The organism is Kitasatospora sp. NPDC059973, from assembly GCF_042737525.1.
Taxonomy (GTDB): domain Bacteria; phylum Actinomycetota; class Actinomycetes; order Streptomycetales; family Streptomycetaceae; genus Kitasatospora.
Genome location: NZ_JBHWUI010000015.1, coordinates 1 through 84,560, shown reverse-complemented (window position 1 = coordinate 84,560; position 84,560 = coordinate 1). Strand labels below are relative to the sequence as shown.

The window sequence follows — 84,560 nt, the reverse complement described above, 5'->3', positions numbered from 1 at the left end:
CCGCCGAACCTCCGGCGGGGCGACCGGCGTCACGCGCTCCGGGCGGTCAGCCGGTGAGCCGGGCGGCGGCCTCCTCCTCGCTGAGGGCCTCGATCTCGGCGATCAGCAGGTCCTCGATCCGGGCGGCGAGGGCGGCGGCGGTGGAGAGTTCGAAGGCGTCGCGGATCGGGACGTCCAGGCCGACGGCGGCGCGGATCCGGGCGACCACGCGGGTGACCAGGAGGGAGTCGCCGCCGAGGGCGAAGAAGTCGTCGAGGACGCCGACCCGGGGGAGGCCCAGGACCTCCCCCCAAAGGGTGGTGACGAGCTGTTCGGCGTCGGTGCGCGGGGCCAGGTACTCGGCGGTGGCGGTCGGGTCGGGGGCGGGCAGGGCAGCGGTGTCGAGCTTGCCGTTGAGGGTCAGCGGCAGCCGGTCGATGAGGACGACGGTGTCCGGGACGAGGTAGGCGGGCAGCGACCGGGCCAGGTGCTCGCGCAGGGCGGCCGGTGCGGGTTCGGCGCCGGGGGCCGGGACGGCGTAGCCGACCAGGCGGCGGCCGGCGAGGACGACGGCGGCCGCTCCGGCCACCTCCGGGTGGCCGGTGAGGGCGGCCTCGATCTCGGCCGGTTCGATCCGGTACCCGCGCAGCTTGATCTGCTCGTCGGTGCGGCCCAGGTACTCCAGCTGCCCGTCGGCGCGCCAGCGGGCCCGGTCGCCGGTGCGGTACATCCGCGCGCCGGGGCTCGTGCCGGTGAAGGGGTCGGGGCGGAAGGCGGCGTCGGTGAGGTCGGGGCGGCCCAGGTAGCCGCGGGCCAGGCCGGCGCCGCCGATGTGCAGCTCGCCCGCGGAGCCGCGCGGGAGCAGGGCGCCGTTCTCGTCGAGGACGTAGAGCCGGACGCCGGGCAGCGGGCGGCCGAGGGGCGGGCGCCGGGTGGTGTCCGGGGCGGTGAGGTCGGCGGCGGTGACGATCACGGTGGCCTCGGTCGGGCCGTAGGTGTTGACCAGCCGGACGGCGTCGCCGTGCCGCTCCCGCCAGCGGGCGACGGAGTCCGCGCGGGCCTCGGAGCCGCCGAGCACCACCAGCCGCAGGGCGGCCGGCCAGGGCGTCCGCCCGTCGAGGGAGACCAGTTCCTCCCAGTACGCCGTGGGCAGGTCGAGCACCGTGACGGACCGGCCGTGCGGGCCGCGGAGCAGCTCGGGCAGGGTGCGCCCGCCGCCCGGGAGCAGGACCACGCAGGCGCCGGCGGCGAGGGCGGGCCAGAGCTCCTCGGCGTGGGTGTCGAAGCCGATCGAGGCGAACTGGACGATCCGGTCACCGGGGGCCAGCCGGTAGCCGTCCGGGCCGGCCATCCAGTCGACCCGGGCGGCGAGGGCCGGGTGGTCGACGGCCACCGCCTTGGGGGTACCGGTGGAGCCGGAGGTGTAGAGGACGTACGCCAGTCCGGCCCGGTCCGCACCCGGGGAGGGCGCGGCGGCCGGGACGATCCGCGGGCCCGCGCCGCTCTCGTCGCCCTCGCCGTCGCCGTGGCCCTCGCTGTGCTCGTCGGTGAGCAGCAGGACGGCGCCCGACTCGCGGAGCATCAGCCGCCGCCGCTCCTCGGGGTGGGCCGGGTCGATCGGCAGGTAGCCGGCCCCGGCCTTCCAGACCGCCAGCAGCGCGACCACCAGGTCGAAGGAGGGCGCCAGCCGGACCGCCACCAGCTGACCGGCGACGGGTCCGAGCCGGGCGGCCAGGTCGTCGGCCCGCCGGTCGAGTTCGGCGTAGGAGAGGGTGCGCCCGTCGCACTCCAGGGCCGGGGCGTCCGGCGCGGCGGCGACGCGTTCCGCGAAGCGGGGGAGCCACGGGCGCACCGGCCCGGCGTGGCCGGGCGCCGGTCCGGTGCCGAGCGCGAGGAGTTCGGCCTCCTCCTCCGGCCCGATCAGCCAGTCGCCGTGCAGCGGCAGCGCCGGGTCCTCGACGACGGCGGCGAGCAGGGCCCGGCAGCGGGCGCCGAGCGCGGCGACCGTCGTGTCGTCGAGGACCTCCCGGTCGAAGGCGAAGGAGAGCGTCAGACCGCCGTCCGGCGTCCGCCAGCTGTCGAGCAGCAGATCGGTCTTGGCGCGTTCGAAGCCGGAGTCCATCGAGGCGGTGCGCACCCCGGCCGGCAGGTCGGCGCCGCCGTCGCCGCCGGTCAGGTCGTACTGGCTCTGGTGGACGAACACCGCTTGGTAGAGCGGCGCGGCGCCGGCCTCGGCGGGCAGGCCCAGGTGGGTGGCGAGCCGCTCCACCGGTACCTCCTGGTGGCTCAGCGCGCCCAGGGTGGCCGTCCGCACCCGGTGCAGCACCGTCCGGAAGTCCGGCTCGCCGGTGAGGTCGGCGCGGATGATCCCGGTCCGGGCGAAGTAGCCGACCAGTGCCTCCTGGGCGGCCTCGGTCCGACCTGCCAGGGGGGTGCCCACCAGGAAGTCCCGGGTGCCGGTCCAGCGGGCCAGCACGCACTGGTAGGCGGCCAGCAGCACCATGAACGGGGTGCAGCGCTCGCGCCGGGCCAGTGCGTCCAGGGCCGCGGTGAGTCCGGGGCCGAGCTCGACCGGGGCGAAGCCGGCCGGATGGCGCGGGTGGTCCGGCCGCGGGTGGTCCAGCGGCAGTCGCAGCCGGCCGGTGCCGGCCAGCTTCTCGGCCCAGTAGCGGAACGCGGTCTCGGCGCCGCCGGCCGCCGCGCGCTCCCGCTCGGCGCGGGCGACGTCGCCGTACCGGAGGGCGAGCGGTGCCAGGCCGGCCGGCGCCTCGCCGGTCTCCTCCCGATAGAGGGCGAGCAGTTCGCGCCAGAGGATCCGGAACGACCAGCCGTCCGAGACGATGTGGTGCACCACCACGGCCAGCGCGTGCTCGGCCGGCCCGGCGGAGACCAGGACGGCCCGCAGCGGCGGCCGCGCGGCCAGGTCGAAGGGCGCGTTGACGGCCGGCCGGCAGGCCTCGGTGAAGTCGCGCTCGCTCGCGCCGGGGGCCAGCTCGACCAGGGCGAGCGGGACCGGCGCGGGCGGCTCGACCAGCTGGACGGGCGCCTCGCCGTCCAGCGCGAACCGGGTGCGCAGGGTCTCGTGGCGGGCCGTCAGCCGGTCCAGCGCGGCGCGCAGCGCGCCCTGGTCGAGCGGACCGCTCCAGCGCCGGCAGAGGTACATGGTGAAGCCCGTGTCGGCGGGGTTCAGTTGCTGGAGGAACCAGAGGCGCCGCTGCTCCTCGGTGAGCGGGTGGGCGGCCTCGGTCGGTCGGGCGGCGCCGGTCGTCTGGTCGGTGCTGGTCATCGGACGGCGGCCTCGGTTCCGGTACGGCGCGCGGGCGGGGTGTCGGCGGGCGCGGTGGTGAGGATGGCGGTGGGGGCGGGGGTGTGGGTCGGGGTGGGCCGGGCGGTCGTGGCGGCGCGGTCCGTCAGGGCGGCGAGGCCCACCAGGTCGTCGGGCTCGGCGTCCGGGACGTCGCGGTCGAAGTGGCGCAGCGCGGGAACGGCCAGGCAGGTCAGCACGAGCAGCACCATGGCCAGGCCGAACAGCAGGTAGAGCAGGCCGATGCCGCGCCCCTCGCCGGTGCCGATCAGCCGTCCGACGGTGCCGGCGAGCGCGCCGTCCTCGTCGACCCACGGCTGGACCAGGCGCGGCCCGAGCGGCGCCACCACGGCGAAGCCGACCGGCAGGGTGGACCAGGCGACCATGGTGTTCACCGCGATCACCCGGCCGTGGAACCGCAGCGGGACCTTGGTCTGCACGATCGTCGCGTAGACGCCGTTGACCAGGGCCAGTGCGTAGGCCATGCCGAAGGCGCCGAGCGCCACCGGCAGCACCGAGGGCCGCAGACCGGTCACCAGGCAGGCGCCGGCCAGCCCGAGGGTGGCGAACAGGACGCCGCGCAGCCGCAACCGCCGGGGCCCGCCCCAGACCAGCAGGGTCAGACCGCCCAGCACGGCGCCCAGGCCGGCGGCGACGGCGACCCACCCGGCCGCCGCGAGCGGGGCGAAGGAGAGCACCAGCGGGGTGGTGAGCAGGAACAGCGGGGAGAGGAAGATGTTGAGGACGGCGAAGAACAGCAGCATCGCGCGGAAGTGCCGGCTGCCCAGCGCGCGCCGGAACCCGGCCCGGATCTCGGCGGCGACGCTCTCCCGCCGCCGGGCCGCCATCACGTCCGGGAAGCGCACGGCCAGCGTGACGGCCGTGGCCACCACGTAACTCGCCACGTCGAGGGCGAGGATGCCGCCGAGGCCGAGCGCGGCGAGCAGTCCGACGGCGAACAGCGGCACCAGGAACTGGGCCAGCCCGAAGGCCATCTGGACGATGCCGTTGGCCCGGCCGAGGAACCGCTTCGGCACGAGCTGCGGGACGGCCGAGTTCCAGGCCAGCCGCTGGAAGGTGAGCGCCGTCGAGAGCACCGCGATCAGGACGTACGCGTGCCAGACCCGCAGGCCGTCGGCGAGGAACAGCAGCAGCATCACCGCCTGGGTCAGGCCGGCCGCGACGTCGCCGTACAGCATGATCCGGCGCCGGTCGCCGCGGTCCACGACGGCGCCGGCGATCGGCGCCGCCAGGATGCCGGGCACCAGCCCGCAGGCCGCCAGCAGGCCGAACTGGGCGAGGGAACCGGTGGTCAGGTAGATCCAGACCGGCAGGGCGAACTCGGTGAGCGCCGAGCCGATCATGGAGATCTGCTGCCCGGCGGCGACGCCGAGGAACCGCCGCATGGTCGGCCGTGCCGCCGCCGGGCTCTTCGCGCCGGCCGGGGTGCGCGGGCCGGGCGCGGCGGGGCGGGCGTCGGCGCTCTGCTCGGCGCCGTCCCGGGAGAGGCCGGCCAGCCACCAGGTGGCGCCGTCGGCCCGTTCGTGCCGCCGCTCCCGCCCCGCCGCGACCGAGCGGTGCACGGTGGTCAGGATCTCGGCGAGTTCGGCGGCCCGGTACTTGAGGTAGAAGTGGCCGGCCTCGTCGAGCACCACCACACCGGTGGTGTCGCTGAGCCGGTGCCACTCCCGGTACCGCTCCTCGTAGAACTCGGTGGCCGGGTCCCGGTCGCCGCAGACCGCGATCACCGGTGCGGAGATCCGGCCGTCCTCGCTCTCGAAGAGCCGGGTGAAGTACTGCTCGGCCTCCTTCGTACCGGTCCGGCGGTTGCGCACCATCAGGCGCAGCTGCTCGGCGCCGACCTCGTCGGTGTCCAGACCGGCCGCCGCCAGGGCGTTGACCATGCCCTGGTCGCTGCGGAGCCGGTCGGCGATCCGCGCCCACCGCTCGCCGACGGCGGCGCCGCGCCCGCGCGGCCGGGCGAACGGGAAGATCCCGCCGAGGTGCACGGCCTCGATCTCCCGCCCGGCCGCCTCGACCCGGCGGGCGACCTCCACGGCGAGCCGGACCCCGACCCCGCAGTGGCCGTAGAGGACGATCCGCCCCTCGACGGTGTCGACGATCTCCTGGGCGCAGCGGGCGGCCACCTCGTCGATGTCCATCGCCTCCTCGCCCAGCTCGTGGCCGGGGACGGCCAGCGAGTGCAGCGCCCAGTCGGCGGGCAGCGCGTCGGCGAGCGGCTTGTAGATGAGCGCGCTGCCGCCGCCGTACGGGGTGCAGACGATGCTGGCGGTGGTCCGGCGGCCGGCCGGGGTGAGCCGGTGCAGCAGGCGGCGGGGGCCGCGGTCGGCGTCCGGGTCGCTGAGCAGGGCGGCGAGCCGCCGGACGGTGGGGTACTTGAAGAGGTCCATCACCCCGACCGGAGTGGCGAGTTCGGGGTAGGCCCGGCGCAGCCGGGCGACCACCTGGGTGGCGAGCAGCGAGTGCCCGCCGAGTTCGAAGAAGTCATCCAGGGCGCCGACCCGGGTGACCCCCAGCAGTTCGGCCCAGAGCCCGGCGAGGAACCGCTCGGCCTCGTCCTGCGGTTCGACGAACTCGCCGGCGGCGGCGGGCTCCTCGGGCTCGGGCAGCGAGCGGCGGTCGACCTTGCCGTGGGCCAGCAGGGGGAGCCGGTCGAGGACGACGAAGCGGGCCGGCACCATGTAGTCGGGCAGCACCTCGGCGAGGGCCTCGCGCAGCTCGGCGGGCGCCGGCGCCGGGTCCCCGCCCGGGTGTTCGAGGTAGCCGACCAGCGCCTGCCGCAGTCCCTCGCCGCGCGCCAGCACCACGGCCTGGGTGATGCCGGGCAGGGCGGTGAGGGCGGCCTCGATCTCGCCTGGCTCCACCCGGTAGCCGCGCACCTTGATCTGGTCGTCGCCGCGTCCCAGGTAGTCGAGGGCGCCGTCGGGCCGCCAGCGCGCGAGGTCGCCGGTGCGGTAGAGCCGGTCACCGGGCGCGCCGAACGGGTCCTCGACGAAGCGCTCGGCGGTCAGGTCGGGGAGGCCCAGGTAGCCGCGGGCGAGCCGGTCGCCGCCCAGGTACAGCTCGCCGGTGACGCCCGGCGGCACGGGCTGCAGCGCCTCGTCGAGCACGTGGCAGCGGGCCCCGGCGAGCGGGGTGCCGATGGGGGTGCTCCCCGGACCGGCCGTGCCGGCGGTGACCTCGTGGACGGTGACGCCCACGGTCGCCTCGGTGGGGCCGTAGTGGTTGAACACCGCGCAGCGGTCCAGGGCGGCCAGTTCGGCGGCCCACGGCCAGGCCGAGGCCTCGCCGCCGAGCACCAGCGCCCGGCGCGGCAGCAGCCGCTCCAGCGGGGCGTCGGAGCCGAGCGCGGCCAGGTGCGAGGGGGTCATCTTGAGGTAGTCGAGCTCCAGGGCCTCGATCTGCTCGGCGAGTTCGGCGCCGGCGATCCGGCGGGGGAGCAGGTGGACCCGGCCGCCGCTGCTCAGCGCCAGGTAGAGCATCGTGATGCTGAAGTCGAAGGACAGCGACTGCAGTAGTCCGTAGCTCGCGCCGGGCTCGATCCGCAGCCGCTCGCGCACCCCGGCCAGGTAGTTGAGGATCTGCCGGTGCTGGACGGCGACGCCCTTGGGGGCGCCGGTCGAGCCCGAGGTGTAGATCACGTAGGCCAGGTGGTCCGGGCCGGCGGCCTCGTCCAGCGGCTCCGGATCGGGCGTGAGGGGCTCCGGGCCGGGCGCGTCCGCGTCGAGCAGCAGCTCGGCGCCGGTGTAACCGGGGAAGCGCCCCCGCAGCGCGGTGTCGGTGACCAGCACCCGGACCTCGGCGTCGGCCACCAGGTGGGCGAGCCGGGCGGGCGGCTGCTCCGGGTCCAGCGGCAGGTAGGCACCGCCGGACTTGAGCACGCCGACCAGGGCCGCCGCCAGTTCGGGGGACTGCTCCAGGCAGACCGCGACCCGGTCGTCGGGCCGCACACCGAGCGCCCGCAGCCGCCGGGCGAGGCCGGTGGCCCGCTGCTCCAGCTCGCGGTAGTCGAGCGTGCGGTCCCCGAGGACCACGGCCGGGCGCTCCGGGTGGTCCCGGGCGGTGGCGGCGAGCAGCGCCGTCAGGGTGTCCGGCGCACCGGCGGTGGCGGGCAGCGGCGGGCCGGCGGCCCAGGTCTCCAGGACGTCCCGCCGTTCGCCGGGGGTGAGCAGCGGCAGCCGGGAGACCGGGCGGGCCGGGTCGGCCACCGCGGCGGCGAGGAGCAGTTCGAACCGCTCGACCAGGCGCCGGACGGTCGCGGCGTCGAAGAGGTCGGTGCGGTAGGTGAGCAGCCCGTACAGGCCGCCGTCGGACTTCTCCCGCAGGTAGAGCGCCAGGTCGGTGCGGGTGGTGGTGGCCTCGTGGCCGAAGCCCTCCCGGGCCGGTGCGCCACCGGGGCGGGTGTTGGTGCCGGCGCTCGTGTGGGTGCTGCTCGCGGTGCGGTCGCCGTAGTTCTGGAAGGCGAAGCTCACCTGGAAGACGGCCGACCGGCTGACGTCGCGCTCGATCTCCAGGTCGGCCACCATCTGCTCGAAGGGCACCTCCTGGTGGGTGTACGCGTCGAGGGTGGTCTCGCGGACCCGGGCGAGCAGCTCGGTGAAGGTCGGGTCGCCCTCCAGCCGGGCCCGGATCGGCAGGATGTTGACGAACAGCCCGACGACGTCCTCGAGTTCGCGGTGGAGGCGGCCCGCGACGGCCGAGCCGACGGCGAAGTCCCGCAAGCCGGTGTGCCGGCCCAGCAGGGTCTGCAGCGCGGCCATCAGCACCATGTACGCGGACGCGTTGGCGGAGCGGGCCAGGGCGTTGACGCCGCTGCCGAGTTCCGGGCCCCAGTGGAACTCCAGGGCGGCGCCGTCGAAGGTCAGCACCGGGGGCCGCGGTCGGTCGGTGGGCAGGTCGAGGACGGGGACGTCGCGCAGCTCGGTCCGCCAGTAGGCGCGGGAGGCGGCCAGCGCGCCGCCGGTCAGCCGCTCGCGCTGCCAGTGCGCGTAGTCGCCGAACCGGACGGCGGGGGCCGCCAGGCCGTCCGGGGTGCCGTCGGCGTGCCGGGCGTAGAGCGCGTCCAGCTCGCGGTGGAGGATGTCCAGCGACCAGCCGTCGCTGACGATGTGGTGCATCACCAGCGCGAGCACGTGCTCGTCGGGTGCGATGCGGACCAGCAGGGCGCGCAGCAGCGGTCCGGCGGCCAGGTCGAAGGGCTCGGCCGCCAGGGCGCCGAGTTCGGCGGTGGCGCGCCCGGCCGGGTCCGGGTCGGCGGTGGCGTCGACGAACCGGGCCGCGCACGGGGCGGGTTCGGCGACGCGGACCTCGGCGGTGCCCTCGGGGGTACCGGGGAAGGTCATCCGCAGCGCCTCGTGCCGCGCGAGCAGGTCGGTCAGGGCGGCGTCCAGCGCGTCGCGGTCGAGCGGCCCGCGCAGCCGGCGGGCCGGGGCCAGCGTGTAGGCCGTGGAGCCGGGGGCGAACTGGTCCATGAACCAGAGCCGTTCCTGGCCGCTGGAGAGCGGCGGGGCGGTGCCGGGCGGTCTGGCCGGCACGGTTCTGGCGGGGGCCGAGGCGGTCCGCAGCCGCTGGGCGAGCAGGGCGCGCTTGGTCGCGGACAGCCCGGCCGTGGGGTCCTGGATGTCGGTCATCGGTGATCCATTTCGGCGCACGTCGGAGGTGGCGGTGCCCTCGGGGCGGGAGCGGCCGCGGGGTGAGCGGGCGGCGCGGTGCAGCGCGCCGCCCGGGAGGTCAGCGCAGGTCGCGGACGGCCGCGGCGATGCCGAGCGGCGTCGGGGTGGCGAAGAAGACGTCGAAGTCGAGCTCGACGCCGAGCAGGTCGCGGATCCGGGCGGTGATCTGGATGATCGTCAGGGAGTGCCCGCCGAGCTCGAACAGGTCGTCCTCGGGGCCCAGGTCGGGCAGTCCCAGCACCTCGGCCCAGATCCCGAGCACGGCGTCGAGCACCTCGTCGTGCTCCTGCTGCCCGGCTGCCCCGGTCGCCCCGGTCGAGCCCTGGCTCGCGGCGTCGGTCGGGCGCGGGGGGACGGGCAGCGCACGGCGGTCCAGTTTGCCGTTCGGCGTCAGGGGCAGCCGGTCGAGCACCGCGAAGCGCTGCGGTACGGCGGCGGCCGGCAGCGTCCGCTGGAGGAGGGCCCGCAGCTCGGCGGCGTCCGGCACGGCTGCCCCGGGCGCCGGGACGAGGTAACCGGCGACGAACGGCTCCGCGTCGCCGGCCGCCTCGTCCCGCCGGACGGCGGCGGCCGCCTCGGCGACCGCGGGGTGGGCCAGCAGCGCCGACTCGATCTCGCCGAGCTCGATCCGGTGGCCGCGGATCTTGACCTGGTCGTCGAGCCTGCCGAGGAACTCCAGTTCGCCGTCGGCGGTCCAGGCCACGAGGTCGCCGGTGCGGTAGAGCCGCTCGCCGGGCGCGCCGAACGGGTCCTCGACGAAGCGTTCGGCGGTCAGCCCGGGTCGGTCCAGGTAGCCCTCGGCGACCCCGTCACCGCCGAGGTACAGCTCGCCCGGCACACCGATCGGGAGCGGCCGGCGCCGCCCGTCCAGCACGTACGCGCGGGTGTTGGCGATCGGTCGGCCGATCCGGACGGCCTCCGGCGCGGCCGGGACCTCGGCGCAGGTGGACCAGACGGTGGTCTCGGTCGGCCCGTAGACGTTGAGGAGCCGGTCGGTGCCCGCCCGCAGCTCGCGGGCCAGCGGCAGCGGCAGCGCCTCCCCGCCGACCAGGGCGGTCAGGCCGGGCGGCAGCGGTCCGGCGCCCAGCAGGACCCGCCAGCCCGAGGGGGTGGCCTGGGCGTGGGTGACGCCCTCGCGCTCCACCAGCGACCGCAGGCCCGGGCCGTCGACGGCGAGGCCGTCCGGCGCGAGCACCAGCCGCCCGCCGGTGACCAGCGGCAGCAGCAGTTCGAGCGCGGAGATGTCGAAGGAGAGCGAGGTGAGGCCGAGCCAGACGTCCCGGGGGCCCGAGCCGAGCCGGTCGGCGAAGGCGGAGAGCAGGTTGACCAGCGCGCGGTGGCCGATCTCGACGCCCTTGGGGCGGCCGGTCGAGCCGGAGGTGTAGAGCACGTAGGCGAGCCGGCCGGGCGAGGTCCGGGGGGCGGCCGGGTCGTCCGCCGGCGCGTCGTCCGCCGTGTCGCCCGCCGCGTGGGTGAGCCGCAGCAGCGTCGGGGCCGCGGCGGCCACCTCGGGGGCCGGCTCGCGGTCGGCCAGCAGCAGCGTGGCGCCGGAGTCCGCCAGGACGAGGGCGAGCCGTTCGGCCGGGTAGCCGGGGTCGAGCGGCAGGTAGGCGGCGCCGACGGTGTGCACGGCGAGCAGCGCGGCCGGCAGGTCGGCGGTGCGGCCGAGGTGCAGAGCGACCAGGTCGTCCCGGCCGACGCCGGCCGTGGTCAGCGCGTTCGCCAGCCGGTCGGTGCGCCGCAGCAGCTCCCGGTACGTCAGGCGCTCGGCGCCGGCCACCACCGCAAGGGCCTCGGGCGTGGCGCCGGCGCGCTCGCGGACCAGGTCGAGCACGGTCCGGTCGGCGGGGTAGGCGTGCTCGGTGGCGTTCCAGGTGCTCGTGACGAGCCGCTGCTCGGTCTCGTCGAGCAGCGGCAGGTCCGCCAGGGCCGCTCCCGGGTCGGCCGTGGCGGCGGCGAGCAGGGCGGCGAGGTGTCCGGCGATGCGCCGGGCGGCGGCGGGGGAGAGGACGGCCGGGTCGTACTGGAGGGAGAAGCCGACGTCCCCCGCGTCCTCGACCGCCTGGAGGTGCAGCGTGTTGCGGGAGGCGTGCGGGAACACCGTCCAGTCGACCCGGGTGGTGCTGCCCGGGAACACCGGGTCGGCGGTGGTGCGGCGGCGGTAGCCGAACGAGACGGGTGCCAGACCGGTCCGCGGCGTGAGCCCGGGCACGGCCGCGCCGAACGGGACGGCGCGGTGGGCCGAGACCAGGCGGACCTCGGCCCGGACAGCCTGGGCGTACTCCGCGAACGTCACGTCCTCCCCGGCGCCGGCCGGGGCGTGCACCGGCAGCTCGTTGACGAAGAGGCCGATGTCGTCGCGCCGCTCCGGGCGGCGGGTGGCGAAGGGGACCGCGACCGGGACGGCCTCGCCGCCGTAGCGCCGCAGCAGGCCGTGCAGGCCGGCGAGCAGGAACTCGAAGACGGTGACCCCGCAGTCGCGCGCGGCGTCGACCAGGTCGTCCCGGCCGGCGCCGTCGAGCCGCCAGGTGACGGCCTCGCCCCGGCCGGCGTCGGTGGTGGCCCGGGGGCCGTGGGGCAGCACCGGGTCGGTGGCGGCGGCCCACCGGGGGCCGTGGAAGGAGGCCGCCCGGCGGACGGCCTCGGGCTCGGGTTCGATCCCGAGGGCGTCACGCCGGTCGTCGGGGGCGGCGGGGTCGAGGGACGTGGGGGCGGAGGTCGCGGGGGCGGAGGTCGCGGGGTCGGCGGCGGGGGAGTCGGTGGCGGCCGGTCCGTCGGCTCGCGCGGCGGCGTAGGCGGTGGCGAGGTCGGCGGCCAGGACGTCCTTGGAGTGCCCGTCGAACACCGCGTGGTGGGCCACCACCAGCAGGTCGGCCGCCCCACCGGCCCGCCGGAGCAGGGTGAACCGGGCGAGCGGTCCGGCGGCGAGGTCGAACGGGAGGGCCAGTTCCTCGGCCAGTCGCTTGGCCAGGCCTTCGGCGCTGTCGGCCGTCGCGTCGACGACGGTGAGCGCGGGCGGCCGCCCCGCCGGGACCTCGCGGACCAGGCCGTCCTCCTCGACCAGCGCCGCCGCGAGCGCGGGGTGGCGGGTGACGGTGGCGGCGACGGCCCGGGCCAGGGCGTCGGCGTCGATCCGGTCGAAACGGAACCGCAGGGCGAGGTGGAAGGCCTCGGGGACGGCGGTCCGCCTGGTCGTCAGCCAGATCCCGTGCTGGGCGGGGGAGGCGGGGCGCCCGGCCCGGGCCGGAGTGTTCGCCGCTCTCGCGGGCTCCTCCTCCGGCGCGGCGGACGGGCCCGGTACGACGGATGAGACTGGTGCGGCGGACGAGCCTGGAGTGGTGGCGGAGTCGACGGGGGAGACGGACATGGCGGGCTCGATTCGGGAGTCGGAGGCGGGGCTGCGGTGACCCGTCCGACCGGGTTCCGCCGCGACGGTGCGGCCCGGTGGAGGGCGCGGCCGTCGGATGCGGTCCGGGCCGCCCCGCGGACCGGTCGACAGGCCGCTGGAGCAAGGCCGACCCGACTCCCAGGTTCCCCCCTGATGCGTCAAGCGGTCCGATCTTCTCCCCCGTGGAAAGATCATTGGCCTGGACCTGTCGTGAGATTTCCACAGACCACATGCCTCGTCAAGGGTTGTTCACGACCCGGGCGGGGCAGTCCGACGGTTCGTCAACTACCTGCCGCCACAAGCCGTCACGGTGGCGGCCTTGAGGGCCGTCCCGACGGCGGGGTCGGACCGGGGTCGGACCGGGGCCGGGACGGGGGCGGCGGCGGCCCAGGGCGGCTGCGCGGGTGGCGGCGGGAGGGACGGCAGGTGCAGTCAAGTTGTCTGTACAGCTCGGGGTTCTCTGCCCGTCATCGAAACGCCATCGAACCGGTCCACTTCCGTTGGTCTCGGACGCCTATACATAACGGGTCTGGGCCGAAACGGAGGCCCAGCACCCGTGACCAAGGAGCCGTCCCCCGATGATTCCGATGCCCGAACTGTCGCGCCGCACCCTGCTCGGCGGCGCGGCGGCGGCCGCCGTGCTGTCCGCCCTCCCGCTCAGCGTGCGTGAGGCGCTCGCCGCGCCGGCCCGCCCCGGCAAGCTGGCGGACATCCAGCACGTCGTGGTGTTCATGCAGGAGAACCGCGCGTTCGACCACTACTTCGGTACGCTCCCCGGCGTGCGCGGCTTCGGGGACCGGACGGCGGTGCGCGGGGTCAACGGGCGCTCGGTGTTCCACCAGCCCGACCCGGGGCGCAAGGAGGGCCACCTGCTGCCGTTCCCGATGAACGCGGCCCACACCAACGCCTACCAGCAGGGCGCCCCGGCGTTCGGCTTCGTCGACTCGATGAACGCCTGGAACGACGGCCGCGCCGACGGTTCGGTCACCCGCCGCTCCGGCGGCTGGCTCGGCCAGGGCTACTACGAGCCCGCCGACATGCCCTTCTACAACGCGCTCGCCTCGGTCTTCACGACCTGTGACGCCTACTACGCGTCGGTGCAGTGCAACACCAACACCAACCGCGAGCACCTGATGACCGGGACCAGCGGCGGCACCGTGCGGGACACCCCGGTGACCGACAACACCGAGATCCCCGGCGGCTACGAGTGGACCACCTACGCCGAGCGGCTGCAGAAGGCCGGGATCAGCTGGAAGACCTACCAGGCGCTGGACAACTTCGACGACAACGCGCTCGCCTGGTTCACCCCCTTCGTCAAGGCCAAGCCGGGCGAGCCCCTCTACGAGCGCGGCCTGCGCGCGGTCGGTGACCCGGCGAAGAAGGACGACCCCTTCGCGATGGGCGACGCCCTCGTCGAGGCGTTCACCGCCGACGTCCAGGCCGACCAGCTGCCGCAGGTCTCCTGGCTGGTCGCGCCCGCCGCGCTCTCCGAGCACGCCAACTACGCCCCGCCGAACGGCGAGCACCTGACGGCCCGGCTGCTCGCCGCGCTCGCCGCGAAGCCGGAGGTGTGGGAGAAGACCGTCTTCATCCTCAACTACGACGAGCACGGCGGCTTCTTCGACCACCAGCTGCCGCCCGTCCCGCCGCTGGCCGCCGGGCGCGGCAAGTCGACCGTCCCGGTCGACGGCGAGGTCGTGGTCCGGGTATCCAAGGGCGGCTCGACCTACCACCGGGTGGTCGGCCAGGACGGCACGTACCGGGTGAAGGCCGCCGACGGCTCGCTCACCTGGTCCGACACCCTGCCCGCGGGTGAGACCCTGGTCTCCGGCCCGTACCCGATGGGCCTGGGCGTACGCGTCCCGATGATCGTCGTCTCGCCGTGGACGCGCGGCGGCGTGGTCGACTCCACGGTCTACGACCACACCTCGGTGCTGCGCCTGCTGGAGCAGCGCTTCGGCATCGAGGAGCCCAACATCAGCCCGTGGCGCAGAGCCGTGACCGGCGACCTCACCAACGTCTTCGACTTCTCCGGGCGCAACCCGGTCTGGCCGCAGCTGCCCGACACCAGCGGCAACCGGCAGAAGGTCGTCGACACCGGCAAGCTGCCCGCGCCCACGGTGCCCGATCCGCAGGCCTTCCCGCAGCAGCAGCGCGGCACCCGCACCGCCCGGATCAGCCCCTACGACCTGCTGGTCAAGCCGAAGCTCAAGGGCGACGAGCTGACCGTCGACTTCATCAACCAGGGCCGCCAGGCCGCCGTCTTCGCCGTCTACCCGGCGCCCGGCACCGCGCCGCGCCACTACACCGTGGGTGCCAAGAGCCGCCTCTCCGACGTCTGGACGGTCGGCCCCGAGGGCTACGACCTGCGGGTGCACGGCCCGAACGGCGCGCTCTGGCACCTGCGCGGGGACGCCGCCTCGGCGTACGAGATCTCGCTCTCCGAGGAGCAGAACGGCAAGGTGCTGGAGGTCGACGTGATCAACCGCACCCGCACCGCCCAGACCTTCCTGGTCGGCGACCTCGCCTACGGCGACGGGCTGCGCGAGGTGCGGGTCGCGGCGGGCGACGACCGGACCGTCAACGTCAAGGTCGGCCCGGAGGGCTGGTACGACGTCGCGGTGGGCGTCCGCGGCGAGCTCGGCTTCCGCCGCCGGATCGCCGGGCGCTTCCCGTGGGACGGCGACCACCTGGTGACCGACCCGGCGATGGGCCTCGCGGACCCGCTGGCCCTGGACGTCACGCTCAAGGCCGCCTCCACCACGATCGACGAGGCGATCCTGCTGCCCGGCCGTCCGGCCCGGGTCGCCGCCCGGTTCACCGCGACCGCCGCGCTGACCGCGATCGAGGTCCAGCCGGTCGTGCCGGCCGGCTGGGCGGTCACCGCTGTCACCCCGCCGCCGGCCTCGCTCGCCGCCGGTGCCACCGCGACCGCCGAGTGGGACGTCACCCCGCCCGCCGTGCTGCCGGACGGCGCCACCCACCGGATCCTGGTCACCGCCCGCGCGGCGGCCGGCAGCCGCTTCGCGATCGCCGACGGCGAGATCGCGGCGCGCACCGCCCCCGTGATGGCCGGTCACCTGCTCGGCGAGGACTTCGAGTCGCTGGCCGGCTCCCTCCAGCCGCTTGCCGGCGTGCTCGGCTGGACGCCGCAGGCGCCGCAGGGCTGGTCGGTGGTGAACGCGCCGGCCATGCCGCAGGGCACCACCCGCCTCCAGGGCTGGACGTTCCACACCAAGCGCGCCTGGTCCACCCCGGCCGGGCAGGACCGCGGCAACTTCAGCCGCGGCCTGGGCATCCTCGCGGTCGCCGACCCGGACGACTGGGACGACACCGGTTCGCCGTCCCGCAAGGGGGTCTTCGACTCCACCCTGGTCTCGCCCGCCGTCCAGCTGCCGGCCGGCGCGAACACCCTCCACCTCGCCTTCGATTCGCACTACCGGCAGGAGGCCCCGCAGAAGGCGACCGTCACCGCCGTCTTCGACAACGGCACCGAGACCCGGCTGGTCCACTACAGCAGCGACCCGACCGGTAACGACAACGCCGGCAAGGACGTCCAGAACGCCTTCGTCACCAAGCAGTTCGCCGTTCCGGCGGGAGCCCGCTCGGTGACCCTGAAGTTCCGGATGTACGACGCGGGCAACAACTGGTTCTGGGCCGTCGACCACGTCCGCCTCGACACCAAGCCGATCACGGGCTGACCCGGTAGATCCTGCTCGCGGCCCGCGTACCCCGAGGGGGTGCGCGGGCCGTTCGGTCGGGCCGGGGGCTTGTCGTCGGGCATCGGGTCGGGTCGCCGGGTCGGTGCGGCGGAGTCGGTGCGGCGGGTCTGCTCGCCGGGTCGGGGCGGCGGATTTCGGCCGGGCGTGCGCGTCCGGCCGGGTGTTGTCGGACCTCTCTGGTGTCGTAGGAGGGCGAACGCCGCCGCCCGGTCACCACGACACCACGGAGGACACCATGACGACCACGTCGGACGATTCGACCCGCTCGCTGCCCGGGCGCCCGCCCGTGGTCGACCTGGCGACCTGGCAGGCCGCCCGGGACGAGCTGCTGGTCCGGGAGAAGGCCCACACCCGCGAGGCCGACGCCATCGCCGCGGCCCGGCGACGGCTGCCGATGGTGGAGCTCGACGGGACGGTCGAGGTCGTCGGCCCCGACGGCCCCGTCCCGTTCCTGGACCTGTTCCAGGACCGCGACGAACTCGTGGCCTACCAGCACATGTGGTACGACGGCGCACTCCACCAGGGGCAGTGCGAGGGCTGCACCACCACGGTCTGGCACATGAAGGACGCCGTCTACCTCAACGCCCGCGGCGTCTCCTTCGCCGTCCTGACGACGGGTCGATGGGAGGAGGTGGCCCGTTACGTCGAGTTCATGGGCTACGCCCAGCCCTGGTACTCGGTGCGGGGCCTGGAGGCACCGATCGGCGGACAGATGGGGCACGTCCGCTGTTTCCTGCGTGACGGCGGCCGGGTCTTCCTCACCTACTCCACGACCGGCCGGGGCAACGAGCCGGTCAACGGCTCCCTCGGCCTGCTCGACATGACGCCCTACGGCCGCCGCGAGGGGTGGCAGGACGACCCGGAGGGCTGGCCCGAGGCCCCCGAGGTCGGGGCCCCGGTCGGCGGGCACGGCGCACCGATCTGCTGGTACTGGCGCTCGGACGCCGACGGTGCCGCCTCCTGGGGCCCGACCAGCCGCCCCGTCCCGCAGTGGACCCGCCCGGGAGCGGCCCCGGAGGAAACCCTCGGCCGGCACGGCCACCACTGAGGGCGGCGGGACTTCCGGCCCGGAGGCGCCGCGAACCGCCCAGCCTTCCTCCCGGACCCACGGGCCGTCCACGAACCTCGCTCTCGACCTCGCTCGCCCACCTCGCTCACCCACCCCGCCCACCGACTCAGGGAGATCCGCGCCATGAACTCTCGTCTGCTCCGGCTGACCGGCGCCGCCACCGCCGTCTACGGCCTCGCCGTGACCCGCCGGCCCGCCCTGCTGGCCACCCCCTCCGGACTGACCGCCGCCGACGGCTCGCTGCCGCGCTCCACCGCGGCCTGTCTGCGCCCGCTCGCCTTCCGGGACGCCGCCTGCGGCCTGGCGATGGCCTTCGCACCCGACGACTCCGCGCTGCGCGCGGCCACCCTGGTGCGCATCGCCTCCGACCTGGGCGATGCCGCCCTGCTGGCCACCGCGCTGCCGGAGCGCCGGCACCGGGTGATGGCGGTGGCCGTCTCCGTCGGCTGGGGTGCGCTCTCGGTGGCCGGGCTGCTCGGGGGGAGTCAAAAGCAGCCGTCGGGCCGCCATACCTCTTGATGGCCAAGTCTCTCAATCATCGAGAGATAGGATGCGGAGGTCCGTCACCTGCCCCCGCCCGAAGGGCGCTCCGCGATGCGCACCGGTCCAGCCGCTCCCCCTCCCGCCTCCCGGCGTCGAACCAGACTGCTGGTTCCGCTCGTCCTCCTGATCGTCTGGCTCGGCCTGGGCGGCGCCTTCGGCTCCTACGCCGGGAAGCTCTCCGAGGTGGCCACCAATGACCGGGCCGCCTTCCTGCCCCGCAGCGCCGAGTCCACCGAGGTGGCCCGGCTCGGGGAGGACTTCCGAACGGCGGCCACGCTCCCGGTGATCGTGGTCTGGGAGAGTCGCGCCGGAGCGGTCGGCGAGGCCCAGCGCGCCGCCGCCGGCCGGGCGCTGCAGGAGGCCTCGGCCGTCCCCGGTGCCACCGGCCGGGTGTCGCCCGCCGTGCCGTCCGAGGACGGCACGGCGCTCCAGGGCGTCGTCCAGCTCCGCTCCGACCTCGGGCGGCAGACCGGGGACAGCGTCCGCGCCGTCCGCGAACTCGCCGACCAGGTCCCGGGCACCACCGTCGGCCTGGCCGGTCCGGCAGCGGTCGCTGCCGACCTCGGCGGTGCCTTCGCCGGCATCGACGGACTGCTGCTCGGCGTGGCCCTCGGCGTGGTGCTGCTGATCCTGCTCGCCGTCTACCGCAGCCTGCTGCTGCCGCTGCTGGTGATCCTCGGCGCGGTGTTCGCCCTCGGGATCTCCTGCGCGCTGGTCTACCTGCTCGCCGACCACGGCCTGGTCCGGGTGGACGGCCAGGTGCAGGGTCTGCTGTCGATCCTGGTGATCGGCGCGGCCACCGACTACGGACTGCTGCTCTCCGCCCGCTTCCGCGAGGAACTGCACCTCCACGGTGACCGGTTCGCGGCGATGCGCACCGCCTGGCGGCAGTCCGTCGAGCCGATCGCGGCCTCCGGGACGACGGTCGCCCTCGGCCTGCTCGTCCTGCTGCTCTCCGACCTCACCAACAACCGGGCGCTCGGCCCGGTCGGCGCGATCGGCATCGGCTGCGCGGTGCTCTCCGCGCTGACCTTCCTGCCGGCCGCGCTCGTCCTGCTCGGCCGCGCCGCCTACTGGCCGGCCCGGCCGGCCGCCGACGGGCGCGCCCCGGTGAACGCCGTCTGGCAGCGGGTGGCCGCCCTGGTCGGGAGCCGGCCGCGGGTCACCTGGGCCGCCGGCCTGGCCGTGCTCGCCGCGCTGGCCGCCTTCGCGCCGACCCTGGACTCGGGCGGCGTCCCGCAGAGCGAACTCTTCATCAAGGCCCAGCCCTCGGCGGCCGGGCAGGCGCTGCTCTCGAAGCACTTCCCCGGCGGCGCCGGCAATCCGGCCGTGGTGATCGCCGCCGCCGGGCGGGCCGAGGCGGTCGCCGCCGCGGCAGCCGTCCCCGGGGTGGCCGGCGTCCGCCCGTACACCGGCGGTGCGCCCGGCGGTGCCCCGGCGGAGGTGGACGGGCGGGTCCGGCTGGACGTCACGCTCGCCGACCCGGCCGACAGCGACGCGGCCGTCGCCACCGTCCGGAGCCTGCGGCAGGCCGTGCACGCGGTGCCGGGCGGGGACGCGCTGGTGGGCGGCTACACCGCGCAGCAGTACGACACCCGGATCACGGCGGAGCGCGACCGGGCGCTGATCATGCCGGTCGTGCTGCTCTGCATCCTCGCCGTGCTCGTGGTCCTGCTGCGCTCGCTGCTCGCTCCGCTGCTGCTCGCCGGTACCGTCGCGCTCTCCTACCTGGCCACGCTCGGCGTCAGCGCGGTGGTCTTCGACCACGTCTTCGGCTTCTCCGCCATCGACCCCTCCGTGCCGCTGTACGGGTACGTGTTCCTGGTCGCGCTGGGGGTGGACTACAACATCTTCCTGATGACCAGGGTCCGTGAGGAGACGATGCGGGTCGGGACCCGGGAGGGGGTGCTGCGCGGGCTGACGGCCACCGGCGGAGTGATCACCTCGGCCGGGGTGGTGCTGGCCGCGACCTTCGCCGCGCTGGGTGTGATCCCGCTGGCCTTCATGGCCCAGATCGCGTTCATCGTCGCCTTCGGCGTGCTGCTGGACACCCTACTGGTGCGCTCGCTGCTGGTGCCCGCGCTGGTCCGGGACCTGGGCGAGCGGGTCTGGTGGCCGGCCCGGCCGGGTCGCACGGCGGTCGGTACGGCGGCGCCCGAGCCGGTCGGCGAGCCCGTCTGACGGTGGCCGGCCGGTTAGGCTGAACGGGTAACAGCGGGTGGAACACCGTAGGCGACCGGAGCGGATGACCTTGTCGGAGCAGGACCCGAGCACGCCCCCGCCCGCCCCGGCACCGTCCGACAGCCCGGCGCCTGCGGACCCGTCCGCGACCGTACCCTCCGACACCCCGGCGCTCGGGCGGCTCCTCCAGGCCCTCGCCTCCGAGATGAACCTGCTCGGGCACGGCTTCGCCGCCGCCAGCGGTCTGCACGCCACCGACGTCCAGGCGCTGCTCGCCGTGATGCGGGCCGAGCCCGGCCGGGGCGGGATCACCCCCGGCCGGCTCGGCGAGGAGCTGGCCCTCACCTCGGGGGCGGTCACCGCTGTCCTGGACCGGCTGGAGCGGGCCGGACACATCCGCCGGACCAGGGACGCCGCCGACCGCCGGCAGGTTCTGGTGCACTACCTGCCCGGTGCCGGGCGGATGGCCGCCGAGTGGTTCGCGCCGGTGGCCCGGCGCACCGAGGCGGTGCGCGGCGAGTTCACCCCGGCGGAGCTGGCGGCGGTGGCCCGTTTCCTCGGCCGGATGACCACCGAGCTGGAGGACCTGCGCCACTCGCGCCGACCCGCGTGACCCGCGCTGACCCGCGCCACCGCTGACGTGGGCTGACGTGGGCTGACGACCGGACGCCCGTCAGCCCGTCAGCCCGTTCCGCCGGGAGATCAGGGCCGCCAGGCCGTCCAGGATGCGCTCCAGGCCGAACTCCAGCGCCCGGTCACGCCCGTCCCGCACGGCCATCGCCGCCGCGAGTGCCGGGAAGCGGTCGGCGTGCTCCCGGACCAGCCCGCCGACGACGGCCAGCAGTCGGGACTCCGGCTCCCCGCCCGGTCCGGCCGCGCGCGCCTGTGCGGTGATGCTGCGGACGTGGCCGGCCAGCAGGACGGCGGTGTCCATCCGCTCCGGCCCGGTCAGTCCGGTGCCGTCGAGAGCGGCCACCACCCGCTCCAGCCAGCCGAGTTCCTTCGGGCCGAGCACCCGGGGGCCGACGGTGGCGTCGATCAGCCAGGGGTGCGCGCCGAAGGTGGTGGCCAACTGGCCTGCCCAGGAGTGGAGTTCGGCGCGCCAGGCGGGCGAGGCGCCCATCGGGTCCCGGTTCGCCGCCGGGGCCCCCGGTCCGGTCCCGGCCGGTTCGTCGATCGCCGTCTCGACCATCAGGGCCACCAGTTCGGCCTTGCCCGGCACATAGCGGTAGAGCGCCATCTTGGTGTAGTCGAGCAGGCCGGCCACCCGCTGCATGGAGACGGCGCCCAGTCCCTCCGCGTCCGCGATCCCGATCCCGGCCCGGGCGATCCGGTCCAGGCTGAGCGCCGGTTTGGGCCCGCGGGTCGGCTTCGGGGGCGGCCCCCAGAGCAGCCGTGCCGTCGCCTCGGCCCCGTCGCCGGATGTGCTGCTCAAGCTCCCGCTCCCGTCCCGTTCCGGGTCGGCCCTTGCCGAACCGACCTAACTGCGTCTACCGTACACAGCAGCGATCAGTGTCCAGTGGACACAGTTTCTCGGTTCTCCCGGACGGAGTGGTTCACATGGGTACCAAAGTCCTCATCTCGGGCGCGAGCATCGCCGGCCCGGCACTGGCGTACTGGCTGGGGCAGTACGGCTTCGAGCCCACCGTCGTCGAGCTGGCTCCCGCCCTGCGCGGCGGCGGCCAGGCCGTCGACTTCCGCGGCGACGCGCACCTGACGGTGCTGCAACGGATGGGCCTGCTCGACGAGTTGCGCCGGATCGACACCGGTGGCAGCCCGATGGACTTCGTCGACCGGCACGGTCGGCGCCGGCTCCACCTGCCGGCGGACTTCGCCGGCGGCGAGGTCGAGGTGCCGCGCGGCGAACTGGCCCGGCTGCTCCACCGGCACAGCCTGCCGTCCACCGAGTACGTCTTCGGCGACACGGTGACCGCGCTGGAGGAGACGCCCGACGGCGTCCGGGTGGAGTTCCGCCACGGTTCGCCGCGCGAGTTCGGCCTGGTGGTCGGCGCGGACGGTCTGCACTCCACCGTCCGCCGGCTGGCCTTCGGCCCCGAGCGGCGCTTCGTCCGCCACCTCGGCTACTACGCCGCCACCTGGCAACTGCCCAACTACCTCGGTCTGCCGCCCGGTTCGGTCGGCCTCAACGTGCCCGGGCGGCTCGCCGCGGTCGGCGCGGACCACCGGGACCGGACCCGGGCCGGCGCCTTCTTCCTGTTCGCCTCACCCGAGCTGCCCTACGACCGGCACGACCAGGAGCAGCAGAAGGCGCTGCTTGCGGACGCCTTCGCGGGTCTCGGCTGGGAGGTGCCACGACTGCTGGAGAGTCTGCGCGAGGCCCCGGAGCTGTACTTCGACTCGATCAGCCGGGCGGACGTCCCCGCCTGGTCCGCCGGCCGGATCGCCCTGGTCGGGGACGCCGCCTGCGGCGCGACCATCGGCGGCATGGGCACCGGTACCGCGATGGTCGCCGCGTACGTCCTGGCCGGCGAACTCGCCCGCGCCCGGGGCGACCACCGCACCGCCTTCGCCCGGTACGAGGACGCCGTGCGCGGCTACGCCGAGGGCTGCCAGCGGGGCGGCGACCGGACCGGGCCCTTCCTGGCGCCGGGCACGGCGGCCGGACTCCGGCTGCGCGACGGACTGTTGGGCCGGCGCTGGGTCCTGAACCGGATGCTGGAGCTGGGCCGGAAGGTCAGCGGCACGATCGCCCTGCCCGACTACCAGACCGAGTTCGCCACCCGCTGATCCTCGGCGGCCCCACCGTGCGGGGCGGCCGGGGCGCCGGACGGGTCGCCGGGCGCCGGTCCCTTCGACCGTGCGGCGTGTCCCATCCGGTAGCCGATCCCGCGGACGGTGATGATCCACCGGCTGGAGCCGAGCTTCGCGCGCAGGGTGCTCACATGGGTGTCGATGGTGCGGCTGGCCTGCCCCCAGTCACTGCCCCACACCTTCGCCATCAACTCCTTGCGCGACACCACGGTCTCGGAGTTGGCGGCGAGGATGTAGAGCAGCTCGAACTCCTTCGACGTCACCTCGATCAGCCGGTCGCGCAGGCGCACTTCGCGGGTCCGCGGATCGATGTGCAGCGGGAGCAGCGAGATGGCCTCGGGCGCCGCCGGCCCGGAGCGGCGGGAGGACCGGCGGAGCACCGCGTCGATGCGGGCCCCCATCTCCCGGAAGCCCCAGGTCTGGGCGACGCAGTCGTCGGCTCCCGCCTTCAGGGCGAGCACCCGCTCCAACTCGTCGTCGCGACGGGTGAAGGCGATCAGTGGGACGTCGCTCTCGGTCCGCAGGCTCCGGCACACCTCGATGCCGTCGACGTCCGGCAGTTCCAGCGAGAGCAGCACCAGATCGGCCTCGCGGTACGTGCGGAGGGCCTGTGCGCCGGTGCCCACGCTGCGGGCGACGAAGCCCTGCCGGCGCAGGTCGCGCACCATCGATTCGGCGGAGCTGATCTCCCGTTCCACCACGAGTACGGTCCTCATCTTCCCTGCTCCTCCTCCGGACGCCACGCCCCTCCGTGCCCACCCTCGTCCGCTCCCCGGGTCGCGGCCCGGGGCGTCGTTCGCACAACAAAAGTACCGCTTGGCACGACGACCAGGCGGAACCCGGCCGACCGGCCGGATATCCGCTCCGACCTGCGGAGACACGCTGTGGAAATGCTCCCGGCACAGATCCGGCGAGGCTGCCCGCCCGGCCGGCGGCCGGCGACCGCAGGCGTACCCGAAGCCGTTCGGCCGCTGGTCAGCGGGCTGTGGACGGGCGGGCGGCGGCTCCGGCCCGGGCGGGCACGGACGGCAGCCCCGGCGCTCGTGTCAACAGCTCATGAAATCTGCCGCGACACCCGGAACTTGGGCCGCACGGCGCGGCATGGCGGGGGAGCGGGAGGCAGGCGGGTACGGCGGGTACGGCGGGTACGCGGAGAGGCGAGCCAAGAGGCCGGGGGAACGCCGGAAGCCACCGAAGGCCCGGGGGTCAGGTTGCCTTCGGTGGCCGTTCCGGGGAGGGCGGGATCACTGGACCCCGCCCGGTCGCGCTCCTGGAGCTCAAAAAGCTCCAGGAGGCCTAGGAGCCTAGGAGCCTAGGAGCTCTGGGGCGTGGGCCGCTTGGCGGGGAAGCCGTGGCCGCGGGCCACCAGGACCACCACGAGCACCGGCAGCAGGAGCAGCAGCACCGTCCAGGGGAAGGAGTCACTGCCGCTCACGTCGAGCAGGACACCGCCGATGATGCCGCCGGCGGCCATCGCGACGTTCCACAGCGTCACGAGCATGGTCTGGGCCGCGTCGGCCTGGTCACCGCCCGCGTCGGCCACCGCCGTCTGCAGCAGGGTCGGAATGCCGCCCCAGCCCAGACCCCACAGGGCGGCCGCGATGTACACCAGGGCCGTGGTGTCGGCGAGCACCGCGAGCAGCAGCGCGGCCACCGCGACGAGCAGGGTGCTGGCGACGGTGAGCGCGCGCAGCTTGGCGTGGATCTGCGAGCCCACGATCCAGATGCTCGCGAGCGAGGCGCCGCCGAAGACCAGCAGCACCAGGTCGGTGCTGCCGCCCAGGCCGTGGTCGTCGAGGAAGGTGGCGATGTAGGCGTACAGCACGGTGTGCGCGAGGACGAAGACCAGCGTCACGAAGAGCACGGGGGTCACCCCGGGCACCTTCAGTGCGCGCAGCATCTTCGGCCGCTCGCCGGCCTGCTGGCCGGGGTAGTCGGGCACGGTGGCGGAGATCCACACCAGCAGCAGGACGGTGAGACCGGTCATCACGAAGAACGGCACGCGCCAGTCGGTCTGGGTGCCGAGGAAGGTGCCGGCCGGGACGCCGAGCGAGAGCGCGACCGGGATGCCGGCCATCGCGATGGCGATCGCCTTGCCCTGGAGTGCCACGGGGGCCATCCGCCGTGCGTAGCCGGCGAGCAGCGCCCAGGCCAGACCGGCGGCGACACCCGCGACGAACCGCGCGACCATCGTCAGCCCGTAGATCGACGACACCGCCGTGACGGTGTTGGCCACGGCGAAGCCCGCCATGGCCGTCAGGAGCAGCCGCTTGCGCCGCCAGCCGGCGGTGGCCGAGGCGAGCGGGATCGCGGTCAGGGCGGTGCCGATCGCGTAGATCGTGACGGTCTGGCCGGTCGCGGACTCGCTCACCGCGAGGTCCGAGCTCATCGAGGGGAGCAGGCCGGCGGGGAGGGTCTCGGTGAGGCTGGTGATGAAGACGGCGGTGGCGAGGGCGATCAGGGCGAGCAGCGGAAGCTTCTGCGGTTCCTCGCCCCCCGCCGCCGCGGGGGGCGAGGAAGGGGTCTCCGCGCCGGGAGCGTCGGTGATGTCGGGTGAGGTGCTCATGGGGCGTGCTCCGGATGTTCCAGGGGACGGGGCGGACGGGTGGTGCGAAGAGGAGGTCGCGGGCCGGCTAGGCGTGGCCCAGCCCGCCGTCGACGGGGAGCCGGGCGCCGGTGGTGAAGGTCGCGTCGGTGGCCAGGAAGAGCGCGGCGCGGGCGACCTCCTCGGCGGAGCCGAGCCGGCCGAGCGGCGGCAGCGCCGGGCCGCCCGCGGGCGCCGCCTCGATGCAGCCCGGGGCCACCGCGTTGACCCGGATGCCGCGCGCGACCAGTTCGGCGGCGAGCGCCCGCACGGCGTCGGAGGGCGGCGCCGGGGCGGTGAGCACCACCGCGCCGCCGTCCCGGAGGTACGGCAGCAGCGGGCGGACCCCCGCCACGGCATCGGCGAACAGGAGGTCGGTGTCGTCGAGGCCGGTACCGCCGTCCTCGGCGCGCTCGACGACGGTGGCGGTGGAGCCCAGCTCGGCCCTGGCCCGGGCGCGTTCCTCGGCGGTGCGGGCGGCCAGCAGGACCAGCGCCCCGCCCTCCACCAGGCGTTTGGCGATGGCCAGGCCGATGTCGGTGTCCTGGCCGAGGACGACGGCCCGGCGGCCCGCGTACCTGGTCATGTCGGTCACTCCTTCCCGCCGCTCGGCGACTCGGTGGTTCCGACCCTGCCCGAGGGCCCTTCCGGGCCGCTGCGGATCCGCTGTGGACCCGCTGAGGGTGCGCTGACGGTTGGCTGACGGCCCGTCGAAGATCCCCCCGGGCCGGTCCGGCGCCACCGGGGCGCGGTACGGTGACCGACATGCGGTTTGGGGTACTGGGGCCACTCGTGGTGTGGGGCGACGACGGCGAGGAGATCACCGTCCCCGAGGTCAAGGTCCGGGGGCTCCTCGCCGACCTGCTGGCGCACGGCGGCGGTCCGGTCTCCGCCGACCGCCTCATCCAGGACCTGTGGGGCGACGAACCGCCCGGGAAGCCCGAGGGCGCGCTCCAGGGCAAGGTCTCCCAGCTGCGCCGGGTGCTCGGCCGGGAGCGGGTGCTGCGCCAGGGCGCGGGCTACCGCCTCCGGCTGGACCGCGGCGCCGGCGAGCTGGACGCCGACCGCTTCGGCGCCCTGGTGGCCGACGCCGGCGGCGTCCGCGACCCGCGCGCCCGGGCGGAACTCCTGACCGAGGCCCTCGACCTGTGGCGGGGGCCGGCGTACGCGGACTTCGCCGACGCGGACTTCGTCCGGTCGGCGGCGTGCCGCCTCGCCGAGCAGCGGCTCGCCGTCCTGGAGGACCAGGCCGAGGCGCGGCTCCTCGCCGGTGACCACGCGCTGCTCGCCGGCGAGCTCGCCGCCCTCGTCGCCGGGCACCCGCTGCGCGAGCGGCTGCGCGCCGTCCAGATGCGCGCCCTCTACCTCGCGGGCCGTCAGAGCGAGGCGCTCGCGAGCTACGAGGACCTCCGCACCCGCCTCGCCGAGGAGCTGGGCGTCGACCCGGCCCCCGCGCTGACCACCCTCCACCGGGCCGTCCTGCGCCAGGACCCCGGCCTGGAACCCGGCCTGGAACCCGGCCCGGACCGCGGTCCGGACCCCGGCCCGGGCACCGCGCGGGCCGGTTCGGCACCGGCCGCCGCCTCGCTCGCCGCGCCCGTAGCCCCCGTGGCCCCCGCCCCGCCCGTGGCCCCCGCCCCCGCTCCCGCCCCGCCCGCCGGCGAACACGCCAACCTGCCGGTCCCGCTGACCCGCCTGATCGGACGGGACGCGGCCGTCGCCCAGGTGTCCCGGCTCCTGGACGACACCCGCCTGGTGACCCTGGCCGGCGCCGGCGGCGTCGGCAAGACCCGGCTGGCCGTCGCGGCCGCCGCCGCCGTGGCCGCGCGGGAGCCGGCCGGGAACCGCCCCGACGGGATCTGGCTGGTGGAGTTCGCGGGGGTCCGCGGCGGCACCGCCGCCGACCTGGCCCAGGCCGTCGCCACCACGCTCGGCGTCCGGGACGACGCCCCCGCGCCGCCGGGCACGGGCGGCGGGGCGGGGCCCGCCTCGCCCGTCCACCGGCTCGCCACGGCGCTGCGGGACCGCCGCACCCTGCTGGTCCTGGACAACTGCGAGCACGTCGTCGACGCGGCGGCGGAACTCGCCGAGCTGCTCCTGCGCACCGCACCGGACCTGCGGGTGCTGGCCACCAGCCAGGAGCCGCTGGGCCTGACGGGCGAGGCGGTGTTCCTGGTCGAGCCGCTGCCGACCGACGACGCCGTGCGGCTGTTCAGCGAGCGCGCCGCCGCCCACGACCCCGGCTTCCCCCGCGACCCGGACGGCGGCGACCTCGCCGACCGCGAGGCCGTCGCCGAGATCTGCCGCCGGCTGGACGGCATCCCGCTCGCCCTGGAACTTGCCGCCACCCGCGTACGCACCCTGGGGGTCCGGGAGCTGGCGACCCGGCTGGGCGACCGGTTCCGGCTCCTGAGCTCCCGCCGCCGCGGCGCCCCGGCCCGCCAGCAGACCCTGCGCGCGGTGATCGACTGGAGCTGGGAGCTGCTCAGCGCACCCGAACGGATCGTGCTGCGCCGCCTGGCGGTGCACAGCGACGGCTGCGACCTGGACGCCGCGGAGTCCACCTGCGCGGGCGACGGCGTGACCCGCTACGAGGTCCTCGACCTGGTGACCCGGCTCGTCGACCGCTCCCTGGTGGTCGTCGTCGACCAGCCCACCGGGCGGCGCTACCGCCTCCTGGAGTCCGTCGCCGCGTACGCCACCGAACGCCTGGACGAGATGGCGGACCTCGCCGCCGTGCGAGGGCGCCACCTGCGCCACTACCTCGCGCTCGCCGAGCGCGCCGAGCCCCGGCTGCGCGGCGCGGACCAGCGGCCCTGGCTCGCCCGGTTGGACGCCGAGGCGGGCAATCTGCGCGCGGCCCTCGACGAGGCGCTGCGCCGGACCCCGGAAGGGGACGGCGACGAGGCGGTCCGGCTGGCCACCGCCCTGGCCTGGTGGTGGCTGCTGCGCGGCCGGCTCACCGAGGGCCGCCGCAGCCTGGCCGCCGCGCTCGCCGCCGCTCCCCGGCCCAGCTCCGAACTCGCGCTCCTGCACGGCGCGTTCGCACTCCTCACCGGCGACCGCGCGGAGGCGCACGCGCTCGCCTGTACGGTCGCGTCGGCCGGTGCGGTGCCCGACCCGGTGCGCCGTGCCCGGGCCCTGTGGCTCTGCGCGTACGGCCTGTTCAGCGCGGGCGAGGCCGCCGAGGGCGAGGAGCTGAACGCGCGCGCCCTCGCGGTCTTCGCCGAGGAGGGCGATCAGTGGGGCACGGCCGCCGCACTCGGTCTGCGGGCCACCCTCGCCCTGGTCCGCGGCGACCTCGCCGGTCTCGGCCGCGACGGTCTGCGCAGTGCCGCGCTCTTCCGCGAACTGGGCGACGGCTGGGGCGAGTTGCAGACGGTCTCACCGCTCGCCGCGCTCGCCGAGATCAAGGGTGAGTACCCGGAGGCGGCCCGCCGCCAGCGTGAAGGACTGCACATCGCACGGGAGTTGGGGCTGGAGGCCGAGGTGTCGGCCCGGCTGTCCGGGCTGGGCCGGCTCGCCCTGCTGGCCCACGACTGGGAACGCGGCCGGGAGCTGCACGAACAGGCCCGCCGGATCGCCGCCGAACAGGGCTACAAGTACGGGGAGATCCACTCCGAGATGGGCCTCGCGCTCGGCGCCCGCCGTTCGGGGGACCTGGCCGCCGCCGAGGCCCATCTGGCGCACATCCGCGACGGCTACGCGGAGGTGTCCTCGGAGGCGGGCGACCACCTGCTCCTCGCGGAGCTCGGCTTCGTCGCCGAACTCCGGGGCGACGCCGACCTGGCGGCCGACCGGCACCTGAGCGGTTGGGCGGTCGCCCGCTCCCTCGACGAGCCGCGCGCGCTGGCCCTCTCCCTGGAGGGCCTGGCCGGCGCGGCCGCAGTCGCCGGCCGGGGAGCCGCCGGGCGGCGCGGCGCCGAGTGCGCGGCCCTGCTGCTCGGCGCCGCGGACGCGGCACGCCGGGGTGTGGGGGCCCCGTTGCCGCCCGCCGAGCGCGGCGACACGGACCGGATCGCGGCGGCCGCCGAGGAGGTCCTGGGGGCGGCGGCCTTCGCGGCGGCGTTCGCCCAGGGCGGCCGGCTCACCGCGGAGGAGGCGGTGCGCCGCGGCTGCGAGGCCCTCGGCCGACAGCCGGCGGGCGACCGGGCCGCGGCGCACCCCTGAGCAAGCACCCCTGAGCAAGCGCTCCTGAGCAGGCCCGCCGCGGCGCACCGCTGAGCGCACCGGGCCGAGGTCAGACCCGCGCGTACCGGTTCGCCGGCCGCTCCAACCCCAGGTGACCGCGCAGCGTCGTCGCCGTGTAGGCCGTGCGGAAGGCACCCCGGCGCTGCAACTCCGGTACCAGGGCCCGGGTGATCGCTTCGAGGTCGTGCGGCAGCGCCGCCGGGCGGAGCCGGAACCCGTCCAGCCCGGCCGAGCGCCAGTCGAGCAGCAGATCGGCCAGAGCGGCCGCGGTGCCGGTGAACACCACGGCGTCCGAGGCGAGTTCGGCGCCCGCCAGCTCGTCCAGCCGGGCCTTGCGGTCGGCGGCGGCCGCCGGACTGTCGTCCAGCAGCACGAGCAGGTCCGCGAACCGCCGCAGCGGCCTGGCCCGCAGGTCACGGCCGGTGTCGGCGACGGCCTCGTCGACCTGCGCGAGGATCCGTTCGACGCCGGGGCGGTCGTGCGGGGTGACGAAGACGACGTCCGAGGCGCGGGCCGCGAACTCGTACGGCGTCGAGGCGTGGGCCAGGCTCGCGACCAGCGGCTGGCCCTGCGGCGGGCGCGGGGTGATCGCCGGCCCCCGGACGCTGAAGTGCTCGCCCTCGAAGTCGATGTGGTGCAGCTTGTCGCGGTCGATGAAGCGGCCGGTCGGCACGGACCGGATCTCCGCGTCGTCCTCCCAGCTGTCCCACAGCCGTCGTGCCACCTCGACCACGTCGGCGGCCTCCGCGAAGAGCGGGCGGAGCCGCTTGGCGATCAGCTCGGGGTCGCGGATGTCGTCGTCGGTGAGCTGCGGGGTGGTGCGGCGGCCGAAGTGGGCGGCGTCCGAGGCGCGGGAGGCGATCTGCGGCCGCCAGCCCGCCCGGCCGCGGGCGGCGTGGTCCAGGGTCGCGATGGCGGTCGCGAGGTGGAACGGTTCGGTGTGGGTGACGTTCGTGGTCGGTACCAGGCCGATGCGGTCGGTCAGCGGCGCGAGCAGGGCGGCCAGCAGAACGGCGTCGACGCTGCCCCGGACCCGGTCGGTGCGGTCGTCGGGGCGGTGGAAGGGCTCGGACTGCAGACCGAGGCCGTCCTCCAGGGTGACGAAGTCGAGCAGCCCCCGCTCGGCCTCGGCCACGAGGCCCGCCCAGTAGCCGGGGGTGAACAGCTCCGACGGCCGGGCGTCCGGGGCCCGCCAGGCGGCCGGGTGCCAGCCCGCGCCGTCGAGCGCGACGGCCAGGTGCAGCGGGGAGTCGGACGGGGTGGCGGTCACGAGGTCTCCTTCGGGGAGCCGAGGCCGAGATGGTCGCGGAGCGTCGTTCCGGTGTACTCCTCGCGGAACACGCCCTTCTCCTGGAGGAGCGGAACCACCCGGTCCACGAAGTCGCCCAGGCCGTCGGGCGTCAGGTGCGGTACGAGGACGAAGCCGTCGGCCGCCTCGCTCTGTACGAAGCGGTCGATCGTGTCGGCGACGGTCTGCGGGCTGCCGACGAAGTTCTGGCCGCCGTGGACCTCGATCATCAGTTGACGGATGCTCAGCCCGCGCTCGTCGGCGATCTTGCGCCACCGCCGCGCCGTCTCCTCACGGCCCTTGCGGAACACCGAGTGCCCCTTCAGCAGGAGGGCGTCCGGCGCCGGCTCGATGTCGGGCAGCGGTCCGTCCGGGTCGTACGCCGAGAGGTCGCGGCCCCAGACGCCCTCCAGGTGGGCGATCGCGGTCTGCGGGCTCACCTGCGCGCGGGTGATCTCGTCCGCGTACGCGGTGGCCTCCTCGTCGGTGTCGGCCACCACGGCGGTCGCGGTGGGCAGGATCTTCAGGTCGTCCGGGCGCCGGCCGTACGCGGCGAGCCGCGACTTCACGTCCCGGTAGAACGCCCGGGCCTCGTCGGGCCGGTTGTACTTGCTGAAGATGACTTCGGCGTCGGAGGCGGCGAACTCCCGCCCCACGTCCGACTCCCCGGCCTGGATGATCACCGGATGGCCCTGCGGGCCGCGCGGGGTGGTGAACCGGCCCGCGATGTCGAAGTGCGTGCCGCGGTGGGCGAAGGTGCCGGCGCCGGGGCGCACGAACCGGCCGTCCGCCGCGTCGGCGGGTACGTCGCCGTCCGCCCAGCTGTCCCACAACTCGCGTGTGGTCTGCAGGAATTCGGCCGCCCTGGTGTAGCGGTCGGCCTCGGCGAGGAAGCCGCCGCGGCGGAAGTTCTCGCCGGTGAAGGCGTCGTAGCTGGTGACCACGTTCCAGGCCGCCCGGCCGCCGCTGAGCAGGTCCAGGGTCGCCAGCTTGCGGGCCACCTCGTAGGGCTCGTTGAAGGTGGTGTTGACGGTCGCGGCGAGCCCGAGCCGGTCGGTGACGGCGGCGAGCGCGGCGAGCACCGTCAGGTTGTCCGGGCGGCCCACCACGTCCAAGTCGTAGACCTGGCCCTTGTGTTCGCGCAGCCGCAGCCCTTCGGCCAGGAAGAAGAAGTCGAACTTGCCGCGTTCCGCGGTCCGTGCGAGCCGGATGAAGGAGTCGATCGCGATCTGGCTCTCGGAACGGGGGTCCGACCAGACGGTCACGTTGTGGATGGCCGGCAGTTGCACGGCGAGGTGCACCTGCTTCCTTCCGGCGTGTTCTGCGGCGGCAGGCACGGGGCTTGCTCCTTCGGGAAAGGGCCGGCCCCAGGGAGGCCGGCCGCGTGGCCACGCGTGTGCGGTCCGGTCCACGGGGCGGCTGTGATCACCAGGGTTCACCGAACGGATGTGGCGGACAAGGGGATTCGGGTCAGGGCTCTGTGGGGGAGTGTCAAGGAATGTCAACAACGGGAACGGCGTGCAAAGCGCTTGTGAGTGGTCTGTCGCTTAACGTCGGCGGATCTGTCCCCTGTCTCGGCGTTCGGCCTACTGTGCGGCCATGGATCTCTTCTCGCTGCCCAGACTCGGAGTCGTCGTCCCCCCGGAGAACCCCACGGCGGAGCCGGAGTTCAACCGCTTGATCGGTGCCGCCGTGCACGTGTACACCTCCCGCTTCCCCACCACGCCGGGGGTGGAGCTCCGGGAGATGCTGGAGACCTACAACCGGGTCCTTCCCGACACCCTCGACGGTTTCGGCGGCATGCGGCTGGACGCGGCCGTGGTCGCCTGCAGTGCCTCGCACTACCTGCTGGACCCGGCGGGCGACCGCGCCCTGTGCGAGGAGATGTCGAACCGCTCAGGGTTCCCGGTCAGTTCCTCGACGCAGGCGATCCTGGCCGCCTGCGAGGCGCTCGGGGTGAACCGGCTGACCCTGGTCTCGCCCTACCAGCCGTGGCTCACCGCGACCTCCCGCGCCTTCTGGGAGCGGGCCGGGCTCACGGTGGACGGCGTCGTCCTCGTGCCCGCCGGGACGGCCCCGGACGGGTCCGACCACTTCGACCCCTACGAGGTGACCACGGGCCGGATCCGCGAGCGAATACGGGCCCACCAGCAGGAGAACGGGATCCCCGACGACTCCGCGCTGCTGTTCACCGGGACCGGGATGGGGACGCTCGGCGCGCTCGCCGAGCTCGCGCGGGAGGACACCAGCGGGCGCCCGCTGCTCTCCTCGAACCTGGCGTCCGCCTGGTGGGCGCGCCGCGTGACGGGACGGCGGACCGGGTCCGGGACCGCCGGGGACGCGCATCCGCTGCTGCGACGCCTGGACGTCCGGGCCCGCTGGGCGGCCTGAGGCACCGTCGGGCGTCGGTGCGCCCGCGGCCGGCGGGCGCACCGGGGGCGGCTGCCGAGGGGGAGGCTCCCGCGGCCGCCCTCACCGCAGCGGAGCGATCCGGGTGCCGCCGTCCAGCACCGCCTCCAGCGTGACCGCGGCCCGGCCGGGCCGCTCGACCGCCAGGGTGTGGTCCGGCGTGGCCCGGTCGGCCGACCAGTCCGGTCCCTTGGCCGTGATCCGGCCGACCCGCCGGCTGCCCGCGGCCAGCAGGAACTCGGTGCCCTGCGGCGAGCGCCACCACGTCCACCCCACCGTGTCCTGTTCGAACCGGCTGCAGGCCCGGCCCGGCCCGCCGCCCGTGCGCTGCGGGCCCCGGGCGTTCGGCAGCAGCACGGCGGTCGCGGCGCTGCCCTCGCCGTTCCAGCGGTCGGCGCGCAGGCAGACCCAGGACGCCGCGCCCGCGTTCTGCGGCAGCTGCTGCACCGCGAAGGCCCAGAGGTTGAGCTGCTTGACACCGGGGGTGCCGTCCGGAACGGCGCAGCCCGCGCGGGCCCAGGCCAGCAGCGCGTCCTGGCCGACCGCCTCGCGGGGCTGCCGGGCCGGCTGGGTGCGGTCCGGCGGCGGGGTGTAGCTGAGGTGGGCGGGCACCAGCCCGCCGAGGTCGGCCAGCAGGAAGGAGTGCTTCTCGGCGATCGTGGAGGAGGAGCGCAACTGGAGCACGGTGGCGCCCAGGCAGTCCGCGAGCGCCCCCGGGGAGCGCGAACCGGTGGTGTTCGCGCCGGGTGCCGCGGCGGTCACGCCGTCCACGCGGTCCAGTGCCCTGGCGGGTACGTCCGGCTGGTCGATCCGGCGGGTGTCGGCCGCGTCGATCCACGGGGCGAGCAGGTAGCGGGCGGTCGCCCCCTGACGGTGCAGCACTACCGCGCCGGCGGTGGTGACGGAGGAGTCGTCGGCACGGGCGAGGTCCAGCCCGCCGCCCGGTCCGTCGGTCCAGCGGGCGAGCCGCCCGCCGTCGTAGAGCACCACCACGGCCGCGCCGTCGACGGTGCCGGCGAACAGCAGCTGGGGCGGCCCCTGCGGCGGGGCGGTCGGGGTGCCAGGCTCGGGCCTGGTCCGCGGGCCGGGGCCCGACCAGGCGGCGAGCGCCCGGCCGAGCAGGGCGGTGTCGTCACGGCGGTCGCCGCGGGCGGGCCAGGCGGAGAAGTCGATCCGGGCGGTGTGCTGCCACTGGTCCGCTGCCACCCGGAGCAGCCGGGCCGGGTCGGGCGGCGTTCCGCCCGGCGGGACGGCGAGCGGACGGACGGGCGCGCCGGCCGGGGCCGGGGCACCGGGGCCGGCCAGCGCGGCGGCGGTACCGGTGAGCGCGAGCGCGGCCACCGCGAGCGAGGCACCGAAGGCCCGGCGGCGGCGCAGCAGGTCGGTCGGCTGGACGCGCACCGCGCAGGGGTCGAAGGCCGACAGGCCGTGATCCGGTCCGGCGCAGAGCCGTGCGGCCTCGTCGACGGCCTGCCCGGGGTCGGTCGCACCGGCCTGAAGCAGCACCTCCACGGCCTGCTCGGGCGTCAGCTCCTCCACGGCGAGCAGCGCGAACGCGGACCGGGCGGGCGCCCCCAGGGCGGCCAGTTCGCGGTCCAGTGCCGCGTCCCGCTCGCCGCTGCCGGGGGTGAACAGCCGCAGCCCCCAGACCCGGGGCGTCCGCAGCCGGTCGGCGGGCCGCGGGTGCAGCGCGCCGCGCAGCACCCGCAGGCGCAGGGCGGCGTACAGCGGGTCCTCGTCCGTGCCGGCCGGCTCCCGCAGCCTGCTCCAACGGGACGGCAGGGCCCGCTGGACCGCGGCGTGCGCGGCGAGCACCCGGCTGTGGCGGTCCCGGTCGGCCGGCAGGGCCAGGTACGCGAGCCGGACCAGCCGGCGGTAGTGGCGGACCAGGGTCGCCTCGGCCCGGGCCACCGGACGCGCGCCCGCGCCCCGGGGCGGTGCGCCGCCGTCTATCCGTCCTGCCAAGGCGTTCTCCCCGGAGCCGTCTGTCGTGTGGTGGCGGACGGTCCAACGAGTCGATCATGTGATGGTTGCGCCGTCCGGGGCGGTGTTCCGGGATCCGGCGGCGCGTTCGGTGATCCGGCGCGCCATCCCGCCGAAGACGATGGCGTGGAACGGTGCCACCGACCACCAGTACGCGTGCCCGGCCAGCCCGTGCGGGTGGAACAGTGCCCGCTGCCGGTAGCGGCTGCCGCCGAGGCCGTCCGGGGTGACGGACAGCTCCAGCCAGGCCAGTCCGGGCAGCCGCATCTCGGCGCGCAGCCGCAGCAGCCGCCCGGCCTCGATCTCCTCCACCCGCCAGAAGTCCAGCGAGTCGCCGACCCGTAGCCGGGCCGGGTCGCGCCGGCCCCGGCGCAGGCCGACGCCGCCGGCCAGCCGGTCGAGCCGGCCGCGCAGTGCCCAGGCGAGCGGGAAGGAGTACCAGCCGTTCTCGCCGCCGATGCCCTCCACCACCCGCCAGAGCGCCTCCGGCGGGGCGCCCACGTCGCGCTCCCGGACGTCCTGGTAGAGGCTGCCGCCGGCCCAGTCCGGGTCGGTGGGCAGCGGGTCGCTCGGCGCGCCGGGCAGGGTGGCGGAGGACCACCGGGTGGCCACTTCGGCGTCCCTGATCCGCCGCAGTGCCAGCCGGACCGCCTCGTCGAAGCCGGTCGGGCCCCCGGGCGGGTCGGGCACGTACTCGGCCAGGTCGTGCTCGCCGCGGACCACCTCGTGCCGAAGCGACTCCACCAGCGGGCGGGCGAGCGAGTTGGGGACGGGCGTCACCAGGCCGACCCAGTGGCTGGAGAGCCGGGGGGTGAGCACCGGCACCGGGACGATCAGCCGGCGCGGCAGCTCGGCGACGGCGGCGTAGCGCATCATCATCTCGCGGTAGGTGAGGATGTCCGGGCCGCCGATGTCGAAGGCCCGGTCCACCTCCGGCGGCAGCCGGGCCGCCGCGGTGAGGTAGTACAGGACGTCCCGGACGGCGATCGGCTGGATCCTGGTGTCGACCCAGTTCGGGGTCACCATCACGGGCAGCCGCTCGGTGAGGTAGCGCAGCATCTCGAACGAGGCCGAGCCGGATCCGATGATCACCGCGGCCCGGAGTTCGGCGGTCGGCACCCCGCTCGCCCGCAGCAGGCGGCCGACCTCGGCGCGCGAGCGCAGGTGCGGGGACAGCTCGGCGGCCGGCACCCCGGCGGGGTTGATACCGCCGAGGTAGACGATCCGGCGGACCCCCTCCCGGGCCGCCGCCTCGCCGAAGGCCCGGGCGGCGGCCCGGTCGGTCGCCTCGAAGTCACGGCCGGTGCCCAGCGAGTGGACCAGGTAGTAGGCCACGTCGATGCCGGCGAAGGCCCCGGTCAGCGACTCCGGCCGGGTGACGTCCCCGGCGGTGGCCTCGACCGAGGCCCGCCAGGGGTGGTCGCGCAGCCGGCCCGGGTCGCGGACCAGGCAGCGGACGGAGTGCCCGGCGGCCAGCAGCTCGGGGACGAGCCGGCCGCCGATGTAGCCGGTGGCGCCCGTGACCAGGCAGCGCAGCGGGGCGTCGGGGGTGCTCGGTCCGGCCATGGTGCCTCCCAGAAAGCCGCGTCAGGGGTGCGGGGTTCGGCGCGGCGGCGCCGGCGGGCGGGCCGCACGCGCCCTCCGCCAGCTTCGCCGCCCGCGGTCCGGGCCGCCACAGCACCGGCCCGGCACCCGCCGCCGCGGGCCGCCGTCCGGAGCGGGCCGGGCACGACGGCCGGGCGAGCGGACCGCACCGCCGTACGCTGTGAGGGGAGCGTCGGACGGCAGTGCCGTTGGTCCCGGGACGTCAGCCCCTTCGGCCCCTGGCCGGGGGCGCGGCCGGGAGGGATGCTCCAGATATCCGGCCGGACGGCGGTCGTCCGGCCGACATCGCTCGTGGACGAGGTGACCGGCGTGCTGCATGCCACCGTCGAATCAGTGATGACCAGTCCCGTGGTGCGGGTCGCGCCCGAGACCGGGTTCCGGGAGATCGTCGCCGTGCTGACCGAGTACGACATCACGGGTGTCCCGGTGGTGGACCCCGACGGGCGGCCCCTCGGCATCGTCTCCGAGGCGGACCTGCTGCTCACCCTGGCCGCCCAGGAGGACCCGGGCAGCCTGCTGCCGCCGCCCGAGCTGACCCGGACGGGGCCGGGCGGGGCCGTCACCGCCGCGGACCTGATGACCGGCCCCGCCGTCTGCATCACCCCCGGCACCAGTGTGGTGGCGGCCGCGCGGCTGATGAGCCGGCACGGGGTGAAGCGACTACCCGTGCTGGACGAGGACGGCCGGGTGTTCGGCATGGTCAGCCGGGGCGACCTGCTGCGCGTCTTCCTGCGCGAGGACCGGGTGATCCGCCGCGAGATCGTCGAGGAGGTGCTCGGCCGGATCGAGGGCGTGAGCCCGGCGGAGGTGGGCGTGGAGGTCGACCAGGGCCGGGTGGTGCTCAGCGGCAGCGTGCCGGCGCCGCACCTGGTGCCGATCGTGCTGAGCCTCTGCCGCTCGGTGGACGGCGTGGTGTCGGTGACGGACCGCCTCGGCAGCAGCGACGGGGCCGCCGTCGTCGGCTGACGCCGGCCGCTGTCCCGTCGCGTCCCGTCGCGTCCCGCCGTCCTGGCCACGGACCCGGAGCGTCCGCTTCGCATACTGCGGAGAGTATCGGGTAAGTCACTCTTTGTGTGCGGCGGCAGCGGGCCGCCGAACGCGCCGGGTGACCCGGGAGGCGGCCGTGGCAGTCGTGTTCGACGCGGATTTCACTTCGACCAGGCAGTGGGTGGCGGGCCGCAGCAGCGCCTATCCCCGGATGGGGCCGACCAACCGGGGCGATCACAAGCTGGACTTCCTGAGCCGCTCCTACTGCCCCGGTGGCGTGTTCGCCGCCGTCCGGCGGCACGGCGGCGACCTGTGGACGTGCAGCCTGCTCACCACCGAGGGCAGCCCGGAGGCGTTCCAGGTCCGTACCGGCGACGTGCTGACGGCGCGGGTCACGCTCCCCGTCGAGACGGGCGCCTGGCCGGCCATCTGGACCTGGCGGGACGGCGGCAACGAGGTGGACGTCTTCGAGTACCACCCCGACCATCCGGACCTGCTGGAGGTCTCGAACCACGTTCGCGGCGGTTCCCGGTACTGGCACGGCGCCGACGCCGGGATAGCCCCCGGCGCCACCTTCGACCTGCGGGCGGTGCTGGGCGCGCGCTCGGTGGACTGGTTCGTCGGCGACACGCTCGTGCACGCGGACCGGCGCGGGGTCGGGCCGGACTTCCACGCCTACCTGATCGTCAACCTCTCGGTGGCGGACGGCACGTACCACGACCGGCCGTCGGCCACGGGTCCGGACCGGCTGAGCTGGACCTGCCACAGCCTGCGGATAGAGCGCTGACGAAGGCCGCGCGGCTGCCCCCGGGTCGGAGTCGTCGGCCCGGGGGCGGCGCGGTTCACCGGTCCGGCGGGAACGTCGCCGTGATCAGGCCGCGCGGGCCGGTGCGCTGGAACCAGACCACCCGGCGGTACGGGCCGATGTGGGCGGGGTGCGTCACGTACAGGTCGTCGCGCGGGGCGCCTTCGTTGCCGGGGGCGAGGGCGGCGTCGACGGCCTGGTCGGCGATGGCGGCCAGCAGCGCGTGCGCCGTGGCGGCGGCCGCTTCCGGGGCGATGGCCAGCGCGGTGAGCTCCGCCCAGAGCCGGCTGGAGACGTAGAAGATCGGCGAGTGGCGCAGGGCCGGATGCAGGCGTCGGTCCTCGTAGCGGCGGAGCACCCCGGCCGCGACGAGCCGCTCGCGGTCGTCGGCCGGCGGGTGGTGGTCCATGGGCCGCAACGCTACCCCGACGGGCACGATCGGCGCCTCGCGAGCGTTTCTCAGACGATCCTCAGGTCCGCCGGAGCACCTGCGGGCGCAGGATGGTGATGAGGCGCCGATCACCTCGATGGGCCCTGCGGGGCCGGAGGAGGAGGCCGTGATGGGGCACTGGAACGGTCCGCGCCACGGGCACGGCCACGGTCACGTCCTGGGCGGCTGGGGCTACGGCCTGCTGGCCCTCCTGCTGCTGCTGGTCCTGGCGGTCCTCGTCCTGGCGGCCGTCGCGCTGGTCCGCCACCTGTCGCGGACCTCGCGGGGCGCGCGGCCGGTGCCGCCGGGCCCGTGGGCCGCGACCGGGCCGGCCGGGCCGCCGCGCCGGGCGCTCTCGCCGACGGCCGAGCAGCTGCTCGCCGAGCGGTTCGCGCGCGGCGAGATCGACACGGAGGAGTACCGGCACCGCCTGGACGTCCTGCGGGACGCCGGCGGACCGGGTGAGGCCGCCGCGGGGGAGCCGCCCGGCGGCGGATGACGCCGCAGGGCCCCGCCGACGGCGCGGCGGGGCCCTGACGTGCCGGGGGGCGGGTGCTGCTACTCGACGACGAGCTCCACCGGGATGTTGCCCCGGGTGGCGCGGGAGTAGGGGCAGACCTCGTGCGCCTGCTTGACCAGGAGCTCGCCGCCCTCGCCGGCCAGCGCGTCCGGCAGCTCGACCCGCAGGACGACCGCGAGGCCGAAGCCGGCGCCGTCCTTGCCGATCGAGACCTCGGCCGTGACCGAGACCTCGCTGGTGTCGACGCGGGCCTGCCGGCCGACCAGGCCCAGCGCGCTGGCGAAGCACGCCGCGTAGCCGGCCGCGAACAGCTGCTCGGGGTTGGTGCCCTGGCCGCTGCCGCCGAGGGCGGGCGGCATCGCCAGCGCGAGGTCCAGCTGTCCGTCGGAGCTGACGGCGCGGCCCTCTCGGCCGTTCGCGGTGGCCACAGCGGTGTAGATCGCGTCCATGGGTCTGGTCCCTTTCGTCCTGCGTCCGTACTGCTTCTGTCCCCGGCGGCCGGTGGGGCCGCCTTCCGGGTACAAGTAGAGCACGCAATTCAATTGCGCACAACTCAATGGTGCGCACGGCCGCTATCATGGAGTCATGGCAACACCCCCCGAGACCGCCGCCGCCGACGCGCCGTCCGTCGACGCCCTGCCCGTCCACGCCGCTTCCGTCGATGCCGCCCGCTCCGGAGCGCCCGGCGCGGACCTGCTCCACGGCGAGCAGCCGCTCCGCGACGAGGACCTGCTCCGGCTCGACCAGCAGATCTGCTTCTCGCTGAACGCCGCCTCGCGCGCGTTCGGCGGCGTCTACCGCGTGCTGCTCAAGGACCTGGGGCTCACCTACCCCCAGTACCTGGTCATGCTGGTGCTCTGGGAGCACGGCGAGTTGCCCGTGAAGCGGATCGGCGAGCACCTGCGCCTGGACTCCGGGACCCTCTCGCCGCTGCTCAAGCGGCTGGAGGCGGCCGGCCTGGTCCGCCGGGAGCGCAGCCCCGAGGACGAGCGCTCCGTCACCGTCAGCCTCACCGACGCCGGGCGCGAGCTGCGCGACCGCGCCGGGCAGGTGCCGCGCAGGCTGCTCGCCGCCACCGGCCTACCGGTCGAGGACCTCGCCGACCTGCGAGCCCTGCTCAACCGGGTGACCGGCGCGCTCGACTCCGCGCTCCTGGCCGACGGCGCCGAAGGCTGACGCCGACGGCGCCGGAGGCTGACCGGCCGGGCCCGCCGGTGCGGCGGCTTCCGGTCGGTGGCGGCGGGCATACTGGATCCCTCGTGAACGAACCCGGGGGGAACGTGGAGGGTCCGCCACCCGCGTCGCGGCAGGGCCGCGCGTGGAGCGACGAGGAGACCGGGCGGCTTGTCGACGGCGTTCGGGAGGGTCTCGACCTGTCCGAGCTGGCCGGGCGGCACGGCCGGACGACCGGGGCCATCGGCGCCCGGCTGGCCCGCCTCGTGCCCGAGGCCGAGCTCGTCGAGGACGGTCCGGCTTCCGGCGGCGGACCGGCCTCCGGTGTCGCGCTGGTCGGGAGCGCCGAGCTGGAGTGGCTCCGAGCGCGCCTGGCCGCCGACCCGGACTATCCGTGGCGGAGCGTGTTCGACGCGCGCCGCCGTCCCCCACGCGGGCTGCGCCGGCGACGGGCCGCCAGTGACGCTTCGGCGGCCACCCCCGGGGAGCCTGCCCCGGCCGGGCCCACGCGCGGCGAGCCCGCCGCCGGGCCGCAGGGGTCGGCCCGTCTCGACGACGTGCGGGCCGAGTGGGAGCGGACGACCGGGCACCCCCTGCGGGCCGAGCGCCGGGCGGAGTTCGTCGCGCGTCCGGTCGTGGCGGACCTGGCGGTCGTGGCCGCCCCGGTGCGGCAGGCGGCCGCCCGACGGCTGTGGGAGGGCGAGGCGCGTCTGCTGCTGGACGACTGGCTCCTGGAGTGCCTCTGCCCCGGGGCGTCGAGGCTGACGACCGACTGGGCGCCGATCGCCGAGCGCGACCCCGACACCGTGCTGCTGCTCCGCGAGCTGGCCGCCGCCGCGGCGGCGGAGATACCCGCTGGGCGGAGCCGCGAGATCGTCTGTCGCCGCCTCGGGCTGCACGACGGACCGGCCGAGTCGCTGGCGGCGGTGGGGGAGGTGTTCGGGATCTCGCGGGAGCGGGTCCGCCAGCTCCAGGTGAAGGCGGTGCGCGGCATGGCGCGCACCGCCGCGCCGGCGACCCGGAGCCTGCGGACCCTGCTCGCCGGGCTGAGCCGGGTCGATGATCCACCGTGCCCCGACGGCTCGCCCGCCGGGGACGGCCCGGATCCGCTCGACGGTTCCCAGACCGCCGGTGCAGCGGTGGCGGACCCCCCGGCGCCGGCCCGACTGCTCGACCTCGCGGAGGTGCTGCTGCCGTCGGTCCCGGTGCGGCAGGCCGCGCTGGTGATCGCCCAACTGGCCGGTGCCCGTAAGCTGCGCGCGGAGAACCTGGCGGCCGAGGCCGCGACCGTGCGCGCCCTTCGCCACGACGCCGCGCGTCGCGAGCTGTCACGGCAGGAGCGGATCGAACGCGCCGCCCGACGCTGGGCCGCACTGGAGACCGAGGTCAGCTGGTTCGGGGCGCCCCAGCCCGCCCCGCCGCGCGGGGAGCTGGCGGCCCTGCGGGACACGGCCGGGGAGGCCGGGCGCTCCGGGTCCTGGCACTGCCCCAAGCTGGGCCGCGAGGTCGCCTACGAGTCGGAGACCGAGTGGCGGGTCGTCCAACTGCTCAGCTTCGCCCCGCAGATCGCGTACTACCAGGAGCAGCCCCTGGCCATCGGCTACGACTTCGACGGTCGCCGGCGCACCTACTATCCGGACCTCCTCGTGGCCACCACCGACGGGCGCTGCGTCCTGATCGAGGTCAAACCGGTCTACGAGATGGCGACCGCCGTCAACGTCGCCAAGTACCGTGCGGTGGAGGCACTCTGCCGGGCCCGCGGGTGGGGTCTGGTGGCCACCGACGGCTGGAGGACCCGCAGACTCCTGGAGGACCGCCCGGTCGACGGCCGGTTGGAGGCCGCGCTGGACGAAGCGCTGGCGACGGGCGGCGAACTGACCTGGCATCAGGTCAGGGCTGCCGCAGGGGCCCTGCCGCTGAAGTCGCTGGACCTCGCCGCGCTGGTGCTCCGGCGCGGCTGGGCCTGGCGCACCCACCCCTACCGGCTGCGGGGCGGCGCACCGGCGAGCGTTCCCGCCCCGCTGTCGGATCCGGCTCCGGCATCGGATTTCATTCCGGTGTCCGCCTCCGCCCCGGACGCCCCCGCCCCGGACGCCCCCGCCCCGGACGCCCCCGCGCCTCCGCCTCCGTCGCCGCCTCCGTCGCCGTCGCCGTCGCCGGGGACGGAGCCGATCCCCCTCTTTCCGGAGGTGTCCCCACGGCCGAGGGTCGTGCCCTCCCCGGCGGAGGTCGAGGCGGCCCGAACGGCGGCAGGCGGGTGGACCCGGGCCCAGCTCGCCGCCTGGGGAGTGGCCTGGCCGGCCCCGAAGGGGTGGAAGCAGCGCCTGGCGCAGGAATGGGCGGCCGGCAGGTAGCACCGGTGCGGTCCCCCGTGCGCCCGGGGCGGCGCGCCGGATCCGCCCGGGTCGGCCCGGGTCGGCCCGCCGGACCTCGTGGCCCCGGTGCCCGCAGTCGGCGGTACCGGCGTCACGGCACGGGCTCGGCCGCCTCGCCGGAGCCGGTCCACCGGCGAGGCGGCTGCAACATGCCGACACCCGCGCCACCGTGGCGGTGGCGCCCGGCACGGTGGTACGAGCCGACGGTGCGGGCCGGGGGGCGGGTGCTACCCGTCGGCCCGTACGCTCACGCGGTCCGCTCGTTCAGGCAGATGATGTTCCCTTCGCTGTCCTTGAACCAGGCCGCGCGCATGCCCTCGGCCTCCACGACGCCGTCGACGGTCTTCAGACCCGGCATGTCGTACTCCTCGAAGGTGACCCCGCGGCCGCGCAGCGTCGCCATCTCGCCGTCGAGGTCGGGGACCTTGAAGCTGGCCAGCGTGTGCGCGGCCTGCCCGGCGCTCGGCGTCTCGTACATGCCGAACTCCGTGCCGCCGCACTCGAAGCTGACGTCCTGCTCGTTCTCATCGGTGAGCTTCAGGCCGAGGGTGTCGGTGTAGAAGCGCTTCGCCCGGGCGAGATCCGCCGCCGGGATGATGGCCACCATCGGTGCGTCTCCAAGCATTGCCATCGCCTCCTCCCTCCAGGCTAGATACGCCGAGGCCGATCTGCCCAGGGGCGGCGGCGCCGGAAGCCCGGTGTGCCCGGAGGGTGGCGGGCCGCTACCGCGCGGCCGGCGGGCGGCCGGGTACGCCGCGTCACCAGGCGTGCGGCACCCGTTCCAGGACGCCTCCGGCGAAGAGGTCGTAGAGCGGCAGGGTCTCCATGTGCACATAGCCGATGTGGCAGTCGCAGACCGGCAACGGGCAGGGCCGGGAGCGCAGTTGGCGCCGGTACGAGCCGTCGTAGAGGTTGCCCAGAACGCCCCGGACGAAGTGGCAGCGGCGGACGGTGCCGTCGCCGTCCACCGAGAGCACGGACTCCCCGGTGCGGCAGGGGTGGCCGGCGCTGGGGTGGGGGTGCCGGCTGTAGCCGAAGTGCGGGTCGAGCGCCGTCCAGTCGGCGGCCTCGGCGTCGCTGTAGGTGAGCCCCTCGGCGGCGTTGATCCAGAGGTAGACCGCCGGGTCCAGCGCGGCGCGGAGCCGGCGGGCCTCCCCGAGGTGCCCCGGTTGGCCGACCACGCCGACGCTGTACCGCACACCGAGCGCGTCGAGCTCGCGGCACTTGGCGAGGAACCGCCGGTGGTCGACCTGACCGGGGTGGTACGTCACCCAGAGGGCCAGCGTGTCGGGGTCGGCCTCGGCGAGCCAGCCGGTTCGGCAGCTGAGGTTGGTCTGGATCGCCACCCGGCGCACGTGCGGCAGCCGGCTCAGCTCGACCAGCGCCCGCCGGTACCAGGACCGCACCAGGCCCTCGCCCCAGGGCGTGAAGAGCACGGACAGCGTGTCGCCGGTACCGGCCCGTCCGGCGGCCCAGCCGGTGAACCGCTCCAGCGCCGCCCGGTCGGCCCGCAACTGCTCCGGCGTGTCGCGCCGCTTGGCGAACGGGCAGTACGGGCAGTCGTAGTCGCAGGAGGACAGCGGGCCCCGGTAGAGCAGGGTCAGGTCGACCCCGCCGTCGTCCGGCGCGGGCCGGGAGGCCGCCGCGGGGACGAGGTCGGGGCCGGACCGGGCGTCGCCGGTGGCCGGCCGGGGCGCGGGCATGCCGAGGAAGGTCATTTCGCCTCGTACTCGGCCATCAGCCGGTGGACCTCGGGCGAGAACAGCATCGGACCGGCCGCGTCCGAGTGCGCCAGCCCCTCCGGCGAGAGCGTCAGGCGCAGCTCGTCCTGTGCCAGCCAGCCCCGGGCCTCGAAGGCGGCCAGCTCGGCCGGGAAGTCCTCAAGGGGCGTGCTGCCGAAGCGGGCGCGATAGTCCGCCAGCGGCATGCCCTCGGCCTGGAGCAGCGACTGGACGAGGTGCCGTCGGCGGGCCTCCTCCGGCGTCATGGACCGACCGACCTCGGCGTGCCGGAAGTCGGTGGTGGCCACGTAGTCGTCGATGATGCCGCGCACCTCGGTGGCGTTCACCGCGTAGTCGAAGGAGTAGTGCAGCCGCGAGGTGTAGGAGCGGGCCCCGCAGCCGAGGCCGACCATGCCGTCGGTCTGGCAGGCGTACTCGCCGCTCCCGGCCTGCGGGGAGGCGGCGCGGCGGAACATCCGCATCGACACCTGCTGGTAGCCCCGCGCGAGCAGGTGGTCGCGGCCGGTCCGGTAGAGCGCGAGCCGGCGGGCGTCCCAGGCCGCCGGGCTCTCCTGCTCGCCGCGCCGGGCCAGGCCGGTCAGCGGCCGGACGTACAGCGGGTAGAGGTACAGCTCCTCGGGCTCCCAGGCCAGCGCGGCGTCCAGCGAGCGCAGCCAGCCGGTCTCGGTCTGGCCGTCGATGCCGTAGATGAGGTCGATGTTGAGGACGGGGAACCCGGCGGCGCGGATCCGCCTCAGGGCAGCCTCGACCTCCGCGCGCTTCTGCGGGCGGACGGCGGAGCGGGCCTCCTCGTCGAGGAACGACTGCACGCCCAGGCTCAGCCGGGTGGCGCCGCGTGCGGCCAGCACCTCCAGGCGGTCGGCCGTGGCGGTGGCGGGGGAGGCCTCCACGGAGAGCGGCACCGCCCGCAGGTCGACGCCCGTCCGCCGCTCGGCGATGTCGCAGAGCCGCTCCAGCTCGCCGGCGGTGAGGTAGGTGGGCGTGCCGCCGCCGAACGCCGCCAGCGCGAACCGGGCGCCGTCGTCCAGGGCCTCGCGGACGGTGGCGGCCTGGCGGTCGAGCGCGTCCAGGTAGGCGGTGGTCAGCCCTTCGGGGCTGCCGATCCGGGTGAACAGGTTGCAGAAGCCGCAGCGGACCTCGCAGAACGGGATGTGCAGGTAGAGCGAGAGCGCGTGCTGCGGCTCGTCGGCCCACAGCTCGCGCAGCGCGGGACGCTCCGGCAGCCGCCGGTAGGCGGTCTTGTGCGGGTAGGCGTAGACGTACGATCGGTAGGGCGAATCGGTCGGCGGGGCCGCGGCCGTGGTCATGCGGTCTCCTCGGCGGTGGCGGTGGCGGTGGCGGTGGCGGTGGCGGTGGCGGTGGCGGTGGCAGTGGCAGTGGCTGTCGGGCGGGTGGCTGCGGTCGGGGCGGGTGCCGGGCGGGCCGGGAGGGTGAAGTGCGCGTACGGCACCGTCCAGACCACCTCGTGGCCGATCCGGTGGCCGGTGTAACCGTCCTCGCCGTACGCCGTGCCGTGGTCGGAGCAGACGATCGCGAAGCACGGCCGGCGGGCGCTCATCGCCGCGAAGAGCCGGCCGATGTGGGCGTCCACGTACTCCAGGGCGGCGGCGTGGCTCTCCCGGGAGTCCCCGTCCTCGCGGGTGCCGCCCGGCAGGTGGAACCAGTTGGGCTGGTGCAGCGCCGAGACGTTGAGGAACAGGAACAGCGGCTGCCCGGCCGGCTGTTCGGCGGCCACCTGCTCGGCCCTGGCGACCTGCGCCTCGAAGGAGGTGGGGGAGGGGACGCCCATCTCCGGCGACCAGTGGCTCTCCTGGAACAGCCCGGGCAGCACCGAGCCGAGCGGGCCCTGCTTGTTGAAGAAGCCGACGCCGCCGACGCAGACCGTCCGGTACCCGTGCCCGGCGAGCGCGCCCGGCAGGTCGGGCGCGTCGAACACCCAGGTGCGCGGAGCGGTGCTCTCCGACCCGGCGAAGCGGGCGGCGAACAGCCGCGGGTGCGGACCGCCCGGAGCGGCGGGGGTGGGCAGGAAACCGGCCAGGATCGCCTGGTGCGCGGCGTAGGTGAAGCTGCCCGGGGAGTGTCGGCGCTCCCAGCGGCCACCGGGGAGGACGGCGGCGAGGTGCGGGATCCGCCCGGCCGCGGCCAGCTCCTCGGCGACGTCGAACCGCAGGGTGTCCAGGGTGACGAGGAGCAGGTCGTGGGTGCCCACGACGGCGTTCATGTCGGGCGCGGCGGCGGCCGCCGACGGTGTCGGCGGCGCGGCCGGCGCGGGCGCCCGGTGGTGGTGCTGGTGGTTCATCGTGTGGGTTCCATCGGTTCCGTCGTCGGTGCGTCGTTCCTGGGCCCGGGCCGGTGGCCCGGGTGTCGTAGCGCGGAGATCTGGGCGGCGTAGGTGTCCAGGCCCTCGGCCGGGCCGCCGGGCAGGCCGGTCAGGTTCGGCAGGAGGTCGCCGAAGGCGTTCACCTCGCCGACCACGGCCCGGCGCCACCCGGCGGTGGGCAGGACGTCGACGCCGACCATCGGTGAACCGGGGAAGCAGGCCGCCGCCCGCTCGGCCGTCTCCAGCAGGCCCGGCCAGGCGTGGCCGGCGGCCTGCTGCGCCACGGCGAGGCTGCCGCGGGCGCCGCCGAGGTGGAGGTTGGTCATCGGCTGTGCGCTGGTGCGCACCACCACGTGGGTGGCCCGCCCGGCGATCACCACCACCCTGAGGTCGGCCGAGCGGCCCGCCTGGGCGGCCTTCGGGATCCACTGCTCGACGTGCAGCCCGTCCGGTGCCAGGCGGTCGACCAGCTCGGCCGCCTCCCGCTCGTCCCGGTAGCGGCGGACCCGCAGCGAATTGTGCAGCTGCCCGCCGGCCAGCTCGACCGAGGTGGTGGCGAGCACCTGCCCGCGCGGGCCGAACTCCAGCGCCACCACGCCGGAGGCGGAGGAGCCGTGCGCGGGTTTGACGAAGACCCGCCGCAGCCCGGCGGCCCGCAGCCGCTCCCGGAGGTCCGCCCAGCCGGTGATCCCGGCGCCGTCGAGCGCGCGCGGCACCGGCACCCCGGCGCCCGCCAGCAGTGCGTGCGCCCGCCGCTTGTCGAACATCACGGCGATCTCCTCCGGATCGCCGAGCAGCCGCACCCCCGGCACCCGGGCCACCGCGCGCAGGGCGGCCACCACCCCCGTGTACCAGGCCGCGCCGCCCTCCACCCTGGTCGGCGCGTACGAGGGGCCGAGGGCCGGGCCGCGCAGCAGCTCGTCCACGGCCGGGTCCTCGCCGGGCGACTCGATCCGCAGCAGGCTCCCCGCGGGCACGACGAACCGGCCGCGCAGGACGTCGATCCAGGGCAGCACGACCGGCTCGGGCAGGCCGGCCGCGCGGGCGGCGGCGGCGAACAGCGCCACCCGCCGGTGCCCGGGATTGCCGAGGACGGCCAGCGGCGCGTCCTCCCCGGGACCGGCCGGGGGCGCGGCCGGCCGGAGCGCCTGCGGGGTGGGCGCCAGCGGGGTGGTCGCCTGAGGCCTGGGCACGTGAGGCCGGAGCGCCTGCGGGGTGGCCGCCGAGCGGGAGGCCGGCTGCGGGGAGGCCGTCTGGGGGGTGCTCATCCGGACCGCGCCGGGCTACTCGGCGACCGCGACGTAGCGGTCCTCGGGGTCGTCCTCGTACTCCGCCTCGGCCTCGTCGAGGTCGAGCTCCACCCCCGGCAGGGCTTCGCGCAGCCGCTGCTGGAGCTCCTCGGAGAGGTAGTGGTGGTGCAGGTCGAGCAGCCGAAGATGGGTCAGCGGCTGGCCCTCCAGCAGGGCGGCGGCGCCCTCGTCGGACAGCACGCCCATCGAGAGGTCGAGCACCTCCAACTGCGCCACGACCGGCGCGTGCGCGACGGCGGCGGCGATCTCGTCCTGGTACTCGCTGTTGGCCAGGGCGAGGTGGCGCAGGGCCGGGAGCCGGGCGCCGTCGAGGAGGGGCGCCAGGTCGTCGATGGTCGAGTCGCCGCCGTACTCGTCCACCCCGAGCCAGAGCTCCAGCCGCTCCAGGGCGGGCAGTTCGGAGCCGGCCACGGCCCGCACCACCGTGCCGGGCAGCCCGCCGGCCTCGAACCGCAGGGCCTTCAGCCGGTCGTGCCGGAACGGCGCGAGCGCCAGCCCGCCGCCACCGCGCACCACCAGCTCGGTGAGCCGGGGGAAGGCCGCCGCCACCACGGTGACGTCGGACATCTCCAACCAGGAGATCTCGCACTCCTCGGACGTCACGTCGGCGACGAAGAGCGCTTCGAGGGCGGGGAGCCGCCCCGCGTCACCGACGACCCGGGCCAGGGCGTCGGTCACCGGCCCGTAGCCGTCCGTCCACCAGGGGCCGATCAGCAGCGCCCGGACCTCGTCCGGGTCCACCGTGTCGAGGAAGGTGTCCCAGAGCGCGTCGAAGCCGGTGCCCGCGCCGTAGGGCACGGCGAGCCGCCACGCGGCGGCGCCCGGCGCCGGCCGGTCGCCCGTGGCACCGGCCTCGCCGGAGAACTCCACCACGGGGAGCCCGTGGAACTCCCGCTGGTGCTGGTAGGCGTGCATACGGTCCCCTGTGCTGCGTGCGCTGCCGGTGAGCGGCAGGCGGTGAGTGGTGGGCGGCGAGCGGCGAGCGGCGAGCGGCGAAGGTGTGGGCGGGGCGGTGCCCGGCTATTCGGCGACCGCGACGTAGCGCCACCGGTCGTCCGGGCTCCCGGCCTCGGAGAGGTCGACGGCCACCCCGGGCAGGGCCTCCCGGAGCCGTTCCTGGAGCGCGTCGGTGAGGTAGTGGTGGTGCAGGTCGAGGGCCCGCAGATGGGTGAGCGGCTGGCCCTCCAGCAGGGCGGTGGCGCCCTGGTCGGTCAGGACGCCCATCGAGAGGTTGAGCGAGTCGAGCCGGGCGACGACCGGGGCGTGCGCGACGGCGGCGGCGATCTCGTCCTGGATCTCGCTGTTCTGCAGGCCGAGGTGGCGCAGCGCCGGGAACCGGGCGCCGTCGAGGAAGGGCGCCAGGTCGTCGAGGGAGGAGTCGCCGCCGTAGTTCTCGACCCCGAGCCAGAACTCCAGCCGCTCCAGCGCGGGGAGGTCGCTGGACGCGACCGCCCGCAGCACCGCGGCGGGCAGGCCGCCCGACTCGAACCGCAGGGCCTTCAGGTGCTCGTGACGCAGTGCCTGGAGGGCGATCCCGTCGTCCTCGACCATGGATCCCGCGGCGCCGCGCACCACCAGCTCTTCGAGCAGCGGGTACGTCGTCAGCACCGGCGTCACGTCGACCATGTTGATCCAGGAGATCTCGTTCTCCTCGTACGTGATGTCGCCGATGAACAGGGCGCGCAGGGCCGGCAGCCGGTCGGCGGCGGCGAGGATCGCGGCCAGCGGCCCGGTGAAGCTCTCCGGTCCGTCGGAGGACCACTCGCCGACCACCACGGCGGTGACCCGCTCGGTGTCGACCGCGTCGAGGAACTGCTGCCAGCGCTCGACGAACGACGTCGGCGAGTCGAACTCGATGCCGACCTTCCAGGCGACCGCCGCCGCCTCGGGCAGGGCGGTGCCGTCCTCGACCGCCTGGACGAAGTCGAGGACCGGGAGGCCGTGGAACTCTTCGATGTGCTTGCCGACCGTCATGCGCTGCTCCTCCGGGATGCGGGCCGAACAACTGTCTACCAGCCGGGTCCGACAAACCGGTCGCCGGGGCGGACCCGGGCGCGTTTGTCGGACCCCTGTCCTACGTTTCGGACCGTGAGATTCCGACGCCCGTCGGGTCGGTCAGGGAGGACTGATGTATCGCCAGGGTGACGTGCTGATCGTGCCGACGGCGGAGGCCGCGGTGCCCCTGCGGGTGGCGGCGCTGGCCGCGCAGCCCAGGGACGCGCGGGGCCGGCTGGTGCTGGCGCTCGGGGAGGTCACCGGCCACGCGCACGCCGTGGTCGGCCCGGGGGAGCTGCGCCGGGAGGCCGGGCCGTTCGGCGCCGCCTGGCTGCACCTGCCCGAGGGCGGTCGGGTGGTGCACGAGGAGCACGCCGCGATACCGCTGCCCAAGGGCTGGTACCGGGTGGTGCGCCAGCGCGAGTACGTGCCGGGCGCGGTGCGCGTCGTCGCGGACTGACGAGGTCCGGGCGGGCGGGGCCCGCGGGCGGCGGGGCGGGCCGGGGGCCGGCGGCTCCCGGGGTGGTGGCGGTGGACGGAACGAGTGGGTCGGCCGGGCACGGGCCCGGCCGGGACAGGAGCAGGTGATGGTGACGGAGCAGACGGTCGGGCCGGCCGAGGTGACGGCCCGCTGGCGGGCGTGCGCGGCGGCCACCGGGGCGGCCGACCGGGTCGCGGTCGAGCGCGCGGTGCGGGACGCCTACCGGGCGGCCGGGCTGGCCGAGCCGGCCGAGGTCCGCTGGTTCGGCTCGCCGCCGGCGGCGGCGCAGGCGGCCCTGGAGCTGCGGGCCGCCGGCGCGGTGAGCGTCCGCGAGGCCGTGCGGACGCTGCCGTGGGAGGCCGCCAGGCGCCGGGCCGTGGAGCGGGTCGGGCCGGCCGGGTGGGCGCCGCTCTGGTCCCTGACCGGTGGTGAGATCGGCCCGGTGACCAACGCGCTGGCCGGGCGGATCCGCGACGCGGTGCTCGACCGGCTCGCCCCAGAGCCCGACCTCGACGAGGTCGACCAGCCCGAGGCCGACGTGGCCCGCGCCCGACGCACCGCCGTCCGGCTGGCGCTGCTGGACGCCGTCCGAGGCCAGCACGACGCGCCGTGGTTCGCCGCCTTCGAGGCGGCCGGCGTGCTCGCCGGGGCACCGGCGGATCGGGCCGGGATCGACGCGCCGGCCGGGATCGACGCGCTGGCCGAGGTCGCGGGCGAGGCCGGCTGGTGGTGGCCGTACGAGGGCGTGGCCCTGGTCAGCGAGCGGCCGGTCGCGCTGCACCGCGACGAGGCGGGCCGGCTCGACCGGGCCGACGGCCCGGCCCTGGGGTTCGCCGACGGCTTCGCCCTGCACGCCTGGCGCGGCATGCCTGTCCCGGCCGACTTCCTGTCCGGTCTCGGCGGCGTCACGGTCGAGCGGATCCGGACGGAGGAGAACGCCGAGCTGCGCCGCGTCCTGCTGGAGCACTACGGCTACGAGCGCTACCTGGCGGACTCCGGCGCCGAGCCGCTGCACCGCGACGAGACCGGTGTGCTCTGGCGGATCCAACTCCCGGACGACGAGGCGGTGGTGATGGTCGAGGTGGTCAACTCCACCGCCGAGCCGGACGGCACCTTCCGCACCTACTGGCTGCGGGTCCCGCCGAGCACCCGCACGGCCCGGGCCGGGGTCGCCTGGACCTTCGGCATACCCGAGGCGGAGTACCACCCCCAACGCGAGACCTGAGCGGTCGCCGGCCCGGGCGGCTGTGACAGGGTGAAGCCATGGCGACGAACGACGAGCACCCGGCCGGCCCCCGCGCGGGCCGCCTCGAACCGTGGTCGGACACCGACCGGGTCCACGGCGATCTCCGTGCGGCGAAGGCGCTCGTCTACGACCCCTGCGGGTTCACCTGCACCCGGCCGGTCCCCGAGGCCGAGAGCGCCGACTACGCCGCCCACGCCTTCACCTTGGACGGCCGCCCGGTCCGCTTCCGCGCGGCCAGGACGACCCCCACCAAGGCCGGCCAGTTCGTCACGGTCTGGAAGAGGTCCCCGGGCGGGCCGATCCAGCCCTTCGACGCCACCGACCCCGTCGACCTCTTCGTCATCGGCACCCGCGACGGTCGCCATGCCGGCCAGTTCGTCCTGCCCATGGACGCGCTCCGCCGGCACGGTGTGGTCGCGGTGGACGGCTCCGGCGGGAAGCGGGCCTTCCGCGTCTACCCGCCCTGGGTGACCACCGCCAACCGGCAGGCCGGCAGCGCGCAGGCGTGGCAGCTGGAGCACTTCCTGCACCTGCCCGAGGGCGGCCCCGTCGACCTCGCCCGGGCCCGGGAGCTCTACCGGCGGTAGCGGCGGCCGGGCCTCGACGGCCGGCCGCCCCCGACGGCCGGCCGCCCCGACCGCCGGTCACTCGGCGGGGCTCGTCCGGTGGAAGGCGGCGGCGTTGCGCCGGGCCCAGTCGGCGAAGGTGCCGGCGGGGCGGCCGAGCAGGCGTTCCACGTCCGGGCTGACCTGCCGTTCGGCGTCGGTCGGTGCGCCGAGGATGTCGAGCGTGCCGTCGGCCACGTGCTCCGGCATGAAGGCCAGGAGGTGCGCCCGGGCGGCCTCGCGGCTCAGCTCGACGAAGGCGAGCGGCGCGCCGGTCGCCGCCCCGAGGGCGGCGGCCTGCTCGCGCGGGGAGACCGGCGCTGGCCCGGTCAGCACGTACGTCCGGCCGTGGTGCTGCCCGTCGCCGCGCAGCACGACGGCCGCCACGGCGGCGAGGTCCGCCGGGTCCACGGTCGGCAGGGCCACATCGCCGAACGGTGCCGGTACCGTCCCGCCGGTGCGGACCGGCTCCGCCCAGGCGAAGGCGTTGGAGTGGAAGCCGCTCGGCCGCAGGATCGTCCAGTCGAGCCCGGACTCCCGGACGGCCTGCTCGAAGGCCCCCAGCCGGGCGTGCGAGGGCGGCACCGGCCGGGTGCCCAGGATCTGGGAGGAGAGCAGCACCACCTGCCGCACACCCGCGGACCTGGCCACGCCGACCAGCGCGGCCGGGCTCTCACCGCCGGTCAGCAGCTCGCCGGAGAGGAGGAGGAACAGCGCGTCGGCGCCGTCCAGGGCGGTCCGCAGGCTCTCCGCGTCCGCGAGGTCGGCGCGGTGGTGTCGCACGCCGTCCGGCAGGGTGGCGTCCGCCGGCCGCCGGGACACCGCCGTCACCTGCTCGCCCGCCGCCGCCAGCGCCTGCACCAGCGGTCGTCCGACATTGCCCGTCGCACCCGTCACCACGATCATGTCCGTCCCCGTCCTTCGCTCTTCGCTATCGTCAATTCCCGCTGTTCACACGAGAGTTGCGGCCACTTGAGGGGATTCCTCGGTGGCGACAGGACGACGCTAACAGCCTGCGTACAGTTAGGTACCTAGAGGAAAGTGACCCGGCTCGGAGGGGGCGGCATGAGCGAGATGGCCTGGGCGGCGGACGGAACGACCGATCCGGTGCGGGCGTGCCCGATCGGCCCGGTGGTCGACCTCGTGTCAGCCGCTGGACCACCCCGGTGCTGTGGACGCTCCACGCGCACGGCCGCCAGCGCTACGTCGAACTGCAGCGGCGGGTGGCGGACATCAGCCCCAAGGTGCTCACCCAGCGGCTGCGCCAGCTGGAACGCGACGGGCTGGTCCGGCGGACGTACCACGCCGAAGTGCCGCCCCGCGTCGAGTACGAGATCACCGAACTCGGTGACAGTCTCGCCCCGCTCTTCGCCACCCTCGCCGACTGGTCCGCCGCCAATCTGGACCGCGTCGCGCAGGCCCGCGAGGAGTACGACAGCACGCCGCCCCGCTGATCCTCGGTGGATCCGCCGGCGCCGCCAGGGTGACCGGGAAGCGGGCCGACAGCACACCGCCGCCCGCGCCGGGGGGCGCGGGCGGTGGTGGCGGTCCGGGCAGTACCGGTACGGCCCGGTGCCGGGCGGTTCTCGGAGGGTCAGGAGATCTCGTTGCCGTTGAACGAGCCGACCACGTTGTCGCCACCGGTGTTGAAGATGTCGGCCCCGGCGAGCTGGTTGCCGGTGCCGATGACCGTGATGGTCGTGGTGGTCACCTCGGGGCCGTCGGCGAACGCCTGGGTCGGGACGGCGGCGGCGCCGATGGCGGCCAGGAGGACGGCGACGGTGCGGACGGTACGGTACATGGCGCAACCCCTTCGTAGGCTAACTTGCTCTGCACACTAGGGAATCGGGGCGGGCACCGCCGGGGAATGTCACCCGAATGGTGCGCCTTGCGTGTCGCCCCCGCCCGGGACCGCGACCGGGACCGCGGCCCGGCCCGGGGCTCTACCCAGAGTCCGGACCGCGGCCGCGGGCGGCGCCTACGGTGGGCTGCCTCCGGCAGGCCCCCACGGCCCCGCGCGCTACGAGGGCTCGGGGCGGTACACCGTCAGGGCGTTCGGCGCCTTGCCCAGCCGCAGGGCACCGGCCGCCGGCAGGCTCTCGCCGTCCACCGCGATCCGGTCGGCGTCGCCGAGCGAGTCGAGGCCCAGGCCGGTCAGCCGGGCCGAGTGGTAGACCCGCGAACGCGACAGCGTGCCGGACAGGAAGGCCGCCGCCAGCCTGGTCCGGGCGAACGGGCTGCCGCCGTCCACCACGCGGATGTCCAGCAGGCCGTCGGCCAGGCCGGTCCGCCGGGTGGGGGCGAAGCCCGGCGGGTCGTAGGCGCCGTTGCCCGCGAACAGCAGCCAGAGCCGCCGGCTGCGTCCGCCGGCCTCGACGGTGACCGGTTCGGCGCTCCCCAGCGCCCGGGCGACGGCCACCGCCAGGGCCGGCCACTTGCCCAGCCGGCCCTCCAACGACTCGCGGAGCCGGACCAGTTCGGGATACACACCGAGACTGAAGGTGTTCAGGAAGATCCGCCGCTCGGTGCCGTCGACGGCCAGGCCCAGGTCGACGCCGCAGGCGGAGCCGGCCTCCACGGCGCCCGCCGTCGCCTCCAGTGACTCGATCCCGAGGTCCAGCGCGAAGTGGTTGAGCGTGCCACCGGGGAAGACGGCCAGCGGCAGGTCGCGCTCGACCGCCAGGGAGGCGGCCAGGTTGACACTGCCGTCGCCGCCGCAGACCCCGAGCGCGCCGCCGTCCGCCGCCGCCCGGTCGGCCGCCTCGGCGAGCAGGGCGGGCAGGTCGTCGTCCGGTCCGCAGACCCGCACCTGCGCGCGCGGCAGCAGCGTGTGCAGGACGGCCGCGGTGTCCTCCGGGCCGTCGGCGAGCAACGCCCCGCTCCCCGAACCGCTGTTGACCACCACCGAGAGCCCGGCCCCCTCGGTCAGCGCCGGCGCCGGCCGGGGCGGCGGGCCGGCGAGCGGCGGCCGGTCGTTCGTCCGGGGCCACCAGCGAAGCGTCAGGGCCGCCAGCCCCGAACCCAGCGCGAACCCGGCCAGCACGTCACCGGGGTAGTGCGCGCCGGTGTAGATCCGGGACGCCCCGACCGCGGCCGCCACCGGCGCCACCACGACGCCCAGCAGCGGCGCCTCGATCGCCACGGCCGTCGCGAACGCGGCGGCCGAGGCCGAGTGGCCGGACGGGAACGAACTCGTCACCGGCTGCCGCAGCAACTGCCGCACCACCGGCACCTGGTCCAGCACCGGGCGAGGACGGCGGGTCAGCTGCTTGGCGGCGATGTTGGCCACGGCCGAGGCCATCGCCAGCGACCCGACCCCGCGCAGCGCCGCCCGCCGCCCGGCCCGGCCGCCGACCGCCCCCAGCACGGCGGCCGTGCCCATCCAGAGCACCCCGTGGTCCGCCGCCCGGCTCAAGCGCCGTAGCCACGGCTGGGCATGGCGCAGGCGCGCCAGCGCCACTCGGTCGAACAAAGCCCGGTCCACTGCGTCGAGTCGCCTCATCCGGCGAGCCTAGTCGGGCTCCCGCAGATCTGCGCGGCATTGAGTACGGGTACTCAGGCGTGCCGGGCCGAAACGGCGAACACTGGTGGCAGCTCACCCGCCCACCGGAGGACCCACCAGCCATGCTCAGCCGAACCGCCGCCCTCCTCGTCCCCGCCTTCGGCTCCCTGCGGGTGAGCGCCGACCCCGAGGCCGTGCTCGCACCCGGGAGCATCGTCGCCGCCAACCACACCTCGCTCGCCGACCCCGCGATCGTGTTCGCCGCCCTGCACCGCCTCGGCGCGCGACCGGTGGTGCTCGCGACGGCCGGCCTCTGGCGGGTCCCGCTGCTGGGGCGGCTGCTGCGCCACGAGGGGCACATCCCCGTCCACCGCGGCACCGAGCACGCCGCCGACGCCCTGGACCGGGCCGCCGACGCCCTCGCTGCCGGACACCTGGTCCTCATCTACGGCGAGGGCGGCCTGCCGCGCCGTTCCGACTCCGGCGAGCTGGCGCCCGGCCCGTTCCGCAGCGGCCTCGCCCGGCTAGCGGGGGCCACCGGCGCACCGGTGGTCCCGCTCGGCCAGGCGGGAGCCCGCCGCCTGAGCTCCGGCGGCGCGGTCAAGCAGCTCGCCGGCCTCACCACCGCCCCGGCGCGCCGCCCGGCCCTGCACGTCCACCTCGGCGCCCCACTGCGCCTGGACGACGACCTCGCCACCGCGACCGCCACCGCCCACCGCGCCGTCACGGCCGCCTGGGCCACCGCCGCCCGCAACGCCGCCGCCTGACGGGGAGCCGCGGCGCACCACCGCGTCGGCCGGCCTCTGCGTCGACCGGCCTCTGCGTCGACCGGACGACCCGAGCGGGCCGGTCGGCCCCGGGACCGCCACCGAGGAATCGGTCCGACCGCCGGGCCGCAGCACCCGACCGCGGGGACGTCGCCCCGCCCGGTGACCAGCCGCGCGGACCTGTGCGGCCCCCTCCAGCCCCCCGACCACCGGAGGGGCCTCTCCGGCGACCAGGACCGGCGCACCCCCCGGCGCCCCCACCCGCTGGCCCCCGCGACTGGCCGAAGCCCCGCGACCCGGCCCGCCCGGCGCAGGTGGATCACCGCCACGCACTCCGTCGGCCGCCGGGACACCGGGTGACTCCCCGTCCCGGCCCCGCGCGTCCGCCCCGGGCACCCTGCCGCGCCTGGGCGGCGATCCCGGCTCCGCGACCGCCGACGCTCTCGGGGCGGCGCGGCTCCTGTGTCGCCGATTCCTCCGCCGGCCCCTTCGACGAGGAGGCCGCTGGGCCGCGCCGGGACGGCCGGTGCTCCGCTCGGCAGCGGCCCCGCCTGCGGAAATCCGGTTGGCCGGGCCTGCCGGGGGCCGCGATGATGCGGTTATGTCGCGTACGTTCGAAGAACTGATTGCCGAGGCCGAGGCCGTGTCCGTCGATGGCTGGGACTTCTCCTGGCTGGACGGGCGGGCCACCGAGCAGCGCCCCTCCTGGGGCTACCAACGCCTGCTGGGGGAGCGGCTGGCGGCGGCCTCGGCGGCGCTGGACATCCAGACGGGCGGCGGCGAGGTGCTGGCCGGCGCCGGTCCCCTGCCGCCCGCGATGGTCGCCACCGAGTCGTGGCCGCCCAACGTGGCTCGGGCGACCGGGCTGCTGCACCCGCTGGGAGCGATCGTCGTCGCGGACCCGGACGAACCCCCGCTGCCCTTCGCCGACGGGGCGTTCGACCTGGTGACCAGCCGTCACCCGGCGACGGTCTGGTGGGCGGAGATCGCCCGCGTGCTGCGGCCCGGTGGTACGTACTTCGCGCAGCACGTCGGCCCGGCCTCGGTGTTCGAGCTGGTCGAGTACTTCCTCGGCCCGCAGCCGGAGGCCCGCCTGGCGCGGCACCCCGACACCGAGAGCGCCGACGCCCGGGCCGCCGGGCTGGAGGTGACGGACCTGCGGTCCGAGCGGCTGCGGATGGAGTTCTTCGACATCGGCGCGGTCGTGTACTTCCTCCGGAAGGTGATCTGGATGGTGCCCGGCTTCACGGTCGCCGCCCATCGCGACCGGCTCCACGACCTGGACCGGCAGATCCGCGCCGAGGGTTCGTTCGTCGCCTACTCCGCACGCTTCCTCATCGAGGCCCGCAAACCGCTGTGACCTCGCGGCCGGAGAGTCGACGGCCGAGCTGGTCGAGCGGCTCGGCTGGGACTCCGCCGAGGAGGTGCGGTGCCGGGTCGCGTCGGACCCGCGGCTCTCCGTGGCGTCGGCGGTCCGGCTGCTCGACGACCTGGGGCCGGGGGTCCGACATGCCGCCGCACGCAATCCCCGGCTGCCCGCCGCCGTCCTGGTCGCCCTGCTGCGCGAGCCCGACACCGCGGCGGTCGCGGCCGGGAACCCCGGCCTGCCGGTCCAGGTGCTGCGCGCACTGGGCCGGCGGGCCGGGGCGCCGGCCCGGCCGGAGAGCTGAACGCGGCCCGCTACAGGGTGCCCGCCCAGGAGTTGGTGCCGAGCAGGGTCTTGATGTCCGAGGCGAGGCCGTTGTCGGGATTCACCAGGAAGCCGAGTTCGTAGAGGGTGTCCTTGTCCCAGTTGGTGGTCAGCAGCCGGACCGGGACGTCGCCGGGGTGGGCCTGGAGGGCGAGCTTCAGCTCGCCCACCACGGTCGGGGTGATCTTGCCGAGCGGCGCGGTGATCTGCACCGGCGGCTTGGTGCCGAGTTCGGCGGAGGAGACGTCGAGGGTGGTGATCTCCTGGCCGAAGATGCTCAGCGAGCCGTCGCGCTCATTGAGCCGGCCCCGGGCCGAGATGACGTTGTCCTCGACCATCTGATCGGCCATCAGGTTGTAGGTGGCGGGGAAGAAGAGCACCTCGACCGAGCCGTCGCGGTCGGCGAGGGTGATGATGGCCCACGCGTTGCCCGCCTTGTTGATCCGCCGGTCGACGGCGGTGATCAGGCCGGCGAGGCGCACCTCGCCCTCGGTGCGGCCGGAGCCGAGGAGTTCGGCGATGGAGGTGTCGCGGTTGCGGGAGAGGATGTGCTCGGCGCCGTCCAGCGGGTGGCTGGAGACGTACAGGCCCAGCATCTCCCGCTCCAGGCTGAGCAGTTGCCGGCGCGGCCACTCCCGGTCGGTCAGTTCGAAGTCCAGCCCGATGGCCGGTGCGCCGCCGTCCCCGGTGTCCAGGGCGCCGAACAGGTCGTCCTGGCCGATCGCCTGCTGCTTCTTCAGGCCGGTGACGGCGTCGATCGCGCTCTCGTGGACGGTGCTGAGCGACAGGCGGGTGTGGCTGAGCGAGTCGAAGGCGCCCGCCTTGATCAGGGAGTCGACGGTGCGCTTGTTGCAGACCACCAGCTCGACCTTGTCCAGGAAGTCCGCGAAGGAGGCGTACTTGCCCTTCTCCTTGCGGGTCTTGACCAGGGACTCGATGACCGGCACGCCGACGTTGCGGACGGCCTTCAGGCCGAACCGGACGTCGCTGCCGACGGCGGTGAAGTCGACCACGGACTCGTTGACGTCGGGGGACAGGATCTTGATGCCCATCTGGCGGCACTCGGCGAGGTAGACCGCCATCTTGTCCTTGTCGTCCGCCACCGAGGTGAGCAGCGCCGCCATGTACTCGGCGGGGTAGTTGGCCTTGAGGTAGGCCGTCTGGTACGAGACCAGGCCGTAGGCGGCGGAGTGCGATTTGTTGAAGGCGTAGCCGGCGAACGGGACCAGCACGTCCCAGACCGCCTGGATGGCCTCGTCGGAGTAGCCGCGCTCCTTGCAGCCCGCGTGGAAGGGGACGAACTCCTTCTCCAGCACCTCCTTCTTCTTCTTGCCCATCGCGCGGCGGAGCAGGTCGGCCTGGCCGAGGCTGTAGCCGGCCAGCACCTGCGCGGCTCGCTGCACCTGCTCCTGGTAGACGATCAGACCGTAGGTGGGGCCGAGGACCTCGCTGAGCGGGGCCTCCAGCTCGGGATGGATCGGGATGATCTCCTGCTGGCCGTTCTTGCGCAGCGCGTAGTTGGTGTGCGAGTTCATGCCCATCGGGCCCGGCCGGTACAGCGCCGAGACGGCGGAGATGTCGGCGAACTCGGTGGGCTTCATCAGCTTGAGCAGGGCGCGCATGGGGCCGCCGTCGAGCTGGAACACGCCCAGGGTGTCGCCGCGGGCGAGCAGTTGGTAGGTGGTGGGGTCGTCGAGCGCGATCTTCTCGATGTCGACGTCGATGCCCCGGTTGGCCTTGACGATCTTGATGCAGTGATCGATGATGCCCAGGTTCCGCAGACCCAGGAAGTCCATCTTGATCAGGCCCATGGCTTCGCACGACGGGTAGTCGAAGCCGGTGATGATCACGCCGTCCTTGTCCCGCATGTGCAGCGGGATCAGGTCGAGCAGCGGGGTCGAGGAGAGGATGACGGCGGCGGCGTGCACACCGGTGCCGCGGATCAGGCCCTCGATGCCCAGGCCGGTGTCGATGATCTTCTTGACGTCGGGCTCGTTCGCGTACAGCGAGCGGATCTCGGTGCCCTCGTTGTACCGCGGGTGCTTCTCGTTGAAGAGGTCCGCGAGCGGGACGCCCTTGCCCATGACGTCCGGCGGCATCGCCTTGGTGATCCGGTCGCCCATCGCGAACGGGTAGCCGAGGATGCGGTTGGCGTCCTTGACGGCGGCCTTGGCCTTGATCGTGCCGAAGGTGTTGACCTGCGCGGTGTAGGCGGAGCCGTACTTCTCGGTGACGTAGCGCACCATCTGGTCGCGCTGGCGGTCGTCGAAGTCGATGTCGACGTCCGGGGGGTTGATGCGCTCGGGGTTCAGGAACCGCTCGAACAGCAGGTCGTGCTCCAGCGGGTCCAGCTCGGTGATCCGGGTGAGGTAGGAGACCATCGAGCCGGCCGCCGAGCCTCGGCCCGGGCCGACCGGGATGCCGTTGTCGCGGGCGTACTGGCAGATGTCGGCGACCACGAGGAAGTAGGCGTCGAACCCCATCGGGGAGATGACGCCCATCTCCAGCTCGATCCGGTCCAGGACCTCCTGGCTCGGGTTGTCGCCGTAGCGGACCTTCAGCCCGGCGTCGATCTTCTTGCGCAGGAACGACGCCTGGGTCTCGCCCTCGGGGACGTCGAACTGCGGCATCCGGTCGACGTAGGTGAAGACGTCCTCGTACGACTCGACCCGCTCGGCGATCGCCAGCGTGTTGTCGCAGGCCTCCGGGAGCTCGCGGAACAGCTCGCGCATCTCGTCGGCGGTCTTGATGTAGTAGCCGGTGCCCTGGAACTTGAACCGGTTCGGGTCGTCCTTGTTCTTGCCCACGCCGACGCAGAGCAGGCTGTCGTGCGCGTCCGCCTGGTCGGCGGTGACGTAGTGCGAGTCGTTGGTCGCCAGCAGCGGGATGTTCAGCTGCTTGGCCAGGCGCAGCAGGTCCTGGCGGACGTCCTGCTCGATGGACAGGCCGTGGTCCATCAGCTCCAGGAAGTAGTTCTCCTTGCCGAAGATGTCCTGGTAGGCGCCGGCCGCCTTGACCGCCTCGTCGTACTGCCCGAGCCGCAGCCGGGTCTGCACCTCGCCCGAGGGGCAGCCGGTGGTGGCGATGATGCCGGTCGCGTTGGCCGCGATCAGCTCGCGGTCCATGCGGGGCTTCATGTAGTAGCCCTCCATCGACGCGAGCGAGGAGAGCTTGAAGAGGTTCCGCAGACCGGTCGCGTTCTGCGCCCACATGGTCATGTGGGTGTAGCGGCCGCCGCCCGAGACGTCCTTGCCGCCCTCGCCGTCGGAGCTCGCCGGGCGCTGGCCGCCGGGGGACCAGAACACCTGCTTCTTCAGGAAGCGCGAGGCCGGGGCGACGTAGGCCTCGATGCCGATGATCGGCTTCACGCCGGTCTTGGCGGCGGCGTGGAAGAACTCGTACGCGCCGAACATGTTGCCGTGGTCGCTCATCGCGATGGCCGGCATGCCCTGCCGCTCGGCCTCCGCGAAGAGCTTCCCGTTCTTCGCCGCTCCGTCCAGCATCGAGTACTCGGTGTGGACGTGCAGGTGTGCGAACGTGTCGGACACGGCGGTGGGCTCCTTGTCGGTGCGGCGCGGTGCTGCGCGCTTCGGTGCGTGCGGTGCGCTTCGCTGCGGGGCGCGAGGTGGTACGGGTGGGGCTCCGGCGGGTGCGGGCGGGGCGCGGTGCACGGGGCCGGTGGGGCTGGCGGTCCGGGGGCGTAAGCCGTCCAGGCTAGCGGGTCCCGGGCCCGGACTCGCGATCGCGGCGGCCGGTCCCGCCCGGGCGGCGTGTCGCGGGCGCGGTGCTTGACAGCGCCCTCGGCGGCGCACTGCCGACGGGGGCGGTCGGGTTCGACCCGGCGACGGGAGTGGATCTTGGACGGCTAGGCTGCTGCCCCGTCACGTCCTCGTGGAGGGCGCTTTGGGAACGAGGGCGGGAGCCAGCTCATGATGGGACCGGCGCATGCGCTGTCGGGTGCGGCAGCGTGGCTGGGGGCGGGGGCGATCGCCGCGGGGCTGGGCGAGCCGATGCCCTGGCCGGTGCTGCTGGCGGGAACGCTGATCTGTGCGGGGGCCGCGCTGGCGCCGGATCTGGACCACAAGGCGGCGACGATATCCCGGGCGTTCGGGCCGGTGTCCCGGACGCTCTGCGAGGTGATCGACAAGCTCTCGTACGCGGCCTACCGGTCGACCCGGAAGAAGGGCGACCCGCGCCGCTCGGGCGGGCACCGGACGCTGACCCACACCTGGCTGTGGGCGGTGCTGTGCGGCGCCGGCGCGGCCGCGGTGGCGGTCTACGGCGGCCGCTGGGGCGTGCTGGCGGTGCTCTTCGTGCACATGGTGCTGGCGATCGAGGGGCTGCTGTGGCGCCACGCCCGGGTCTCCAGCGACGTGCTGGTCTGGCTGCTCGGGGCGACCAGCGCCTGGGTCCTGGCGGACGTCCTGGACAAGCCGGGGAACGGCTCGCAGTGGCTGTTCGACCAGCCCGGGCAGCAGTACCTGTGGATCGGCCTGCCGATCGCGCTCGGCTCGCTGGTGCACTGCCTCGGGGACGCGCTGACGGTCTCGGGCTGCCCGGTGTTCTGGCCGATCCCGATCGGGCGCAAGCGCTGGTACCCGGTGGGGCCGCCGAAGGGCATGCGGTTCCGGGCGGGCAGCTGGGTCGAGCTCAAGGTGCTCACGCCGGTGTTCATGGGCCTCGGCGGGGTCTGCGCGCTGGGGGCGCTCGGTTTCTTCGGCTGAGCCGTGCGGCCGGGGGTGCCCCTGACGTCCCGGGGTGCCCGGCCGTCAGCCGGGGCGGACGTCGCCGTGCGCCGGCCACCGGCGGTGGTACTGGTCGATGACGAAGCGGTGCCCGTGCCGCCAGCCGCCGGCGGCCGGGTGGGCGTCGCCGAGGTGGGGGTGGTCCGGCGGCAGGTCGGCGTGGACGTGGTCCAGCTCGGCGGCCTCCCGGGCGGGCCAGAGGGCGGTGGCGGCGGCCGCCGAGGCGAGCGCGACGGCGCCGAGGGCGGCGGCGGTGGCCGGGAGCCCCGCTCCGGCGGCCAGCCAGCCGGCCAGCGGGTAGGTCAGCAGCCAGCAGGAGTGGGAGAGCGAGAACTGCGCGGCGAAGGCGGCCGGCAGGTCGGCGTCGGCCGCGGAGCGGCGCAGCACCCGGCCGCCGGGGGTGAGGACCGCCGAGCAGGCCGCGCCGATCGCCGCCCAGGCGGTCAGCACGGCGCCCCAGGACCACGCGCTCGGGGCGGTGGCGGTGACGGCGGCGACGCCCGCCAGGACCACCGGCAGGGCGAAGGCGGCCGGCAGCATCACCGCCCGGTCGCCGATCCGCCCGAGCACGCGCGGCAGCAGCAGCGCGGCCAGGATGGAGCCCGCGCCGTACGCGCCGAGCGCGAGCGAGAGGGCGCCGGCCGGCCGGTGGAAGTGCTCGCGGACCAGGACGACGGTGTTGACGAAGACGATGGCGCCCGCGGCGGCGACGCCGAGGTCCAGGGCGAGCAGGGCCCGCAGTCGGGGAGTGGCCCAGAACAGCCGGGTGCCGAAGGCGGCCTTGGCGTAGACGCCGCCGGCGCGCTCGACGGGCGCCGGTTTGGGCAGGACGGCGGAGACCACCAGGGCCGCCGAGGCGAGGAAGCCGGCGGCGGTGCCCGCGAACAGCCAGCCGCTGGAGAGCAGGGCCAGCAGCCCGGCGGCGAGGGCCGGGCTGAACAGGCTCTCCAGGTCGTAGGCCAGCCGGGACAGCGACAGGGCCCGGGTGTAGTCGCGCTCGGCGGGCAGCACCTCCGGCAGGGTGGCCTGGAAGGTCGGCGTGAACGCGGCGGAGGCGGCCTGGAGGAGGAAGATCAGGGCGTAGACCTGCCAGACCTGGGTGACGAACGGCAGGGTGAGCGCGACGGCGGCCCGGGTGAGGTCCATGGCCACCATCAGGGCCCGGCGCGGGATCCGGTCCGCCAGCGCGCCGGCGAGCGGGGCGATGGTGACGTACGCCACCATCTTGATCGCCAGCGCGGTGCCGAGGACGGCCGAGGCGTGGTCGCCGGCGAGGTCGTAGGCCAGCAGGCTCAGCGCCACGGTGGCCAGACCGGTGCCGACCAGGGCGACGAGCTGGGCCGTGAACAGGTGGCGGTAGGTGCGGTTGCGCAGGATGGCCGGCATGCGGTGGTCCCGTCCCCGGTCGGCGTCGTGCGGGTACGCCCACCATCGTAGCCAACATGTGCGTACCTGTGCACATGTTTCGGTGGCGAGGGCCGTGCCGGCGGCGGTGACGGCCGCGGCGACGGCAGGGTTGGCCCGAAGCGGCGGCGACCACACAGGTGGCGGCCCTTACGGCACTCTGATTTGCCAACCCTTTACACTCCTGTAGAGCTGGTGACCCGTTCCCCCCGGACCGGGCCGCCCGCCGACCGGCCACCCTCGTCGCAGTGAAGGAGTCGCGGACCCCGCGATGGACGAACCTCCCAGTTCTCACCGTGCTGTTCCCGTCAAGACGTGTTCGACCAACGGGGCGGGGGTGGCACGGTGACCGACGTCCTGCTGCTGCTCCTCGCCCTGGTGCTCACCGCCGCCTGCGCGGTCTTCGTCGCCGCGGAGTTCTCCCTGACCACCGTCGAGCGGGGCGCCCTCGAACGCGCCGCCGACGCCGGCGAGCGCGGCGCCCCCGTCGCGCTGAAGGCGGCCCGGCGCCTCACCTTCCAGCTCTCCGGCGCCCAGCTGGGCATCACCATCACCAGCCTGGTGATCGGCATGGTCGCCCAGCCGGCCGTGGCGGGGCTGCTGCGCGCACCGCTGGAGGCCCTGGGCCTGCCGAGCGGCGCGGTCAACACCGTCGGGATCCTGCTCGGGGTCCTGCTCTCCACCGTCGTGCTGATGGTCGCCGGCGAGCTCGTGCCCAAGAACTGGGCCATCTCGCGCCCGCTCGCCGTCGCGAAGGTGGTGGCCGGGCCGCAGTACTACTTCTCGGCCGCCTTCTCGCCGCTGATCGGGCACCTCAACAACACCGCGAACCGGGTGGTGCGGCGCCTGGGCCTGGAGCCCGCCGAGCACCTCGCCTCCGCCCGGACGCCGCAGGAGCTGGTCGCCCTCGCCCGGCACTCCGCCCGGGCCGGCGCGATAGAGCCCGACACCGCCGAACTCTTCGTCCGCTCGCTCAACCTGCGCGAGCTGACGGCGGAGAACGTGATGACCCCCCGGGTCGACGTCCGGGCCCTGGAGGAGCACGCCACGGCGGCCGACGTCGCCAACCTCACCCGGGCCACCGGGCTGTCCCGGTTCCCGGTCTACCGCGGCAACCTCGACCAGGTCGTCGGCGCCGTCCACATCAAGGACGCGCTCACCGTCCCCGCCGACCGGCGCCACCTGCACCCGGTGGCGAACCTGGTGACCGAGCCGCTGCTGGTGCCCGAGACGCTCACCGTCGACCGCCTGCTGGACCTGCTCCGCGGCGAGGAGACCATGGCGGTGGTGATCGACGAGTACGGCGGCACCGCCGGCATCGCCACCCTGGAGGACATCGTCGAGGAGGTCGTCGGCGAGGTCGTCGACGAGCACGACCCGGCCGAACTGCCCGACCTCATCGACCTCGGCGAGGGCCAGGACGGCCGCCACCGCTGGGACGCCGACGGCATCACCCGCACCGACCAGCTCGACACCGTCGGACTGCCCGACACCGAGGGGCCGTACGAGACCCTCGCCGGACTGATCGCCGACCGCCTCGGCCGGATCCCCGTGCCCGGCGACGTCGTCGAGACCCACGGCTGGACCCTGCACGTCACGGCCGTCGCGCACCACGTCGCCGAACGCGTCCGGATCAGCGGCCCGGCACCCGACGCCGACCCGGACACCGGCGCCGCCGACGGCACCGGACACCGCCCGGAGGAGAACCGATGACCGCGATCCAGCTCGTCATCGGGCTGCTCACGCTGGTGACCAACGCCTTCTTCGTCGGCGGCGAGTTCGCCCTCATCTCGGTGCGGCGCAGCCAGATCGAGCCGCGCGCGGAAGCCGGCGACCGGCGCGCCCGCACGGTGATCTGGGGTCTGGAGCACGTCTCCGCGATGCTGGCCACCGCCCAGCTCGGCATCACCGTCTCCTCGCTGGTGCTCGGCGCGGTCGCGGAACCCGCGATCGCCCACCTGCTGGAGCCCCCGCTGCACAGCGTCGGCGTGCCGGACGCCCTGATCCACTCGATCGCCTTCGTCGTCGCGCTGACCGTGGCGACCTACCTCCACATGCTGCTCGGCGAGATGATCCCCAAGAACATCGCCCTGGCCGCGCCGGAGAAGGCCGCCTACCTGCTGGTGCCGCCGCTGGTCGCGGTGACCCGCGCGGTACGGCCGATCGCCTTCTCCATCAACGCCTTCGCCAACCGGATCCTGCGCCTGCTGAAGGTCGAGCCCAAGGACGAGGTCGCCTCGGTGTTCACCGAGGAGGAGCTGGCCCGCATGGTCAAGGACTCCTCCGACGCCGAACTGCTCAGCGACCGCGACACCGAGCTGCTGCGGGACGCCCTGGAGCTGGGCTCGCGCCCGGTCTCCGAGGTGGTCACCCCGCGCGAGGAGATCGTCTTCGCCGGCCCCGGCACCACGCCGGTCGAGCTGGAGCGGCTCGCCGCCCGGACGGGGTTCTCCCGCTTCCCGGTGCTGGACGCGGACCGGACGGTGCTCGGCTACCTGCACATCAAGGACGCCCTGGAGCAGGACGGCGCCCGCGACCGGCCGTTCCCGGCCCGCGCGCTGCGCCCGATCGCGCGCGTCCCCGAGTCCACCCCGCTGGACGACGTGCTGACCGCCATGCGCCGCTCCGGCACCCACCTGGCCGCCGCGATCGCCGCCGACGGCACCGCCTCCGGCCTGGTCACCATGGAGGACGTCCTCAAGGAGCTGGTCCGCCCGGCCCCCGCGCGGCCGTAGCGGCGGGCGGGACGCGCGCCCGCCGCCCGCACCCGTGAGACAGCCCGCCCCGGACGCGACCGGGGCGGGCTGCGGGCTTTCCGGAGCCGCCGTCGAGCCGGCGCGACCGGCGACCGCCCCTGCCGGCCCTGCCGCCCCTGCCGGCCCTGCCGGCCCTGCCGGCCCGACGGTCCGGCAGGGGCGGTTTCGGCCATCCGGGGCCGGAGCGGCGCAAGAGGCACCCTTGTCGCCGCGGGCCGGGCGGCTGTTCCATGGCGGCATGGTCCGAAGCGAGCTCGTTCTGATGACCGATCACAGCTCGACCGAGGGCAGCCGGGAGATCCTGTCGACCGCCGTGCGGGAACTCACCGGCCGGGCACCCGTCCTCCTCGACGCCCGGCACTTCATGACCGGCGGCACCGGCCGGATCTCCGGTTCCGGCTCCGGTTCCGGTGCTTCCGGCGCGGGCGGCGGCCTCCGGCTGGAGGTGCCCGGCGAGGGCGTCGCCGTGACGGCCGGGGCGGTGATCGTCTACGAGATCCCGCCGCACCGGCGCCGCGACTTCGAGCAGTGCCAGCGCCTGCTCGGCGCCCACGGCGCCCGCTCGCTCGGCACCGACGTCGACGCCTGGCGGGTGGCCACCGAGAAGGACCGCACCGTCGAACGGTTCACCCGGGACGGCATCGCGCACATGCCCACCGTCGCGTTCTCCCGGCCCGCCCCGGGGGCCGTCGCCGAGGCCTTCGACCGGCTCGGCGACGACGTCTGGGCCCGGCCGACCGTCGGGATGGGCGGCAACGACGTCTTCCACCTCACCACCGCTGCCCAACTCGCCGCCGCCGCCCGCTACTACGCCGAGGCGGGGGCCGACTGGCTGATCGCCCGCGACGCCCGGAACTTCACCGCGGACGGCCGGCGCCACCAGTACCGGGTGGTGGTCCTCGACGGACGCGTGGTGCGCGCCGTCGAGCACGTCCAGCCGGACCCGGACGCACCCTGCAACGAGAGCCGGGGGGCCCTCTCCGCCGTCCTGCCGGAAAGTGAACTGCCGGCCGGCCTAGCCGAGTTGGCGATCGCCGCGACCAAGTCGCTCGGCCTCCCGCTGGCCGGCGTCGACCTCGCGGCCGAGAGCGGCGGCGTAGTCTTCGAGGTGAACGTCCACCCGCAGTTCGGCACCGTCGGCGGCCTGGAGTCGACCGCCGTCCCGTACGTGGCCGCGCACCTCTAGCCGGGGCCGGGGCGCCACTGCGGGCGGGGCCCTGGTCGGAGGCACGGGCGCGCGGGTACTAGACTCGGGACAGTTGTGCAGGCACCTCGTTCGGTGAGGCGTCGCCACGGACACAGGCCACTGACCCCACGACGTCGAGAGACGCCCAGGTTCAGGACAGGTCTCCCCGGCCTAAGGGGTGACCCCAAGTGGCTGCACCCCCGGGTGCTACGCCGTGGCGTGCCAAAGCTCTGACGAGATCAGGGGTGCCCACCCGTTCCCGCAGGGCAGCCGTGCCCTCGGCCGTACGGCGTGGCTCGCTCCCTGATGGCCCGGTAACGGCGACCCGGGGTACGGGCGCCCCGACGGCGAGGAGGTGAGAGCTGTGGATCCCAGTAGTCCGGGCCGAAGTCGGCCCTGCCCCGGCACCGCCCCCTCTTCTCCTGGCCCCCGGCACCCCTCCTCCCGTACCGCTCCCGCTCCCCGCCGCCGCACCGCCCGTCGCTGACGACGGGCCACCGCGCGGCCGGGCGCCGTGCGCGGTGGAGGCCGGCCGGGCGCCTCCCCACCCGCCCCGGCTTCCCGCGACCGACGTCCAGGAAGCGCGGCGGACACCGAACCGTGGAGGTACCCCGCCATGTCCGACTGGCGTGTGCGCGCCGTGCGCGCGAGCAAGCGTCCGTTCTCCCGCTCCGACAACACCGCCCCCGGCGGCGAGGTCCAGCCGGCGCCCGAGCACTCGATGGACCCCCGGCCCGACCAGCCGGTCGAGCCCGTGGCGCTGGAACGCTCCGTCGTGGAGGCCGCCGTCTACCGCGACGGCCGCCGGGTCGAGCCGCCCGCCAGCCTCGCCGACATCTACCGCCAACTGCCCGCCAAGCCCGGCACGATGGCCTGGATCGGGCTGTTCCGGCCCGCCGAGGCACAGCTGCTGGAGGCCGCCGAGCGGTTCAACCTGCACGAGCTCGCGGTCGAGGACGCCATCGTCGCCCACCAGCGGCCGAAGCTGGAGCGCTACGGCGACACGCTGTTCGTCGTGCTGCGCGCCGCCCGCTACCTGGACGATGTGGAGGAGGTCGACTTCGGCGAGGTCCACCTCTTCGTCGGCCCCGACTTCGTCCTCACCGTGCGCCACTCGCAGGCGCCCGACCTCTCCGCGGTGCGCCGCCGGCTGGAGGACGACCCGGAGCTGCTCGCCCTCGGCCCCGAGGCCGTGCTGTACGCGGTGCTGGACGCGGTGGTCGACGGCTACGCGCCGGTGATCGCCGGTCTCCAGCACGACATCGACGAGATCGAGACCGAGGTGTTCGGCGGCGACCCGCAGGTCTCCCGGCGCATCTACGAACTCTCCCGCGAGGTGATCGAGCTCCAGCGGGCCACCCGGCCGCTGCTGGAGATCATGAAGAGCCTGGAGGCGGGCTTCGGCAAGTACGGCACCGACGACGAGCTCCAGCGGTACCTGCGGGACGTCGCCGACCACGCCACCTACGCCGCCGAGCGGGTGGACGGCTTCCGGCAGATGCTGCAGAACATCCTCACCGTCAACGCGACCCTGGTGTCGCAGCGGCAGAACGAGGAGATGAAGCAGCTGGCCGAGGCCGGGCACATGCAGAACGACGAGATCAAGAAGATCTCCTCCTGGGCCGCCATCCTGTTCGCGCCGACCCTGATCGGGACCGTCTACGGCATGAACTTCGAGAAGATGCCCGAGCTCAAGTGGGCCTTCGGCTATCCGTTCGCGATCGGCCTGATGGCGCTGGTCTGCGTGAGCCTCTACTTCATCTTCAAGCGGCGCGACTGGCTGTAGCGGGGGAGCGGGACGGGGACCCCCGGGCGTACGGGGACCCGACCCTGGGCGTACGGGGTCGGGACGCCGGGCGTACGGGGTCGGCCGTTCCGGCGTACGGGGCCGGCACTCCGGGCGTACGGGTCCGGGACTCCGGTGTAGGGGACCGGGCCGGTGCCATCCCTGCGGGGGATCCGGCACCCCGCCGATCGGCGCGCGCCCGGTGCTTGGTGTGCATGCTAGCTTCCGGGCCATGGGATCACGTGGGTCACGCGCGGCCGCGGCGCAGCAGGCGATCGAGGGCGTAAGGGAGTTGGCCGGTGCGGGGCTGACGGCCGAGCAGGTGTTCCGGCGGGCCGACGAACTGCTGCGCGACGTCCTGGAGTACGACGCCGTCTGCTGGCACACCGCCGACCCGGCGACCGGTCTGGTCAACTCCGTCCTGAGTGACGACCTCAGCCTGGACTCCTTCGAGAACGCCGTCCGGCTGGAGGTGTGGGCCGACGACCCGGCCACCTTCCCCAGGATCCGCCGCAGCGGCGTCCGGGCCGAGACGCTCAGCCGGGCGACCCAGGGCCGCCCCGAGCGTGCCGCCCGCTTCCGTGAGCAGATCGCCCCGGCCGGGTTCGGCGACGAGCTGCGCGCGACCTTCGACGCGCACGGCGGGATGTGGGGCTGCGCCGCGTTCATGCGGGCCGCCGACCGGGGGCACTTCCTCGGCCGCCACCGCGAGCTCGCCGACACCGCCGCCCGGCACCTGGGCCACGCGCTGCGGGCCTGCCACCTGCCGCCGGGCGGCGGGGCGGACGCCGACGCTGGACCGGCCGTCGTGGTGCTGGGCCCGTCGAACCGGCTGGTCGCCCTCTCCGGCCCGGCCGAGGAACTGCTCGCCCGGCTGGCCGACCCGTCCCGCACCTCGCTGGGGCTGCCGACCGCCTTCGCGATGGCCGCCGAGCAGGCCAGGCGGACGGCGAGCGGGCTGCCGGTGCCCCAGGCGAAGATCCGCATCCAGTCCCGCGACGGCCGCTGGTACGTGCTGCACGGCTCGTCGCTGCAGGGCTCGGCGGCCGACGAGGTGACGGTGGTGGCGACCGCGGCCACCCCGGCCGACGCGATGCCGCTCTACCTCTCCGCGTACGGGCTGACCGCGCGCGAGCAGGAGGTGGCCCTGCTGCTGGTGCGCGGCTGCGACACCCGGGACGTCTCACGGCTGTTGACGATGAAGCCGTACACCGTGCAGGACCACCTCAAGTCGGTGTTCGCCAAGGCGGGAGTGGCCAGCCGCCGCGAGCTGATAGCCCGGATCATGCTCGGCGGCGGGCACTGAGCGGGGCGGCGGGGCGGGCGACGGAACCCGGTCGGCCGATGCCCGTTTGACAAATCCCCTTGCCGGAGCGGCAGATAGGAGCCATGGCCGACCACCCCCACGACAGCGTCCACCCCACCGCAGACCCCACCGCGGACCCCGGCGGCGCCGCCGGTGACGACCTCGCCGCGGTCCTGACCACGGTGGGCCCCCGCCTGCGGGCCCTGCGGCGCGAGCGCGGCAGCACCCTGGCCGGGCTGAGCGCGGCCACCGGGATCTCCCTCAGCACGCTGTCCCGCCTGGAGTCCGGTCAGCGCAAGCCGACCCTGGAACTGCTGCTGCCGCTCGCCCGGGAGTACCGGGTGCCGCTGGACGAACTGGTCGGCGCCCCGGCCACCGGCGACCCGCGGATCCACGCCCGCCCGTTCAAGCGCTACGGCCAGACCTTCATCCCGCTCACCCGCCACCTCGGCGGGCTGCACGCCTACAAGCACATCATGCCGCCGGGCCACGGTGCCGGCCCCGAGCTCGAAACGCGGGTGCACGAGGGCCACGAGTGGGTCTACGTGCTCGCCGGGCGGCTGCGCCTGCTGCTCGGCTCGCAGGACCTCGTCCTCACCGCCGGGGAGGCCGCCGAGTTCGACACCAGGACCCCGCACGCGTTCGGCAACGCCGGGCCGAACGCGGTCGAGTTCCTCAGCCTGTTCGGCGCCCAGGGCGAACGCATCCACGTCCGGGCGAAGCCGGGAACCCCCGTGCGTTAGCTGTCGGCGGGGTTCCGGTCGGGGCCCCGCGAGGCGGTGCGGAGGGGGCCGGGGACGAGTGTCGAGGAGAGCGCGGGGAGCGGCACGAGCGGCGGTGTCCGGAGGCGCCGCGGCCGTCTCCCCGGGGTCCGGGGGGACGGCCGCGGCGCGGGGGCGCTCAGGACTTGAGGAACTCCAGGAGGTCGGCCTCGAAGGCGGTCCGGTACGCCCCGTGCAGACCGTGCGAGCCGCCCGGGTAGACCTTGAGGACGTTGTTCGGGACGAGCTCCGCCGCCTTCAGCGCGGCGGCCGCGATCGGGACGATCTGGTCGTCGTCACCGTGCGCGATCAGCGTGGGGATGTCGATGCGCCGCAGGTCCTCGGTGAAGTCGGTCTCGGAGAACTGCCGGACGCACTCGTACGCGCCGCGCGCGCCGACCTGCATGCCCCAGAGCCAGAACGCCCGGCGGATGCCCGCGGCGCCGACGAGGTCCGCGTCGGGGCGGTCGAACCCGTAGAAGGACTCGCTGAGCTCCCAGTAGAACTGCGAGCGGTTGCCGTCGACCCCGGCCCGGATGTCGTCGAAGGCGGCGAGGGGCGTGCCCTCGGGATTGCCGGGGCCCTGAAGCATCAGCGGCGGGACGGCGCCGAGCAGGACGGCCTTGGCGGCCCGGGCCGACCCGTGCCGGCCGAGGTAGCGCGCCACCTCGCCGCCGCCGGTCGAATGGCCCACCAGGACGGCGTCACGCAGGTCCAACTGCTCGATCAGCTGGGCGAGGTCGTCGGCGTAGGTGTCCATGTCGTTGCCGTGCCAGGGCTGGTCGGACCGGCCGTGGCCGCGCCGGTCGTGGGCGATCGCACGGAAGCCGTTCCCGGCGACCAGCCGCAGCTGTTCGTCCCACACGTCGGCGTTCAGCGGCCAGCCGTGGCTGAAGACGACGGGGCGGCCGCTGCCCCAGTCCTTGTAGTGGATCCGGGTGCCGTCGCTGGTGGTGATGGTGGGCAAGGGGGCTCCTTCGCACGGGATGCGGGACGGGGAGGAGGTGGGGACAGGGCGAGGTCGGGGCGCGGTCGGGGCTTCGGCTGTCCCCGGGGCCGGTCGGTCGTGCGGGTCGGTCGTGCGGGTCGGTCGTGCAGGTCGGGCGGCCCGGTGAGGGATGACCGCGCACTCCGCCGACGCTAGGCCCGGAGCGGGCCCGCCGCCCCGCGAACGTGACGCTCCGTCAGCGTGTCGGCCGGGAACGTCGGCCGAACGGGTGACCGAGGACGGGGCCGAGGCAGCCCGGGCCCGCCCGGTCGACGGTTCGGCGACGGCCCCCGTCCGGAGCCGGACAGCTGCCATCGCGCCTGGTGGGCAGCGGTCCGCCGGGCGTCCGGGCCGTCCTATGCTGGCGGGATGACCGAACTTCCCGGCTTCGCCGCGCTGCTGGCCCGACTGCTGGACCACCGGGGCCCGGAGCCCGCCGAGTCGGCCCGCCGGGCCGGCGTCACCGACGCCGAGCTGGCAGCGGTGCTGGACGGCGCCGCGCCGGATCCGGCGCTGCTGCGCCGACTCGCGCCCGCCCTCGGCCTGGACACCGCCGACCTGTTCGAGATCGCGGCGCTGCCGCTGCCGGCGGACCTCGCGCCGGCCGGCGGGATGGCCACCACCTCGATCGTCGGCGTGGTGCGGTTCGGCATGGTGCTGCCGGCCGACCGGCGGGCGGAACTGCGCTCCTTCGTCGCCTCGCTGCCGCCGGCCGACCGGCCGGGGCGGATCGAGGGGCTGCCCGCCTCGGCGCCGGACCCGGCCTCCGCCGGGAACCTGCTGATGCGGATGGTCGCCACCCGGAACCTCGGGTGGACCGGAACCACGAAGATCTTCCACCTGCTCACCGGCCGGTACTGGATGTCCGACGCGTACGGGCGGATCTCCTCCGGGGCTGACGCGCCCACCCCGGACCTGGTCGCCGACTTCGCGCTCGTGCTGGGCATCCCGGTGGGCGACCTCGCGGCGCTCCTCGGGATGCCGCTGCCGCCGGAGCTGCCCGGGCCTGACGCCGCCGTCGCGGACGCCGCCCTGCTGCTCCGGGGCCTGCGGCGGCTGGGCGTCGCGCAGCTGCGCGAGGCGGAGGACCTGGCGAGGGCCCTGCAGCCGTCCTGACCGGTGCGGCCCGCCGGTGGCGCGGACAGCCGGTGGTGCGGTCGGCGGGCGGTGCGGAACACGGATGATCCGGGCAGGCTCCGGTACGGATCCTCTACAGCGCTGTAGAGTCGTTCGGGTGGCGACTACGCCCGGTCGCGCGGCCGTCCCGTCGGGGAGCCGGCGACCGCACCGGAACGGGAGGGCGCAACCGTGGTGGAAGGTCGGGGCATGCCCGTACTCGAAGGCAGGCGCGAGGCACGGGACGGAACAGACCCGCGCGGAACAGGACCGGGCGGACCGGGGCGGGGTGAACCCGGGCCGGACGGACCGGAGCGGGACGCACCGGAGCGGGGCGCGGGCCCGGTGGACACCGAGGTGGAGTGGGTCTACCAGCCGGTCGAGGTGCACTTCGACGACGACCGATGGGCCCTCGGGCGGATCAGCGGATGGTGGCAGGACGCGGGCGGACGGCGCTGGTGCCGGTTGAGGGTGGCCCGGAGCGGTCACCCGGCCCGCTGGGAGCCGTTCGACCCGGCGCGGGTGGTTCTGCTGCCCGTCGGCGGACTCTGAAGCCCCGTCGGGGCGGTGCCGCCCGGGCCCGGACCGGGCCGCGGCAGGCCACTTGCCCGGGATTGGCCCTGGCCCCGGCGGAGCGGACCGGCCGAGGATGAGCGGTATGAGCGATTTCGACAGCGCGCTGCGCCCCGAGAGCCGGATCGTCCACCCGCCCGTCCCGGAGGTGACCGGCAGCCGCCCGATGGGAGTGCCGCTGCACCAGAGCCACCTGTTCGCGTTCGAGGACAACGACGCCCTGACGCGCGCGTTCGCCGGACCGGACGAGGCCTTCCTCTACAACCGCTACGGCAACCCGACGGTCCGCTCGCTGGAGCAGGCGGTCGCCGGGCTGGAGGGCGGCGCGGGCGCGATCGCCACCGCCTCCGGCATGGGCGCGATCAACACCGTGCTGCTCGCACTGCTGAGCTCCGGCGACCACGTGATCGCCCAGCGGAGCCTGTACGGCGGCACCTTCGCGATGCTCGCCGACCTCGCCCGGCGCTGGGGCGTGGAGGTCACCCACGTCGGGGGCGACGACCCGGAGGAGGTGCGGGCCGCACTGCGCCCCCACACCCGCCTGCTGCACCTGGAGACGATCTCCAACCCGACCACCCGCGTCACCGACCTGCCCGGGCTGATCGGGGTCGCCCGGGAGGCCGGGGTGCTCAGCGTGGTGGACAACACCTTCGCCACCCCGCTGCTCTGCCGGCCGATCGAGCACGGCGCCGACATCGTGGTCCACTCGGCCACCAAGTACCTCGGCGGGCACTCCGACGTGCTGGCCGGGATCGCCGTCTTCGCCGACCCCGAACTCCACCGCACCGTCTGGCACTACGCGGTCGAACTGGGCGCCTCGGCCGACCCACACAGCGCCTGGCTGACGCTGCGCGGCCTGCAGACCCTGGCCCTGCGGGTGCGCCGGCACTGCGAGACCGCCCGGGAGCTGGCCGGCCGGCTGGCCGGTCACCCGGCCGTCACCGGCGTCCACTACCCGGGCCTGCCCGCCCACCCCGACCACGAACTCGCCCGCCGGCTGCTGCCGGAGGGCCACGGCGGGGTGCTCGCCTTCGACCTGGCCGGCGGCCGGGAGGCGGCCCGGGCCTTCACCGAGTCGGTCCGGCTGGCCTCGCTGGCCCCCTCGCTCGGGGGCGTGCACACCCTCGTCCTGCACCCGGCCAGCACCTCGCACCGCCAGCTCGACGACGCGGAACTGGCGGCGGCCGGCATCGGCCCGGGCACCGTCCGGGTCGCCGTGGGCATCGAGCATCCCGAGGACCTCTGGGCCGACCTGGACCAGGCGCTCGCCAAGCTGTGAGCCCGACGGCCGTGCGGCGGTGCGGCCGGGCCGAGCGCGTGCGGCGCGGCTGAGAGCAGGTCGTCCGGCTCGCCGGCGGCGCGTGCGGCGCGGTCAGGCCCCGGGTGCGGGCGGCTGCTTGAGCTTGGCCCAGACGACCTCCAGGGCCGCGATGTCCGCGTCGTCGAGCCGGTCGTCGAAGGCCTCGGCCAGGACGGCGCGCCGGGTGGCGTCGGCGGCGGCGAAGAGCCGGCGGCCCTCGGGGGTCAGGGTGATCCGCACCGAGCGGGCGTCGACGGGGGAGGGGACGCGCTCGACCAGGCCGCGGGCCTGGAGCGAGTCGGCCACCCGGGAGACCTGGCTCCGGCTGAGCAGCGTCTTGGCGCCGAGGTCGGAGGCGGCCACCGGCTCCTCCTGCCCGTGCAGCCAGAGCATCACCTCGAACCAGGAGAGCGGCAGGTCGTGGGCCTTGCCGAGGGCCTGGTCGACCTTGGCACTGAGGGTGGTGCCGGCCCAGACGAGCCCGTAGAAGGCGTGGTCGCGGGCGGTGAGCTCGCCCAGGGTGAGTTCGGTACGCGCCATGCCGACACCCTACCCGTTTGCGTGTGCGCACACACGGATCTATGGTGTGTGTGCACGCACACAAATCCGAGCCGTCGGGAGCACCCTCATGACCACCGCCCGCATCGCCCTGATCACCGGTACGTCCTCCGGCATCGGCCTGGCCGCCGCCGTGGCCGTCGCCCGCGCCGGGCACCACGTCGTCGCCACGATGCGGGACACCGGCCGCTCCGGCGCGCTGCTCGCCGCCGCCGAGGCGGCGGGCGTCGCCGACCGGATCGAGGTGGCCCGGCTGGACGTCACCGATCCGCGGTCGGTCGAGGCCTGCGTGGCCGGTGCGGTCGCCCGGCACGGGCGCCTCGACGCCGTCGTCAACAACGCCGGGGCCGGCTACGTGGGCACCGTCGAGCAGGACGGACTGAAGCCGGTCCGGGCCACGATGGAGGTCAACTTCTTCGGTGTCGTCGACGTCACCCGCGCCGCGCTGCCGCACCTGCGGGCCGTCGGCGGCCGGGTGGTCACCGTCACCAGCGTCGGCGGCGTGGTCGGGCAGCCCTTCAACGAGGCCTACTGCGCGGCCAAGTTCGCCGTCGAGGGCTTCATGGAGGCGCTGGCGCCGGTCGCCGCCACCGTCGGCGTCAAGGTCACCGTCGTCGAGCCGGGCGCGGTGGCCAGCGAGTTCGTCGCCAGCCAGGGCCTGGACATCCCCGCCCTGCTGGCCGCCGCCGGCCCCTACGCCCCCGCGCTGGACGCCTACGCCGCCCGCACCCGGGCGGCGTTCAGCCGGGCGCAGACCCCGGAGCAGGCCGCCGAGTCGGTGGTGGAGGCGCTGACCGCCGAGCAGCCGCCGTTCCGGATGCAGACCTCCGAGACCGCCCGCGCCTTCGTCGGCGCCAAGCTCGCCGATCTGGACGGCTCCGCGGTGCAGGAGCTCACCGGTGGCTGGGTCGGCTGACCGCCGCCGGGGCCGCCCCCGCACCTCCTCTGGTTGAGGACATGCCAGGTCAGCGAGGTGCGGAGCGGCACGTGCCTCCGAGAGGTTCCAGCCGATGGACGGATTGACGACCGGTCATACTGGGCGAGGCCTGAGCGCAGGCCACAGGCGTCGACGACGGCGCCGAGCACGCCCCAGACCGGAGGAACCGATGAGCCGCCACCTGCCGACCACCGTTCCGCCGGGCGCGACGCCGGCGCAGCCGTGGAACCGGCAGCGACTGCGGAGCAACAACGAATGGCTGCTGCTCGAACTGCTGCGCACCGGCGGTCCCTCCTCACGCGCCCAGCTCGCCCGGGACACCGGGCTGTCCAAGCCCACCGTCTCCGCCGCCCTGGCCGCGCTGGAGCAGGCCGGACTGGCCCGCGAGGCGGGCCGGTTCGTCCCCGAGCGCGGCCGGACGGCGGTGCTCTACGAGCCGGACCCGACGGCCGGCCACGTACTCGGCGTGGACATCGGCCGGGGCTGGCTGCGGGTCGCGGTGGCCGACCTCGCCGGGCGGATCGTCGCCCGCCGGGACGTGCCCAACAAGGGCCGCTCGGCCAACGCGGTGGCCGACGCCGTGGTCGCGGCCGCCCGGGAGACCGCTGCCGAGGCGGGGCTGGCGGCCGGCGACATCGTGCACGCGGTGATCGGCACCCCGGGTGTCTGGGACGAGCAGCGGCGCGGCGTGCGGTACGCGACCAGCCTGCCCGGCTGGGGCAGACGCGGTCTGTTCGACCGGATCGCGGCGGGACTGGAGACCGCCGTCACCGTCGGCAACGACGCCAACCTCGCCGCCCTCGGCGAGTTCACCCTCGGCGCCGGGCGGGGCAGCCGGATGTTCGCCTACCTGCTGATCGGCACCGGCCTCGGCGTCGGCGTCCTCAAGGACGGCGAACTGCTCTCCGGCGCGCACGGCGCGGCCGGCGAGGTCGGTCTGGTGCCGCTGCCCCCCGGAGCCGACGGCGGGCCGGGCCGGACGATCGAGCAGGAGGCCGGGGCCGACGCGGTGGTCCGCACCGCACTGGGCCTCGGCATGCGCGGCCCGCTGACGGCCAAGCAGGTCTTCGACGCGGCCCGGGCCGGCGACCCGCTCGCCGCCCGCGCGGTCGAGCGCGAGGCCGAACAGCTCGCCTACGCGATCGCCGTGCTCGCGGCCGTGCTCGATCCGGACCTGGTGGTGCTCGGCGGCGGCGTCGGCGGCAGCGCCGACCTCCTGCTGGAACCGCTGGAGCGCGAGCTGCACCGCCTCACCCCGCTGCGCCCCAAGCTCGCCCCGAGCGGGCTGGGGGAACAGGCCGTGCTGCTCGGCGCCGTCGCCACCGCCCTGGACACCGCGCGGCCCGAGGTCTTCGAGCGCCGCTCGGCCCTGGCGGACCACGGCGTGCCGCTCTGACGGACCGCGGCCCCGCCGCTCCGGCGGACCGGCCGGCCTGACCGCCGCGCCGTGGCCCCGGCCGGAGCGGCCCGGACCACGGCGGTGCCTCCCGGTCAGCAGCTGATGCTGCCCCGGCGCAGCGCGTGGCCGCCGGTGTTGCTGTCGTCGGCCCAGTAGACGGGCTTGGCGCCGGCGGTGCACTCCCCGGCGCCGGCCAGGGCGAAGCCCTCGTTGTTCAGGTTGGCCAGGCCGCTCGGCCGGTTGAACACCGCGGTGGTGACGAAGGTGCCGCCCGCGCCGACCTGCATCGTCCGGTGCTGGCCGTCGCAGGTGTCGTCGCACACCACCCAGAGCCGGGAGGCCTGCGGCTCCCACTGCAGCTCCATGACCCCGGCCATGCCGCTGCCGAGGGTGGCCACCCGGGTGAACGCCCCGCTGTCCTGGAGGACGAAGCCGTAGATCTGGCCGCCCTCGACGCCGACCAGGAACACCCCGCCCCCGTGCGCGCCGTACCCGGCCGGGTCGTAGGCCGCGTGGGTCGACTCGTCGGTGAACCCGGCGCCGGTCAGATAGCCGTCGGGGATCCAGGTGATGCCTTCGAGCCCGAGGTTGGAGCCCACCGACGGCAGGGCGGAGGTCAGGTTCCACTCCTTCGCGGCGGTCAGCGTGGTGCCCGTGCCGCTCACGTCGTATCGCAGGACGGAGAGCCTGCTGGTGCCGGACGCGTCGCCGTTGCGCTCGCTCGCGACGAACACGCCCCCCGAGGCGCCGGCGCCGGTGAGGGTGACGCCCTCGCTGTCAGGGGTGCCGGAGCCGCCCGGGAAGCGCAGCTTCTTGCCGGCCGTCCAGCCGTTCGCGGTGTCCGGCTTCCACCCGCCGGACCCGTTCGGCACCAGCCGCCACAGCTTGCCGGAGTTCTGCGCCCCCCACAGCACGCCGCCCTCCTGGTAGAGACCGCTGAGGTCCGACCCGAAGACGTTGGAGGCGTCGGCGTTCGCCACCGTCCCGCTGCCCGGCCAGGCCACCGGCGAGGTGCCGCCGGTGCTGCCGCAGGCGTTCGCCGCGCCCAGGGTGAGCGCCGCCTTGCGGAAGGCGCCGGTGCCGTCGGGGCAGCGCGACCAGGACGGGGCGGAGTGCTCGCTCCAGCTGAAGCTGTCGACCAGGGTGCTGCCGTTCGGCAGGTACAGCCGCGCCTTGTCGGAGGAGCCCAGGCCGAACGCGCCGTGGACGTCGAAGGCGCGGAACCCGCCGGGGGCCAGCGTGGTGCCGGCGGCGATCGCGTACTTCGAGCCGTTGTCGTCGTCCTTGAGGATCCAGCCGGAGACGTCCACCGCGGTGGTGCCCTTGTTGTAGAGCTCGACGGAGTCGTCGACGTCCCCGGTGGTCACCACCTCGTTGATCCGGATGTCGTCGGTCGAGGCCGCGCGGGCGGGCGAGGCGCTCAGCAGCCCCGCCGGCCCGGCGGCGGCGACGAGGAGGAAGGCGAGGCTTCGGCGCCAGCGCGGTACGCGCGATTCGGTCACGATGTCCGTCCCGGGATCGTCCTGTCAGGGTGTCACCACCCTTCCGCCACCGACCCAACGGGTGCCCGCCGCCGGGCGAGCGCCGTATGAACAGCGGACGAACCGCCGGGCGCGGCCCGGGTGGCGGGAGACCGGGTAGGTCGTACCTCCCACTGTTCCCCTCGCCGCCCCCGTGAACCGCCCCTCCCGCGGGCCCGGGCTCCGGCGGGGGCGGGAGCACCCCCGGGGCGCCCGGGGCCGGTGGGGTCCACCGTGGCGGGCAGCGGCGTCCGTGGGCATCCTCTCGATGTCCAAAGCCCTTACACATCAAGGAATATGAGGTAGCGTCATGGGTTCGGCACGACCGATCCGGAGGTCCGGCCGGCCGGGGCAGGGGTGGGAGCGGCCGGGGGAGCGCATCGGGCGGGCCGCGGCCTTCGCGATCGGTTCGCCCCGTCGGCGGCACGGATTCTTCGAGGGGCTGGATGGACACGGTGGACTGGTCGTGGGTCGGCCGGGCACGCGAAGGCGTGCTCTGCCACGGACGGACGGGTGACCGGCCGTACGCGGTTCGCCTCCCGGAGGTGCTCGCCCCACCCGCCGGCCCCCCGCCCGCCGAACTGACCGGCCGCGACGCGGAGCTCGACGCGCTACGCACCGCGCTCACCGCCGACGGGCACCCGTGCGTGGTCGTCACCGGACCGCCGGGCGTCGGCAAGAGCGCGCTGGCGCGTCGGACCGGCCACGCCCTCCGGTCCGACGGGCACTTCCCGGGCGGCCTGCTCACGATCGATCTCCACGGCTCCGACCACGTCCGCCGTCAACTCCCCGGACGTGCCCTCGGCCTGGCGCTGCGCGCCGCTGGGCTGCCGCCCGAGCACATCCCGCCCGGGCCGGCCGGCCGGGCCGCGCTGCTGCACCGCACCCTGGCGGCCTACGCCGACCAGGGGCGCCGCGTGCTGCTGCACCTGGACGACCCGGCCACCGACGACGACCTGGCCGCGCTGCTGCCCGCCCCCGGCAGGGCCGCCGTGCTGGTGACGGCGCGACACACCCCACGGGACGTGCCGGGCACCGTCCGCGGGCTGCCACCGCTCTCCACGACGGACGCCACCGACCTGCTGCGGACCGAGCTGGCCGCCCGCGGCGCCCGCGGGCCGGCCGACGCGGCGCACGGACTCGAACTGCGGCGCCTCGCCAAGGCCTGCGGCGGCCTGCCGCACGCGCTGCTCGTGGCGGCGGCCACCATGGTCCGGACGGGTACGACGGCGGCCGACACCTCCCGGGAGCTCGACCGGCTCCGGGCCGGTCTGGGACGGCTCGACGGACCGGTGCAGACCCTCGCGGCCGTTCACCTGCTCGCGCTGGGCGCGCTGGGCAGCGGGCCGGCCCGGCTGCTGCGGCTGACCCGGCTCCTCCCGGGGCCGGACTTCTCCACCGAGAACGCCCGGGACCTCGCCGGACCCTCCGCCGGGACGGTCGCCGCCGACCTCGCCGAGCTGCTGGCGGTCGGCCTGGTCGCGCCCGGCGGCGCTCCCGACCGGTGGCGGCCGACGCTGCCCGCCGACGACGACCTGCCGCCGGCCGTCCCGGGGACGCCCGCCGGCGCCGCCGACGAGGCCCGCGAGGCCCTGGAGCGCTTGGTCCGCGCCCACACCGAACGGGTCCGGGCCGCCTGCCTGCACCTGAGTCCCGGGCAGCCCGGCCACGGGGCCGACCCGCGCGCCTTCGCGGACCGCGCCGCCGCGCTCGCCCGGCTCGACGCCGAGCACCCGACCTCGGCGGGGCTGCTGCGCCGGGCGGCGACCACCGGCGGGCCCGACGCGGCGGTGGGCCTCGCCCAGGCGCTCGACCCGTACCTGGAGCACGGCCTGCACCGCGACGAGCTCGCCGACGCCGCCGCCCTCCTCCGGGCCCTGGCCGGTGAGCGCGGCGACCCCGGCGCGGAGTTGGCGGCCCAGGTGAGGTTCGGCCGGCTGCACGGCCTGGACGGGGACCACGAGGAGGCCCTGGCGGTGCTGCGCGGGGCGGCGGAGGGAGCGCGGCGGATCCGGCACTGGGAGGTCGCGGCGACGGCGCTGGCCGCCCTGGCCGAGGCCTGGCGGGCGGTCGGCCGCCCGGCGGAGGCGGCGCGGGAGGGCCGTCGCGCGGCCGCGATCGCCGCCCGGATGACCGGCGACGCGGAGGTCGACTACCGGGGGAGCCTGCACGCGGGGATCGCGCTCGCGGAGCAGGGGCGGGCGAAGGCCGCCGGGAAGGACCTGAGCCGGGCCGTCCAGGTGGCCGAGGCCGCCGGCGACCAGCTCCGCGCCGGCGTCGCCAACGTGCAGCTCGGCCTGGTCGGCCTCGACCTGATGGGCCGGGCGGTACCCGCCGGAGCGCTGTTCGCGCTCGCGGTGCACGCCTTCCGGGAGGCCGGCGACCGGCGCCGCGAACTCGTCGCCCTCGGCCTGGTCGGGCGGGCCGGCGGTGACCTGGGCCTGGGCCTCCTGGCCGAGGCGGCCGAGGGGCTGCTCGGACTGGGCGACGAGCTCGCCGCCCACCTGGTGCTGGAGGAGGCCGGTGACGCGCTGGCGGAGGCCGGACAGTACGAGCAGGCCGCCGCCGTCCACCGTGCGGTCGCCGAGTTCCGTGCCCGCGTCGGCGACCCGGCCGGCCGGGCCCGCGCCCTGACCGCGCTGGCGTCCTCCCTCGGACGGCTGGCACGCCACGACGAGGCCGTGTCCCGGGCCGCCGAAGCGGTCGCCGCGGCCCGGGAGAGTGCTTCCCCGGCCGTCCTGTCGGCGGCGCTGAGCGGCCTGGGCAGATCCCTGCACGACGGCGGGCGACCGCTGGAGGCCGTCGACCCGCTGCACGAGGCGGTGGCACTGGCCGCAGAGCAGGACGACGCGTCCGCCGAGGTGTGGGCGCTGGCCCTGCTCGGCTCCGCCCTCACGGTGGCGGGCCGGCGCACGGAGGCCGCCGCCGCGTTCCGGCGTTCCCGGGCGGCGGTGCGGCGCGTCCAGGAGCCGGTGCCCCGGGCCGCGGTCCACCCCGCCCGGCCGGATCGGCCGGCGGCGCCGACGGTCACGGTGGTGGAGGCGACGGTGCCCCCCGGAGCCGTCCCGCCGGGCGCCGCCGCCCGAGGGTCGCGGTCGGGCGGCGGTGCGGCGTCCGAGAAGGGTTCGCACCTCCGGCGCGCGTCCACCGCCTACGCCCAGGTGACGGTCCTGCTGGCCGTCGCGGCCTGGGCGGCCTTCGCGCCGGGCGGGCCCTGGGCCACCGCGGCCGCCGTCGTCACCGGAGTGAGTGCGGTGCTCGCCCTGGTGGCCGGGCTGGCCTTCCGGAACGCCGGCGGCGCGGACGTCGCGACGCCGGCCCAGGTGGCGCTGCAGGCCGTCTGGACGCTCCTGGCGGTGCCGGTGCTGCTGCTGCACGCGCTCTCGCTGATGCGCGGTGAACTGTTCCTCACCGGGCCCGTGCCGAGCCTGGCCGGCTTCGTGGCCTACCTCGTCCTGGCCGCCCTGGTCCGCCGGGCCGGACGGTTCGGCGCGGTGGCCCTCGGCGTGTAGCGGCGAGGGGCCCCCCGCCCCCCCCCGGCCCCCGGCCCCCGGCCGACTCAGCGG

Annotated in this window: 60 protein-coding genes, 1 pseudogene and 1 riboswitch; of the genes and pseudogenes, 33 read left to right on the top strand and 28 right to left on the bottom strand. The window is 75.5% G+C overall.

What is annotated here, in order from left to right; all coding sequences use genetic code 11:
- Nucleotides 1–46: 46 nt before the first annotated feature.
- The 3 genes from ACFWA9_RS06985 to ACFWA9_RS06975 all read right to left on the bottom strand — a co-directional run bounded on the left by ACFWA9_RS06985 (nt 47) and on the right by ACFWA9_RS06975 (nt 12,343).
- Nucleotides 47–3,265, bottom strand: a complete 3,219-nt coding sequence (locus ACFWA9_RS06985; RefSeq protein WP_380383902.1) for an amino acid adenylation domain-containing protein — start codon at nt 3,263–3,265, stop codon at nt 47–49.
- Entirely contained in the window at nt 3,262–8,934 is a 5,673-nt protein-coding gene (locus tag ACFWA9_RS06980; RefSeq protein ID WP_380383899.1) for an amino acid adenylation domain-containing protein, read from the bottom strand. Before ACFWA9_RS06980 ends, ACFWA9_RS06985 begins: the two co-directional genes overlap by 4 nt.
- Nucleotides 8,935–9,034: 100 nt before the next feature.
- Entirely contained in the window at nt 9,035–12,343 is a 3,309-nt protein-coding gene (locus ACFWA9_RS06975; protein ID WP_380383896.1) for an amino acid adenylation domain-containing protein, read from the bottom strand.
- A gap of 599 nt (nt 12,344–12,942) precedes the next feature.
- On the opposite strand from ACFWA9_RS06975, the gene ACFWA9_RS06970 reads away from it, so the two are divergent.
- From ACFWA9_RS06970 to ACFWA9_RS06950, 5 genes are all read left to right on the top strand, one after another.
- Complete coding sequence (locus ACFWA9_RS06970; protein WP_380383894.1) at nt 12,943–16,065, top strand: phosphocholine-specific phospholipase C; 3,123 nt, start codon at nt 12,943–12,945, stop codon at nt 16,063–16,065.
- Between the two features lie 256 nt (nt 16,066–16,321).
- Nucleotides 16,322–17,134: a DUF899 family protein gene (locus ACFWA9_RS06965; RefSeq protein WP_380383891.1), complete on the top strand. Its 813-nt coding sequence runs from the start codon at nt 16,322–16,324 to the stop codon at nt 17,132–17,134.
- Nucleotides 17,135–17,278: 144 nt separating this feature from the next.
- Nucleotides 17,279–17,674, top strand: coding sequence for a hypothetical protein (locus ACFWA9_RS06960; RefSeq protein ID WP_380383888.1), 396 nt, complete (start codon nt 17,279–17,281; stop codon nt 17,672–17,674).
- 75 nt (nt 17,675–17,749) lie between these two features.
- Entirely contained in the window at nt 17,750–19,879 is a 2,130-nt protein-coding gene (locus tag ACFWA9_RS06955; RefSeq protein WP_380383885.1) for an MMPL family transporter, read from the top strand.
- A 64-nt stretch (nt 19,880–19,943) separates the two neighbouring features.
- Complete coding sequence (locus ACFWA9_RS06950) at nt 19,944–20,492, top strand: MarR family winged helix-turn-helix transcriptional regulator (RefSeq protein ID WP_380383882.1); 549 nt, start codon at nt 19,944–19,946, stop codon at nt 20,490–20,492.
- 60 nt (nt 20,493–20,552) lie between these two features.
- Here the strand turns inward: ACFWA9_RS06950 and ACFWA9_RS06945 are convergent, their stop codons facing one another.
- On the bottom strand, nt 20,553–21,314 hold the full coding sequence (locus ACFWA9_RS06945) for a TetR/AcrR family transcriptional regulator (protein WP_380383879.1): 762 nt from the start codon (nt 21,312–21,314) through the stop codon (nt 20,553–20,555).
- Between the two features lie 125 nt (nt 21,315–21,439).
- On the opposite strand from ACFWA9_RS06945, the gene ACFWA9_RS06940 reads away from it, so the two are divergent.
- Entirely contained in the window at nt 21,440–22,627 is a 1,188-nt protein-coding gene (locus ACFWA9_RS06940; protein ID WP_380383876.1) for an FAD-dependent monooxygenase, read from the top strand.
- Here the strand turns inward: ACFWA9_RS06940 and ACFWA9_RS06935 are convergent.
- The 3 genes from ACFWA9_RS06935 to ACFWA9_RS06925 all read right to left on the bottom strand — a co-directional run bounded on the left by ACFWA9_RS06935 (nt 22,600) and on the right by ACFWA9_RS06925 (nt 25,821).
- The gene (locus tag ACFWA9_RS06935) at nt 22,600–23,367 is read right to left on the bottom strand and encodes a response regulator transcription factor (protein ID WP_380383874.1); all 768 of its coding nucleotides are present in this window, start codon (nt 23,365–23,367) and stop codon (nt 22,600–22,602) included. The genes ACFWA9_RS06940 and ACFWA9_RS06935 overlap by 28 nt on opposite strands.
- Before the next feature lie 596 nt (nt 23,368–23,963).
- Nucleotides 23,964–25,217 carry an MFS transporter gene (locus tag ACFWA9_RS06930; protein ID WP_380383871.1) on the bottom strand — a complete coding sequence of 418 codons (1,254 nt, stop codon included), beginning with the start codon at nt 25,215–25,217 and terminating at the stop codon, nt 23,964–23,966.
- A 67-nt stretch (nt 25,218–25,284) separates the two neighbouring features.
- Nucleotides 25,285–25,821 carry an SDR family oxidoreductase gene (locus ACFWA9_RS06925; RefSeq protein ID WP_380383868.1) on the bottom strand — a complete coding sequence of 179 codons (537 nt, stop codon included), beginning with the start codon at nt 25,819–25,821 and terminating at the stop codon, nt 25,285–25,287.
- 179 nt (nt 25,822–26,000) lie between these two features.
- Between ACFWA9_RS06925 and ACFWA9_RS06920 the strand changes: the two genes are divergently transcribed.
- Complete coding sequence (locus tag ACFWA9_RS06920; protein WP_380383866.1) at nt 26,001–29,405, top strand: BTAD domain-containing putative transcriptional regulator; 3,405 nt, start codon at nt 26,001–26,003, stop codon at nt 29,403–29,405.
- A 70-nt stretch (nt 29,406–29,475) separates the two neighbouring features.
- Here the strand turns inward: ACFWA9_RS06920 and ACFWA9_RS06915 are convergent, their stop codons facing one another.
- Both ACFWA9_RS06915 and ACFWA9_RS06910 read right to left on the bottom strand, forming a co-directional pair.
- Entirely contained in the window at nt 29,476–30,696 is a 1,221-nt protein-coding gene (locus ACFWA9_RS06915; RefSeq protein WP_380383863.1) for an LLM class flavin-dependent oxidoreductase, read from the bottom strand.
- Complete coding sequence (locus ACFWA9_RS06910) at nt 30,693–32,051, bottom strand: NtaA/DmoA family FMN-dependent monooxygenase (RefSeq protein WP_380383860.1); 1,359 nt, start codon at nt 32,049–32,051, stop codon at nt 30,693–30,695. Before ACFWA9_RS06910 ends, ACFWA9_RS06915 begins: the two co-directional genes overlap by 4 nt.
- Nucleotides 32,052–32,313: 262 nt before the next feature.
- Between ACFWA9_RS06910 and ACFWA9_RS06905 the strand changes: the two genes are divergently transcribed.
- The gene (locus ACFWA9_RS06905) at nt 32,314–33,105 is read left to right on the top strand and encodes an arylmalonate decarboxylase (protein ID WP_329491367.1); all 792 of its coding nucleotides are present in this window, start codon (nt 32,314–32,316) and stop codon (nt 33,103–33,105) included.
- An 81-nt stretch (nt 33,106–33,186) separates the two neighbouring features.
- Here the strand turns inward: ACFWA9_RS06905 and ACFWA9_RS06900 are convergent, their stop codons facing one another.
- Nucleotides 33,187–35,088, bottom strand: a complete 1,902-nt coding sequence (locus ACFWA9_RS06900; RefSeq protein ID WP_380383857.1) for a hypothetical protein — start codon at nt 35,086–35,088, stop codon at nt 33,187–33,189.
- Between the two features lie 54 nt (nt 35,089–35,142).
- Nucleotides 35,143–36,672, bottom strand: coding sequence for an SDR family oxidoreductase (locus ACFWA9_RS06895; protein WP_380383855.1), 1,530 nt, complete (start codon nt 36,670–36,672; stop codon nt 35,143–35,145).
- A 282-nt stretch (nt 36,673–36,954) separates the two neighbouring features.
- Between ACFWA9_RS06895 and ACFWA9_RS06890 the strand changes: the two genes are divergently transcribed.
- The gene (locus tag ACFWA9_RS06890; protein ID WP_380383852.1) at nt 36,955–37,677 is read left to right on the top strand and encodes a CBS domain-containing protein; all 723 of its coding nucleotides are present in this window, start codon (nt 36,955–36,957) and stop codon (nt 37,675–37,677) included.
- Between the two features lie 157 nt (nt 37,678–37,834).
- Complete coding sequence (locus ACFWA9_RS06885; protein WP_329491371.1) at nt 37,835–38,485, top strand: beta-glucanase; 651 nt, start codon at nt 37,835–37,837, stop codon at nt 38,483–38,485.
- Nucleotides 38,486–38,540: 55 nt separating this feature from the next.
- On the opposite strand, the gene ACFWA9_RS06880 is transcribed toward ACFWA9_RS06885, so the two are convergent.
- Nucleotides 38,541–38,912, bottom strand: a complete 372-nt coding sequence (locus ACFWA9_RS06880; RefSeq protein WP_380383848.1) for a hypothetical protein — start codon at nt 38,910–38,912, stop codon at nt 38,541–38,543.
- A gap of 151 nt (nt 38,913–39,063) precedes the next feature.
- On the opposite strand from ACFWA9_RS06880, the gene ACFWA9_RS06875 reads away from it, so the two are divergent.
- Nucleotides 39,064–39,432 (top strand): SHOCT domain-containing protein, encoded by a 369-nt coding sequence (locus tag ACFWA9_RS06875; protein WP_380383846.1) that lies wholly within the window; start codon nt 39,064–39,066, stop codon nt 39,430–39,432.
- 59 nt (nt 39,433–39,491) lie between these two features.
- Here the strand turns inward: ACFWA9_RS06875 and ACFWA9_RS06870 are convergent, their stop codons facing one another.
- Nucleotides 39,492–39,902 (bottom strand): organic hydroperoxide resistance protein, encoded by a 411-nt coding sequence (locus ACFWA9_RS06870; protein WP_352290759.1) that lies wholly within the window; start codon nt 39,900–39,902, stop codon nt 39,492–39,494.
- A 244-nt stretch (nt 39,903–40,146) separates the two neighbouring features.
- On the opposite strand from ACFWA9_RS06870, the gene ACFWA9_RS06865 reads away from it, so the two are divergent.
- Complete coding sequence (locus ACFWA9_RS06865; protein WP_380383914.1) at nt 40,147–40,629, top strand: MarR family winged helix-turn-helix transcriptional regulator; 483 nt, start codon at nt 40,147–40,149, stop codon at nt 40,627–40,629.
- A gap of 83 nt (nt 40,630–40,712) precedes the next feature.
- Nucleotides 40,713–42,980, top strand: coding sequence for a TnsA endonuclease N-terminal domain-containing protein (locus tag ACFWA9_RS06860; RefSeq protein ID WP_380383842.1), 2,268 nt, complete (start codon nt 40,713–40,715; stop codon nt 42,978–42,980).
- A gap of 268 nt (nt 42,981–43,248) precedes the next feature.
- Here the strand turns inward: ACFWA9_RS06860 and ACFWA9_RS06855 are convergent, their stop codons facing one another.
- The 7 genes from ACFWA9_RS06855 to ACFWA9_RS06825 all read right to left on the bottom strand — a co-directional run bounded on the left by ACFWA9_RS06855 (nt 43,249) and on the right by ACFWA9_RS06825 (nt 50,347).
- Nucleotides 43,249–43,632 (bottom strand): VOC family protein, encoded by a 384-nt coding sequence (locus tag ACFWA9_RS06855; protein ID WP_329491376.1) that lies wholly within the window; start codon nt 43,630–43,632, stop codon nt 43,249–43,251.
- Nucleotides 43,633–43,759: 127 nt separating this feature from the next.
- Nucleotides 43,760–44,719: an STM4011 family radical SAM protein gene (locus ACFWA9_RS06850; RefSeq protein ID WP_380383839.1), complete on the bottom strand. Its 960-nt coding sequence runs from the start codon at nt 44,717–44,719 to the stop codon at nt 43,760–43,762.
- On the bottom strand, nt 44,716–46,050 hold the full coding sequence (locus ACFWA9_RS06845; protein ID WP_380383836.1) for an STM4012 family radical SAM protein: 1,335 nt from the start codon (nt 46,048–46,050) through the stop codon (nt 44,716–44,718). Before ACFWA9_RS06845 ends, ACFWA9_RS06850 begins: the two co-directional genes overlap by 4 nt.
- Complete coding sequence (locus ACFWA9_RS06840) at nt 46,047–46,964, bottom strand: STM4013/SEN3800 family hydrolase (protein ID WP_380383911.1); 918 nt, start codon at nt 46,962–46,964, stop codon at nt 46,047–46,049. The genes ACFWA9_RS06845 and ACFWA9_RS06840 overlap by 4 nt, the downstream gene beginning before the upstream one ends.
- Nucleotides 46,965–47,038: 74 nt before the next feature.
- On the bottom strand, nt 47,039–48,331 hold the full coding sequence (locus ACFWA9_RS06835; protein WP_380383833.1) for an STM4014 family protein: 1,293 nt from the start codon (nt 48,329–48,331) through the stop codon (nt 47,039–47,041).
- Between the two features lie 15 nt (nt 48,332–48,346).
- The gene (locus tag ACFWA9_RS06830; protein WP_380383830.1) at nt 48,347–49,288 is read right to left on the bottom strand and encodes an STM4015 family protein; all 942 of its coding nucleotides are present in this window, start codon (nt 49,286–49,288) and stop codon (nt 48,347–48,349) included.
- 105 nt (nt 49,289–49,393) lie between these two features.
- A complete protein-coding gene (locus ACFWA9_RS06825) occupies nt 49,394–50,347 on the bottom strand; it encodes an STM4015 family protein (protein WP_380383827.1) in 954 nt (317 codons plus the stop codon).
- Nucleotides 50,348–50,501: 154 nt separating this feature from the next.
- Here ACFWA9_RS06825 and ACFWA9_RS06820 point away from each other — a divergent pair, with 154 nt between their 5' ends.
- The 3 genes from ACFWA9_RS06820 to ACFWA9_RS06810 all read left to right on the top strand — a co-directional run bounded on the left by ACFWA9_RS06820 (nt 50,502) and on the right by ACFWA9_RS06810 (nt 52,682).
- Nucleotides 50,502–50,828, top strand: a complete 327-nt coding sequence (locus ACFWA9_RS06820; protein WP_380383825.1) for a hypothetical protein — start codon at nt 50,502–50,504, stop codon at nt 50,826–50,828.
- Nucleotides 50,829–50,955: 127 nt separating this feature from the next.
- Nucleotides 50,956–52,074, top strand: a complete 1,119-nt coding sequence (locus ACFWA9_RS06815; protein ID WP_380383822.1) for a DUF6745 domain-containing protein — start codon at nt 50,956–50,958, stop codon at nt 52,072–52,074.
- A 38-nt stretch (nt 52,075–52,112) separates the two neighbouring features.
- Nucleotides 52,113–52,682: a MepB family protein gene (locus ACFWA9_RS06810; RefSeq protein ID WP_352290750.1), complete on the top strand. Its 570-nt coding sequence runs from the start codon at nt 52,113–52,115 to the stop codon at nt 52,680–52,682.
- Between the two features lie 57 nt (nt 52,683–52,739).
- Here ACFWA9_RS06810 and ACFWA9_RS06805 read toward each other — a convergent pair whose 3' ends face one another.
- Nucleotides 52,740–53,606, bottom strand: a complete 867-nt coding sequence (locus ACFWA9_RS06805; RefSeq protein ID WP_380383819.1) for an SDR family oxidoreductase — start codon at nt 53,604–53,606, stop codon at nt 52,740–52,742.
- Between the two features lie 159 nt (nt 53,607–53,765).
- Here ACFWA9_RS06805 and ACFWA9_RS06800 point away from each other — a divergent pair.
- Nucleotides 53,766–54,154 (top strand): annotated as a pseudogene (locus ACFWA9_RS06800) (winged helix-turn-helix transcriptional regulator).
- 140 nt (nt 54,155–54,294) lie between these two features.
- Here the strand turns inward: ACFWA9_RS06800 and ACFWA9_RS06795 are convergent.
- Nucleotides 54,295–54,501, bottom strand: a complete 207-nt coding sequence (locus ACFWA9_RS06795) for a hypothetical protein (RefSeq protein WP_352290748.1) — start codon at nt 54,499–54,501, stop codon at nt 54,295–54,297.
- 219 nt (nt 54,502–54,720) lie between these two features.
- Nucleotides 54,721–56,202 carry a bifunctional phosphatase PAP2/diacylglycerol kinase family protein gene (locus tag ACFWA9_RS06790; protein WP_380383816.1) on the bottom strand — a complete coding sequence of 494 codons (1,482 nt, stop codon included), beginning with the start codon at nt 56,200–56,202 and terminating at the stop codon, nt 54,721–54,723.
- A gap of 122 nt (nt 56,203–56,324) precedes the next feature.
- Here ACFWA9_RS06790 and ACFWA9_RS06785 point away from each other — a divergent pair, with 122 nt between their 5' ends.
- From ACFWA9_RS06785 to ACFWA9_RS06775, 3 genes are all read left to right on the top strand, one after another.
- Nucleotides 56,325–56,969, top strand: a complete 645-nt coding sequence (locus ACFWA9_RS06785) for a lysophospholipid acyltransferase family protein (RefSeq protein ID WP_380383813.1) — start codon at nt 56,325–56,327, stop codon at nt 56,967–56,969.
- A 601-nt stretch (nt 56,970–57,570) separates the two neighbouring features.
- Entirely contained in the window at nt 57,571–58,329 is a 759-nt protein-coding gene (locus ACFWA9_RS06780) for a class I SAM-dependent methyltransferase (RefSeq protein WP_329491391.1), read from the top strand.
- Nucleotides 58,330–58,429: 100 nt separating this feature from the next.
- The gene (locus ACFWA9_RS06775) at nt 58,430–58,639 is read left to right on the top strand and encodes a hypothetical protein (RefSeq protein ID WP_380383810.1); all 210 of its coding nucleotides are present in this window, start codon (nt 58,430–58,432) and stop codon (nt 58,637–58,639) included.
- Between the two features lie 10 nt (nt 58,640–58,649).
- On the opposite strand, the gene dnaE is transcribed toward ACFWA9_RS06775, so the two are convergent.
- Nucleotides 58,650–62,207 (bottom strand): DNA polymerase III subunit alpha, encoded by a 3,558-nt coding sequence (dnaE, locus tag ACFWA9_RS06770; RefSeq protein ID WP_352290743.1) that lies wholly within the window; start codon nt 62,205–62,207, stop codon nt 58,650–58,652.
- A 381-nt stretch (nt 62,208–62,588) separates the two neighbouring features.
- On the opposite strand from dnaE, the gene ACFWA9_RS06765 reads away from it, so the two are divergent.
- On the top strand, nt 62,589–63,383 hold the full coding sequence (locus tag ACFWA9_RS06765; RefSeq protein WP_329491395.1) for a metal-dependent hydrolase: 795 nt from the start codon (nt 62,589–62,591) through the stop codon (nt 63,381–63,383).
- Nucleotides 63,384–63,428: 45 nt separating this feature from the next.
- Here ACFWA9_RS06765 and ACFWA9_RS06760 read toward each other — a convergent pair whose 3' ends face one another.
- Nucleotides 63,429–64,790, bottom strand: coding sequence for an MFS transporter (locus tag ACFWA9_RS06760; RefSeq protein WP_352290742.1), 1,362 nt, complete (start codon nt 64,788–64,790; stop codon nt 63,429–63,431).
- Nucleotides 64,791–65,153: 363 nt separating this feature from the next.
- Between ACFWA9_RS06760 and ACFWA9_RS06755 the strand changes: the two genes are divergently transcribed.
- The 6 genes from ACFWA9_RS06755 (at nt 65,154) to ACFWA9_RS06730 (ending at nt 72,585) form a co-directional block, all read left to right on the top strand.
- Nucleotides 65,154–66,521 carry a hemolysin family protein gene (locus tag ACFWA9_RS06755; protein WP_380383908.1) on the top strand — a complete coding sequence of 456 codons (1,368 nt, stop codon included), beginning with the start codon at nt 65,154–65,156 and terminating at the stop codon, nt 66,519–66,521.
- Nucleotides 66,518–67,543 (top strand): hemolysin family protein, encoded by a 1,026-nt coding sequence (locus ACFWA9_RS06750; RefSeq protein ID WP_380383806.1) that lies wholly within the window; start codon nt 66,518–66,520, stop codon nt 67,541–67,543. The genes ACFWA9_RS06755 and ACFWA9_RS06750 overlap by 4 nt, the downstream gene beginning before the upstream one ends.
- A gap of 283 nt (nt 67,544–67,826) precedes the next feature.
- Nucleotides 67,827–68,750 carry a RimK family alpha-L-glutamate ligase gene (locus ACFWA9_RS06745; RefSeq protein ID WP_380383803.1) on the top strand — a complete coding sequence of 308 codons (924 nt, stop codon included), beginning with the start codon at nt 67,827–67,829 and terminating at the stop codon, nt 68,748–68,750.
- Between the two features lie 78 nt (nt 68,751–68,828).
- Nucleotides 68,829–69,002: riboswitch (M-box (ykoK) riboswitch) on the top strand.
- 364 nt (nt 69,003–69,366) lie between these two features.
- Nucleotides 69,367–70,536 (top strand): magnesium and cobalt transport protein CorA, encoded by a 1,170-nt coding sequence (locus ACFWA9_RS06740; protein ID WP_329491400.1) that lies wholly within the window; start codon nt 69,367–69,369, stop codon nt 70,534–70,536.
- Nucleotides 70,537–70,768: 232 nt separating this feature from the next.
- Nucleotides 70,769–71,842, top strand: coding sequence for a helix-turn-helix transcriptional regulator (locus ACFWA9_RS06735; protein ID WP_352290739.1), 1,074 nt, complete (start codon nt 70,769–70,771; stop codon nt 71,840–71,842).
- Between the two features lie 83 nt (nt 71,843–71,925).
- Nucleotides 71,926–72,585: a helix-turn-helix transcriptional regulator gene (locus tag ACFWA9_RS06730; RefSeq protein ID WP_352290738.1), complete on the top strand. Its 660-nt coding sequence runs from the start codon at nt 71,926–71,928 to the stop codon at nt 72,583–72,585.
- A gap of 157 nt (nt 72,586–72,742) precedes the next feature.
- On the opposite strand, the gene ACFWA9_RS06725 is transcribed toward ACFWA9_RS06730, so the two are convergent.
- Complete coding sequence (locus tag ACFWA9_RS06725) at nt 72,743–73,570, bottom strand: alpha/beta hydrolase (RefSeq protein WP_352290737.1); 828 nt, start codon at nt 73,568–73,570, stop codon at nt 72,743–72,745.
- Between the two features lie 390 nt (nt 73,571–73,960).
- Between ACFWA9_RS06725 and ACFWA9_RS06720 the strand changes: the two genes are divergently transcribed.
- The 3 genes from ACFWA9_RS06720 (at nt 73,961) to ACFWA9_RS06710 (ending at nt 76,559) form a co-directional block, all read left to right on the top strand.
- Nucleotides 73,961–74,707: a hypothetical protein gene (locus tag ACFWA9_RS06720; RefSeq protein WP_380383798.1), complete on the top strand. Its 747-nt coding sequence runs from the start codon at nt 73,961–73,963 to the stop codon at nt 74,705–74,707.
- Between the two features lie 345 nt (nt 74,708–75,052).
- Nucleotides 75,053–75,259, top strand: coding sequence for a hypothetical protein (locus ACFWA9_RS06715; protein ID WP_329491405.1), 207 nt, complete (start codon nt 75,053–75,055; stop codon nt 75,257–75,259).
- A 106-nt stretch (nt 75,260–75,365) separates the two neighbouring features.
- Nucleotides 75,366–76,559, top strand: a complete 1,194-nt coding sequence (locus ACFWA9_RS06710; protein ID WP_380383795.1) for a trans-sulfuration enzyme family protein — start codon at nt 75,366–75,368, stop codon at nt 76,557–76,559.
- A 93-nt stretch (nt 76,560–76,652) separates the two neighbouring features.
- On the opposite strand, the gene ACFWA9_RS06705 is transcribed toward ACFWA9_RS06710, so the two are convergent.
- Nucleotides 76,653–77,120 carry a MarR family winged helix-turn-helix transcriptional regulator gene (locus tag ACFWA9_RS06705; RefSeq protein ID WP_380383792.1) on the bottom strand — a complete coding sequence of 156 codons (468 nt, stop codon included), beginning with the start codon at nt 77,118–77,120 and terminating at the stop codon, nt 76,653–76,655.
- Nucleotides 77,121–77,208: 88 nt separating this feature from the next.
- Between ACFWA9_RS06705 and ACFWA9_RS06700 the strand changes: the two genes are divergently transcribed.
- The gene (locus tag ACFWA9_RS06700; protein WP_380383789.1) at nt 77,209–78,054 is read left to right on the top strand and encodes an SDR family NAD(P)-dependent oxidoreductase; all 846 of its coding nucleotides are present in this window, start codon (nt 77,209–77,211) and stop codon (nt 78,052–78,054) included.
- Nucleotides 78,055–78,244: 190 nt separating this feature from the next.
- Nucleotides 78,245–79,471 carry an ROK family transcriptional regulator gene (locus tag ACFWA9_RS06695; RefSeq protein WP_352290732.1) on the top strand — a complete coding sequence of 409 codons (1,227 nt, stop codon included), beginning with the start codon at nt 78,245–78,247 and terminating at the stop codon, nt 79,469–79,471.
- A gap of 95 nt (nt 79,472–79,566) precedes the next feature.
- Here the strand turns inward: ACFWA9_RS06695 and ACFWA9_RS06690 are convergent, their stop codons facing one another.
- A complete protein-coding gene (locus ACFWA9_RS06690; protein WP_380383905.1) occupies nt 79,567–80,979 on the bottom strand; it encodes a lamin tail domain-containing protein in 1,413 nt (470 codons plus the stop codon).
- Between the two features lie 461 nt (nt 80,980–81,440).
- Between ACFWA9_RS06690 and ACFWA9_RS06685 the strand changes: the two genes are divergently transcribed.
- Complete coding sequence (locus ACFWA9_RS06685) at nt 81,441–84,506, top strand: AAA family ATPase (RefSeq protein ID WP_380383786.1); 3,066 nt, start codon at nt 81,441–81,443, stop codon at nt 84,504–84,506.
- Nucleotides 84,507–84,560 lie beyond the last annotated feature (54 nt).

Bases quoted from the DNA above. Each gene is read 5' to 3' on its own strand.
- ACFWA9_RS06985 (WP_380383902.1), bottom strand. From the start codon at position 3,265: ATGACCAGCACCGACCAGACGACCGGCGCCGCCCGACCGACCGAGGCC.
- ACFWA9_RS06980 (WP_380383899.1), bottom strand. From the start codon at position 8,934: ATGACCGACATCCAGGACCCCACGGCCGGGCTGTCCGCGACCAAGCGC.
- ACFWA9_RS06975 (WP_380383896.1), bottom strand. From the start codon at position 12,343: ATGTCCGTCTCCCCCGTCGACTCCGCCACCACTCCAGGCTCGTCCGCC.
- ACFWA9_RS06970 (WP_380383894.1), top strand. From the start codon at position 12,943: ATGATTCCGATGCCCGAACTGTCGCGCCGCACCCTGCTCGGCGGCGCG.
- ACFWA9_RS06965 (WP_380383891.1), top strand. From the start codon at position 16,322: ATGACGACCACGTCGGACGATTCGACCCGCTCGCTGCCCGGGCGCCCG.
- ACFWA9_RS06960 (WP_380383888.1), top strand. From the start codon at position 17,279: ATGAACTCTCGTCTGCTCCGGCTGACCGGCGCCGCCACCGCCGTCTAC.
- ACFWA9_RS06955 (WP_380383885.1), top strand. From the start codon at position 17,750: ATGCGCACCGGTCCAGCCGCTCCCCCTCCCGCCTCCCGGCGTCGAACC.
- ACFWA9_RS06950 (WP_380383882.1), top strand. From the start codon at position 19,944: ATGACCTTGTCGGAGCAGGACCCGAGCACGCCCCCGCCCGCCCCGGCA.
- ACFWA9_RS06940 (WP_380383876.1), top strand. From the start codon at position 21,440: ATGGGTACCAAAGTCCTCATCTCGGGCGCGAGCATCGCCGGCCCGGCA.
- ACFWA9_RS06935 (WP_380383874.1), bottom strand. From the start codon at position 23,367: ATGAGGACCGTACTCGTGGTGGAACGGGAGATCAGCTCCGCCGAATCG.
- ACFWA9_RS06930 (WP_380383871.1), bottom strand. From the start codon at position 25,217: ATGAGCACCTCACCCGACATCACCGACGCTCCCGGCGCGGAGACCCCT.
- ACFWA9_RS06925 (WP_380383868.1), bottom strand. From the start codon at position 25,821: ATGACCAGGTACGCGGGCCGCCGGGCCGTCGTCCTCGGCCAGGACACC.
- ACFWA9_RS06920 (WP_380383866.1), top strand. From the start codon at position 26,001: ATGCGGTTTGGGGTACTGGGGCCACTCGTGGTGTGGGGCGACGACGGC.
- ACFWA9_RS06905 (WP_329491367.1), top strand. From the start codon at position 32,314: ATGGATCTCTTCTCGCTGCCCAGACTCGGAGTCGTCGTCCCCCCGGAG.
- ACFWA9_RS06895 (WP_380383855.1), bottom strand. From the start codon at position 36,672: ATGGCCGGACCGAGCACCCCCGACGCCCCGCTGCGCTGCCTGGTCACG.
- ACFWA9_RS06890 (WP_380383852.1), top strand. From the start codon at position 36,955: ATGCTCCAGATATCCGGCCGGACGGCGGTCGTCCGGCCGACATCGCTC.
- ACFWA9_RS06880 (WP_380383848.1), bottom strand. From the start codon at position 38,912: ATGGACCACCACCCGCCGGCCGACGACCGCGAGCGGCTCGTCGCGGCC.
- ACFWA9_RS06875 (WP_380383846.1), top strand. From the start codon at position 39,064: ATGGGGCACTGGAACGGTCCGCGCCACGGGCACGGCCACGGTCACGTC.
- ACFWA9_RS06870 (WP_352290759.1), bottom strand. From the start codon at position 39,902: ATGGACGCGATCTACACCGCTGTGGCCACCGCGAACGGCCGAGAGGGC.
- ACFWA9_RS06855 (WP_329491376.1), bottom strand. From the start codon at position 43,632: ATGGCAATGCTTGGAGACGCACCGATGGTGGCCATCATCCCGGCGGCG.
- ACFWA9_RS06850 (WP_380383839.1), bottom strand. From the start codon at position 44,719: ATGACCTTCCTCGGCATGCCCGCGCCCCGGCCGGCCACCGGCGACGCC.
- ACFWA9_RS06845 (WP_380383836.1), bottom strand. From the start codon at position 46,050: ATGACCACGGCCGCGGCCCCGCCGACCGATTCGCCCTACCGATCGTAC.
- ACFWA9_RS06840 (WP_380383911.1), bottom strand. From the start codon at position 46,964: ATGAACGCCGTCGTGGGCACCCACGACCTGCTCCTCGTCACCCTGGAC.
- ACFWA9_RS06835 (WP_380383833.1), bottom strand. From the start codon at position 48,331: ATGAGCACCCCCCAGACGGCCTCCCCGCAGCCGGCCTCCCGCTCGGCG.
- ACFWA9_RS06830 (WP_380383830.1), bottom strand. From the start codon at position 49,288: ATGCACGCCTACCAGCACCAGCGGGAGTTCCACGGGCTCCCCGTGGTG.
- ACFWA9_RS06825 (WP_380383827.1), bottom strand. From the start codon at position 50,347: ATGACGGTCGGCAAGCACATCGAAGAGTTCCACGGCCTCCCGGTCCTC.
- ACFWA9_RS06820 (WP_380383825.1), top strand. From the start codon at position 50,502: ATGTATCGCCAGGGTGACGTGCTGATCGTGCCGACGGCGGAGGCCGCG.
- ACFWA9_RS06815 (WP_380383822.1), top strand. From the start codon at position 50,956: ATGGTGACGGAGCAGACGGTCGGGCCGGCCGAGGTGACGGCCCGCTGG.
- ACFWA9_RS06810 (WP_352290750.1), top strand. From the start codon at position 52,113: ATGGCGACGAACGACGAGCACCCGGCCGGCCCCCGCGCGGGCCGCCTC.
- ACFWA9_RS06805 (WP_380383819.1), bottom strand. From the start codon at position 53,606: ATGATCGTGGTGACGGGTGCGACGGGCAATGTCGGACGACCGCTGGTG.
- ACFWA9_RS06795 (WP_352290748.1), bottom strand. From the start codon at position 54,501: ATGTACCGTACCGTCCGCACCGTCGCCGTCCTCCTGGCCGCCATCGGC.
- ACFWA9_RS06790 (WP_380383816.1), bottom strand. From the start codon at position 56,202: ATGAGGCGACTCGACGCAGTGGACCGGGCTTTGTTCGACCGAGTGGCG.
- ACFWA9_RS06785 (WP_380383813.1), top strand. From the start codon at position 56,325: ATGCTCAGCCGAACCGCCGCCCTCCTCGTCCCCGCCTTCGGCTCCCTG.
- ACFWA9_RS06780 (WP_329491391.1), top strand. From the start codon at position 57,571: ATGTCGCGTACGTTCGAAGAACTGATTGCCGAGGCCGAGGCCGTGTCC.
- ACFWA9_RS06765 (WP_329491395.1), top strand. From the start codon at position 62,589: ATGATGGGACCGGCGCATGCGCTGTCGGGTGCGGCAGCGTGGCTGGGG.
- ACFWA9_RS06760 (WP_352290742.1), bottom strand. From the start codon at position 64,790: ATGCCGGCCATCCTGCGCAACCGCACCTACCGCCACCTGTTCACGGCC.
- ACFWA9_RS06750 (WP_380383806.1), top strand. From the start codon at position 66,518: ATGACCGCGATCCAGCTCGTCATCGGGCTGCTCACGCTGGTGACCAAC.
- ACFWA9_RS06745 (WP_380383803.1), top strand. From the start codon at position 67,827: ATGACCGATCACAGCTCGACCGAGGGCAGCCGGGAGATCCTGTCGACC.
- ACFWA9_RS06740 (WP_329491400.1), top strand. From the start codon at position 69,367: ATGTCCGACTGGCGTGTGCGCGCCGTGCGCGCGAGCAAGCGTCCGTTC.
- ACFWA9_RS06735 (WP_352290739.1), top strand. From the start codon at position 70,769: ATGGGATCACGTGGGTCACGCGCGGCCGCGGCGCAGCAGGCGATCGAG.
- ACFWA9_RS06730 (WP_352290738.1), top strand. From the start codon at position 71,926: ATGGCCGACCACCCCCACGACAGCGTCCACCCCACCGCAGACCCCACC.
- ACFWA9_RS06720 (WP_380383798.1), top strand. From the start codon at position 73,961: ATGACCGAACTTCCCGGCTTCGCCGCGCTGCTGGCCCGACTGCTGGAC.
- ACFWA9_RS06710 (WP_380383795.1), top strand. From the start codon at position 75,366: ATGAGCGATTTCGACAGCGCGCTGCGCCCCGAGAGCCGGATCGTCCAC.
- ACFWA9_RS06705 (WP_380383792.1), bottom strand. From the start codon at position 77,120: ATGGCGCGTACCGAACTCACCCTGGGCGAGCTCACCGCCCGCGACCAC.
- ACFWA9_RS06700 (WP_380383789.1), top strand. From the start codon at position 77,209: ATGACCACCGCCCGCATCGCCCTGATCACCGGTACGTCCTCCGGCATC.
- ACFWA9_RS06695 (WP_352290732.1), top strand. From the start codon at position 78,245: ATGAGCCGCCACCTGCCGACCACCGTTCCGCCGGGCGCGACGCCGGCG.
- ACFWA9_RS06685 (WP_380383786.1), top strand. From the start codon at position 81,441: ATGGACACGGTGGACTGGTCGTGGGTCGGCCGGGCACGCGAAGGCGTG.